The organism is Glaesserella sp. (assembly GCF_041814905.1).
Lineage (GTDB): Bacteria > Pseudomonadota > Gammaproteobacteria > Enterobacterales > Pasteurellaceae > Glaesserella.
Window position 1 is genome coordinate 1 of the sequence record NZ_JBGXYA010000015.1, and the last position, 82,410, is coordinate 82,410.

The following is an 82,410-nucleotide window of genomic DNA, read 5'->3' on the forward strand; positions in this document are numbered from 1 at the left end:
ATAATCCGCCGTCAGAACATTAATATTTATCCAAAGGCATTGACTTATCCCGCTTTGCCTTTAGAATGTGCAACTTCCTGTCATAGCTGAGTTAGAGATCGGCTATTGATGAATTTAAACTAACTACTTTTTAGGAGTAAACAATGTCTCTAAGCGTAGAAGCAAAAGCAAAAATCGTTGCTGAATTTGGTCGTGATGCAAAAGATACCGGTTCTTCAGAAGTTCAAATCGCTCTTTTAACAGCACAAATCAACCACTTACAAGCGCACTTTGCAGAGCACAAAAAAGATCACCATGGTCGTCGTGGTTTATTACGTATGGTTTCACGTCGTCGTAAATTATTGGACTACTTAAAACGTACTGATCTTGCTAAATATTCGGAAACTATCGCACGTTTAGGTTTACGTCGCTAATTTTCAGAATTTTGGAAACCGAGCTTAAAGCTCGGTTTTTTTATGAACTGAATTTATCATTCAAGTTGGAAAACATAACATGAAAATGCTTCCCTTTGTTTATGAAGAGGTGTAGAGTGAGGCAATAAAAAGCGGATTTGCAAAATTTTGCTTGAAACTGACCGCTTGTTTCCTTTTAAAGAGCAATAAAAAGCCCCCGAGAATCCATTTCGAGGGCTTTTTGTATCGTACAATAAGAAATAAAAAATTATAAACTTTCAGTGAAAGTACGAGTGATTACATCGCGTTGTTGTTCCGGCGTTAAAGAGTTAAAACGCACGGCATAACCTGAAACACGAATAGTTAATTGCGGATATTTTTCCGGATTTTTAACCGCATCTTCTAATGTCTCACGACGTAAAACGTTCACGTTTAAGTGTTGACCGCCTTCTACTTTGATAGTTGGGGCTACATTTACCGGAACTTCGCGGTATGCGATTTGACCTAATTCGCTGATTGCAACGATTTGGTCTTCTTGGAAATCACCTTTAGCAACTAAGCAACGCGCTTCGTTTTTCTCTTCATCTAATAACCAAAAAGAATTTAATAGGTTTTTGTTTGAAGATTCGGTAATTTGTACACCTTTAATCATGTTTTTGCTCCTGTATGATGGGAAAGAGATTATCAAAAAATTTGATATTTTCAAATATTTTTGAGTATTCTAACGGTTCGTCGAGAAAAAGCGAGAAAAATTTTAGCATTCTTATTAAAAAAGTTGAAGATTGAACAAAAAATAGACTGTATTTAACATGGTGTTTTTATTATTAACTGTTTATTAACAAAGGTATGAAGATGAATACGTGGAAAGAGGCTATCGGGGACGAAAAATCACAACCATATTTTCAACAAATTTTGCAATATGTACAAAATGAGCGGACAAACGGAAAAATTATTTATCCGCCGCAGCAGGAAGTGTTCAGCGCTTTTTCATTAACGGAATTCGGTGATGTGAAAGTGGTTATTCTAGGGCAAGATCCTTATCACGGACCAAACCAAGCTCATGGACTTTCTTTTTCCGTCAAACCCGGGATCGCACCGCCACCGTCGTTAGTGAATATGTATAAAGAATTGGCGCAGGATGTAGGGTTTCAAATTCCGAACCATGGTTATTTGATCGACTGGGCGAAGCAGGGGGTATTGATGCTCAATACTGTGCTAACCGTTGAGCAGGGCAGAGCGCATTCTCATGCCAATATTGGTTGGGAAAGGTTTACCGACAAAGTCATTCATCAATTAAATCAACATCGTGAAAATATCGTTTTTCTATTGTGGGGAAGCCATGCGCAGAAAAAAGGGCAGTTTATTGATCGCCGACGCCATTGCGTGTTGACAGCTCCTCACCCTTCGCCGCTTTCAGCTCATCGCGGTTTTTTGGGCTGTCGTCATTTTTCGAAAGCAAATGAATACTTACGTAGTCAAGGTATTGGGGAAATTCACTGGCAGCTACCGTTACAAGCGGTCTGATTTTGAGAATATTTTGCAAAATGCCACTGCCGATGTCATTCAAGCAGTGGCATTTTTGATTAGGCGGCTTTTTGAGGAGCATGATTGAGAGGATAGAGATCGAGTTTTGCCATCAGCAATTGGTCATGATCTTCTTCCGGGTTGTCGGTAGTTAGCAATTTATCACCGTAGAAAATCGAATTTGCCCCTGCCATAAAGCAGAGTGCCTGCATTGCTTCCGGCATATTGCCGCGACCGGCAGAAAGGCGGACATAGCTGTTTGGCATCGTAATACGTGCTACCGCAACGGTTCGTACGAATTCAGTCCAATCTAAATCTTCCGCATCGGCAAGGGGCGTGCCTTCGACTTTGACTAATTGGTTAATCGGCACACTTTCCGGTTGTGGGTCGAGATTCGCCAGGCTGGCTATCAATCCTGCTCGTTCAGGACGGGTTTCATTCATTCCGACGATACCGCCGCAGCAAACTTTCAAACCGGCGTTGCGTACTTTACCAAGAGTATCCATACGATCATCATGACTACGGGTGTGAATAATTTGGTTATAACGTTCAGGATCAGTATCTAAATTATGATTGTAGTAATCCAATCCGGCTTGTTTGAGCTCTTCCGCCATCCCGTCTTCCAACATTCCGAAAGTACCGCAAGTTTCCAGACCGAGATCTTTTACCGCACCGATAATTTTGGAAACGGTTTCAATATCTTTCGGCTTTGGACCACGCCAAGCCGCTCCCATGCAGAAACGGCTTGCACCGCGAGATTTGGCAATTTTAGCTTTTTCAATAATTTCATCGACTTCCAACATGGTTTGGCGTTCTAAACCGGTATCGTAACGTGCTGATTGCGGGCAGTATTCGCAATCTTCCGGGCAACCGCCGGTTTTGATCGAGAGCAGAGTCGAAAGCTGAATTTCTTGTGGGTTGAAATGCTCGCGATGCACTTGGGCGGCTTTAAAAATCAAATCCATAAACGGCATTTCAAACAGCTCTTCCACCTGACATTTACGCCAATATTGTGCCGTCGGATGGGGAGTTAGCTCGCTTTTTGCTTTAAGTCTCAGAGAATAAGTGGTCATGGTTAATCCTTATAAAAATGGCCGAATCTTGAATAGACTCAGCCAATGATCTTAATTGCTACGGTATTTTGTGTGTTGTTTTACCGCTTTACGAATTTGGCGTGTGCTGGTTCGGCGGCGGTGTTTCGTCACGTCGACTTTAGTTTCGGTTTCAGCCGCTAAGCCGACCAATTCACGTAAATAGTTAACTTGTTCAAGTCCCATTTCTTCCCAACCTCCGCGTGGCAAACTTTTCTCCAGTTTGATATTGCCGTAGCGGATGCGGATTAAACGGCTGACTTGAACACCTTGTGATTCCCATAAACGACGAACTTCACGGTTGCGTCCTTCGGTTAAGGTAACATCAAACCACTGGTTAATACCAGTACCGCCCGCTGCTTTGATCTGTTTGAAGTTAGCAGGGCCGTCTTCCAACTGCACGCCTTTACGCAAACGTTGCAACATTGCTTCGTCAACTTCACCGAATACACGAACCGAATATTCGCGTTCCACTTCGCGGCTTGGGTGCATTAAGCGGTTAGCCAATTCACCGTCAGTGGTAAATAACAGCAAGCCCGAAGTATTGATATCCAAACGTCCTACGGCGATCCAACGGGAACCGATAAGACGGGGTAAACGATCAAAGACGGTTGCGCGACCTTCCGGATCCGAACGAGTACAGAGTTCACCTTCCGGTTTGTAATACATCAATACGCGACAGATCTCTTTTTGTGTCGGGATAAGATTGATTAAATGGCCGTCAATACGAATCTTTGTGCTTGAACTGACTTGAACTCGGTCACCTAGAGTTGCTATTTTACCGTCTACACTGACACGCCCTTGGGCAATAATTTCTTCAATTTCACGGCGGGAGCCTTGCCCGGCTCGAGCAAGAATTTTTTGTAGCTTTTCACCTACGATATTTTCCACTTTTGGGTTTTCCGCTTCTACTTTTACAGCCGGTTTTACAGGGCGTTTGATAAGTGGTTTACGAGCGGTAGGTTTTTGCAAATTTTTTGCAGATTCGGACCGCTTGTTAGCGGTCGGTTTACGAAATGTAGTCATTAAAATTCCTTATGTCGCTTTCACAAGCGTCTGATTTGAGCGGATAGCCATCCGCTAATTAAATGGTGTGGGATCACCTGACCCTACACGGATAATTTCCGGGCTTTCTTGAGTCAAATCAATGACCGTAGTCGGTGATTGACCTAAGTAACCGCCGTGGATCACCAAATCTACCTGATGCGATAAGTGATCGTAAATAGCATCCGGATCCGATTGCGTGACCTCTTCATCAGGTAACATCAATGAGCAAGAAAGAATCGGTTCACCAAGGGCATTCAGCAGTGCCAAGGCGATAACATTGTTCGGTACGCGAATACCGATCGTTTTCCGTTTGGTTAACAAACGGCGCGGCAACTCTTTGGTTGCCGGTAAAATAAATGTATAAGGGTTCGGCACATTATTTTTAATCAGTCGATAAGATGAATTCGTGACGAATGCATAGTGCGATAATTCCGATAAATCGTGGCACATCAAAGTGAAATTATGATTTGGCGGTAATTTACGGATAGCAACAATTCTGTCCATTGCGTGTTTATCACCGATTGCACAACCGAGAGCATAACCGGAATCCGTCGGATATACGATAACACCGCCGTTTTTGATGATTTCAATCGCTTGATTGATTAAACGGGGTTGTGGATTTTCCGGGTGAATATAAAAAAATTGACTCATTGCGCACCTGCCTTATGCAAAAACGGCGAGATTATACGCTTTAATTGATGTAATCACATCAAAAATTTAAGGCGGTGCAGAATAAGCCGTATCTTGAAACGGCTTATTTAGAAGTGAGAATTGACGTATTATTCAGCATAGGAAACGGTTTTTACTTTTGATGAAGCGAGAGTTAATTTTTTGTTCAATGATTTCTTCGATTTCACTAGAGAAAGACAAACCCATCCGTTCATTTTCCATTATTTCAGCTTTTCAAAATAATCTATGATCAATTCACAAGCAATACGTACTTTTTCGGATTGCACTCGTTGAAGCGTGACCAAATAAAGCGGAACGGTGGGGAGTTTCCAATCGGGAAAAACCTGAATTAATTCACCGCTCGCCAGCGCTTTTTGGACATCCGCATCGGGTTGAATGGATATGCCTAACCCGTTCATGGTGAGCCGTCGGCTGGCATAAAGAGAATTACAGTTGATACGGTAATCCGGGCTGATTTCTATGGATTGAGAACCGTTTTTGAAGAGTAAAGAGGCAAAACGGCTATTGGAAAAACTTATCCAATCCAGTTTGGCGAGCTGTTCCAAATTGTTCGGCATGCCTTTTTCCGCAAAATAGTCTTTATGGGCGACAATTTTCCACTCAAAATCATACAGATGGCGGGCTATCATTGTATCGGTTAATACTCCCGGACCGGCTCTGAGAGAAATATCGACCCGTTGTTCGAGTAAGTCTAATACTTTATCTTCAAACATTACATTCAAACGGAAATCCGGGTTGCTATCAATAATCGATTTGAACGCATTTACCAACAAGCTATCCATTAATCCGGTGACACATGCAATATTGAGCTGACCTGTTGGGCGGGAGCGCAATAATTCGATGCTTTTTACGGCTTCTTCCGCACTTTTTTGCATTTCGGCTGCGTGTTGATAAAAGGCTTCTCCCGCTTCGGTTAAAGAGAGTTTGCGGGTGGTACGATTCAATAATTTAATTTTAAGCTGGCTTTCCAGTTTTTGAAGCGATTGGGTGACGGCAGAAGGCGTCATGGATAATTTATCTGCCGCGGATTGCATAGAGCCTTGTTCCACTACGGTAGAGAATACGGTCATCGCTTTATAATCGAACATAATGTCTCCTTAATTAAGTAATACTTAATAGTGTATTCAGTCTATGCTAGATGATCAATCGGAAGTTATCACATAAAATAGCGCCCGATTTAAGCAATAGTGCTTATTGCATTCTATCTTTTTAAGGACATTTCGTTATGAATTCACTTTTAGAAAAATTTCGTTGTGGCGCATTTTTGTTAGTTCGTGTTGTTGTCGGTTATATGTTTTTATTGCATGGTACATCAAAATTTTTTGAATTTCCGGTATCCATGACCGGCGGCAACGGCAGCGTTGAATTGGTTTCTATTTACGGTTTTGCCGCCATTTTAGAAATTGCCGGCGGAATTTTATTGATGTTAGGTTTGTTAACCCGCCCGGTCGCATTCTTGTTATCCGGTCAAATGGCTTATGCTTATTTCTTCGTACACGGCGCGCAAGGTAATATTTTGCAGCCAATGTTGAATGGTGGTGAGTTAGCCGCGTTATATTCGGTCGTATTTCTGCTTTTTGTATTTGTCGGAGCGGGTAAATTTTCGTTAGATCAAAAGATTTTCGGTAAGTATTAATTTTCAGCCGAAGAAATCATAAATCAGTTTACAAGCGGTGAGTTTTTGCAAATTTTTTGCAATATCTCACCGCTTGTTGTCGTTTTATAGTATCCTTTTGCAGTTTTTTAGTTTAGATCCCAGAGACTTTATTTTGAGCAAACGTCGATTAACCCAAAATCAGCAACGTCGTATCCAAAGCAATCATCACAAACGTATCAACAACAAAGAATTTGAATGGCAAGATGATATGTTGGGTGACGTTCAGCAAGGTATTGTTGTAACCCGTCATGCAAAACACGCCGACGTAGAAACGGATAGCGGTGAAATATTCCGTTGTAATTTGCGTCGCACCTTAAAAAATGTCGTGGTGGGCGATCAGGTTTCTTGGCGTAAAGGCAGTGAACAGTTGCAAGGTATTAGTGGTGTGATTGAGGCAGTTTATCCGCGTAGAAATGAGCTTACTCGTCCGGATTATTACGACGGCATTAAGGTTATGGCATCGAATATCGATCAGATTATTATTGTTTCTGCCGTGCTGCCTCAGCTTTCGTTGAATATTATTGATCGTTATTTGGTTATCTGCGAAACAGCAAATATTCCGGCTTTAATTGTGCTGAATAAAATTGATTTACTCACGGCAGAACAACGTGTTGAGGCGCAACAGCAGTTGGCGATTTATGAACAAATCGGCTATGAAACCCTCTATTTATCCGCAAATACTGGTGAAAATATGGAACAGTTGTATCGTTATCTTGCTCAAGGCTCTTCTATTTTTGTCGGGCAATCCGGCGTTGGAAAATCTAGTCTTATCAATCGGTTACTTCCGGAGGTGAATGCGCAAACGGGAACCGTGAGTGATATTTCCGGTTTAGGGCAACATACGACCACCGCTTCTCGTTTATATCATTTACCACAAGGCGGGAATCTGATTGATTCGCCGGGAATTCGTGAATTCGGTTTATGGCATTTGGATCCAGAGCAGATTACTCATGGTTATCGAGAATTTAACGGTATTTTAGGCGGTTGCAGATTCCGTGATTGTAAACATAAAGACGATCCGGGCTGTGCGTTGCGAGAAGCCGTCGAGCAAGGGAAAATTAATCCGATTCGTTTTGAAAATTATCACCGTTTGATTGAAAGCCGTGAAGAGACAAAGAGCCAAAGACATTTTGTGAAATAAATGCTCGCCAATTCTCATCTAGATTAATTTGTTGATTATCATCTAAGTTGATTTATTGATAATGATTTGTATTTGTTGCATTGGGACTTTTCTCTACATATAATAATTAGCGCGAAAGACCATTTATTTTTTAAGGAGATTAAAGTGAAAAAAATAGTCGCGCTATTATCCGCCATTTTATTGGCCACTTCTGTGATTGCAAAACCCTTTAAAGTCGTTACCACCTTTACCGTTATTCAAGATATTGCTCAAAACATTGCCGGTGATGCGGCAGTTGTGGAATCGATCACCAAACCCGGTGCGGAAATCCATGACTACCAACCCAAACCACAAGATATCGTAAAAGCTCAATCTGCGGATCTTATATTATGGAACGGAATGAATTTAGAACTTTGGTTTGAACGTTTTTTCCAGCAGATAAAAGATAAACCAGCAGTGGTTGTCACCGAAGGTATTGAGCCGCTTCCAATCGCAGATGGTCCGTATAGAGATAACCCCAATCCGCACGCTTGGATGTCAACCAAAAATGCGTTGATCTATATTGAAAATATTCGTCAAGCCTTTGTGAAATACGATCCCGCAAATGCAGAAACCTACAACAAAAATGCTAAAATTTACGCAGATAAGATTACTGCGTTAGATGAACCACTGCGTGCTCGTTTAGCGAAGATTCCTGAAAATCAGCGGTGGTTAGTTACCAGTGAAGGTGCATTTAGTTATCTTGCAAAAGACTATAACTTAAAGGAGTTATATCTTTGGGCCATCAATGAAGATGAGCAAGGCACACCACAACAGATCCGTAAAGTGATCGACCAAGTTCGTAAACACAATATTCCGGTTATCTTTAGTGAAAGCACTATCTCCGATAAACCGGCAAAACAAGTTGTAAAAGAGACTCATGCAAGCTATGGTGGGGTTCTCTACGTTGATTCTCTTTCTGCGAAAGAGGGGGCTGTACCAACTTATATCGATTTACTTAACGCAACTGTAAGCACTATTGTGAACGGTTTTAATCAATAGAAAACAATAGGATACAGATGTGAACACTCTCCCAAGTTCGTTAAAAGTCAGGGATATTACCGTTCGTTATAACAATGGGCATACTGCTATTCATCATGTTTCATTTGCACTGACAGGCGGAACAATTTGCGCTTTACTTGGTGTAAATGGTAGTGGTAAGTCCACGTTGTTTAAATGCATTATGGGGCTGGTTTCAGCACAAAAGGGGACAATTGAACTGTGTGGATTACCTATTTATCAGGCTCTTAAACAGCATTTAATTGCTTATGTACCACAAAGTGAGGAAGTGGACTGGCAGTTCCCCGTTTCTGTTTATGATGTGATTATGCAAGGGCGTTATGGTTATATGAATTTCCTGCGTATTCCTAAAGCCGTCGATAAGCAAAAAGTGATGAATGCAATGGAACGGGTGAATATCAGCCATCTAAAAGATCGTCAAATCGGCGAGCTATCCGGAGGACAGAAAAAACGTGTATTTTTAGCACGAACTCTGGCGCAAGAAAGTCGGATAATTTTACTTGATGAACCCTTTACGGGTGTTGATGTGAAGACCGAAAACGCCATCATGGATCTCCTTAAGCAGTTGCGTGATGAAGGGCATTTGATCCTTGTTTCAACCCATAACTTAAGTACCGTACCGAGTTTTTGTGATCAAACGGTTATGATTAATCGTACGGTGCTGGCGATAGGCTCGGTTGAATCCACCTTTACTCCTGAAAACTTAGAACGTGTTTTCGGCGGTGCGCTACGTTATCAACATCTCATTAAAAACGATTGCTAGGGGAGCGTTATGTTGGAATACTTACTCGAACCCTTTAGCTATAACTATATGCTTAAAGCTATTATCATCAGTGGGGCGATAGGTGCTGTGTGTGCTTTTTTGTCGGCATATTTAATGCTAAAAGGCTGGTCATTGATTGGCGATGCACTTTCTCATGCTGTCGTTCCGGGGGTAGCAATTGCCTATGCATTGGCTTTGCCTTATGCGGTGGGCGCTTTTTTTTCAGGATTTTTGGCAACGATCGCTATGCTTGCTGTGAAATCCGCAACCACACTAAAAGAAGATACGGTAATCGGCTTTATTTTTACCACGTTTTTTGCGCTGGGTTTGTTGATTATTTCGTTAAATCCAACGTCGGTAAACGTACAATCGATTATCCTCGGCAATATTTTAGGTATTGCAGACGAAGATGTTTTGCAAGTTTGGGTTATTTTAGGCGTATCGCTGTGTTTCTTACTGATTTATTGGAAAGATCTTCTTTTGGTCTTTTTTGATGAGATCCAAGCGAAATCTGTCGGTATCTCACCGTTAAAGCTTAAGATCTTGTTCTTTTCGTTATTGAGTGCCTGTATTGTAACGGCACTACAAAGCGTGGGGGCGATTTTAGTCATCGCAATGGTTGTGACTCCCGGTGCAACGGCTTACCTGCTAACCGATCGCTTTGGGTATTTACTGATGATTTCCGTGCTGTTAGGCGCTCTCAGCGGGGCGGTAGGGGCTTATTTAAGCTATTTTGCAGATGGTGCAACGGGCGGATTTATTGTGTCACTACAGACATTGATTTTCCTGTTCGCTTTTTTCTTTGCGCCGAAATATGGCTTGATACCGCGTAAATTTGCAAAAAATCGGCTAAAACCGACCGCTTGTCATACGGGAAATCAAGAGGGAAACCATGGATAGCCTGATTGACTGGTTTATGGAACCTCTTGCCTATCCCTTCATGCAAAATGCGCTGATTGTAGGAATTATTGTTGGTACTGTTTGCGCCACACTTTCTTGTTATTTAGTGCTAAAAGGGTGGTCGTTAATGGGCGATGCGATTTCTCATGCGGTATTACCGGGCTTGGTTATTGCGCATCTACTTGCGATTCCTCTTACTATTGGTGCATTTGTCTCGGGAATTTTTTGTACTTTAGCCATCGGCTATCTCAAAGAAAATAGTCGAATTAAAGAAGATACGGTAATGGGAATTGTCTTTTCAGGGATGTTCGCGATCGGTTTGGTGATGTTCGTGAAAGTGGATACTAATCAACATTTACTGCATATTCTATTCGGCAATATTCTCGGTATTACTCATGATGAATTTGTGCAATCGTTGATTATCTCTTTCGTTGCATTAACATATATTGTATTGAAACGTAAGGATTTGCTGCTTTATTGTTTTGAACCGTCCCATGCGAGAACCATTGGGCTAAATATTAAACTATTGCACTACGGTTTGCTTGTATTGCTTGCATTAGTGATTATGAGTGCAATGCAAGTCGTGGGCACTATTTTGGTTGTCGCTATGTTAATCACGCCCGGTATTACCGGCTATATTGTAGTAAAGCGCTTCGACCGAATGTTAATGATTGCAATCGGTACAGCGATTTTCAGTGCAATTTTCGGCGTGTTGTTCAGCTTCCATTTTAATGTTGCAACAGGACCTTGCATTGTGCTGTTACAAGCGGTCTGTTTTTTGATAAGTTTTGCAATGACGTATGTTAAACGTCACTGTTTGCAACGAAATATAGCGGAGAAGGTAACTTCGTAATAGAAAAGCCTAGCACTGAATGTGCTAGGCAATATTAAGAAAGAACTAGCGGATGATTACATAGAAGTTTGAACCGTCACGCAATACGTTTAAGGCGATTGCAGAGAGATTGGAATCCAAGATTTTACGTAATTCACCAATATTTTCAACGCTACGGCGGTTAACACCGACGATGATATCGCCTTTTTTGAAGCCTCTGCTCTCGGCAAGCGAATCTTTATCAACTCTAGCAACTTCAACCCCTTTGATACCGTTATTATTGTAGTTAGTGAACTCCGCGCCTTCTAACGCCGGGAACAGTGCTTTGGCACTCATGTTGTTTTGATCGTCGGACTGTAAGACGGTTTTAACGCTATTTTCTTTTCCGTCGCGTAAGTAGGTAATTTCAATCTCTTTACCTGCGCCGGTGGTTGCCACTTTTGCACGTAGCTCGCTAAAACTACGGATTTTTTGACCGTTTAATGCGACGATAACATCACCTGCTTTTAAGCCTGCTTTTGAGGCGGCAGAATCTGTCATCACTTCACTGACAAAAGCACCTTGTTGCGCTTTTACATCGAATTCTTTAGCCAAATCAGCATTCAATTCACCGCCTTTGATACCAAGTAAACCACGTTTTACACCACCGAATTCAACGATTTGGTGAACTAAGTTATTAACCATATTACTTGGAATGGCAAAAGCAATTCCGGCATTACCGCCGCTTGGAGAAATAATTGCTGTGTTAATGCCGATTAATTCGCCTTGTAAATTGATTAACGGACCGCCGGAGTTTCCGCGGTTGACTGCCGCATCAGTTTGTATATAGCTTTCAAAACCATCATCCAGGCTACCGGTTGAACGACCTAATGCCGAAACAATACCGGAAGTTACCGTTTGACCTAAGCCGAAAGGGTTACCGATAGCGACGGTGAAATCACCTACACGTAATTTATCGGAATCGGCAAATTTAATTTCGGTTAAATCTTTCGGATTTTCGAGTTGCAGTAGTGCAACATCTGACATCGGATCCGAACCGATTAATTTAGCGATAAATTCACGACCGTCGTCCAACTTAACGGTAATTTTTTCAGCACTGTCAATAACATGATTATTTGTAACGACATAGCCTTTATTTGCATCAATAATCACGCCTGAACCTTCTCCGCGGAACTGACGAGGACCTCCGCGATCGCCAAAGGCATTCGGACCGAAGAAAAATTCAAATTCTTCCGGAATGGCTCTGTCCGTTTGAGCAGAGGCTGTTTTCCCTTCTACGAAAATACTGACAACGGCAGGGCGTACTTTTTCTATCATTGGTGCAAGGCTTGGCACAGATTGTCCATCGACTACCGTTGGTAAATTTGCTTGTGCAAATATTGGCGTTGCAAGCACGCTTAATCCGAGAACAAGGGAAGTTAATACTGATTTTTTCATCATTATTTTCATGGATATTTCCTTTTATATTAATTAGTTATATTAATCGAGTCAGTTTATCACTCACTCGTGCAGCTTAAGACAGAGAAATTTTTTTCCAGTTCCTACGATATGCATTAAAAGTATATAATTTATACAAATGAATTGATAAAAGAGAGCAATTTGCAAAATTTTAGGTAAATCTTACCGCTTGTTGTTATAACAAATTTTGTTATTTTCTTGTTTTTATGATGTCTGTTATAGTTTTTGCTTGATAAAGTGTATTTTTATCTCTTCATTAAATTCCTATAGAATGCCCGCCTATTTTTCTATGTAGGATTTATTTTATGGATCTCGGTCTTACGGCGTTAATGCTGGCACGTATTCAGTTTGCATTTACCGTCTCTTTTCACATTGTATTTCCCGCCACTTCTATCGGTTTAGCCTGTTTCTTGGCATTTTTGGAGTGGCGTTGGTTAAAAACGAAAAATCCGGTTTATCAGGATTTGTTTAAATTTTGGCTGAAAATTTTTGCGATTGCATTTGGTATGGGTGTGGTGTCGGGCATTGTGATGAGTTATCAATTCGGCACAAACTGGAGCGAATTTTCTCGTATTGCCGGTAGTGTAACCGGGCCTTTACTGACTTATGAAGTGCTGAGTGCGTTTTTCTTGGAAGCCGGATTCCTTGGCATTATGTTATTCGGTTGGGGACGAGTCAGTGAAAAGGCACACTTTGCAGCAACGTTGATGGTGGCGATTGGTACATGTATTTCAATGTTTTGGATTTTATCGTCAAACAGTTGGATGCAAACACCACAGGGTTTTCGCATTGAAAACGGGATTATCGTACCAGAAGATTGGTGGGCAATTGTCTTTAACCCTTCTTTTCCTTATCGCTTTACACATATGGCGGTTGCGGCTTTCTTGGTATCGGCACTTTTAGTCGTAGGTACTGCAGGCTGGCATTTGTTGAAAGGTCGCCGTGATCAGCTTATCAAAAAATCATTTTCTTATGGCTTGTGGATGGTGTTGGCAACCTCTGTGGCACAGGTTTTTGTCGGTGATATGCACGGTTTAAATACGTTGAAACATCAACCGACTAAGTTAGCGGCAATTGAAGGTCACTGGGAAACGAACCATGATCACGGTATGCCATTGTTACTTTTTGCTATTCCGGATATGGAGCAAGAGAAAAACCATTTTGAAATTGCCATTCCAAATTTGGGCAGCATTATTTTAACTCATACTTTAGAGGGTAAAGTTACCGGATTGAAAGAATATGCACCTGAAGATCGTCCGAATGTGCCAATCGTATTCTGGAGTTTCCGAGTGATGGTCGGGATGGGGATGCTAATGGTTTTAATGTCTTTAACCGCACTCTATTTAAGAAAGCGTAATTCGTTATATGAAACAACGTGGTTCCATAAATTTGCCTTTGTGATGACACCATCAGGTTATATCGCATTATTAGCAGGTTGGGTGACCACAGAAGTAGGGCGTCAGCCGTGGACGATTTACGGCGTGATGCGTACGGAACAGGCGTTATCGCATACGGTTTCAGCCGAACAAGTGGGTTTAACCCTGATTATCTTTGTGGTGGTTTATGCGATTGTATTCGGTAGCGGTATTTATTATATGCTTCGCCACTTATTCAAAGGTCCTGAAATGATTTATTCAAAGGAGCAATAAAATGATGGATACAGCACTAATTTGGTTTGGCATTATTGGGCTTGGCGTGTTGATTTATGTCGTATTAGACGGCTTTGATTTAGGCATCGGTATTCTATTCCCCGTTATCAAAGGAAAAGAAGAACGCGATGTGATGATGAATACCGTAGCCCCTGTTTGGGACGGCAATGAAACGTGGATGGTGCTCGGCGGAGCAGGGCTGTTCGGGGCATTTCCTCTGGTTTATTCCACCGTATTATCCGCACTTTATTTGCCGATTACCGTAATGGCGCTTGCCTTAATTTTTCGTGGCGTATCCTTTGAATTTCGTTTCAAAGCAACGGGAGCAAAAGCCTTTTGGGATCAGGCGTTTATTTGGGGCTCAATCCTCTCGAGTTTTTTACAAGGGGTAATTTTAGGTGCAGTGATTCAAGGCATTGAAACTCATCACGGTATTTATTCTGGTGGCACTTTTGATTGGTTAACGCCATTTAGTTTATTTGTAGGTTTTGCGGTAGTCGTGATGTATGCCACATTAGGCTGTGCATGGCTAATCATGAAAACCGAAGGAGATTTACAGCAAACCATGTATCGCATTATGCCGAAAATGATGTGGGTATTGTTGGCGGTATTTATCGGCGTGTTGGTATTTTCACCGATGGTTGAACCAAGTTTTGCAGAGCGTTGGTTTAGTATGCCGAATATAGTGTATTTTGCGGTGATGGCTGTGGCGACATTTGCAATTTTTTATCTCAATCTGACCGCTTGTAAACAACGCAACGATAAAAAACCGTTTATCTATACCTTTTTATTGATGTTATTGGCGTTTGTCGGATTAGTACTCAGCTTATTCCCCTATATTATTCCGCCGTCAATCGACATTTGGCAGGCTTCCGCCCCACGTTCCAGCCAAATGTTCGCCTTGGTTGGCGCGTTAATTTTTATTCCGATTATTATTGCTTATACGATTTTGTCTTATTGGGTGTTCCGAGATAAAGTACGTGTCGGTGATGAGGGGTATCATTGATGGCGGTTAAAATGAAATTAAGTTCGACCCAATGGTTTATTCTGCTTTGGCTTGTGGGCTTTACTGGTTTAGCGGTAATTGCAGGACTATTTAAAGTATTATTATATTTTGCTTATTAATTTATCGGAGTAAAGAAATGAAACAACCTTCGATTGTATTAGTTCATGGTTTCTGGGGCGGTGCGGCACATTGGGCAAAAGTGATTGTTCAGTTACGCAAGCACGGCTTTGAGAAAATTTATGCGGTAGAAAATCCACTCACTTCATTGGCAGATGATGCCGAACGTACACGTAAAATGGTACAAAGCATTGATGATGACGTTGTGCTTGTTGGACATTCTTACGGTGGAGAAGTCATTACTGAAATGGGGAATTTACCCAATGTCAAAGCCTTGGTTTATATTGCCGCCTTTGCACCTGATGCAAATGAAAGTGCAGGGGCGATTAGCGCAGCAAATCCGCCCGCAGCTTTTTCAAGTATAGAGCCTGATGCGGATGGTTTCTTATGGATAAATAAAGCGAAATATCAAGAGAGTTTCTGCCAAGATTTAGATAATGATGAGGCATTTGTCTTAGCCGTCACGCAAAAACCAGCCAAAGCAACTACATTTGGTGATACCGTTACGGATCCTGCATGGAAATATAAGCCAAGTTTTTATCAAATTTCGACCGAAGATCGAATGATCAGCTTAGTTAATCAAGAAATGATGAGTGAAAGATTAAATGCTCGCAAAATCATTCGCCTTGACGCAAGCCACGCCTCGCTTTCTTCAAGAGCGGAAGAAGTAGCAAACTTAATCATTGAAGCTACAAAAATTTAATGATGTATAGCCTCCGGTTTTTTTAGAAACTGGAGGTTATTTTTAGATGTTTATGATTAGGGTAAAATGATCAGGATTTTTTATAAACCTAATAACATAACGCTATGTACAAATACACCAAACTCACCCAGCACCTTAAACATCTGATTGAAACAGGTGAGCTGAAACCGCACGAAAAATTGCCTTCCTTGCGAGATCAGGTACAACGTTCGGGATTGAGTTTGATGACGGTATTAAACGCCTATCAAGAGTTAGAAGCTCAAGGGCTGATTTATTCGGTGCAGAAGAGCGGTTATTTTGTTGCACCTTTTTACCCATCTTCTCGTCCGCACGCCAACAGTGAAATTAGGTTGAACAAACAAGTCGAGATTAATTCGTTGGTGTTTCGTTATCTAAAATCCATTCAAGCTACGGATATTGTACCTCTAGGGTCGCCTTTTCCGAGCCACGATTATCTCAATCCGCCTAAATTGCTGCAAATTCTAAGCCAGCTTAGCCGTGATAGAACGCGAATTGAGCCACAGCCTGTGTTGTCGGGCAATGTGGAATTGCGTAAATTAATCGCACAACGTTACCGCTTGCAAGGTATTCCTACGCAAGCCGATGATATTGTGATTACGTCCGGCTGTTTAGACGCGCTGAACCTTTCGCTACAAGCCTTAACGCAACAGGGCGATTATATTTTATTACAACAGACGGTATTTTATGGGGCGTGGCAGATTGCGGAAAAGTTAGGTTTAAATGTTGTTACTTTGCCCGACCACCCAAGCGGTTTTGACCTTGTGGCATTTGAGCAAGCCTTACAGCGTTATCCGATCAAGGTTTGTTGGTTTATGCTCAACTGCCACAATCCGCTGGGGTTTACCGTTAGCCCTGAAATCAAACAGCAGATTGGGGAATTGTTGGCTCAATATCAAGTGCATTTAATTGAAGACGATGTGTATCAAGAGCTTTATTATCGGGGAGAAAAGCCGTTGCCGATGAAGGCGTTTGACGCACAAAACTGGGTGCTACATTGTTCTTCTTTTTCTAAGATTTTAGGGGCAAATTTCCGTATCGGCTGGGTTCACGCAGGGCAATTTGCCGATAAAATCCAACATTTGCAACTGATGAGTACTATTTCTGCCAATGGTTTAATTCAACAAGCCTTGGTGGAATTTATCTCTAATCACCACTATGAAAAACATTTGCGAAACCTTCGTCGTCATTTAGAAAAGAATAAAAAGCAGTGTTTGGACTATTTACGTCAGCACTTGCCTGCAAGTTGTCCTATCGAACACCACAGCAGTGGCTATTTCCTTTGGATTCACTTGCCCGAGCATTTGGATAGTATGCAGATTTATCAACAGTTACTCGAAGAAAAAATCAGTATCAGCCCGAGTGAGCTTTTTACCTTGTCTACTTCGCAGCATAAAGGGATTAGGGTTAATTGTTCGTTTGCTTGGAGCCAAGGGATCGAACAGGGGTTAGGGGTTTTGGTGAGAGCTTTGGCAAAATAGCGGTTACTTCATAGAAACTTTTTGCACCTGTTTCATTATGCCCGTGAATATTTGATCCCGTACATTTTCATCTATCTGTTTGGGTAATGTTGTTGCTACGCTATCAATGGTTTCTTGTATTGTATCGCAAATTTGCTCTATCACTTGTTTCATATCACTTGAACTAAATCCGACAAACTTAGCTGTGGCATAGAAATGTTCAGCATAAATTTTATTCCAATGCCATTTTTTCCCTTTTTGTGTACTACGCAAGCTCATTGCCATTTGCAATTCGCTGTGATGCCAACCTTTTCCACCTAACATTGGATAAGCAGAAAGTACGTCATACACAGGGGATAAGTGATAACGCCCTTGTTTCTCAATAGCGAGAGAAAAGTTTTTAGCGTGCCCATCAATGGCAGCCAGTAGCCAAAATAGAAATTGAGTTTGCATAAATTGACGGCGATCGTTGGGATTACTGGAATAGAGCAACTTATTCATCATATCCCCAATACCAATTCCACCATCACTTTCATATTTTTGCGTTGGCGATAAGCCGAATGCCTGACAGAAATCTTCGTAGGGTAAACGTAAAAAATAACTGCCATCTTGGCTAAGACGGCGATCAAAACGTTCAACCGCCAATGCCCGTATATCATTCATTTCCAATAATTCAACGTTTGCCGAAGGGATATTGAAGGCAGAAAATAATCTCAAACAAACAAGTTCGTTATCTACACTTTTTGACAGATCAAGCAGATGTTTAGGGGTACGAATTTCGCCCATAGGCAATTTGAAAATATGCGTTGTCGGGGTCAATCCGTGTGGTAATTTCCATTTGCCGTTATGCCAAAGCAGAGCTGTTTTTTCTTGTGCACCGGCAATAGAAATTCTGAAGTCCTGATTATTATCAATCATACCAAGTGGGGCATTGTATTGATAACTTTGTAGAATTTTCGCCATTTCGCTTTCGTTTAATTCTGTAGCTTGAATTATTCGATGATTAGGAATTTGTTCATCTTCCCCTAAAAGAGTAATTGCACCAGCCGCATCTCGACCAATTTTAGCAAGTAAGTCAAAAGGTTGTTGTGTTTCTGCATTAAATCTTGTCGCAATTCTTGCTCGAATTTGAGGATTATCGGGCAGTAAATTATCAAAGAAATTAATCACTTCTTTGCCTTGATATGTTGCTCTTTGCAAGGGCATAGAAAGGGAAATCGGGCGAGCTAATGGGGAATTTAGCCAACTTTCAGCATAGGTAAAATGGTGGGAACCCGATAAAGTGCGGTCAAAATACCCAACCATTTCGCCATTCATTAATACTCTTAATCGCATTACCATTCATCATTCCCCGTTGTTTTTTCAGGGCGAGGTTGGATATGTAGTTCATAGCCTAAGCCTGAAAGTAACTTGAACAATGTTTCAATAGTGGCTTTATCGGTTTTTTTCTCAAAGGTGGAAATCGTGGCTTGCCGTAAAGCTACTTGATTTGCTATTTGCATTTGAGAAAGCTTTTTTTGCTTACGAATATCGCGTAGGCTATTTCCAAGCATATCTGGTGTCGTGATTAACATATTTCTTCCAAATTTATTTTATACTAAGTGAAGTATAATTTATGAAATATACGCTGTAAAGTATAATCATGATTTTATACTTTATAGCGTATATAAAGAACGTAATATAATACATAGAAATGTAGGCTAGATATTACTAGGATCTCACTAAAATTAAGAAAAATATCGTGATTGGTGAGTAAGAGAATAGAGGCAGTACATTTTCTTTAAAAAATCAAACCGCTTGTTGATTAATTTTTATCGCTATATAATTTTAAATATAATGATTTGAGTTAATTATAGGAGACATTGTATGAAAAAATTCCTTTCCGCATTCGCTTTGTTGGCGTTTGTGACAAGTGGTGTGTATGCCAATGAACAGCCGAACAGTACGCATTTTGGCGATTTGCCTAAAGCTGAAAGCGTGCAAAAAATTATCAGTGCAGGTAATCCAAGTGATGTTGTGTTACTTGCTGTTGCCCCTGAAAAATTAGCTGGGTTTGCCGGCTTTAAAATGCAATCTTCAGCAGGAAAGTTATTTCCTGAGACGTTACAGAAATTAGAAACGCTAGGGAGAGTATCGGGTAAAAATAGTAGTTTATCGCCTGAAAAAATTGTAGCGTTATCCCCTGACTTGATTGTCGATGTGGGTAATGTGTCACCAAACTATCTTGATCAGGCAAAGAAAACTCAAGCTCACACTCAAGTGCCTTATGTTTTATTGGACGGTAAACTTGAACGTACCCCAGAACTGTTACGTGAATTAGGTAAAATCGTGGGACAAGCGAAACAGGCTGAAACCTTAGCAAACTATGCGGAAGAAACCTTAAAACAAGCGGTCGGTTCTGCGAAAAATATTACAAAAACTGCTTATCTTGCACGGGGTGCCGATGGCTTGGAAACGGGCTTTAAAGGTTCAATCCATACAGAAGCGATGGAACTGGTCGGGTTGAAAAATGTGGCAGAAGGGGATCATAAAGGTTTAGCGAAAGTGTCAATGGAACAGCTTTTACAATGGAACCCTGACATCATTTTTACGCAATTTCCTGAGTTTTATCAAATGATTTGGGAAACACCGCAATGGCAAGCACTAGATGCGGTGAAAAATAAGCAAGTCTATTTAATCCCGCATCAGCCTTTCGGTTGGTTAGACTCGCCACCAAGTTTAAATCGCTTGTTAGGTATGAAATGGCTACAACATCATTTATCAGGTGGTGAGCCGAAGGCATTTATTCCTGAGTTAAAAACCTTTTACAAGTTGTTCTATCATATTGATTTAACTGACGCACAGGCTAACGAATTATTACCGCAAGGCAGATAAATTTTCGGTTGAAATAATGTCCAAACGGTCGCTACTGTCATTAAGTTTGCTCTTATTACTGGCTATTTTGCTTTCGCTTAATCTCGGAAAGTATCCGATTTCGCCGACAGCACTGTGGCAAGCGGTCGTTTGTGCTTTCTCTACCGAATGCGAAACAAACCAAGTCCAAACGGTGTTATGGCATATTCGAGTGCCACGCATTATTGTTGCTTGCTTAGTCGGGGCTGCATTAGCTTGTGCAGGGGCAACTTATCAGGGGATGTTTAAAAACCCGTTGGTTTCCCCCGATATTTTAGGCGTATCGGCAGGGGCAGGTTTTGGGGCTTCGCTAGCGATTTTTTGCAATTTGCCAATGTGGTATGTGCAACTGTTTGCATTTATTGGTGGCATTAGTGCGGTATTGTTGGTAACTGTAATTGCCAGTACCCATCGAGAGCGAGATCCTGTTCTTGTGCTTGTCCTATCGGGCATTGCTATCGGTTCATTATTAGGCGCAGGCATTTCGTTATTAAAAATCTTAGCAGACCCTTTCACCCAACTGCCGAGTATCACCTTTTGGTTGCTAGGCAGTTTAACAGCAGTCAATCTTGATGATGTACTGCAACTGACCCCATTGATATTGCTTGGCATATTGCCTATTTTTCTGCTTCGTTGGCGGTTGAATTTGCTTTCCCTTGATGAAGAAGAAGCACAAGCCCTTGGCGTGTCGGTCAAGCGTATTCGTTATCTATTGATCATTTTCACCACACTTTGTACAGCAAGTGCAGTATCAATCACAGGGATCATCGGCTGGGTAGGATTAGTTGTGCCACACATTGCCCGATTGTTAGTGGGAGCAAATTTTACTCGTTTACTGCCCACATCGATTTTATTGGGCGCGAGTTTTCTCGTTATCACCGATACGCTTGCTCGTACCGTTGCTCAAATTGAAATTCCGTTAGGTATTTTGACTTCAATTTGTGGTGCGCCGTTTTTTCTCTATCTGTTATTGAGAAAGTCACGATGAATTGGATACTGGAAACGAAAAACCTAACGATTGGCTATGCTGGTCAGCCTTTGATCTCAGGGATCGATTTTCGTCTAGGAACAAATGACATCTGCTGTGTGTTAGGGGCAAATGGGGCAGGGAAAAGTACCTTTTTACGCACGTTATTGGGTACTCAAGCAAAATTGCACGGGGAAATTTTCTTTGCAAACCAACCGCTTGTTACGTATTCACCGCAACAGTTAGCCCAACAAATTGCCTATGTGCCACAAGCGCATCAAAGTTTATTTCCCTTTACGGTGGAAGAGATGGTCTTAATGGGGCGTTCGGCTTATCTAAAATGGTATCAAAGCCCTAGCCATAAAGATAAACAACTTGCTTTTAACGCATTGGAACAGCTAAATATTGTACATTTAGCTCAACGTTACTATCCACAATTAAGCGGTGGCGAAAAACAGTTAGTGTTGATAGCCAGAGCTATTGCCCAGCAAGCCAAAATGTTGATTATGGACGAACCGACTTCAAGCCTTGATTTCGGTAATCAAATTCGTCTGCTGAACCAAATTAAACAGCTACATCAACAAAATATGGCATTACTGATCACCACACATCATCCACAGCATGCCGATTACCTTGCAGATAGCGTTGTGATTTTAGATAAACAACATCAGCCATCCTTTCAACAAGGGGAAAAAGCCACTATGCTCACCCTTCATCAACTAGCCAAAACTTATCGTATTGATACGGCGAGTTTGGCTCAACATTTACCTTTTAAGGAATAACATGAATTCATTCTACGACATTGATTTTGCCCAACTTTATAAACAACACCTGATTGCGTGCCGTTATCACGATGTTACCGCTGAGAAATGGGATAAAAAAGCGGTTAAGTTTGCTGAAACGTTTGTTGAAAAAGAGAACAGTTATACCCGTCAATTTCTAGATAAAATGAAGATTGAACCAACAGATAGCGTATTGGATATTGGCTCAGGGCCGGGAACGCTTGCCATTCCCCTAGCCCGTTTATGCAAACAAGTTTACGCCTTAGATTTTAGCGAAGGTATGTTGCAATTATTGGCTCGTTATCAACAACAGCTAGGGCTATCTAATATTATCCCCATTCACAAATCGTGGAACGATCCTTGGGATGATGTACCTCAGGCTGATATTGTGATCGCTTCTCGCTCAACGTTAGTGGCGGATCTTGATGAGATGATCGATAAATTATCGGCAAAAGCCAAAAAACGAGTTTATCTTACCGCAATTACTCAGCCCCATTTTTTAGATAGCGGTATTTTTGATGCGATTGAACGTGATGCGTTAGGGTTTCCAACTTATATCTATCTGTTAAACCGCCTTTATCAACGAGGTATTCAAGCGGAGCTTTCCTTCTTACAAGGTGCGGAAGGGGAATTTCAAGGAGAAACATACCAAGATCTGCAAAATGCCGTAGAGTTTTCTCTCGGAGCATTAACGGAATTAGAGCGACAAAAGTTGCAAGCGTTTTATCAGCAAAAACAGCAATCCCGACAAAAAATCAGCCACGGTCAAGCCCGTTGGGCGTTTATTTCGTGGCAGGTGTAAAATATCGACAAATACAAGCGGTGTGATTTTGCAAATTTTTTGCAAGAACGCACCGCTTGTAGCATTTTTTCCTTGTCGTTTTAAGAATAGTGTGTCAGGAAAAAAATAGATGAAATGTTTTTGGCGTAGTATGTGTGATCAAATTGTGATCGTTGTCACATTTCTAATGTTGTATTTAACAATCCCGTTTACTTTATTTACACAAATAACTAGAATGTGTCGCCTTTCGGCATATTATCAATAATTGATTATAGGACTCCCTTATATGTTGTGGTTTTTATTCTGCGTAGCCGTATTAATTCTAGGCTACTTCGTTTACGGTAAAATCATCGAAAAAATCTTCGTGATCAACCCGAAAAAAACAACACCTGCATACTCAATGCAAGACGGTGTTGACTATGTGCCAATGTCGAAAAAACGTATTTGGCTTATTCAGTTATTAAACATTGCAGGAACAGGCCCAATTTTTGGTCCTATCCTTGGTGCGTTATACGGGCCTGTTGCAATGCTTTGGATCGTATTAGGTTGTATCTTCGCCGGTGCGGTACACGACTACTTCTGTGGGATGTTAAGTGTGCGTAACGGCGGTGCATCAATGCCTAACTTGGCGGGTAAATATTTAGGTCGTCCAGTTAAAGCATTTATCAACCTTTTAGCCGTTGTATTACTCCTTCTTGTTGGCGTGGTATTCGTTGCAAGTCCGGCACAATTATTAAGTACCATTACTATTGATGTATTTGGTGCTTCAGCAGGCACACTTTCTTTAGATAATGCTGAAGAAATTGCACAAACTGCCGCAGCAGCTGCAAGCGATATCACAGTATGGGGTATGGACAAACCTACCGTTATTGCAGTTTGGACAACTATCATCTTCTGTTACTACATTCTTGCAACCTTATTACCTATTGACAAAATCATCGGTCGTATCTATCCGTTCTTCGGTGCGTTATTACTCTTTATGTCTATTGGTATGGTATATGGTCTAATGACTAGCCACTTTAGCGTGACTGATCCAGTAGATTTCTTCCGTACGGTAGATGGCATGAGCTTCGAGAAGTTCTTTGAAAACTTCCAAGTGAAAGGTGATGTACCAATTTGGCCTTTATTATTCTTAACCATCTCTTGTGGTGCACTATCAGGCTTCCATGCAACACAAACGCCATTAATGGCCCGTTGTGCTCAAAACGAAAGCGAAGGTCGCTTTATTTTCTACGGTGCGATGATTGCTGAAGGTGTGATTGCATTAATCTGGTGTATGGTTGGCTTAGCATTCTATGAAAATCCACAAGCGTTACAAGATGCAATTGCAGCAGGTTCACCGTCTAAAGTCGTTTATGATTCATCACTCTACTTCTTAGGCTTCGTGGGCGGTATCTTTGCGGTATTAGGCGTGGTAGTATTACCTGTGACTTCGGGCGATACAGCTTTCCGTGCAGCACGTTTAATTATTGCGGAATTCTTCCATATTGAACAAAAAACCTTTGCAAAACGTTTAATGATCTGTATCCCATTATTTGCGATCGGTTTCATTGTTTCAAAAATCGACTTCAGTATCTTATGGCGTTACTTCACTTGGGCAAACCAAACCACAGCAATGGTCATGTTATGGACAGCGGCGGCGTACTTATACCGCTACAATAAATTCCACTGGGTATGTACTATTCCTGCGGCATTTATCAGTACTGTTTCGTTTACCTTCCTTGCCTACAACAAAATCGGCTTCGGCTTAGATTATCAATTATCTGTATGGATTGGTTTAGGCTTAACGGTTGCGTGCTTAGTGGCATTCTTCACCCTGATCAAGCGTGAAGGTCAAGAAGACCCGGATGTTTATGTGGATGACACAGTAAAAGCATAATTTACATTAACGTGATGAGGGGCGAGGTTTTCGCCCCTTAGTTTTAGGAACAAAATGCTCTTTTTCGACACCCACACCCATCTCGACTATCTCGCTCAAGATCTTCAGCTTTCCGTTTCGAAATTGGTTGCCAATGCCAAAGCAGAAAAGGTAGAACGTATTCTTGTCGTCGCGATTTCTGCAAAAAATTTTGCAAATGTGACCGCTTGTAGTCGGGCTGAACCGAAGTACGTGGTATACGGATTAGGGTTGCATCCGCTTTATATTGAGCAACACGGTCGAGCTGATTTGGATTTATTAGAACAACGTTTAAACGAAAGAGATCCTTACTGTACGGCGATTGCTGAGATTGGTTTGGAAAAAGCGGTTGATAGTCTAATTACCCCACAATGTTGGCAAAAACAGTGTGAATTTTTAGAAGCTCAATTATCTTTCGCTAAGCGGTTTAGTTTGCCGGTTAATTTACATTCACGTAAAAGCCATGATGCATTGGCGCCTTTTTTAAAAAAAGCACAATTAACCCGAACCGGTGTTGTGCATGGTTTTGCCGGTAGTTACGATCAAGCGAAGCGTTTTGTCGATCTCGGTTATAAAATCGGTGTGGGCGGAACGATTACTTATCAACGTGCGAATAAAACCCGTGAAGCTATCCGTAAATTGCCACTCGACAGTCTAATCTTAGAAACTGATGCGCCCGATATGCCGGTGTTCGGTTATCAAGGACAACCGAACCGCCCCGAACGTTTGCGAGTAAGCTTCGACGCTTTATGCCAATTAAGAATGGAACGACCTGAACAGATTGCAGAAACGATTTGGCAAACCAGTGAAACGTTATTTTGGTTAGGCTCGAGCTAAAGTCCAAACCTGAATTTCTTCTACTCCGTGTTTCAATAATTCTGTACAAATTACATTCATGGTTGAGCCTGTGGTGACTACATCATCGACAATCGCAATGTGCTTATAGGCTGTATTCGATTGATAAATAAAAGCTCCGCGCAAATTACGGCGACGTTCTTGCGCGGTGAGTTCTCGTTGCGGTTTTGTTGCTTTAGTCCGTTGTAAACTTTTTGTATCCAGTGGGATGGCTAATAGTTCGGAGAGTTTACGAGCAAGTAATTCTGCTTGGTTATAACCTCGCATCCAATGTCGTTGCCAAAATAACGGAACAGGAATAATCACTTCGGGTAAACGGAGAAAATGTTCTCGCTGAGCATTGCGGATCGCTAGTAGTAACAATCGGGATAACATTTGATCAAGATAATCCTGTTGTTGAAATTTAAAGCGGTGAATCCAGTCTGCAAGCGGTGGTTTATAGTCGGAAATTTGCACAATTCGATGCCATTTAGGTTCATTACGTAAACAGTTGCCACAAGTAAGAGAATAGTTTGGTAAGCTAGCACCGCAATGACCGCAATAGGGCGTTTGTCGCAGCTCACGATAACAACGACTACAAATACCGTGGGACGGAATTGAAAGTGTTGCTTGGCAGTGAAAGCAACGAAATCCCCAAATATTCATGATGATTTTCTCTTTTTGATTTTTGTTAAACTCTAGCAATTTTTCGGGCATCATTTCGGAGAATTTTTGTGACGTAAATCGAAAAAAGAGTAAAATCATTCGAAATTAAAATAGGAGATATTATGAGTATTCTGCAGCATCCGATTAAAATTGTTTTCTTTGATATTGACGATACCCTTTTCTATAAAAAAGAGCATAGAATTCCGGATTCTATTATCAATGAGGTGCTTCCGCGTCTACGAGCTAAAGGTATTATTCCTGCGATAGCAACCGGACGTACGTTCGGAGCTTTGCCAAAAGAATTGAAACCGTTGATCGGTGCTAACGGTTTTGAATTATTTGTGACGACAAACGGACAATATAATCTATATAAAGGCGAAATTATCAGTGAATATCTATTAAGCACCGATAGGGTTGAACGTATTGTGACTCGTTTACAATCTTTGAATATAGAATACGCTTTTGTCACGCATGATGAAATTGCGGTTTCTCATAGTTCTGCAGAAGTTGAGAAATCGTTACGTCCGATTAAAGAAGATTATATTGTTGATCCGAATTACTACTTAAATCATAACGTTATTCAAGTCCTTGCTTTCTTTCCTGAATCTCGTACTGCAGAAGTGGTGGCTGCAGGAGTATTGGAAGACGATTTGAAAGAAGTTCGCTGGCATGAATATTCGGTCGATCTACTGAATAAATACAATTCGAAAGCGCGTGGTATTCAAGACGTTTTAACATTTTTTAAAATCGGTATTGAAAATGCAATGGCGTTTGGTGATGGTTTAAACGATTTAGAAATGCTGTCTACTGTCGGATTTGGTGTTGCGATGGGAAATGCCGAGTCAGCATTGAAGGCTGTGGCAGATTATGTCACCTTGCCGATTCAAGAAGACGGGGTCTTAGACGCATTACAAAAATTGAATGTAATTTAACTTGAAGGGTTTTGTAAACAAATATAAACTATTGTCGTCTAAATACATTGGTAAGGCTATCTTTAGGGTAGCCTTAATTTTATAACAACGAGAATACAATGGACTATAAAATATTATTTTCAACTGTTACGATGGGACTTTCAGTTTCAGTTGCCGCAAATCAAGAACAACAGATCATTGCTGAACGTTTAAATGATCAACGCATTCAAACCGAAAATACAGTTACACAAATCCCACCGGTAGCAGCACCTAAAAAAGAGGGTGAGGGTAAAAAAGAAAATGCTCAAACCATTTCAATGACCAAGGAGGAGCTGGTCAACCATCCCGATTTAGTTGTGCGTGCGTTAATTCCTGCCTTACAACAAGGAAACGGAGATAACGTGGAATTGCTTTATCCGATTTATCAAAAAATCCCGACGCAATACCACTTACCAATATTTAATAAATGGTCTGAAGCGATCTTAGCAAAAAGGGCGCGAGATTACACAATGTCTATTCGTTTATATCGAGAGATACTCGCTGAGAATGCCAATATGGCGGAAGTGCGTTTTCAGTTAGCCGTTGTGTTATTTGAAAATAATGAATTAGAAGCCGCGGAAGATCAGTTCAAAAAATTGCGTTCGGAAGTCAAATCACCGCAAGATCAGGCATTCTTAGATCAATTTTTAGAAGCGATTACTCGTAAAGATCGTTGGACATTTAATGCGGGTTTGACCTATCTTAACGATCCAAACATTAACAATGCACCAAAAGCCGGTACGCGCTACGGCAACTGGATGGCGCCAAAACGTGAGTCGGCGGAAGGCTTGGGATTTAACATCAATATTGGTAAAGAGTGGTCTTGGGGAAACGGTTTTTTTAATGAATTACGCCTCAACTCCAACGGTAAATATTATTGGGATAACAAAAAATTTAATGAAATTACCGGTCGAGGCAGTTTAGGTGTTGGGTTCCAAAATGCTAAAACAACATTAGTGTTGCTGCCTTTTATAGAACAAACTTTATATGCGGGTGGTTCCAGACAAAGCGATACTCTTAAACGTTTTTCTAAAGCAGGTGGCGCCGGCTTGGAAAGTAGTTATTGGCTGACGCCCAAGTGGCAATTAAACGGAAATTACGAATATGCGGAGCAGCGTTATACAACACGTAAGCATTTAAACGGTAATTATCATTTTGTTTCTGCCGGGGTGGTTTATTTAGCGAGTGCAAAACAATATTGGTTTATGAATTTAAGCTATAATCGCACGGCAACCCGAGATCGGGATGACAGTTTTTTCCGCCGTGGAGTAAATTTTGGATGGGGACAAGAGTGGAGTAAAGGTCTATCGACCCGTTTTTCGATTAGTTTGGCCCAAAAACGTTATAAAGCGCCGATGCCGATTTTTGGTATTACCCAACGTAATAAAGAATATGGCTTCCAAGCTTCCGTGTGGCACAGAGCTATACATTGGCAAGGAATTACTCCGCGTTTGACTTATCATTTCAACCGTACCCGTAGTAATCATGTTTTCTATAGCTATGATAAACATAGAGTATTTTTAGAACTCAGCAAACAGTTCTGATTTTTCTGACATAAAGGGGGGCGTAATCAAATCAAAGCCCTCTTTTCTTCTCTTGTTTTCTTCTAAACTATTTTGTGATCTGGATCACACTTTGGGAACGTTCCCATTGATACTTTATCATTCAATTCTATAATGCGCTCCAATTCTTCCCTCCATTCCAAGGAAACTCCTATGGCTAAAAAACAAAAAGTGGATCCACAAAATGTGGATAAGTTAATTGAGTACATCGGTGGTCGTGACAATATTGTAACCGTTACTCACTGTATTACTCGTTTACGCTTTGTATTAAATGATGAAAGTAAAATTGACGGTAAAGCGATTGAAGCATTACCAATGGTAAAAGCGAATTTCTCAACCGGTGGTCAATATCAAGTCGTTATTGGTCAGGAAGTCGGTGATTATTACAAAGTGGTATTAGAAAAAACCGGTTTATCCAGTGTAGATAAAGAGCAGGTTAAAGCTGCTGCTCGCCAAAACCAGAAATGGTATGAAAGCTTGATTTCACATATGGCGGATATTTTTATCCCATTATTACCAGCGCTTATCAGTGGGGGTTTAATTTTAGGTTTCCGAAATGTGATCGGTGACATTAAAATGTTTGAAGATGGCACGAAAACCTTAGTTGAAATCAGCGCATTCTGGTCGAGTATGCACAGTTTCTTATGGTTGATCGGTGAAGCGATCTTCTTCTTCCTACCTGTCGGTATTTGTTGGTCTATTGCCCGTAAAATGGGAACTTCGCCAATTTTAGGAATCGTACTTGGTGTTACCTTAGTGTCATCGCAATTAATGAATTCCTATGCACTCGGCTCACAAGTGCCGGAAGTCTGGGACTTCGGTTTCTTCTCAATTGAAAAAGTCGGTTATCAAGCGCAAGTTATCCCGGCGATTATGGCTGGTTTAACGCTTTCGTATATTGAGCGCTTTTTAACTAAAATTGTACCGGATTTCTTAAATTTGATTATCGTGCCGGTAACTTCAATTATTTTAGCAGTATTCCTTGCTCACTCTATCATCGGTCCTATCGGTCGTGAAATCGGTAATGGCGTAGCCTATGTAGTGAAAGCAACAATGACCGGTGAATTTGCACCAATCGGTGCAGCACTCTTTGGCTTCTTGTATGCGCCGTTAGTTGTAACGGGTGTTCACCAAACCTCGCTTGCGATCGATATGCAGATGATTCAAAGTATTGGCGGTACGCCGGTATGGCCTTTAATTGCGCTATCAAATATCGCTCAAGCATCTGCGGTGGTCGCCATCATTATCATGACCAAAAAGGCCACCGTACGTGAAGTTGCCGTTCCTGCTGCACTTTCTGCTTATTTAGGTGTAACAGAACCGGCAATGTATGGTGTGAACTTAAAATACCGTTTCCCGATGCTTTGCGCGATGACTGGTTCTGCGAGTGCTGCGTTAGTGTGTGGATTTGCAGGTGTGTTAGCAAGCAGTATCGGTGTCGGTGGTTTACCGGGTATTCTTTCTATTCAACATCAATTTTGGGGAACCTTCGCCATTGCAATGTTAGTTGCGATTGCCGTACCGATTGTATTGACAATGATCGTCTATAAACGCAAAGAAGCGGCGGGTACCTTAGAATAAATTTCTCTCTGTGCTCCTCTTGTCAAAGAGAGGAGCAACAAGCGGTAAGATAGCGTTAAAATTTTACAAATTTCTTTTCTGCCTTGAAAAAGAGGAAGAATGGGATTTAGAAGGAAAGCAATATGAATAACAATTGGTGGAAAAACGGGGTGATTTATCAGATTTACCCGAAAAGCTTTCAAGATACAACCGGCTCAGGAACCGGCGATATTCAAGGGATTATCAAACGTCTTGACTACTTACAAACTCTTGGCATTGACGGTATTTGGATTACGCCGATGTATGTATCGCCGCAAGTCGATAACGGCTACGATATCGCGGATTACCGTAATATTGACCCAAGTTACGGCACAATGGCGGATTTTGAGCAACTGATTGCCGAAGCGCATAAACGTAATATCCGCATTGTGATGGATATGGTGTTCAACCACAGCTCCACGTTCCATGAGTGGTTCAAACAAGGTGAAGATCCAAATAGCGAATACCACGATTATTACATTTGGCAAGATCAGCCGACTAACTGGCAATCTAAGTTTGGCGGAAATGCTTGGAAATGGTCGGATAAAGCACAAAAATATTATTTGCATCTATTCGCCCCGGAACAGGCGGATTTAAACTGGGAAAATCCTAAACTGCGCGCCGAGTTGTACGATATTTGCCATTTCTGGGCGGAAAAAGGTGTGGATGGTTTACGTTTGGACGTGGTGAATTTGATTTCCAAACCGGAAAAATTTGAAGACGATTTTGAAGGTGACGGACGCCGTTTCTATACTGACGGACCGAAAATCCATCAATATCTGCAAGAGTTAAACCAAAATGCATTGAAACCGTTTGGTTTGATGTCGGTAGGTGAAATGTCTTCCACCAAACTGGAACATTGCCAACGTTACGCCAACTTAGACGGTACGGAATTGTCGATGACCTTTAACTTCCACCATCTCAAAGTGGATTATCCGAACGGCGAAAAATGGACTTACGCCAAACCGGATTATGTCGAACTGAAGTCGATTTTCAACTATTGGCAGAACGGCATGCACAACAAAGCCTGGAATGCATTGTTCTGGTGCAATCACGACCAACCTCGCATAGTGTCCCGTTTCGGTGACGAAGGTGAATTGCGCACCACATCAGCCAAAATGTTAGCCATGTTATTGCACGGAATGCAAGGCACACCGTACATCTATCAAGGTGAAGAAATCGGTATGACTAACCCGAACTTTTCATCGATTGAAGAATATCGCGACGTAGAAAGCTTAAATGCCTATCAAGCGTTAACCGACAAGCGGTTAGATTCGGCCAAAATTTTGCAAATTTTAGCGCAGAAATCCCGCGATAACTCCCGTACGCCGGTACAATGGGATGCCTCTAAAAACGCAGGTTTTACCAGCGGTACACCGTGGATTGATGTGGCTAAAAATTATACCGAAATTAACGTAGAACAAGCGCTGGCAGATAAAAATTCGGTGTTCTATACCTATAAAGCATTAATTGCGTTACGCAAACAGCTTGCAGTATTCACCGACGGAAATTATCAGGACCTCTTGCCGGAACACCCGTCCGTATGGGCTTATAGACGCGCGACAACAACGGAAAAATTGGTGGTTGTTGCTAACCTTAGTAGTGAAGCGCAATTTGTGGAATTACCGTTAGAAGGTGAATTGCTGTTTAACAACTATGACGAAGCCGAGCGAAAAGATAACTGTATCTTGCTAAAACCATATCAAGGTCTCTATTTCTATCAAAAATAGTCGTAACAAGCGGTCGGAATCGCATGATATTTTGCAAATTACAGATAGGCAGCCATGGAGGTTGCCTCTTTTTTCTGTTTGCAGTGAAAAAATCAGAGAATTACATTCAAATTTGGCTTATTATTTGTGCCGACAATAAACGCTTTTAAGGATAGTACTATGCAGCACATTGATTTTGACCCGAATGGCTATTTTTATGACGGCTTTAACCCATGGTTTGAGACGCACACAACCGTCGCTAAAATGCTAGGTGCGCCGAAGCGCCAGCAATATTTGCCGTTTGTGAAGGTCGTTAAACAAAATGAGCCGATCAATATCGCTCTTTTTGAATATAGCCAGCATATTCACCAGTGGCAATTAACCCTTGAAGACGGGCAATATTTCAATGGAGAAGTCGCGGATAATCAGATCCATTTGCCGATGGATCTGCCGCTTGGCTATCATCAACTACAATTCGGGCAAGATCATTGTCGGGTGATTGTTACGCCGGAAACCGCATTCCAACCGGAAGCATTACAACAGCAGAAAAAATTGTGGGGGGCGATTGTTCAGCTCTATACGTTGCGCTCCGAACAAAACTGGGGAGTTGGGGATTTCGGTGATCTACAACAATTTTTAACTTATATTGCACAAAAAGGCGGCGATTTTGTCGGTTTAAATCCGATTCACTCATTATTTCCGGCAAATCCGGAAAGTGCTAGTCCGTATAGTCCGTCTTCCCGTTTGTGGCAGAACATTATCTATATTGATGTGCCTGCGATTGAGGCGTTCCAAGCCAGTAAAGCAGGGCAAAAATGGTTTAAAACTAAAAAAGTCCAACAGCAGTTGGAGCAAATGCGTGACAAAGATTATGTCGACTATTCGCAAGTGATGGCATTGAAATTACAGGGCTTACACTTTGCTTATGAACAATTTAAGCAACAAGATCAACGCGAATTTGAACAATTTATTGCCGAGAGCGGCGAGCCGCTTAAAGTGCAAGGAACTTTCGACGCATTACATCAATGGCTGTCTTCACAGTTTGAAGAACAATGGGGTTGGAATAGTTGGCAAACAGAATACCAAGATTATCGTACTGACAGTGTTGCACAATTTCAAACGGAACAGCATGATTTGATTCGTTTTTATATGTGGACGCAATTTGTTGCGCAACAACAGCTAAAAGCCTGTAATCAGTTGGCCAAAACATTAAAAATGGCGGTTGGGTTTTATCGTGACTTAGCGGTGGGTGTGGCAAATAACGGAGCGGAAACTTGGGCGGATAAAGAACTTTATGTGCTTGGTGCTTCGATTGGTGCCCCTGCCGATATGCTTGCTCCGCAAGGGCAAAATTGGGGGCTGCCTCCAATGCATCCGAATGTATTGCAACAGCGCGGTTATCAACCATTTATAGACTTATTACGCGCAAATATGAAAGATTGCGGAGCGTTACGTATTGATCACGTTCTTGGTTTAACCCGCTTATGGTGGGTATTAAATGATCGCCCTGCGGTGGAAGGCGTGTATATTCGCTATCCGCTTGAAGATTTACTTTCTATCCTCGCTTTAGAAAGCCAACGTAATCAGTGTCTGATTATTGCCGAAGCTTTAGGAACTTTACCGGAAGGTATTTTGGAAACACTGGAAGCAAGAGGGGTGCTAGCTTACAATATTTTCTATTTTGAGTTTGAACACGGTGAAAGTAAGCCACTGGCAAATTATCCGTATAAAGCAATGACAACCTTAAGCACCCATGATTTACCGACAGTGAAGGGGTATTGGCAGGAATACGATTTTGAATTGGGTGAAAAATACAATATTTATCCAAGCGAAGAGACACTTGCTTATTTAAAACAGAGCCGAGCCGATCACAAAAAAGCATTTCGTAAAGCGATTGAAGCGTCCGGACAGGAACTTGAGGCGGACAGTGATGATATCAGCCAAACTTTCAATCACCAATTACAAAGTTATGTGGCAGATACTCACAGTGTCTTATTCGGAACACAGCCGGAAGATTGGTTAAATATGTTAGAACCGGTTAATATTCCGGGAACCAGTGGCGAATATGCCAACTGGCGCAGAAAACTTGCGTTATCTACCAAAGATATTTTTACGGATCCGATGGTAGATAAATTATTGGTAACTATCGACAATAAACGTAAGAAAATAAAATGACGGCAAATTAGCTTGCTAAGCCTATCAAAGCATTAGTTCTCCGTGAATATATCAAAGGTTCCGAGCAAAATAGCTCGGAACTTTTACTGGCAAAACGTCGTGAAATCCTGTAAACTGCCATCCCGTCCTAATGGTATCAACCATTCCAAATTTTCAATTTTAACCCCAATAATCAATCACTCAAAGGCATATACAATGACAACGAATTATATTTTCGTGACGGGCGGCGTTGTTTCTTCTTTAGGAAAAGGGATTGCCGCAGCATCTCTAGCGTCCATTCTTGAAGCGCGTGGTTTAAAAGTGACCATGATGAAGCTTGATCCTTACATTAATGTTGATCCGGGTACAATGAGTCCTACGCAACATGGTGAAGTATTCGTTACTGAAGACGGTGCTGAAACCGATTTAGATTTAGGTCACTATGAGCGTTTTATTCGTACTAAAATGACCAAAGCAAATAATTTTACCAGCGGTAAAATTTATTCGGAAGTATTACGCAAAGAGCGCCGCGGTGATTATTTAGGAGCGACAATCCAAGTTATTCCGCATATTACGAATGAAATCAAAGCACGTGTAATCGACGGAGCCAAAGGTCATGATGTTGCCATTGTCGAAGTAGGTGGTACCGTGGGCGATATTGAGTCACTTCCGTTTTTAGAAGCGCTACGTCAATTAGCGGTCGATGTCGGTCGTGAAAAAACGTTATTTATGCATTTAACGTTGGTGCCGTATATCCCGACTGCCGGTGAAGTGAAAACCAAACCGACGCAACATTCGGTAAAAGAGTTACTCTCGATTGGTATTCAACCGGATGTTTTGATTTGTCGATCGGATCGGATGATTCCGGCAAATGAACGTGCCAAAATCGCTTTATTTTGCAATGTGCCGGAACGGGCGGTTATCTCATTAAAAGATGTTGATTCCATTTATCGTATTCCGGCATTGCTGAAATCACAAGGGTTAGATGACTTTATCTGTGATCGTTTTCGCTTTAACTGCCAAGAAGCAGATTTATCCGAGTGGGAACAGGTGCTTTATCAACAAGCAAACCCGACCGGCGAAGTGACTATCGGCATGGTCGGTAAATATGTAGAATTGCCGGATGCCTATAAATCAGTGAATGAAGCCTTAAAACATGCAGGATTGAAAAATCGTTTAACTGTGAATATCAAGTATATCGATTCTCAAGATGTGGAAACCAAAGGTGTGGAAGTGTTGCAAGGCGTTGATGCCATTCTAGTGCCGGGTGGCTTCGGTTATCGCGGCGTAGAAGGAAAAATTCGAACGGCACAATATGCGCGTGAGAATAAGATTCCTTATTTGGGTATTTGTTTAGGGATGCAAATTGCACTCATTGAATATGCACGCAATGTAGCCGGCATGAAAGGTGCAAATTCAACGGAATTTGATAAAACAACGGCTTATCCGGTTGTCGGTTTGATTACTGAATGGCAAGGTTCTGACGGTAAGGTCGAAATCCGTTCCGATGATTCCGATTTAGGCGGTACGATGCGTTTAGGTTCGCAGGCTTGCCATTTAATCGACGGCACATTAGCACGCGATGTGTATGGTGAAGAAACGATTTATGAACGCCATCGTCACCGTTATGAAGTAAACAATACGTTATTGCCTCAAATTGAAGCGGCAGGTTTGAAAGTAAGCGGATTATCGGCGGATCGTAAATTAGTTGAAATTATCGAAGTGCCGAATCACCCTTGGTTTATCGCAGCGCAGTTCCATCCGGAATTTACCTCTACGCCACGCGACGGTCATCGCTTATTTGAAGGTTTTGTTAAAGCCGCAAAAGCTCACCAAGAAAAATAATTTCAGCGATAAACAAAAGCCTTACACAGAATGTAAGGCTTTTTCATATCGATTAATCAAAAACATGTTTTATTTTTTCCGCAAGCTCATCAAATTTTTTCTTGATATTGGCTTTAAATTCCTCAATTTTCGCGTCGTCTTCTTTCGCACGTTTTGCCGCGAGTTTCTCTTCAGCTTGTATGGCTAATGCGACTTGTATTTCAATGGCATTTTCCAATTCCTGTTTCACCAATGCCGCATTCCAACGTAAGACTTGGGTATGATATTGATCGAATAAACGGTTCAAAATCATTTCGTTTGTTTCTTGTACTAAGGCTAAAATCGCAACATCGCCGTCTAGTAATTTTTTAGCTACGGTTTCGATGATCATCGCTTCCCGTAGCGATTCCGGAGATTCATTGGCATGGCCGACAATAGCTCCGAAAGAGCCTCCGATTAACATACCCAACGGTCCGCCAATCATGCCGATTAAACCGCCAATTAAACCGCCGGTAAGCATACCGCTGTCACCGTCTTCAATTGGGTCGAATATTTCGATCACATTGATCGCACCGTTTTCTTTTTTTACCAAAGCTGCCTGAGCAATGAGAGTATCTTCACTTTGTCGGAATTCTTTAAATTCCGAAAAGGCTTGATAAGCTTCACTTTGTACATCAAATAGGCTGACTAATACATTTTGCATACAACGTTCCTTCTGTTTCGAGAAATGGATGTATTTGCCGTTCGGATCTCCGAACCTCTTTATTATAGACAGCGTTCTTTGGCTGCAGTTAGCATATTTTTGTAGAAAATTGACACAAAATTGTAAATCTATGTGCTATGCTTTTATCGAATAATCACGAAAATCAAGCGGCAAGAGGAAATATGTTTGAACTTCAATCGCTTAAAGAAAAACCGTTCACGGTATTGATTACCTTGGTTTGTCTTATTGTTTATGGACTTGAATATATCGGTTTTCAACAATCTGTTTTTGAACTGTTTCATTACCCGGCTTATGTTGGGCAAAATTGGCAATTATGGCGTTATTTCAGCCATTCGCTTGTTCATTTATCGGAAATGCACATTTTGTTTAATTTACTTTGGTGGTGGCAATTTGCGGCAATTGTCGAACGTTATATCGGTTCGACAAAGTTAATTGCGATTTATATGCTTTCTGCCGTGTTAACCGGTTTTGCGCAAAATGCGATGTCAGGACCTGCTTTTTTTGGCTTGTCCGGCGTGGTGTATGCGGTGTTGGCATACGTGTTTGCAGCCAACCGTTTTACTCATCCAAACCCGCTGAATCTCCCCGACAGCTTTCTGTATTCATTGTTGATTGCAATCGGAATCGGCTTTGTCAGCCCGATTTTGTTTGACATTCACATGGGAAATACCGCACACATTACCGGTTTGCTTTTAGGATTGGTATGGGGATTTATTGATGCCAAACATTATGCGCGTTTGAGATAACAACAAGCGGTCGGTTTCGGGCAAAAATTTGCAAATTTTTCCGTCAAACCGACCGCTTGTTATCTATGAATGTTCATCTTAGAAAAATATACATTTCAGCCGGTGAGGCTTTTCGCTACAATTCGTCTTATGACGATTATCAAAAGGAAATTTTTATGAAAAAAAATATGTTAGCTGTTGCGGTGGGATTATTCAGTCTGTCGGTGTATGCTCAGATTGAGAACCCGAATGTCGTGACGGACGAGAGCGGGCTTAAAGCCAGTGTATTGGTGGATAAATTAGATAATCCGTGGGATATGGTTTGGGGAGCAGACGGTAATATTTGGATTACGGAACGCCAAGGGAAACATATTTCTACTGTAAATCCGAATACGGGCGAACATAAAATTTTATATACTTTTGCTCACGCCTTTGCCGCACCGCCGCATCAAGGCGTTTTAGGAATGGCGTTGCATCCGAATTTTTTAAAAGGCAAAAATGAAGATTATGTCTATGCTTATTATACCTACTCGGTTCAGGGTGAAAAATCGGAGTTCGGGCGTATTGTCCGTTTAACGTATGATGCGCAAACTCAAACTTTAAAAGAGGAAATCACCGTGTTAGACAAGTTACCGGCAGGTGATGATCATAATGCGGGGCGTTTGATTTTCGGTAAAGACGGTAAGCTCTATTTCAGTTTGGGTGATAACGGTTTTAATCAGTTTGCCAATAGCTGTAAAGCGATTTTGTCACAAGATATTCCTAATGTGGAAGCCATTACCAAAGGCGATTATAGTGATTATCGCGGTAAGGTACTTCGTGTGAATGTTGACGGTTCGATTCCGGAAGACAATCCGCGTATTAACGGTGTGAAAAGCCATGTTTATGCCTATGGTTTCCGAAATCCGCAAGGCTTAGTATTTGTTGATAATAAGCTGTTTAATATTGATCAAGGCCCGGGAACCGATGATGAAGTCAACTTGGTAGTTGCCGGTGGAAATTACGGCTGGCCGTATATTGCCGGTTTCCAAGATAATCAAGCTTATAGCTACGTGAATTATTCGCAGGTGGAAAATTGTGAATCGGCACCGATGTATGACGGCACAACCGTACCGAAAGGAATAAATGCGCCGAGACAGAAAGAGACTGATGTGGATTTGCATAACTTCCAAGAACCGCTGAAAACCTTCTTTACGGTGCCGAACAGTTATAATTTTAACGATCCGAAATGTAATGGTGACTATATTTGTTGGCCGACCGTTGCGACTACGAGTATCGCGTATTATCCGAAAGACGGTGCAATTAAGGGCTTCCAAAATTCATTATTGGTAACGGGGGTGAAAACCGGGACGCTTTATCGCTTGCCGTTAAATGCAGAGGCAACTCAAGTACAGGGCGAAGCGATTACACATTTCCGTACAGATAACCGATATCGAATGGTTCTAGTCAGTCCGGATAGCCGCAAAATCTATGTGGCAACAGACAGCGCCGGCTATATTATGGGCAAGGATAGTGTGCCGACCCAAAATATGGCAAACAAAGGTGCGATTTTGGTGTTTGAAGCAAAGCAGGATGAACAAATTAACGCGAAATAAAATAAAACCCGTCAGATTGTTGACGGGTTTTTTTATTTTTAGTGTGTGTTAGACGCTCACACCGACCAATTTACCGATAAGACCGGTTATCCCCATGGCAAGAGTTCCCCAAATGACAATACGGCCAATTGCCGGCATAATCGGTGCGCCACCAAGTTTGGCTGAAATATAGCCTAACGTCGCTAACCCGAGTAACGTTGAAATCACCAAACCGTAGAGCAATACGTTCATTGGTAAAAGTATCGTCACAATCAATGGAATCACTGCTCCGACTGCAAATGCGGCGGCAGAAGAAAGTGCGGCTTGCAACGGATTTGCGAAGGATGCTTCACTGATGCCGATCTCATCGCGCATATGAGCGTCTAAGGCATTGTGTTCGGTTAACTGTTTGGCAACATCCGTTGCTAATTCACGGGTTAAACCGCGCTGTTGGTAGATTTGAATTAATTCTTCCAATTCACCGTTAGGATTTCTTTCTAATTCCCTTTTTTCCATTTCAACATCGGCTTTTTCTGTATCTGCTTGGCTGGAGACAGAAACATATTCCCCCGCCGCCATAGAAATTCCGCCGGCAACCAAGGCGGAAACACCGGTGAGTAGTAAAGTTTGAAATTCCGGCTGAGCGGCAACCATACCGGTCATTAAACTTGCCGTCGAAATTAATCCGTCGTTAGCGCCTAATACTCCGGCGCGTAGCCAGTTGCTGCGGTGGCTGAGGTGGTGTTCTGTATGAGAAAAATGCATAGAGGTTCCGAATCATTAAAATATACTGGCAAATATTATAACAAGCGGTCTGTTTAAAAGATATTTTTGCAAATCACATTTATGTGTCGTTATCGAAAATAATTGAATTATTTGCAAAAAATCAGATGAAACAGACCGCTTGTCATCGGAACCGCTATTCCGCTAATTCAACGTGTTCGTGCGCCATGAGCTCTTGCCCTAAATCATCCAATAAGCTGAGATAGCGTTCATACTGTTTGAGAATATCGGCAATCAACTCATCCTTTGACATATATTGCACATCATAACCAGAACGCCCGTCAAAAAAGTAGGTGATAGGTTCATAGGTGGTGGAATGCTGAATGTGCGGTAGATTTTCATCGTTGATCAGTTGTTCGGGAATTTGCCTGCCAACGGATTTTATCCCATACATAAAATCACGCATCGACTCTTTTTTGATCACGATTTCAACCGCAGGTTCTTCCTCGCTCAGTTTGGTAACGACGTCGGCATTCAGACTATAAACATCGGTCAGCTCTTTACAGAGTTCGCGCATTGCCGGCAAGGCGGTTTTCTTCAAAAACCTCAAAATATCTTTTTCTTGAGTCTGGTTTAACATTTGCTCTAAGCGGCTTTTCCAGTTGTCTCCCGACCAAAAAATACTGGTGGGCGTTACTTTGGTAGCAAAGTATTTTTTATCGACACTCAGCCCTTTCCACAAGCTGAAACACATTACCAACATCAACATCGCAAAGGGGAGTGCGACAATTAACGTCATCGTTTGTAAGGTTGCAAGCCCACCGGAATTTAATAAAACGATAGCAACCACGGACATTAACGTTCCCCACATAATGGCTTGCCAACGTGGAGCCGCTAAACTTTTATCCCGAGAGGCAATATTATTCAACACATAAATGCCGGAATCGGCGGAAGTGATGAAAAACAGCGCGATCACAGCCAGAGTGACAACACTGGTGAGCGTAGGTAACGGCAGATATTCTAAAAATTTGAATAATAATTTTTCCGGCACGGAAACCATTTCGTGCAATACGCCGTTAGCCAAATTGGCATCTACCCAAATGGCGCTGTTGCCAAAAACGGTAAACCACACGATACAAAACAGACTTGGCACCGCCAACACACCGAAAATAAATTCACGTACGGTACGCCCGCGGGAAATCCGTGCAATAAATAAGCCGACAAACGGCGCCCAAGAACACCACCAAGCCCAATAGAGAATTGTCCAACCGGTAAACCAGCCGGTATGTTGAGTTTCATAGGCATAGGTTTTAAAACTCAATCCAATCACATTACTTAAATAAGTGCCTAAATTATCACTGAATGACGAGAGTAAGTAGAGCGTCGGACCGCAAATCAGTACAAACAGCATTAATAGAAACGCAAGGCTGAGATTAATTTCGCTCAGGAGTTTCACTCCTCTGCCAACGCCGGATATTGCCGAAAATACCGCCATGCCCATGACGATGATGATAATCACGATTTGCAGACCTAAATCGTTTTGTTCCGTCCATCCAAGCTGTTCTAAACCGGCTCCGAGTTGTGTCGCACCGAAGCCCAAAGTGGTAGTAATCCCGAACAGCGTGGCGGCGAGAGCCATCACATCAATTAAGTCACCGGCTTTGCCGTTAATACGCTCTTTTAACAATGGATAAAAACAAGATCGCAACGCTAAAGGGAGCTTATAGCGGAAGGCGAAGTAGGCTAATGCAAGAGCGATTACCGCATAAACCGACCATGCGTGAATTCCCCAATGGAAAAAGGTATACAATAATGCTTCTTGCTGTTTGTGTTCCATGTCGCCGGTGGTGATTGACGAAAAATAGTGGGTCAGCGGTTCGGCAACCCCGAAAAACATTAATCCTACGCCCATTCCGGCGGCAAATAGCATGGCAAGCCAAGAAAGGAATGAAAATTCGGGTTCTTCATCATTTGTTCCGAGTTTAATACTGCCTAAATTACTGAACAGAAGTACCAGTAAAAAACCGAGAAAAACCGAAAAAGCTAAAATGTAAAACCAACTGAAATTGGTAAATACACCGGATTTGGCGGAATCTAGCCAGGTTTGCGTGGTTTCGGGCAGAAGAAGTGTTGAAAGAACAAGCAGTACAACGAAGATAAGTGTCGTGCTAATCACGAAGGGGTTAAATGATGAATGGCTTTGAATCAATTTTTTTAAAGACAAAACAATAATACTCCTATTTACAGATGTTTATGATACGTAATGAAAGCAGGTATCTAAAAGCCTTCTCCGTTTGCAGGTGAAGGCTGGGGGATTACAAGCGGTCACTTTTAATCAATTTTTTGCAAATCCGAATCCATTGATTAAAGACCTTTGAACAACTATAAAAATAATTCGTACGGCGTTATTATATCACAAAGTTATTATTTGGTAAAAAATGATTCTTTTTCATTATATAAGAAGGGGTTACACCTGATATTTCGTTTTATCACCGATATCGAAGTGGAGCGGCATTCGCCATTTTTGTATCGCCAGAAAAAGCAGCAACAGGCTGCAAATTCCGCTTAATAAATAGACGAAAATCGACCATTCCAATAAAACGGACAACCAAAGCATGGCGAATAAAACCGGTTGGAAATTTAAGCCAAAAATTCTGAAACAAAAATATTCCTTATAGCACAATCCGCCGAGGGTAAAAAACACGGCACCAAGCGCCAACATCGGCAAGCCGAAAATTTGGCATAATAACCCGATCCACAACGCAAATTGGAATAACAGGCGAAATTGTTTCATATAGATATGCAGTGACGAAGCAAGCATTGCTCCTGCCGTCAATAAGCCGATTTGTGCAATTTGCGCTGAAAACGGAATCAGTGCAACCATCGGAACCGCCAACACAAAACCGCTACGGTAAATGATGACGGTGAGATAATCCCAAAAGTCCATCGGTGATTTGATATGCGGATCAGCCATTTTTTATAACCCTGCTAATGTGACTAAATCCTGTTCGCTTAAAATCGCGACGCCAAGTTCTTGTGCTTTAGCTAATTTGGAGCCGGCTTTTTCACCGGCAATCAGATAGTCGGTTTTACTTGATACACTGCCCGACACTTTGCAGCCCAAACTTTGTAAAATTGCCTTGGCTTGATCTCGGGTTAATTGAGTGAGAGTGCCGGTCAGCACGACGGTTTTATCTTTTAGCGGATTATCGGCAATGTCTTTTTGTATAACGTCTTGCCATACCACGCCTTGAGCGATTAAATCGTCTACCACTTCGGCATTATGTGGTTCCTGCCAGAATTGTACGATACGGTTTGCTACCACATCTCCAACATCTTGCACCGCCTTAAGCTGTTCGAAATCCGCTTGACGGATAGCCGTGAGTGTACCGAAATGGTTGGCAAGATTTTGTGCGGTGGATTCACCGACATCGCGAATACCTAAGGCAAACAGAAAGCGTGCCAGCGTCGTCTGTTTCGCTTTTTCGATACTTTGTAGGGCGTTATTCGCAGATTTTTCACCCATGCGTTCTAAACGCATTAACGTGGTGTGATCGAGTTTAAACAAATCGGCAGGCGTATGAATAAGCTCTCGTTCCATCAGCTGCTCAATCAATTTTTCACCTACGCCGTCAATATCCATCGCCTTACGTGAAACAAAGTGCTTCAATGCCTCTTTTCGTTGTGCGCCGCAAAATAATCCGCCGGTACAACGAGCTACCGCTTCGCCGTCAACTCGTACTACGGCAGAGCCGCATACCGGACAAGCGGTCGGAAATTCGATTTTTTTTGCAAATTCGGGACGACGGGCCGCTACCACGCCGACGATTTGCGGAATCACATCACCGGCACGACGAATAATAACGGTATCACCGATGGCAATACCTAAGCGTTCGATTTCATCACCGTTGTGTAAGGTCGCGTTGCTGACGGTTACACCTGCTACAAAGACAGGTTCCAGTTTTGCAACAGGGGTAATCGCGCCGGTTCTGCCGACTTGGAATTCAACATCATTGAGAATCGTCATCTCTTCTTGTGCAGGGAATTTATAAGCAATCGCCCAGCGCGGTGCGCGAGAGACAAATCCCAGTTCTTCCTGTAGCCCTATCTCATTGACTTTCAATACCGTACCGTCAATATCGTAGCCGAGCGCGCTGCGTTTCGCTTGGATATCCGTATAAAAAGTAAGTAGGGCATTGCGTCCTTTTGCAAGGCGAATTTCATGATTAATCGGTAAGCCCAGTTCTTTTAACCACTGTAATCTCCCGTAATGCGCCGTCGGCAATTCGTCGTCACTTTCATAAATACCGATACTGTAAGCATTGAAAGTCAGCGGGCGTTGACGGGTAATTTTCGGGTCAAGTTGGCGCAATGAGCCAGCCGCCGCGTTGCGTGGATTGGCGAAGGTTTTTTCACCTTTTTCTAATGCCCGTTCATTTAATTCGTCAAAGCCTTTTTGTGGCATAAACACTTCACCGCGTACTTCCAAACGGTGGGGCGGATTTAGTGTATTGAGCTTAAGCGGAATGTTGCGAATAGTCCGAATATTGGCGGTGATATCTTCACCAGTCGTGCCGTCACCACGGGTTGCCGCTTGAGTTAATGTTCCGTCGACATACAGAATACTGACTGCCAAACCATCCAGTTTCGGTTCGCAACAAAATTCGAGATTACGGATATCGGCACCAATACGATCTTGAATGCGGCGTAAGAAACCGTCTAAATCTTCGTCAGAGAATGCGTTATCTAAAGATAACATTGGCAATTCGTGGGTAATTTGGGTGAAACCGTCCAACGGTTTGGCTCCGACGCGTTGAGTCGGAGAATCGGCGGTAATCAGCTCAGGATGTTGCCATTCAAGGTTTTTCAGCTCGTTCATCAAACGGTCATATTCGGCATCTGGCACGAGCGGGTTATCTAATACGTGGTAGTGATATTCGTATTCGCGTAAAGTGTCTCTTAACTGATTCAGTTGATTTTGAACGGTATTTTCCATTGGTTAATTTCTCTATAAAAAAGACCGCTTGTAAGCGGTCAGTTTACTCACAATGTCGCCGGAGCGATTTCTCGTCTTTTAGGTAGGTCGGTAATCCAACCGTAAAAACTTAATTGCGTTTTGTGAAATGTTTTGTGTATTACGCTTGAGTAACGCGTAATAAATAGTTTTGACGGGATTGATCGTCAAATAGTTGATGTTGTTCATCCAGTACGAAACCTCCGACAGCTTGAGCAAAGCTTTCGACTGTACGAATCATTAAGCGCAAGTTAACAAGATCGTTACCGACAGAAGGCAAGTGCATAAAGAATACCAAACCGACGGTATTGAATTGTTCGATTTTGGATAAATCAAAAATGCCCGGCTGCATCATATTGGCAACACTAAACAATACCGGACTGGTTGTGTTATCAATATGGCGGTGGAAAATTTGGTATTCACCGAATTGGAAACCTAGGGTTTCTAACTGTTGCACGACAAAATCACCGCGGAACTGCTGACCTTCGGGGGCAACAACGTAGAGTGTGATAATGCCGTTTTCACTTTCGGTAACTTGTTGTTCCGGCTGTGGCTCGGCTTCGGTTACGACTGGTGCGATTTCTACTTGAGGTTGCTGTGAGCGGGGGTCCTCATATAATTCGGTCGGTGGAGTTTCTACAATCGGTTGAGATTGTTGAATTTGTTGAGCAAAAGTAGGCGCGGCAGGTTGAATGGGCGGTTGTTCCGAATGCATCGGTTCGGTTTGTTGACCCGGCAAGCTGATTTTGATGTTTTTTACGCTGTTTTGTACTTCTTGCTGCTGAGTTTGTGCAAAATCTGGTGTATTGAAATCTGAATGTGCGGATGCTTGAGGGTTAAAACCTCGCGGATTTAATGTAGGCGGCACATTACCGATAATATCGTTATTTATAGGCGTTGAGGGTGGACGAGTTGAAAACGTATTTGAAAAAATACGTGATTTTTCACGGCGTGCAGACCATACGCTAAATCCAATTAAAATAGCAATTAGCAGCCCTGCCAAAATAAAGAAAAGAATATAAGTTTCCATTTTGTCCTCTTAGCTCAAATAATCGTCAAAATTGAAATTTCGCTCCATTTGCGAAAAATGAGCATATAGCTTACCATATTTCTCCTTTCTTCCAAATTTTTGAATAGTAGGGTGAGTAATGTCTTCTCCGTTTTCTTCTCCTGAAAGCCAAGCAAGTGCAGGTTTTCATTATTTTATTTATGGTTGGCGCTTAATATTACAGCGTCAGCTTATGCCTTTTGTTATTTTCCCTGTTGTGATTAATACGGTATTAATGATCGGTTTGATTTGGCTGTTTTTTGTAAATATCGGCGGTTTACTTGACTCTTTCCTTCCGACGTGGTTGGAATGGTTAGGCTTTGTGTTAATTCCGTTAATTTTTGTATTAATTTTGGTGATTTTCTATTTTACTTTTACCACTTTAGCAAATTTTATTGCTGCTCCTTTTAATGCGTTGTTAGCAGAGAAGGTAGAACAGCAATTGACGGGTGAAAACCTAACGGAAATGAGTTTTGCCGCAGTATTAAAAGATGTACCGAGAATGCTAAAGCGGGAATGGCAAAAAATGTGGTACAGTATTCCACGCTTGCTCGCTTTGTTTTTATTGGGTTTTGTCCCTGTTTTGGGACAAACGGTAGTGCCGGTTCTGGCATTTATTTTCGGCGCATGGCTGATTGCGATTCAGTATTGCGACTATCCATTTGATAACCATAAAATTCAATTTCAACGGATGAGAAATGCGTTGGCGCAATACCGCACGATGAATTTTACTTTCGGTACTTTAGTGAGCCTGTTTACGATGATTCCGTTCGTTAATTTGGTCGTGATGCCGGTAGCTGTTTGCGGAGCAACGGCAATGTGGGTAAAAGAGTATCGGGACTTCTTTTTAGGTAACCAAAGCGGAGAATTTTCCGGTGCGGATTTCACCACCAAAAAACGAAATACAACATTAAGTACGGAAACCCGTAATGGAAATATCGTATCGAAATAGGCGACACGTGTATTAAGTATTAATAGGGTGAGCTTTTCTGCGTCACCCTATTTTTATATTATTGTTTGTCGGTTTTAATGCCTAATGCTTTTGTGCTGGCATCAAAAATATGGGTGTTATCAATATAACGCTGTTCTTCCTGTGGTACTTTGTAGAACTTGCCCAAGTTCGGATCTTTGCGTGCTACCGTATTAAAGAAAGTTGCACCTTTACCTTTCGCATAGACAGGTACTAACTCTCGAGTATGGTTATCGGTATGCCAACGAACTAAAGGCAATGCACCTGAGCCTTGATTGATGATTTCGGAATAGAAATTGCTGTTAGAATCCGGGCCTTGTAGCAACCCGTTACCGTGGTCTGTGGTGACGATAAGCAAGGTTTCATCCCATGAACTATTTTTTTCTACCCATTTCACCGCTTCTTCAACAGCAAGGTTGAAATCAATTTGTTCCTCAATAATACGCGGTAAATTGTTAGCATGCGCCGCCCAGTCTACAGCGCCGCCTTCAACCATTAAGAAAAAGCCCTTCGGATTTTGGCTGATCACATTCAGGGCACCTTTCGTCATCGTTGCAAGATCCGGCTGGTTTGCCAGTAAATTCCCTGCCGCTTGACCTGAACGATTAAACTGTAAAGTTGCCCCATTTGACGCGGTACCTAACACTTTTTTCTTATCACCGAGATCCAATTTATTTTCCGCTAACGCAACAAAATCTTCTTTTTTATCAATCAGTTTATATTCAGATTGACCAGAAGTTAATTTTTCCCACGTCGCTTTGCCGCCGACAAAACGGAAGGCTTTATCATCTTTAGGCTCAATCGCCTTACCATTTGCATCATAGTAAGGATGGCCTGCGCCCATCACAACTGTCGCCAAGCCTGAATCGACAATCTCTTTGGCAATCTCTTGATAGTTATTACGATTGATATTGTGGGCTAAAAAGCCTGCCGGGGTTGCATGGCTCCACTGTACCGAACTGATAACCCCTAAATCACGTCCGCTTTCCACCACATATTCACCAATATGTTTGAGTTTTGTATCATTATTTGACCAGTTAATCGCATTATTATAGGTTTTATAACCACTTGCTAACGCTGTAGCAGCGGCAGCACTGTCTGTATAATCTGTGCGGGTATAGTCATAACCTTGGAAATAACCGGGGTAAGAGCCGAGAGAACCTTTGATGGTATTATCGGACTTTTGTATATCCCAAAGTCTTGTAGAATCGAATTTAACCGAATTTTCGCTGGTTTTAGTCGGAGTTGTGGAAGTGTTGAGAGGGTAGGTGGAGGCGAATAGTTTGACATCAAATTTATCATAAATTTCACGACCTAATGCACCATGACGGTAATAACTTGCCGCATGCCATGTTTGTAATCCTGCACCATCGCTGATTAATAAAATCACATTTTTTGCAGGCGTTGCTGCGGTTTCATTTGCTATTGCTGTTGTACCCGTAGAAAAGGTAAAAAGCGTAACGAAAGCAATTTTAGTCAGTTTGTTCATAAAGATTCCTCTTGTTGTTGGTGTGTTCACCGCGAGGAAGTTTAGGAAAAATTTATGACAATTTAATGACAAGCGGTCAGATTTTACGAAAAATTTGCAAAATTTAGGGGCGATATTTTCGCCCCTTTTTAACCGCTAGCACAAGTGTTTCTCTCGTGCCTCGGTTTCATGCAATTACTTACTGTATGATTAATTTGACGCTTTCGGTGGTTTCGGACCTTGACCATTATCAGCCGGTTTTTCAAAGCCTTTTGCTTTCATACAGGCATCAAATGCAGCGCGATCTTCTTTGTTTGTTACCGTTTTTTGACATTCTTGCATCGCAGCTTCCATTTCCGGATTATGAGGCGGTTTGCCATGCGGACCTTTACCTTCATTTGAACAAGCGGCTAATGCTAAAGCAATAGTAGAAAGTACTAATAATTTTTTCATAAATTTGCTTCCGATAAATAATAAATTGTAAAAAAGCGGGTAAATCTACCCGCTTGTTTGTCCTCTATTCGGATATAAAGTTCAATTAGACATCGTAAGTGGTTGAAGCTGTATTACCGCCACGCCCCGTCCAGTTGGTGTGGAAGAACTCGCCGCGCGGTTTGTCAGTACGCTCGTAAGTGTGTGCACCGAAGTAGTCACGCTGTGCTTGCAGTAAGTTTGCCGGTAAACGATCTGAAGTGTAACCGTCTAAGAAAGTGATCGCACTTGCCATACACGGCATTGGAATACCGACTTCAATCGATTTCGCCACCACTTTGCGCCAATCGCTTAATGCGTTCTCTAAAATGCCTTTGAAGTAAGCATCTGAACCTAAGAAGATTAAATCAGGGTTTGCTTCGTAAGCATCACGAATGTTGCCTAAGAAACGACTACGAATGATACAACCTTCACGCCATAATAATGCGGTTGCACCGTAGTTGATGTCCCAACCAAAGTTTTCGGACGCTTCACGAATCAGCATAAAGCCTTGTGCGTAAGAGATAATTTTTGATGCTAATAACGCTTTACGCACCGCTTCGATCCAAACTTGTTTGTCGCCTTCCACTTTACCAATGGTTTTGTTGAACAATTTAGATGCGGCAACACGTTGATCTTTGAATGAAGACACACAACGAGCGAAGACTGACTCGGTGATTAAGGTTAATGGAATACCAAAGTCTAATGCGTTGATCCCTGTCCATTTACCTGTACCTTTCTGACCTGCGGTATCAAGGATTTTTTCCACTAATGGCGTGCCGTCTGTGTCTTTGTAACCTAAAATATCCGTTGTAATATCAATGAGATAGCTGTCAAGTTCAGTTTTTTTCCATTCAGCAAAGATCGCCTGCATTTCATCATAACTTAAACCTAAACCGTCTTTTAAGAACTGGTAGGCTTCACAGATTAACTGCATATCGCCGTATTCGATACCGTTGTGTACCATTTTCACGAAATGACCAGCACCTTCTTTGCCCACCCAATCACAGCAAGGCTCGCCTTTGTCGGTTTTTGCTGAAATCGCTTGGAAAATCGGTTTCACATATTGCCACGCCTCGCTATTACCGCCCGGCATAATGGAAGGTCCGTGACGTGCGCCTTCTTCACCGCCCGACACGCCTGAACCGATAAAGCGAATGCCTTTTTCCGCTAATGCTTTCACTCGGCGGTTAGTATCAGGGTAGTTTGAGTTACCGCCATCAATGATGATGTCGCCCTCTTCTAAGTGCGGTAATAATGCATCAATAAATTGATCAACCACTTCACCCGCACGCACCATTAACATCACTTTGCGTGGTTTTTCTAATTTCGCAGCCAAATCTTCTAAAGAATACGCCCCGATAATGTTTGTACCTTTCGCTGCACCTTCTAAAAACTCGTCCACTTTTGATGTAGTACGGTTATAGGCAACGACTTTAAAGCCGTTGTCGTTCATATTTAAAATAAGGTTCTGACCCATTACCGCTAAACCGATAACGCCGATATCGCCTTTTACTGACATTTTTTGCTCCTGTTATGTAGGGTGCGTGTAAACGCACCGTTTTGAATTTTTGGTGCGTTTACACGCACTCACAAAAGTTATTTCAATAACTTTTGAAGTTCTTTAAATAATTGTTTAACAACATTAGAATTATCTTCATCAGTTGGTTTCTTTTTTTCATACCATTTAATATTTTCCTTGGTATCATGAAATAACTCAGCATATTTATCGAGTACTTTAACTCCTTTCCCTCTAGTTCTTGAAGTTCCAAAAATATAATCACAATTATGATTGTTAAGCTGATATAAATTATGGCGAATTTGTAGTTCTCCATCACCAGCAGAATATAAGCCGACTTTAATATTACCGTTTTGGAAAACGGCTATAAAATCAACGAGATTTTCATCTCGTTCAAAATAGATTAAATTAGCTAAAAAGTTATCGCATGTTGTTTCAAATAATTTATTGAAAGTCGTTGTTTTACCAGTATTAGCTGTACCATATAAAATAAACAAATGTTCACTCATTTTATGTTCTCCTACATATTATTTGTTACCAACGCCAACACCGCCGGCAACCCTTGTTTAATCAAAATTCCTTTATTCTTCGCACTTATCGCCCCATAAACCGCCGCCACGATCACGCAACTTAAAAAGAAATAAGTCACCGCACTTTGTTGAATACAAAGGGAAAAAATAATTCCAGCGGCTAAAAATCCGTTATACAACCCTTGATTAGCAAACAACAACTGAATTTTAGGATTGCTTGCCGTTTGTTCATCTAAATTAAAAATCTGCCTTGCCTTTGGGCTGTTTAACGCAAACATTTCTAAATACATAATATAGAAATGTTCAAGGGCGACAAGGGTTGTTAAAATATAAGCGAGTATTGACATTGTTTTCTTTCCTGACAAGCGGTGCGTTTTGCAAAATTTTTTGCAGATCTGACCGCTTGCTTATTGTTCTTCTAACTGTTCTAAAATTTTACTGGTTGATAAATCCATTTTAGAAAAGGCAAACCATTTTTTGCCCAAATCCTTTAATGAGGCACCGATATGGTAGAGTTCGGTGCGATCTAAAATCAAAAATCTATCGTGTGATTGATTAAACGGTTTTATCGTTATTGGCTCATATTGACTATTATAACGTTCTAAATCAAGTGCCAACTGCCTGCTGATTGTTTTTGTATAAAGTGTGACATTAACACCTAATTTACGTTTACTAAATAACGTCAAGACAGAATCGTCAAAATAATAGAAGATTCTGCTTTTCTTATTAAATCTGCGACAAAAGTATAGGCATCAAAAGTTTCACCATCAAAAAAGATACCTTGAATGCGTGGTTTATTTCCTTCTAGAGCTAAGAATACCTGCTCCAATTGCCCTGACATTTCAATCTGTTTGCGTTCTACATTTTCTAATCGTTGAATAACACCGGCGTTATTCAACAGTGTATGTCGCATTTGTACGAAAGCCTGCATAATTTTAATGCTGACTTGAATTGCAACTTCACTACGCAATACGGTTGAAAGCATTGCAATACCTTGTTCGGTAAAGGCATAGGGTAAATATTTTCTATGTTTACCCTTCGCATTTTTATTTTCTTCTTTCTCTAAGATCACAAATTGTGATCTTAGAGACGACCACTCACTTTCCGTCAATTGAAAACGAAATTCCTCTGGAAAGCGCTCCAAATTTCGTTTAACCGCTTGGTTAAATGTTCTCGTTTCTACTTGATAAAGGCTTGCCAAATGGCTATCAAGCATTACTTGAACATTTCTTACCGTAAAAATCTGTGCTTCCAATTCAGAATTAATTTGTACTAATTGGTTCATCTTTTTTCCTTCAGCGTCTTACTTTTAGCATTTTGAGGTCACAATTTATGACCTCAAATAGAAACTAGAATGAACCTTCTTATAACGAAGTTCGAACACCTTTTTACGATTTTTCGACACGGATCGCAAATTTAGATTTTAAGGTCACAATTTGTGACCTTAAATACTCACCATCAATTAGTGTTAACCTCGCAATGCGATCATATTTAAAGAACAATACCCAATCTTTTAATGTTTCGTCCATGCACTCGGGTGTTTCTCAAAACCGATGTGTGGGTAGTAATCGACTGCTTGGGGAGCAGCGAGCAAAATCAGTTTTGCTTTTGGGTGCAGTGCGTTTTGAGTCTGCTGAATGAGTGCTTGCCCGATACCTTGTTTTTGGTAATCGTCCCGCACCGCCAAGTCTGCCAAATAGCAACAGTAGCTAAAATCCGTCAGGGAGCGGGCAACGCCAATCAGTTCATCGTTATCCCATGCGGAGATGATTAAATTGGCGTGCTTTAACATGGATTCTACACGCTCGGATTCATTAAGCGGACGACGTTCTCCCAACGTTGTTCGATTTAATAATGTGCGATATTGCTCTACGGAGAGAGGAATATTGATTTTATATTCAATCATGGCTTAACTCATTGGCAATCTATCAACAAAAAATTAAAGTAATGCACCTGCTTCTTTGTCCAAATACCACTCGGTCACACCATTTGTCGCTTTAATTCTTGCTGCCGGATAAGGCAGGTTTTCCGCCAGGGTGGTTTGGATTTCTTTGAGAATTTCCGCTTTGCTTGCCCCTGTGACTAAATAAGTAATGCGTTTGGCTTGTTCAATTAATTTAGCGGTTTTGGAAATACGAATTTGCCCTGTTTCAGGGTGTTTGGCAATAATAGCTAAATTGGGATCATTGAAATTTGTTTGATGTGGGAACAGAGATGCTGTGTGTCCGTCCGTTCCCATTCCTAAAATAATCCAATCAAATTCAGTATTTGGTACGCAAGCGGTCAGTTCTTGCGAAAATCTTACAAGTTCTTGTTCCACAGGCTCTTCTCCACGAATACGGTGGATATTTTCCGCCGGGATTTGGATATGATCGAACAGTAATTTTTGCACTTCGCCGTAATTGCTTTCAGGATCTTGTGGCGGAACCATACGATCATCGCCCCACCAAAAATGTAAGTTTTGCCATTGAATTTGGCTTTTATACGGCTCTTGAGCAAGGGTTTTAAACAGCAGTTTTGGCGTACTCCCACCCGATAACGAAATATGTACAGGGCGATTTTGTTCACTATAAGCCTTAAATTCTTCGGCGATTTTTTCAACGGCGTTTTGGGCTGTGTTAAAGATAGTTATGTTCATCGTTTTTTCCTTTTTAGCCGGCGCGAGCGTCTCGCTCGTGCCAAATAGAATTCTAGGGCACGAGCGAGACGCTCGCGCCAGCGATAGAGGATATTCTTAAACTTTTTTCTTCATCAAACCGCTTGGTTTACGCCAAACTTTACCGTGTTTGGCTATCAGTTTATCGGCTTCAGAAGGCCCCCACGTACCTGCCTCATATTCATAAACTCGTCCACGTTCGGCTTTATAATCTAAAATCGGTTGAACAAATTTCCAGCAGGCATGAACTGCATCGGTACGGGCGAATAGGGTGGCGTCGCCTTTCATCGCATCTAATAACAAACGTTCATACGCCGTTAACAAACTTGGTGAAGCTAAATCCGCATAGCGAAAATCCATCGACACTTCTTTGGCTTCAAAGCCGGCACCCGGTTTTTTCAAGCCGAAACGCATGGAAATACCTTCGTCCGGTTGAATGCGGATAATTAATTTATTGTCCGGGGCATTTTGGCTAAATACCGGGTGCGGAGTCGTTTTAAAGTGAATAACGACTTCAGTCACGCGAGAAGGTAAACATTTACCGGTGCGTACATAAAAAGGTACCCCCGCCCAACGCCAGTTATCAATTTGGCAACGTACCGCCATATAGGTTTCGGTATTAGAATCTTCCGGCACGCCTTTTTCTTGTAAATAACCTTTCACTTCCTTGCCGTTAACAAGCCCGGCCGTATATTGTCCGAGTACAAGGTTATTTTTTAAATCTTCTTTATTAAGCGGGTGTAGACAATGTAATACTTTTGCCACCTCATCACGCATTGAATTCGCATTGATAATTGCCGGCGGCTCCATTGCAACCATGGCTAACACTTGAAGTAAATGGTTTTGGAACATATCGCGCATTGCACCTGAGCCATCATAATAGCCTCCACGTTCTTCAACGCCGATAGACTCTGCACCTGTAATTTCAACATAATCAATAAAATTACGATTCCATAATGGTTCAAACAAGCCGTTTGAAAAACGTAAAACCAATAAGTTTTGTACCGTTTCTTTTCCTAAATAGTGATCGATACGGTAAATTTGGTGCTCTTCAAAGAAACGGTGAATTTGAATATCCAGCGCTTTAGCGGTTTCAATATCGTAACCGAACGGTTTTTCAACGATAATCCGTTTCCAACCGAATTCTTCAGTCGTTAATCCGTGAGCGGCTAAACATTCCGGAATAATACCGTATAAACTAGGCGGTGTAGATAAGTAATAAAGCGTATTACCGCCTGTGCCGTATTTATCATGTAATTCGTCTAATCGAGGAAGTAATTTTGCATAATCTACCGCATTAGAAGTATTTACTGCTTGATAATAAAGGTGTTCACAGAATTTTTCTAAACTCTCACCGCTTGCTTTTTCAAGGGAGATAAGTGAATCATGCATTTTTTTACGAAAACTTTCGTCATTTAAATCGGTGCGGGAAACGCCCAGAACAGAAAAATTTTCGGACAATCTGCCCATTTTATAAAGGTGATAAAGTGCCGGAATCAGTTTACGGTAAGTTAAATCGCCGGAGGCACCGAAGATTACAATACAGTTGTTATCTGCTTTCATTTGTTGCTTGTTATCCTAATCTAATTGTTAAAATTTTGTGTTATTCTGCAATAATTTTTCTAAACTTACCAATCAATAAAACTAATTAAATTGAAAGATGGATTGCCAATTTGTCTGTTTATTGCCGACCATAATAAAGTGCGGGTTTACAAACGTATCGCGTTGATTGTAGGTTAACGGCTGGAAACGGAGATCAAAAATTTGTCCGCCGGTTTCTGCCAACAGTACTTCAGCGGCTGCGGTATCCCATTCTCCGGTATCTCCGAGGCGGATATAACAATCAGCCTTGCCTTCGGCAACTAATCCCGCTTTTAAGCTACTTGAGCCGTATTTTAAAAAGTTAACTTGGTAAGGTGGCTGTATTGCTTGGACAATTTTTTCACTGTTGGAGGTGCCGATCGTGATTAACAAGCGGTCAGTTTCAGCCGGAATTTTGCAATTATGCTGAAGTTGGAGCGTTTGCTTGTTTTCTTGTAAGAATGCACCGTGCGAATTCATTGCATAATAGGTTTTATCTAAAGCCGGGGCATGAATGACACCTAAGACAGGGCGGTTATGTTGAACTAAGCCGATGACGACGGAAAATTGATCGGTTCTGTCGATAAATTGTTGCGTGCCGTCTAACGGATCAATGAGCCAATATTGTTGCCATTGTTGGCGTTCGTTTAACGAAATTTTACTTGCTTCTTCGGATAAAACAGGAATATCGGGGGTAAGTTGTTTAAGTTGTTCGATCACGAATTGACTAACAAAGAGATCTGCCTCGGTAACCGGGGTTTGATCTTCTTTAATTTGAATCTTAACCGATTGTGTATAAAAATCTTGTAAATGTCTGCCAGCCTGGTAGGCAATGGTTAATACATTATTGAGAAGTTGTTGATTTAAACTTAACATAAAGCTCCTGTTATTGATAAGTCCGGACTCGACTTTATTCTAGAAACCCGTTCAAGAAAAACGTTATTCTGATTTTGGTAAAAACGGGCGTAGGATCAACATAGAGTAGATGGCGTTTGCTCCCGCTATCATTAGACCGATCATTATATTCATTAGACTTTGTTCAAGTAATGATACCGATCCTATAAAATCTTTAGGTCCTATAAAAATAATCGACATAAAAACGACGGCGGTGATAAAGCTGACTATTGCCGGCATAAGCATCACTTGTATTAAGTTACGTTGATGGTATTTGGTAAAATTGCATACAACGGCAAATAAAAATGCCGGTAATGTAAAAAATGAGAAGACGCTGGTTAGCGTTTCTATATTAAAACCGTTTAAAATGCCTAAGCAGAAGGTAAATACCAGCTGTGTTAACAACGGGAATATGACCAATAACGGTAGATGAGATTTAAACATAATTTGTTCCTATAATGATTTTAAATGGTTTTTTAATAAAAACAGGGCGGATAAATTACGTGATTCAGCAAAGTTTGGGTCACTTAACAACTCATCGATTTTATCCAGCGGATAGTAAACGATTTCTAACGGTTCCGGCTCGTCACCTTCAAGTTGAGAAGGGTAGAGATCTTGTGCGACGAATATATGCATTAAACCGTACATATGACTTGGACCACTGTAAAGTGAACGTAACGGTTCAATACAACGTGCGGCAAAACCAATTTCTTCTTGTAATTCTCGGTTTGCACTTTCAACCGGTTGTTCTCCCGCATCGACAATTCCCTTTGGAAAGGTGAGTTCATAACGTTCCGGACCTACTGCATATTCCTTGACGAAAATCAGTTGGTTATGGTGAATTGGGATAACCATGACGGAAGAGCGCCGTTGTGGCGTTAAGCGTTCGTAAGTGCGCTGTTCACCGTTGGAAAAACGCAAATCAACCGATTGCACTTCAAAGATTCTGGTTTTTGCAATGGTGGATATTGATAGAATTTCGGGGGCTGTTTTGTTTGTCATTAAATACTTCTCAAGGAATTAGCAGGCGCATAACATACCATTTTTATGCACAAAGCTCACGTTAAAGTTAGCCTAATAAACTATAAATTCCCCATAATAAAACTACATATCTTATTGCTTTTCCCAATGTGATAAAAATCAGACTGTACCAAACATTGAAACGTAACCAGCCGGCAATACCGCAAAAGAGATCACCAACAATCGGTAACCAACTAAATAGGAGAATCCAGATTCCATATTTTTTGCTGTGATATAATGCCCATCTTGCTGTTTTATTCGGTGTTTTTTCAAATTGAGGTTGAGGGACAAGACGTGCGACGGCGTAGGTCGTTAAGCTACCTAAGCTGTTGCCTAATGTTGCGCTAATGAATAAGGGGATAATCTGGTGATAAAATGAACCATTTTCTATTTGCAGTGCCTGAGAAATAAGAGCGGAAAAGATAATTTCTGAATTGCCGGGAAGTAGCGTGGCGCTCAAAAATGCACTGATGAACATCAATGTCAGTGGATTTTCAATAGAGGAAAAAAAGCTCATCAGTGAAGTAAAATAATTGGTCATTTTGTAGATAATTTGTTAATGCTTAGTTTGATTTAGGTAATGTTAAGTTTTTGATTTTGTTAAATCTTGATGCAAATCAATAAAAAGGACGACTTTATTTATTTTATACGTAAAATTTATTTAATGATCACTCCAACAGGTCTATAATTCTCAACAAATTCTGCAAAATTTCAAATTTTATTAAGGATAGTGATGTTTTCTCCTGCTGAAATGGCCAAAATCGCCGAAGACGGGGCGGTTTATAAAGCTACCAAAAATCAATTTTACTCTTTTGTCTCTGCCATTACTGCCGGCGCTTACATTTCAATTGCCTTTGTCTTTTATGCAACTACGCAAGTCGGTGCCGGAGAACTCCCTTGGGGTGTTGCGAAACTCATCGGAGGTACGGTCTTCTCTCTTGGTATTATCATGTGCGTAGTTTTTGGTGCAGAACTTTTTACCTCATCAACGATGACCGCTATTGCGAAAGCAAGTAACAGAATTACCTGGACGCAAATGTTGAAAAATTGGCTTGTTGTTTACGGCGGAAATTTTGTCGGCGCTACCTTTATCGTCTTTCTTGTTTGGTTTAGTGGCGAAATTATGGCAGCAGACGGGCAGTGGGGGTTAACTATTTTAAAAACAGCCCAACATAAAATTCATCATACTTGGGTTGAAGCATTTAGTTTAGGCATTTTTTGTAATTTAATGGTTTGTATTGCTGTTTGGATGGCGTATGCGGGTAAAAGTCTAACGGATAAAACTTTCGTGATGATTTTACCGATTGCAATGTTTGTAGCATCAGGCTTTGAGCACTGTGTGGCGAATATGTTTATGGTACCGATGGGCGTATTAATCCACGGTTCCGCAGGTCCTGAATTCTGGACGGCAATCGGAGTGGATTCTGCTCAATACGCAGATCTCACCATGGTGAATTTTATAGTAAAAAATTTAATTCCCGCAACGCTAGGTAACATTGTTGGCGGTGCGTTTTTTATCGGCCTGGTGCAATGGTTTTTGCACTTACGTAAACATTGATTTTCAAGATTCGTAGCGGGCGAATATTATTCGCTCCTGCATAATAATTTAACTAACTAACGAGGACTTAACATGGCTCAATTAACTGAAGCACAACTCAAGGCGTGGGAAGGTTTTGCACCGGGTGAGTGGCAAACCAACGTGAATGTTCGTGATTTTATTCAAAAGAACTACACTCCTTATGAAGGTGATGAATCATTCTTAGCAGATGTTACTGAAGCGACTTCAACGCTTTGGGCAGATGTGATGGAAAAAATTAAGGTCGAGAATAAAACTCACGAACCGTATGATATTGATACGGATACTCCGTCAACCATTACTTCACATGCTCCTGGCTATATCAACAAAGATCTAGAGAAAATTGTAGGTCTTCAAACTGATGCACCGTTAAAACGTGCGATTATGCCGTTTGGTGGTATCAATATGGTTAAAGGTTCATGTAAAGTTTATCGTCGTGAGTTAAAACCTGAAGTAGAAAAAATCTTTACAGAATACCGTAAAACTCACAATCAAGGCGTATTTGACGTATATACTCCGGATATCTTACGTTGCCGTAAATCAGGTGTTATCACTGGTCTTCCTGATGCTTATGGTCGTGGCCGTATCATTGGTGACTACCGTCGTATGGCTCTTTACGGTGCAGATTTCTTAATGAAAGACAAAGTTAAACAGTTCAATTCATTACAAGCAAAATTAGAAGCCGGTGACGATATCCAAGGAACTATTCAATTGCGCGAAGAAATTGCTGAGCAACATCGAGCATTAGGCAAAATGAAAGAAATGGCGGCTTCCTATGGTTATGATATTTCTAATCCTGCGACCAACGCCCAAGAAGCGGTTCAATGGACATACTTTGCCTATCTTGCTGCGGTGAAATCACAAAACGGCGCTGCAATGTCTTTCGGTCGTGTTTCAACCTTCCTAGATGTGTTTATCGAACGTGATTTAAAACTCGGTAAAATCACTGAACAAGAAGCACAAGAATTAATCGACCATTTAGTAATGAAACTTCGTATGGTACGTTTCTTACGTACACCTGAATACGATCAATTGTTCTCAGGTGACCCGATGTGGGCAACGGAAACATTGGCCGGTATGGGGTTAGACGGCCGTACATTGGTAACGAAAAACAGTTTCCGTATTTTACATACTCTCTACACAATGGGACCATCTCCGGAACCAAACTTAACAATCCTTTGGTCTGAAAGTCTACCGGATGGTTTCAAACGTTATGCTGCGAAAGTCTCGATTGATACTTCATCTGTGCAGTATGAAAACGATGACTTAATGCGTCCTGATTTCCAAAACGATGACTATGCGATTGCGTGCTGTGTAAGCCCGATGATCGTGGGTAAAATGATGCAGTTCTTTGGCGCTCGTGCTAACCTAGCGAAAACCTTGTTATACGCAATCAATGGCGGTATTGATGAAAAATCAGGCGACCAAGTAGGACCAAAAACCGAACCGATCACAAGCGAATACTTGGATTATGATGATGTCATGGCCCGTTTGGATAGCTTTATGGATTGGTTGGCAACACAATATGTAACCGCATTAAATATCATCCACTTCATGCATGATAAATATGCTTATGAAGCTGCATTGATGGCATTACATGATCGTGATGTATTCCGTACAATGGCATGTGGTATCGCAGGTCTTTCAGTAGCGGCAGACTCTCTTTCTGCAATTAAATATGCGAAAGTTAAACCGATTCGTGGCGACATTGAAATTAAAAACAAAGCGGGTGACGTTGTTGGTGTAGCGAAAAACGTGGCGATTGACTTTGAAATTGAAGGCGAATATCCGCAATTCGGTAACAATGACAACCGTGTAGACGACATCGCAGTTGATTTGGTTGAACGTTTCATGAAGAAAATTCAGAAACTTAAAACATATCGTAACGCAACACCGACACAATCAGTGTTAACCATTACTTCAAACGTGGTTTACGGTAAGAAAACAGGTAATACGCCGGACGGTCGTCGTTCAGGTGCTCCATTCGGACCGGGTGCAAACCCAATGCACGGACGTGACCAGAAAGGTGCGGTAGCTTCATTGACTTCTGTTGCTAAATTACCATTTGCATTTGCAAAAGACGGTATCTCTTATACCTTCTCAATTGTACCAAATGCGTTAGGTAAAGATCTGGAAGCTCAGAAACGCAACCTTGCCGGTTTAATGGACGGTTACTTCCACCATGAATCAACCATCGAAGGTGGTCAACACTTGAACGTGAACGTGATGAACCGTGAAATGTTATTAGATGCGATGGAAAATCCGGAAAAATATCCGCAATTGACTATCCGTGTCTCCGGTTATGCTGTACGATTCAACTCTTTAACTAAAGAGCAACAGTTAGACGTAATTACTCGTACTTTCACACAAACGATTTAATTACATCCTAAGTCATGAAAAATCCGCCCTTTGGGGCGGATTTTTTTTAATTTGATTAAAATCATAATGAAAAAGTTATTTTTACTTAGTTTAATTCCGCAATTTTGGGTAGTCACTTTTTTGAAAAATGCCATGTTTGTTATCCTTTGCGGTTTATCTTATTTTTCTCTTGCGGTAGCAAAAGCGGAATCTACGCAATGCATTCATTCAATTAAAGTCCCGGCTCATAAAGAAAGCGGGCTTATGTTAGATATTGCAAGACATTTTTATCCGCCTGAAGTCATTAAAGCCTTTATTGATACGATTCATCAGGCTGACGGTACTTTTTTGCATTTACATTTTTCTGATCACGAAAATTATGCTTTAGAAAGTGATATTTTGGGTCAGCGCGTTGAAAATGCCGTTAATCAGAACGGTATTTATATTAATCCTTTGACAAATAAGCCTTTTTTAAGCTATAGCCAGCTGCGTGAAATCATTGATTATGCTAAAGCAAGGCAGATTGAACTGATTCCTGAATTGGATAGCCCTAATCACATGACGGCTATTTTTGTATTAATGGAAAAGAAATACGGTAAAGACTATGTTCAGTCACTGAAATCTCAATGGAATGATGAGGAAATCGATATTACTAATCCGGATAGCCTTGCTTTTATGCAAAGTCTGATACAAGAAGTTATTGATATATTCGGTGATAGCAGTAAACATTTTCATATCGGTGGAGATGAATTCGGTTATAGCGTAGAGAGTAACCCTGAATTTATTCGCTATGCAAATAGCTTGAATGCATTTTTAATGAATCAAAAACTGACTACCAGAATGTGGAATGATGGTGTAATTAATGCGACCTTGCCGTTGTTGGATCGTAATATTGAAATTACTTATTGGAGTTACGACGGTGATACGCAAAATAGGCAGGATGCAGAGGAACGGCGCAGGATTCGCGCAAGTTTACCGGAACTGATTGAAAATGGCTTTAATGTACTAAATTATAATTCATATTATCTCTATTTTAATCCCAAACAGGGTGAATCGACTTCTTATAATAGTAACTATGCAATGCGAGATGCATTACAAAATTGGTCGTTAGGTATTTGGGATGGGCAAAATCGGTATAATGCGGTGAAAGAGAGCGAGCAAATTTTAGGTGCCGCATTGTCAATTTGGGGAGAAGAAGCCGGTTCATTATCTGCAGATACTATTCAAAAATATACGGAAGAGCTATTAAATGTCATTATCCGTAAAACCAATGTTTTGGATAGCTCAAACAATCAAGCTGTCCAACAACTGGCAAGATTAACCGATGACAATTTTGTGAAGTTAAGGCAAACCACCTACATTGATTTGACCCAAGCGGAGAACGATGCACTGATTCAACTAGAAAATTATCATCAAACAATCCGCTTATTGCAGGTAAAACAAAATGTGAATAAAACCGTTTGGATTAAAGGTGCACATAATCATCAGCTAAGATTAGCTTCTTTTTGGATTAATCGTGATTTCTCTACAACACATCAACATAAGCACTTTCAACTATATGAATATTCCGGTAATAGGTTGTGGGTCGATAAAGATATAGATGTTCATCAGGATAAATAAGAACAACAAGCGGTCTGTTTGACGCAGAATTTTGCAAATTTATTAAATGATAAAAGCAAAAAAGGAGCAAATCATTTGCTCCTTTTATCGAATGAAACAGTCGCCTTTTTATTAACGTTTGTAAGATTTCGCAATAAATGACCATATCACGGTGAAAACCAACAATATGGCGGAACCAATAAACATAAATGCAACGATCTGGTGAAAGAAAAACTGCTCAAGCACAGGCATTGCAAAAATTTTTGGTGCGTAGTAGTACATCATATATAAACTGTATCCCCATAAGAGCCAAGTTATCAATGTGATGCTGCGGCTTTTAAACGTTAAAGTGAAAGGCAAGTCTCTTGGTGATTTATTAATAATCATCGAATCTTGTAGTTCCATTTATACTCCTCTGTCTGGGCTAGTCCATACAGCTAATTTGGACTTGTTTCTAAAAATCGCTTTCGGAATACCGAAAACGAGGGTAAGTAAGTTCAGTGCCCAATATACATATGGGTACCAAATACAATATAGTGAATAACGGAATAGACCTTTTTCATAACGACTGTCGATATACAGACTGAACCAATATTGCCAAAAGAAGCAGAAGAACAAGACGGTCATCAGCATTCGGAATAACGGAATATTCAAACCACCGGTAGTTAACTCTAAAATAATATCAATGCAGAGTATTATTATTAATGAGTATGCCCAAACGGCAGTAATAAAGTATTCAATATACATTGGCCATAAACGGCGGTTTTTTACGTTCCAGATTAACGGAAAATATTTAATTATGGTTTCTGCTCCGCCTTGAGCCCAACGCAGACGCTGTTTCCATAAACCTTTCATCGTTTCCGGCATTAACGTCCAACAGAGCGCTCGGGGATCGTAGATAACGTTATAACCTGCAATTTGTAATTTCCAGCTTACATCGATATCTTCGGTGATCATATTGACACTCCAACCACCGATCTTTTTAATTGCTTCCGTTCTAAATAAACAACAGACGCCGGACACGGTAAAGATGGTTCCCATTAAACTTTGAGCACGTTTAATCAATCCGATAATCGAGCTAAATTCAGATGTTTGTAAACAGCCAAGAATCGTGCTACGGTTACGTACGCGCGGATTACCTGTAACCGCACCGGATCTCGGATTAGATTCTAACGACTGCACCATATAATCAATCGCGTGATAATCCAAAACGGCATCGCCATCAATACAAGCAACATATTCACCCTTAGCAATGGTTAAACCGTGATTCAGTGCGCTGGCTTTACCTGAATTTTCTTGGTGTAATGCAATGATTCTCTTATCAATTCTTGACCACCAATCAATAATATCTCCGGTACTGTCTTTACTGCCATCATTTATAAAAATCAGCTCATACTTCGGATATCTGAGTTTTAATAAGTGCGGAATCGCATCATCTAAGTTATCAGCTTCGTTGTAACAAGGAATCATGATACTTACCATAGGAACTTCATCAGGGTTCATAATATGGTAAAAAGGCTGACTGAATTTAACTTCTATAAATGCGGAATATGCACTTGCTGCAGTAGACCAATAAATTGCCATTAATGCAGGGTAGATAAACAGTAGGATATTTAAAATATCAAACCAGGTTAATGTCATATCATATTCCTACTTTAAGCCAACATCGGTACTCAGAGAAAAATAGGGTCTGATTTTTGATATCGCCGGTTGATTGAGTAAGAAATTATCCGGCTGATAACCAAAACTATATACTTTCATTTTAGGTAAATTAGCCATCCACGTACTTAATTCATCATCGGAGATTGCTTTCTGTGTGCCTTTATCAATTGTTTGCAATTCAAATACCAATTTAGCTTTAGGTGCTAATTCAAGTGTTTGTTTTACAAGATTATCTATCCATTTTTGGGCGTCACGAGCCGATATATTGTTATTATTTACCGAATAGGGTGCGACCATAATGACGTTGAATCCCTCATTTGCATTAATCACATCACTTAAATTTTGTGAAGGTATCAAAGACATATTGATTGCTCTTGCTGTTTTAAGTCTTTCCTCACCGCCTAATGCGAAAGGTGTTACAACATTTTTGAGTGTTTTTGTTAGCTCTGGATTTCCATTTGTACTTGCTGCAATGGTATCGCCTTGAAAGAAAATACCGTCAAATTTACTGTAAAACGATAAATCTTTATAAATAGACTTGATTGTGGCTAGCTTATTTTGTTGTTCTAAAGCAAACGCAGATTCTGGCATCCAAGCGTAAACTTCAACTTCTGCTCTTGTTCTTAATGCCCATGCGACATAACTGAAAATATCAGCCCGAACAGGTAGATATTGATTTTTGAAATACAATGCATCTGCCATACCGTCATTATTTGCGTCAGAGAACGCCTGCAGATAGACCGCAGTGATTCCGTATTGATGCATACGTTCTACTAATACATCAACATTTTGTTGTAATTTTGTCGGATTAGGATCATATATTTCATCCAGTTTGATACGAACAGTACGTTGTACATCCGATTTGTCGGTTTTTTGTTCTAAATATTTTGAAATTGTACTGATAGATGTTTCGGTATCGAGTAACAGACGACCTACATGTGGGTCATCTGGGGTATTCACTTTGGTTTCTCTTAATGAAAAATGCGATAGGAAACCGGCCTGTTTAGCAATATCTACGGCTTCATCGGTAAATTGACCGTAAGGCCAAATCATAATTCGTGGTGCAACACCTAGGTTTGTTTTTAAAACTTGATAAGAGCGTTGAAAATCTTTTTTCAATCTTGCACGATACTCTTCAACAGTTTCATATTTATTATTCTTATATTGAGGAGCAATAACTGCCGGTAAGCTACTGCCTGCCGGATTCGCTTTAACACCATAGTGCATATTGTCAGTATGTGACGCAATTTCGATTAATCCACTGTTTTGCATTTCACGCAATTGTGCCCAGCTTAAAAATGCTTTACGATCAAGTTGTACTTTACCATAATTGATTTTTTTATTAGCCGGAGTATTAATCCAATCTGTTACAATGGCATAGACCGCAGGGTAGTTATACGCTTTCAATAGCGGATAAATTACTGTGTAGAAACTTTCATAACCATCATCGAATGTGAGTAATACGGCTTTTTCCGGTAATGGCGCTCCTCCGTTTTTGGCATCTAAGATTTGTTGCCAGCTTACAGGAGTATAGCCGTTATGTTTTAGCCAGTTGAAGTGGTTAACTAACGTTTGTACCGTCATCGTTTGTGGATAATATTCCTGTTCATTAATTGAAATACTTTCATCCACAATATTGTGGTAGCACAATACGCCAAACTCATTTTTTGACGCAAATGCCAAAGTACTTGTGAACGTCAAAATCACTAAGTACATGATTTTCTTAATATATCTTTTTAACATCATTATATTCCTAAAATAATTCCTCAAAGAGCGCTTTACTAGAAGTAAACGGAAAAGTCTGTTTTAATAAAATTATTGAATTCAGGGGAACCGTCATAAACGGATTTTTTGCGTCCTAATTCATAAGAAATATTAACTTTCTTGCCTAAACGCCACTCATGACCGTAAGAGATCGACCAAGTTTTTTGGCTTGCGTAATCATCTTGCCAATAGCGACCAATTCCACTTCTGAGGTGATGGGTTAAATACATCTTATGATCAAAAGGTTGGAAATAAGATAAATCAAAGCTGCCTTCTGCAAATTGATCTTTCAGCGGATTATAATAATAAGCTGATGGTGTTCGCTTATTACGTTGTAATGACCAGAACACATTACTGTCTAAATTCCAACGATCATGCTTAAATACATTAAAATTAGAATATAACGACAAACTCTTACGTAAGTTACCGTCATCAAATTTCATTCCGTTTGCCGCAACTGAAACGTTGAATGCATTAGAATAAGTGTAATTGACTGAAAATCCTAAATCTTTAGTGTATACGTTTTGATAGATGGCCTTAACCGGCGTATTACTGCCATTAATATTACCGTTTAAATTGAAACGCCAATGTTGATTAAAGCGATATGAGGTATCTAAGGAAAAATAAGATTTCTCATTTAATTTAATCCCTTTACCCATTTCCGTTTTTACGGTTAACGGATAGAAATTTAATTGTGCACCGACACCAAGTCGTGACTGTTTAAAATCAATGTTGTCATCAGGTGATTTACTGGTTAAATGGTGCAAGTAAACTTCATGCCCGTCTTTAGTTTTTGGAGAATAGAGATAGTATTCTTGCTGGTTTTCGTTTGGTTTACCCGCCGGTGAAGTGCGATGATAAACATCGGCAGAGGCAACAAAACGAGCTGATTTTGCTTGTTCGTACTGATCAACCACATATTTTGCAGCATGTTTTTCTTCTGCTGTTAGACTATTGATAATTGAACTTGCGGTTTTCCAATCATTTAGACTTAATGCAATATTGGCTCGAGTTACTTCAGCCCAACGGGAATTGGTGCCCAAAGTAGCAACAGCACGATCCACCCAAGTGAGGGCATCATCGCCGCGCATTCTGCTATTTTCGAGCTCTGCTTTACGTAACATTATCCAAGCATCTCCAGGCGTTTGTGCTAAACGTTCATCGATTAATTGATGTGCTTCGGATAATTTTCCTCGCCAAGCAAGTAAGTTCACTTTGCTTAGGAAATAAGCATCAAAGTTAGAGTTTTTGACTTTTCTTGAATGTGTAAAATCTGAAATATATGCAGGCGGCTCAGAAACATGATTAACTAAATACTGTTTCGCCTGATCAAATTTAGCCATATCGCTCAATGTATTGACAATCTTGATACCCAATTCGAAAGGCACTTCCTGTTTTTGTTGCACATAATGCTCTTCAATTTGTTTATACATACTTAACGCTTTGAAAGGAGAACCGGAATGCAATAAATAATCTGCGTAAGCTTCTTTTACGAAAAGCGGCATATCCGGATTCAATTGTTGTAATTGCGCATAAGCTTTTTCAACATCTGAGTCGTTATGGAGTTTTGATGAAATCACCACCATATCGCGTAACACTTGAACTTTTAACTCATCATTCTCGGTTTCGGATAGCTGATTATTTACTTCATCAAGCATTTTATAGGCGGTTTCCATTTGCTCGCGTGTAGAAGCAACGCGATATAAACGAATAGCTTCATCATGTAAAAACCATAAACGATCGTGCTCGTTAAATAAATCAGGATAAGTAGCAATTAAATTTGTTTGTAACGTAGACATATTTAATTGTGCAGCTAAACGATATATTTTTTTAGCAAGTTCGGTATCCGACGGATTTTTTTCTAATTCTCTATTTAATCGATCTAAACGGGTTGTTAAAGGCTCGCTGCTTTCTAGAAAATAGGCATAAACTTCGTTATATTGTTCGTCTTCACCAAATTGGGATTTATATTTTGCTAAATATTTTTTAGCAACCTCAAATTTAGCCATTTCAGTTGTGATTAAAGAGGTCCCTAATAATCCGTTAGGGTTATCCGGTTGCACTTCGGTTAATTGAGTGTAGAAAGCAAGAGATGCGCCACGTTGCCCTTCATTACGAGCGGCTTTGGCAAGGTGTTCTAATTCATTTGCAGAGTAGTCAGTCACTTGACATTCCTTGCAAAGCTCCAAGGCTTCAGTGTTTCTGCCTTGGCGCACAAGCAATGTAATTAAATCGTCACGTACTTTATGGTCTAAAGTATTTCGATATAATTCGGCAAGTTTTTCGGTCCCGATGCGTAATTGTTCATCATTCATTCGGGAGTAGTGAATAATACCCTCACGTAGTTGATCAGTGGTTGATGCTACGGCTCCTTGTGGGTAATAGGTTATTGCGAGTAAGACGCTAAATAAATTAAATTTAAAGTTTTTCACTATGGTTTTCCCATTTTAATTGTAATAAAAAAAGAGATAAAAATTATCTTGATTATATTAACACTAATATAAATATTGGCTTTGTGAATATACTTTTCTTTAATCTTTTTTGCTTTTCTTTAAAAACTTAAATAAATATTTAAATACGTAAATTTAGCATAAATATTTAGCTTAAGATTTAGCAATAATATCTAGCAAGATTTTTTAGCTATATTATTTAGCAAGCATTGATGTTTTATAACAAATAAGAATCCTTTGTATCAGATACCAAAATAGAAAATTTATTTTCATCTTACCCTGAAACTCCGGATGTTTTTTGCTACAATCTATACGTTTATTGATTGCTTAAAGGATTAATTATGACAGTTTTAGCGCGTTATCATTCTTACGAATCCTGCGGTACCGTTGATGGTCCGGGTATTCGTTTTATCCTTTTTTTACAAGGCTGTTTAATGCGTTGTAAATATTGCCATAACCGTGACACTTGGGATCTTGATGGCGGGAAAGAGATTTCCGTTGAAGATCTCATGAAAGAAGTCGTGAGTTATAAACATTTTATGCGTGCAACCGGTGGCGGTGTGACCGCATCAGGTGGTGAAGCTGTATTACAGATGGAGTTTGTTCGCGATTGGTTTCGAGCTTGTAAAGCAGAGGGGATTGATACCTGCTTGGATACCAATGGTTTTGTGCGTAATTATTCGCCTGTTGTTGATGAAATGCTCGATGTCACGGATTTAGTGATGCTGGATCTTAAAGAGCTGAACGAAGAAGTGCATAAAGATCTTATCGGTGTGTCCAATAAACGTACGCTCGACTTTGCCCGTTATTTACAAAAGCGTAATCAACGAACTTGGATTCGTTATGTCGTTGTACCGGGATATACCGATTCCGATGCCGATGTGCATTTACTCGGTCAATTTATTCAAGGTATGGAAAATATCGAAAAAGTAGAATTGCTGCCGTATCACCGTTTAGGAGCCCATAAATGGGAAACGCTCGGGTATGAATATGAATTGAAAGACGTTGAACCGCCGACTAAAGAATCGTTGGAACATATCAAAGGAATTATTGAAAGCTACGGTCACACAGTAAAATATTGATGTTTTAATCGGAACAAGCGGTCAGTTTCAGTGGATAATTTGCAAAAAATTCGTTGAAACTGACCGCTTGTCGTTTTTCCCCTTGATATTTCGCAAAAATTCCCCAAACTATGCCTCGTTTTATGTTGAACTTACGCAATAAATAGGAAAAAAAATGTCGAATCCACTTTTAGATCTTGCAGCATTACCGAAATTCTCACAAATTAAACCCGAACATATCCAACCGGCGATTAGCCAATTAATTCAAGACTGCCAAACAACGATTGAACAAGTCGCTCAAATCGAGAATCCGACTTGGGAAAATTTTTATCTACCGCAAGCTGTCAGTGGCGACAAACTATCACGAGCGTGGTCTCCGGTTGCGCATTTAAATGCGGTTAAAAATAGTCCTGAGCTACGAGAAGCTTATCAAGCTTGTTTGCCGTTACTTTCCGAATACAGCACTTGGGTCGGGCAACATCAAGGCTTATACCAAGGCTATGTTAAACTTAAAAACAGTCCTGAATTTGCCGATTATTCCGTAGCGAAAAAGAAAGCGATTGAAAACAGTTTGCGCGATTTTGAGCTTTCGGGAATTTCTCTGCCGGCAGATAAACAACAACGCTACGGCGAAATCTCAATGCGCTTATCTGAGCTTAGCTCGCAATTCAGCAACAATGTGCTGGATGCCACAATGGGGTGGGACATTGTGATTGAAAATGAAGACGAACTGAAAGGTTTGCCGGAGTCTGCGCTAGAGGCGGCAAAGCTTTCGGCACAAAGTAAAGAAAAAAGCGGTTATCGTTTTACCCTTGAGTTCCCAAGCTATCTGCCGGTAATGACCTATTGTGAAAATCGTGATTTACGTGAGCAAATGTACCAAGCTTACAATACTCGTGCTTCCGATCAAGGTGTAAATGCCGGAAAGTGGGACAACTCCGCAATAATGGCAGAACAGTTGGAATTGCGTTTGGAACTGGCGCAATTACTCGGGTTTAATACCTATGCTGATTACTCTTTAGCAACCAAAATGGCAGAAAATTCACAGCAAGTCATTGATTTTTTAGAAGATTTGGCTAATCGTTCAAAAGCACAAGGTGAGAAAGAATTGGCAGAGCTACGAGCGTTTGCGGAAAAAACGTTCGGTATGACCGATTTGCAACCGTGGGATATTGCTTTTTACAGCGAAAAACAAAAACAGGCATTATATGCGATTAACGATGAAGCATTACGCCCTTATTTCCCTGAAGAACGTGTGCTATCAGGTTTATTTGAACTGATTAGACGTATTTTCGGTATGCGTGTTGAAGAACAAAAAGATTTCGACACTTACCATGCGGATGTTCGTTTTTTCAATATTTTTGATGAAACCGACCGCTTGCGCGGTTCGTTCTATCTTGATTTATATGCGCGTGAAAATAAACGTGGCGGGGCGTGGATGGATGATTGCGTTAACCAAAAACGTTTGGCTGACGGCTCTTTGCAAAAACCGGTTGCTTATTTAACCTGTAACTTTAACAAGCCAATAGGCGATAAACCGGCATTATTTACTCACGATGAAGTGACAACCTTATTCCACGAATTTGGTCACGGCATTCATCATATGTTGACAGAAATTGATGTCGGCGATGTTGCCGGTATTAACGGTGTGCCGTGGGATGCGGTAGAACTGCCGAGCCAATTCTTAGAAAATTGGTGTTGGGAAGAAGAGGCGTTGGCGTTTATTTCCGGTCATTATCAAACGGGCGAACCGTTACCGAAAGAAAAATTAACCCAATTGTTGAAAGCGAAAAATTACCAAGCGGCTATGTTTGTGCTACGCCAATTGGAATTCGGTTTGTTCGATTTCCGTTTACACTTAGCAACCCCGAAAGAAGGAATGGTGATGGAAATCTTAAAAGCGGTGAAAGCGCAAGTCGCGTTAGTCGAAATTCCGACGTATGTTCGCACTCCGCATGCGTTTAGCCATATTTTTGCCGGCGGCTATGCGGCGGGTTATTACAGCTATTTATGGGCGGAAGTGCTGTCTGCCGATGCGTATTCCCGCTTTGAAGAAGAGGGGATTTTCAATCGTGCGGTCGGTCAATCTTTCTTGGATCACATCTTAACTCGTGGCGGTTCTGAAGAGCCGATGGTGCTGTTTGAACGTTTCCGCGGGCGTAAACCGACCTTAGATGCGTTATTAAAACACAAAGGTATTGCGTAATCGTTTAATACTTTGTTTTCAAACAAAATTTTTATGGGAGCGGAGATGTTCAACTGCATTAGCTTTACAACGTGAAAAGTGCAGAAATGAACCAAACGGGATTAAGATACCTAACAATGTTTTTAACGAGCGTTTTTACGCTCGTTTTTCTTTTCTTTTCAATACTAAATCGCTAGAATTTGCCAAATTATGTAACACGCCTATCGGGCGTACTCAAATTGGCAATCGGTTATTTTTGCAAAATTTTTCCTCAAACCGACCGCTTGTATTGCTTTAAAAGGAAGTGTCATGTCTTTAGAACTCTCAGAAATTCGTCAGCGGATTACTCAAGTAGATCGCAACCTACTCAAACTGCTTTCCGAACGTCATCGTTTAGCTTTTGATGTTGTGCGCAGTAAAGAGGTTACCCAAAAACCGTTGCGTGATGTTGAACGTGAAAAACAGTTATTGCAAGAGTTGGTTAATTATGCGGAAGCGGAGAATTATCAGCTTGATCCACAATATATTACCCAGATTTTTCAACGTATTATTGAAGATTCTGTGCTCACTCAACAGAATTATTTACAGAATAAGCTGAACGAAATTAAAGAGCAGAACATTTCCGTGGCGTTTTTAGGCATGCGCGGTTCTTATTCGCATTTGGCGGCTCGTCAGTTCGCCAAAAATTATCAAGAATCACTGATTGAACTGAGCTGTGAGTCTTTTGATGATGTGTTTAATAAAGTTAAAAACGGGGAAGCGGATTACGGCGTATTACCGCTGGAAAACACCACATCCGGTTCAATTAATGAAGTGTACGATTTATTACAAACTACCGATTTATCATTAGTCGGTGAATTGGCTTATCAAATCAAACATTGTGTATTGGCACCGCAAATGGTGGATTTATCCGAAATTGATACTATTTATACCCATCCGCAGCCGGCGCAGCAGTGTAGCCAATTTATTCAGAGCTTGGATAAAGTTCATGTCAGATATTGTGAGAGCAGCTCTCATGCGATGCAGATGGTTGCGCGTTTAAATGAACGCCATTGCGTGGCGTTAGGCAACGAAGACGGCGGCAAATTATATGGTTTGGAAGTGATTAAAACCGATATCGCCAACCAGCCGAACAATATCACGCGTTTTATCGTATTAGCGAAAGAACCGGTGAATGTTTCGCCGCAAGTGCAGACTAAAACGTTATTATTAATGAGAACAACCCAACAGGCCGGCGCTCTGGTCGATGCGTTGTCAGTCTTCAAGACGCACGATATTCGTATGACTAAACTGGAATCCCGCCCGATTTACGGCACGCCGTGGGAAGAGATGTTTTACATTGAATGTCAAGCAAACATCCATTCCGAAAACACGCAAAAAGCCTTGGCGGAACTTGAACAGGTCACCACTTATTTAAAAGTATTGGGCTGCTATCCGAGTGAAATTATTGAGCCGGTGAGATTGTAGTTTGCAATAAGTGGTTACTAAAGTGCGATTGGCATGAGAGTATTCTCATGCCAATATTATTTTGTATCGAGATAACGCATGAAGATACGGCATCCTTAGCACAATGTTCTGTAAACAAGCGGTCTTTTTCTCGGAATTTTTTGCAAAATTCGTGAGTGATGCGTTCGCTTGATTTTGACCGTAAGTGCAAAGGTTTTGACATCGTCAGAGAAACATAAACACACCGTCAGTATAGCGAAAAATACCATGAAACCACCTTTTTCCTCAAAACGAGCATTCAATACCCGCGCAAAGAAGCCTGTACGTTCTTTTGACGACACTATCGTCTTGTTATTGAACAAACCTTATGATGTGTTGACTCAATTTACGGACGAGCAACATCGCCAGACCTTAAAAGATTTTGTACCGATCCCAAATATTTATCCTGTCGGTCGTTTGGATCGCGATAGTGAAGGGCTGCTTTTACTCACGAACAACGGTGAAATTCAACACCGTTTGGCAAACCCGAAATTTGACAAAGAGAAAATTTATTGGGTTCAGGTGGAAGGCGAACCGAACGAAGCTGATTTGGAAAAATTGCGTAAAGGCGTGGAATTAAAAGACGGTTTAACTAAGCCGGCAAAGGTCCGAAAAATCATGCCTCCTCCATTTAATTGGGTAACGGCACCGAAAATTCGTGAGCGTAAAACCATTCCGACTTCGTGGATTGAATTAGTGATTTCCGAAGGAAAAAACTGCCAAGTTCGGCGTATGACTGCGCATATCGGCTTTCCGACGTTACGTTTGATTCGAGTGGCGTTAGGCGGATTTTTGCTAAATGATCTTGCCCCCGGAGAGTATCGACGGCTAAATGATAGCGAAAAACGCACGTTATATCGACAATTAGGGTTGCGTAAGGTCTGTGACGATTCACCCGATTCCGTTTACAAGCGGTCGGATTCATCGCATTTTTTGCAAATGAAGTGAAAGATTTTTATGTTTAAAAAGAGTAAACTAATCGAAAATTCGGTATTATGTAGCAGTTGCACAAAACCTAAAATACACTCTCAACCGCAGTAAAATTTTTGATGCCCTTAATTGTTAAGGGCATTTCTTTTTGTAAATTTTAGCTAATTTTCCCACTTGTTTGCCAATATTATTGGCTTGCGATGTAAATTTTCCCATCAATGGGCGTAGCCAATCCGCTCAGCCTTGTCAAAGGTAAGCTGATTTCTCTGTACTTACATTTCAATTCGTTTTTTAGTTAAGCAAATTAGGCTGCCAGTAACTCTTGCTCGTACTTCATTCTTTCATTGAGATTTTTGAAGTAGGACTGGGAAATTTCTTCGGGGCTAAATGCGGTCATACCGACAAGCTCTTGCGTGCGGTGGTTTCCTTGCCAATAACCTACCCATTCCCTTAATGGCAATACCCATAAACAACGTTTGAGAATATCACTAAACAGCTCGCCATTAGATTTTTGGCGGTTATCTGACATAAATGCGGCTTGGTTGGCATAATGTAGGGCGTATTTGTTATCACATTTGTGATGTACACCACGATGTAAATCACGGAAACGAGCGTTAAAGGATTCGGCGAGATTGTTATTGATGCCTTTTGCACTGTAACATAAATCGTGATTAACACTCCAACGAGTGTAATGAAAATCTAAACCTTTATAGGCTGGATTTTCATCACACATAATATCACTGCCTTGTTTCACGAATTGATGGTTTAATGCCAAAATTGTTTTGGCATTTTCAGTATAGTCCATTGCCACAATAGTTCTATTTGAACCCCATAATGTCTCATCATTAGAAGCACGTTGATTTAAGCTGATGATACAACGTTTAGTCGGTCTGAATTTTGGAAGTTTTCGTCCTTTTTTATCGGCTTTTTGTTTCTGTTTATGGGCGTTTTTAGCGAAGTTAGCTGGACGTAATTTGAAATTAATCCACGCACCATCTTCGTGAATTTCCCCTTGCAATGGCGTTAAATCTCGAGTTTTGAATAGGGCTTCACGCAGTTTATGGCAAAGGACAAAAGCCGTTTTATAACTAATATTAAGGTGACGGCTCATTGTTATTGCTGAAATCCCTTTGACTTCATTCGCAAAGAGAAGAATGGCTGCCAAAATATCAACAAACGGTAATTTATGAAAAGCAAATGCTGTATTAGTCGTAATATAGAAGTGACGTTGGCAATGTTTACAACACCAACGTTTGCGAGATTGAAGAAAGTAAGCATTATGGCGAATACCGCAATGCGGACAACAAACATCGTGAATATTATCAGGATTTCCCCAGCGGTTTGCTTTTAAAAGTCGGAAGGCTTCATCTTCACTTAGACGGAAGATATGTTTAAGGGATAATGTTTTAGATTTGCTTGAAAGTAAGTAATGAGTCATAAGTATTCCTTGTGTGTACAAGGCACTCAAAGCTAAACGCTAGACATAAAAAATCGCCCACCTGAATTTTCAGGTCGGCTCAAAGCGTTTTGCCCTGAATACCGTACTGCCACAAGAAATACGTGGACTTTAATAAATGAGTTGCAAACCGAAATAGAGCCTTAATAAAGGTTCCTACGCCTATATGGTTCGCTTTGCTTCTTTGAAAGAAACTAGGCTAAATATAAATAAATGGTTCATTGGCAAATTGTTATTGTTCATCAATGATGAACGGCATTCAATATAGATCTACGTTGTTTTTCTGTCAAATAAAAAAGCAACCCATTGCTGAGTTGCTATGAGAAAGCTAATTTTATCGGATTATAAACAATAGGAGTTCATCTAAAAGACGAACTCCATAAATGGAAATAATTATTCCCATCTCACAGGAATAGTATCGACCAAAATCCAGCGTCTTTTTTCTTCGGACGTGTTTCGGTACTCATCACTATTACCGTCAAATTTAAGAATATTAATTTCAGCATCAGTTAATTTTGTCGCAATACAAGATGAAGTACTTTCTATTCTTGCAAGATTATCCCAATAGGTAGAATAATTACACCCTGCTCTTATAAATGTCTTCATACTATCTAAGTCAATATTCATACTAAGGATATATTTATCACTATCCCTAGCCATGTGATCTTGTGCTTTCTCAATTAAATCCACTTGTTTGCGACTTGGCTTAATATAAAATTTCAGTTGATCAAATGGTTTGCCGCTTGCTTCTTCAATACTAAAGGACGAAATTAGCCTGTCAAATTTAAGGTTAATTCTTCCTGTTTTTTCATAGGTTTCATGGTCATATTCAATACTATTAACATATGCATTTTTAATTTCGTATGAATCTTCTGAGAGTAGGTACTTCTTCGCATTTTCAAGATGTTCACGGTAATCTTTCTCTAAAGATTCCAAATTTTTCTCGAAATAAGCCTTAGCTTCTTTTTCTTTGCGTTTTAAAGAATCATCGTCTTTACACTCATTGGTAGGGAAATAATTACTTCGTCTTAGATCTAATGTATTGTCCACAAAATAATCCATATATTCATGGCTATATAGCATATTTTTTGCAGAGATCATTTTGATCTCGGAAGAACATACGTTTTTTACGTTATTGGGGAAGCTCTCTTTCTCTAAATCACCTGATATTTGTTCAGTAACATCGTAATAGGAATCATTGAATGCGGAAGAAAGAACATCTAGAGAGCACACTGTTGCAACAACTGGGAAAATGAATTTTCCAAATTTTTGAAAAGCCATTACAGATTTCCTTCTTCTGACTTATTACGTTTTTTAGCTAATAATTCTTTAGGATAAGTGAAAACAATTTTTAAATACGTTTTCAGAAAATCAACAGCATTGACATCAAGATTTGATGTTTTACGGTGAGCGATATAGCAGCCAACAATAAGGTAGAAGTAAATCAGTTCTTTCATAATGTTTCCTTATAACTAAAAAACCAATATCAGGGAAAATTTTAAGGGAAAACCTTGCAGTATATGGTATAGTATGTGTACAGTCTGATGTAGTAACTAACGGTGTATATCAACCACACTAGTTGTGGGTACACTCATCAATTAGTGGGTAAAGAATGAATATCAACGAGAAAATCCGAAGAATCCGTGAATCAAAAGAATGGTCGCAAGAGCAGATGGCTGAAAAACTGAATATGTCATTAAATGGCTATGCCAAGATTGAGCGTGGTGAAACAAAGTTATACTTAGACAAGTTAGAGCAGATTGCACAGATTTTGGATATTGATGTTGTTGAGTTGATCCAATCAGGTGAGAAAAATATCTGCTTTCAAATTGAATCACCATTAGGTTCGGTGTATCAAGGTGTGGGAGAATCATCACTATTGATTGAGATTGAGCGATTGAAGTTGGAGCTTTCACATGCAAAAGAAAAGGAAGGTTTACTGAATAAATTGCTTGATCAGAAGGATAATGAGATTAACGGACTAAAGCAGTTATTGCTGGCTACAAAACCAAAGCCATAAAGTAAATATTGATTTTTGATCACGTAATACAATCCAACAAGAATGCTGTGCTGTTTCAATAAATCTCGCCACGTTTACTTGATCATAAAACCACTATTTTATACAAAAAATGACTTAACCTCTATCTAAAACACTGTGTGTTTTGTAGCTTTTACCGTTTTAGAAAACCCATATATGTACGATACCCAAACAACCACAAAATCGTTTGATTTCGTACGATTTTAACGTCTGAATGGTTTGACATAACGAACTAAATGATGCCACACTTCCATGTTGTTTATTTTTTGTACTTAAATGATCAATATCTCTACTTTTTTGATAATTTTTTGCTACAATACATCTGTAAATTAATATTCAAAGGAATAAAAGCACTATGACGCCTCTATCGTATCAGCTTTTTATATTTAACGATGATTTTTCTCTCCTTAGTGTTAATGACGAGAAATCATTATCGTTTCTGAGAAGCTTTACTGATTTCTTGCCACAAAGGAATCAAGGTATTGAATTTGAAGTTAAAGATAATAAACTTACTCAGAAAGTTATTGACAGCATTGATCTCCGCTCCATTGACAATAAGTGGAGTATCGACTTTAAACCTAGACAGATTTTATTAGCTTATAATCATAATTCCCCTGATGAAAACTATTCTTTAGGTAATTTCCGTAGTGATGTTTTAAAGTTAATCACTAAAATATCAGAAGAAATTTCTTTTGATAAATCTATTAGATTAGGTTTTGTTCGAAACTCTATAGATGAAAATAGTCAAGATTTTATAGAAGAAAAGACAAACTTTCCTGAAGAAAACGTATCTACAAGTGAAATTATAGAAAAAACAATTCGTTTAGCTCTTAGAAAAGAAAATTTAACACTAGGAGAGTTTATAAACCATGTTAAATCAAAAACATATTCTTTGGATGCTAGGATAGAAAATGCTAATTTCTCAGGAATTCATATACTTGATGATATAAATACTCTAACATCAAATTTAAATCCTAGATTTGGTATGAAAGAAATCGAATTGTTTTTACGTGAAATTGAAATTATTCTGGAGTAATAATTATGAACTTGAACTCTTTGCAAAATAATTTATTTTATTCTGACCGTTTAGAGTCAAGCTTAAAAACTTTCATTCGTAGTGAGAACAAAACGACTTACGTAAGAGAATCTTTTTCTAGTGATATAACTTATGATATTAATTTGTTTACATCATCTGATGTTCCTATTGAGTTTTTAAGCAATGAAAATTTCAAGAATGAATTAATTTCTAAATTCCAAAGTAAATTTATAAATTTCATGATGTTTGAAGAGGTTGTTGAAGATTACTATAATTCAATAGAGTTAGAATTATTAAATTACTTTGATAGAAACTCATATGTGACTGGTCAATGGTTTTCTAAACTATTCACAGATTTTATTAATAAACCAAGAATGTTAGTAAATTTACTAAAAATCCTAGCTAAATTGAAGCATGATACACTTCCTAATACCCATATCTGTATAGCTGCTTTATTATCCAATAAAGATATGGAAGTAAAGGATTTTGCTATTAGAGTTTTTGAATCTTGGGGAGATTCTAAGTCATTAAAAATCCTTGAAAATACAGCAGAAATCTCACCCAAATGGCTGGAAGATTATAAACAATCAGTAATTGAAGATCTTAAAGAAAAATGCTAGTTTAGTGAATTAATATGTCATTTCTTATTAGAAAAATAACTAAATCTAAATGGAAAAACTCGAATGATCCAGAAGGGTGTGAAGAGTTAGAGATTAATAAGTTATCGTCAGATGCTATTACATCATGTCTAAGAACATCAAAAAACTCATTATCTTTTTGGGAGGTATCAGATATTAATGATGACTCTACTTTAGAAAATAATATTGATCTAAAAAATGTTATTTTAGCATTACTAACAAGTCCTAAAAATGAAGATGTGAGTGCTTTGGATATAGTATATTTTGAAAAAAATGAAGAGATTTTGAAAGAAAATGGTATATCTCTTGATAAGACTGATGGAGATACCATTGATGACAATCTAAAATCTTTACATATAGATTTATGTGATTTAAATCATAAGAGCTTAACTTTTATTGCTAATAAAATGTGCTCGTGTTTAAATAAAAATCATCATAAAAGGTTCACAAAAAAGTCGTTAAAAGATCTTTTAAAAGGTCATATTCAAGTCAATAAAGAATTACTACCTAAGCTTACTCCAAAGTTACAAGAAAAATTAGATGATTGAGTGACATATTAGGCAAAAGAAATATTAGTTTTATTATTTCAATGGAATTTGTTTAATTGATGCTCAAGGATTTGTAAGATATTTATATAATAGTTTAAGGTGTAATGAAAAAATATGAAATATTTTCCATTACACCTATTTTAATTTTAACTTTCAGATAGGAACTTAAAAGAAGTATCAAAAGCAACCTGCATATCTCTTGACATTTTTCGATAGTGAGCGATTAGATGCTTTTCCTTTTCATTCAGTTCACTTTCATTCATAGAATCACGAAATATTTTACCTTCTCCACGCATCAACCAATTCAAATCAACATTCAACACATCACTAATTCTGATTAAAACTTCAGCACTTGGATCTCGCTCATTGAGCAAATAGTTCTGAAGGGTGCGGTAAGGTACATTAAGTAACTCAGCAAAAGCTTTGATATTCAAGCCTTTATACTCCATCACTTCTCTTAAGCGGTTGTTTATACTCATTTTTGTATCCTATATTGACTTTTATGTAGTTTTTGAGTATGATTAAATCATATTATATACCCATATTGTACATTTTTTTTATTTATGGCACAAAGTTTTTTGTTATCTAGCTCTGCAAGAAAATTAAGTCCGCTTAAGATAGCTCGCCTATCTAATGCAGACGCATTTTCTTTATTGCATGAATTACGCTGGAGAAGTAAAAATGAACAAGTTTGCCCTAAATGCGGTGTACAACATAAAGCCTACTGTATCTCTACTCGCAAACAATGGCGTTGCAAGCATTGCAAACACACATTTAGCATTACATCAGGGACAATTTTTGCAAACCATAAACTGCCGATTCAGACCTATTTATTTGCTATTGCCTTATTCGTCAATGCAGTTAAGGGAATTTCAGCCTGCCAACTCTCTCGTGATTTGAATGTACAGTATAAAACCGCTTTTACTTTATCGCATAAAATCCGTGAAAGCCTGATTGTACAGCGTGAGCTTTTTCCACTTTCAGGCGAAATTCATATTGACGGTACTTACGTGCATTCCGCTCCACGCCCAAAGAATAAGAAAACAGAACGTGTGGATAGACGTTTAAAAGAAAATGCCAATCCAAATAAACGTGGCGTACTGGTAATGCGTGAACGTTACGCTGAACAGGATACTTTATCTAATCCGCAGTTAGTCGGAGCAAAGAGAACCATCACGTTTCCTATTTTGTCAGAAAACACCGAAACCGTGAAGAAATTGGCTGCTGCATATATTGAACCAAATAGCCGTATTCATACCGATGAAAACAGTGCTTATGATGAATTAATCGTGGATTACGACTTACAACGAGTGAACCATCAAAAAGAATATCGTAGCGATGAAGGGATTACCAATAACCTTGCAGAAAGTTACTTTAGTCGCTTTAAACGTATGTATTACGGGCAAGTCCACAAAATGAGTAATATCTACCTTGATAACTACGCAAACGAAATAGCCTATCGGGAAGATACTCGCAAACTGGATAATTTAACGATTTTCAACGATATCACCAGTAAATGCCTTTCTACACCATCAGAAAACGCTTGGAAAGGCTATTGGAAAGGTAATCACAGACAAGTAGAAAGGCTAATAATGTAATATGGCAAACCCAATTTACTATACGCAAATTAAACAAAAAATCGCTCAGTTTGAGCGAGAAAAAGAGCAGGTACAGGCTCATCTAGCTCTAGTTGAACGCCGTATTGCTTTACTTCATCAAGCCTTAGACGTAATGAACATCAGTGAAGATGAAGTTCATCAACACAACACCGAACATTTTAAATATCGAGTTTACCATAAACGCTTTAACGGCAAATTAAGCCAACTTATCCAACAAGTAATGAAAGCTGAACCACATCGTTCTTGGCGGGCGGAAGAAATAACAGAAGCGGTACTCGTTGCAGATAAACAAGCCTATCGTCCTATTACTAAAGATTATATTGAGTCTGTCCGCTCCGCTTGTGAACGCCTTGCAAGACGAGAGATAATAGAGAGAGTTGAAGTTGTTCGATACAAAGTGATTCAATGGAAATGGAAACAAAGATAGCGGTAGAATACCGCTATCTTTTATGCTCCAATCTCTTTTAACTTCCATGTAATCTTCGGATTTTGACCACTTCCTGCAATAGAATGCTTTTCAATAATCCCCTGACTATGTAATCGTCTTAATGCGTGAGCAAATGCGATAACAATCGAGTGGAAATCCGATTTATCAGGCGTATAGCCTTCCAATTCAAAAGCCTTAATCATAATCTCATTTGTTGATAACCACTGATTTGGAAAACGCTTAAAAACTTTAGCAATAAATTCATTAGGACTATAAGTGTAAGATTTAGATTTCTCACCCCGTTGTTTTGTCGCTAATGAAAATGGCTCACTATTTAATGCTATCAAGGCTTGCTGTAACGTAGCAATATGCTGTTTAGCTACTTCAATACATTTTTCGAAATAGGTAACGTCTTGTGTTAATTTAGCGATTTTCTGCTGAATAGCACTCATATCACTTGCTTTTACCATAAATAAAAATCCTTGTGGTTAGTAAAACTCACAAGGATTGTAGTAAAATTTAGTTAAGCGGTCTTTGTGCAACTGCTACATAATACCG

The 82,410-nt window shown here is 40.2% G+C and carries 77 protein-coding genes and 1 pseudogene; 40 read left to right on the forward strand and 38 right to left on the reverse strand.

Translation table 11 applies throughout. The features are described from left to right. Nucleotides 1-143: 143 nt before the first annotated feature. Nucleotides 144-413 (forward strand): 30S ribosomal protein S15, encoded by a 270-nt coding sequence (gene rpsO / locus ACEYJ7_RS02135; RefSeq protein ID WP_005597777.1) that lies wholly within the window; start codon nt 144-146, stop codon nt 411-413. Between the two features lie 247 nt (nt 414-660). On the opposite strand, the gene grcA is transcribed toward rpsO, so the two are convergent. Continuing rightward, the gene (grcA, locus tag ACEYJ7_RS02140; RefSeq protein WP_373777376.1) at nt 661-1,044 is read right to left on the reverse strand and encodes an autonomous glycyl radical cofactor GrcA; all 384 of its coding nucleotides are present in this window, start codon (nt 1,042-1,044) and stop codon (nt 661-663) included. 200 nt (nt 1,045-1,244) lie between these two features. On the opposite strand from grcA, the gene ung reads away from it, so the two are divergent. Beyond that, entirely contained in the window at nt 1,245-1,916 is a 672-nt protein-coding gene (gene ung, locus ACEYJ7_RS02145; RefSeq protein ID WP_373777377.1) for a uracil-DNA glycosylase, read from the forward strand. A 59-nt stretch (nt 1,917-1,975) separates the two neighbouring features. On the opposite strand, the gene bioB is transcribed toward ung, so the two are convergent. The 4 genes from bioB to ACEYJ7_RS02165 all read right to left on the reverse strand — a co-directional run bounded on the left by bioB (nt 1,976) and on the right by ACEYJ7_RS02165 (nt 5,832). Then, complete coding sequence (gene bioB, locus ACEYJ7_RS02150; protein ID WP_373777378.1) at nt 1,976-2,989, reverse strand: biotin synthase BioB; 1,014 nt, start codon at nt 2,987-2,989, stop codon at nt 1,976-1,978. Nucleotides 2,990-3,040: 51 nt separating this feature from the next. Further along, nucleotides 3,041-4,033, reverse strand: a complete 993-nt coding sequence (gene rluB, locus ACEYJ7_RS02155; RefSeq protein WP_373777379.1) for a 23S rRNA pseudouridine(2605) synthase RluB — start codon at nt 4,031-4,033, stop codon at nt 3,041-3,043. 54 nt (nt 4,034-4,087) lie between these two features. After that, nucleotides 4,088-4,705: an L-threonylcarbamoyladenylate synthase gene (locus tag ACEYJ7_RS02160; protein ID WP_373777380.1), complete on the reverse strand. Its 618-nt coding sequence runs from the start codon at nt 4,703-4,705 to the stop codon at nt 4,088-4,090. Nucleotides 4,706-4,944: 239 nt separating this feature from the next. Further along, the gene (locus tag ACEYJ7_RS02165; protein WP_373777381.1) at nt 4,945-5,832 is read right to left on the reverse strand and encodes a LysR family transcriptional regulator; all 888 of its coding nucleotides are present in this window, start codon (nt 5,830-5,832) and stop codon (nt 4,945-4,947) included. A gap of 137 nt (nt 5,833-5,969) precedes the next feature. On the opposite strand from ACEYJ7_RS02165, the gene ACEYJ7_RS02170 reads away from it, so the two are divergent. The 6 genes from ACEYJ7_RS02170 (at nt 5,970) to ACEYJ7_RS02195 (ending at nt 11,096) form a co-directional block, all read left to right on the forward strand. After that, complete coding sequence (locus tag ACEYJ7_RS02170; RefSeq protein ID WP_373777382.1) at nt 5,970-6,380, forward strand: DoxX family protein; 411 nt, start codon at nt 5,970-5,972, stop codon at nt 6,378-6,380. Nucleotides 6,381-6,513: 133 nt separating this feature from the next. Next, nucleotides 6,514-7,542: a small ribosomal subunit biogenesis GTPase RsgA gene (gene rsgA, locus ACEYJ7_RS02175; RefSeq protein WP_373777383.1), complete on the forward strand. Its 1,029-nt coding sequence runs from the start codon at nt 6,514-6,516 to the stop codon at nt 7,540-7,542. Between the two features lie 153 nt (nt 7,543-7,695). Beyond that, complete coding sequence (locus tag ACEYJ7_RS02180; protein WP_373777449.1) at nt 7,696-8,562, forward strand: metal ABC transporter substrate-binding protein; 867 nt, start codon at nt 7,696-7,698, stop codon at nt 8,560-8,562. A 19-nt stretch (nt 8,563-8,581) separates the two neighbouring features. Beyond that, nucleotides 8,582-9,343, forward strand: a complete 762-nt coding sequence (locus ACEYJ7_RS02185) for a metal ABC transporter ATP-binding protein (RefSeq protein WP_373777384.1) — start codon at nt 8,582-8,584, stop codon at nt 9,341-9,343. 9 nt (nt 9,344-9,352) lie between these two features. Beyond that, nucleotides 9,353-10,243 (forward strand): metal ABC transporter permease, encoded by an 891-nt coding sequence (locus ACEYJ7_RS02190; RefSeq protein ID WP_373777385.1) that lies wholly within the window; start codon nt 9,353-9,355, stop codon nt 10,241-10,243. Further along, nucleotides 10,236-11,096 carry a metal ABC transporter permease gene (locus tag ACEYJ7_RS02195; RefSeq protein WP_373777386.1) on the forward strand — a complete coding sequence of 287 codons (861 nt, stop codon included), beginning with the start codon at nt 10,236-10,238 and terminating at the stop codon, nt 11,094-11,096. Before ACEYJ7_RS02190 ends, ACEYJ7_RS02195 begins: the two co-directional genes overlap by 8 nt. Nucleotides 11,097-11,141: 45 nt before the next feature. On the opposite strand, the gene ACEYJ7_RS02200 is transcribed toward ACEYJ7_RS02195, so the two are convergent. Further along, nucleotides 11,142-12,524 carry a DegQ family serine endoprotease gene (locus tag ACEYJ7_RS02200; protein WP_373777387.1) on the reverse strand — a complete coding sequence of 461 codons (1,383 nt, stop codon included), beginning with the start codon at nt 12,522-12,524 and terminating at the stop codon, nt 11,142-11,144. A gap of 314 nt (nt 12,525-12,838) precedes the next feature. Here ACEYJ7_RS02200 and ACEYJ7_RS02205 point away from each other — a divergent pair, with 314 nt between their 5' ends. The 4 genes from ACEYJ7_RS02205 to ACEYJ7_RS02220 all read left to right on the forward strand — a co-directional run bounded on the left by ACEYJ7_RS02205 (nt 12,839) and on the right by ACEYJ7_RS02220 (nt 17,507). Continuing rightward, entirely contained in the window at nt 12,839-14,182 is a 1,344-nt protein-coding gene (locus tag ACEYJ7_RS02205; protein WP_373777388.1) for a cytochrome ubiquinol oxidase subunit I, read from the forward strand. Between the two features lies 1 nt (nt 14,183). Then, nucleotides 14,184-15,188, forward strand: a complete 1,005-nt coding sequence (gene cydB, locus ACEYJ7_RS02210; RefSeq protein ID WP_373777389.1) for a cytochrome d ubiquinol oxidase subunit II — start codon at nt 14,184-14,186, stop codon at nt 15,186-15,188. 136 nt (nt 15,189-15,324) lie between these two features. Then, nucleotides 15,325-16,008 (forward strand): alpha/beta hydrolase, encoded by a 684-nt coding sequence (locus ACEYJ7_RS02215; protein ID WP_373777390.1) that lies wholly within the window; start codon nt 15,325-15,327, stop codon nt 16,006-16,008. A gap of 104 nt (nt 16,009-16,112) precedes the next feature. Further along, nucleotides 16,113-17,507 (forward strand): PLP-dependent aminotransferase family protein, encoded by a 1,395-nt coding sequence (locus ACEYJ7_RS02220; RefSeq protein WP_373777391.1) that lies wholly within the window; start codon nt 16,113-16,115, stop codon nt 17,505-17,507. Nucleotides 17,508-17,510: 3 nt separating this feature from the next. Here ACEYJ7_RS02220 and ACEYJ7_RS02225 read toward each other — a convergent pair whose 3' ends face one another. Then, nucleotides 17,511-18,827, reverse strand: coding sequence for a type II toxin-antitoxin system HipA family toxin (locus ACEYJ7_RS02225; RefSeq protein WP_373777392.1), 1,317 nt, complete (start codon nt 18,825-18,827; stop codon nt 17,511-17,513). Continuing rightward, nucleotides 18,821-19,060: a helix-turn-helix domain-containing protein gene (locus ACEYJ7_RS02230; protein WP_373777393.1), complete on the reverse strand. Its 240-nt coding sequence runs from the start codon at nt 19,058-19,060 to the stop codon at nt 18,821-18,823. The genes ACEYJ7_RS02225 and ACEYJ7_RS02230 overlap by 7 nt, the downstream gene beginning before the upstream one ends. A gap of 292 nt (nt 19,061-19,352) precedes the next feature. Between ACEYJ7_RS02230 and ACEYJ7_RS02235 the strand changes: the two genes are divergently transcribed. From ACEYJ7_RS02235 to ACEYJ7_RS02260, 6 genes are all read left to right on the forward strand, one after another. Beyond that, a complete protein-coding gene (locus ACEYJ7_RS02235) occupies nt 19,353-20,360 on the forward strand; it encodes an iron ABC transporter substrate-binding protein (RefSeq protein WP_373777394.1) in 1,008 nt (335 codons plus the stop codon). Nucleotides 20,361-20,376: 16 nt separating this feature from the next. After that, nucleotides 20,377-21,366, forward strand: a complete 990-nt coding sequence (locus tag ACEYJ7_RS02240) for a FecCD family ABC transporter permease (RefSeq protein WP_373777395.1) — start codon at nt 20,377-20,379, stop codon at nt 21,364-21,366. Beyond that, nucleotides 21,363-22,127 carry an ABC transporter ATP-binding protein gene (locus tag ACEYJ7_RS02245; RefSeq protein WP_373777396.1) on the forward strand — a complete coding sequence of 255 codons (765 nt, stop codon included), beginning with the start codon at nt 21,363-21,365 and terminating at the stop codon, nt 22,125-22,127. Before ACEYJ7_RS02240 ends, ACEYJ7_RS02245 begins: the two co-directional genes overlap by 4 nt. Before the next feature lies 1 nt (nt 22,128). Beyond that, nucleotides 22,129-22,929, forward strand: a complete 801-nt coding sequence (locus ACEYJ7_RS02250; protein WP_373777397.1) for a class I SAM-dependent methyltransferase — start codon at nt 22,129-22,131, stop codon at nt 22,927-22,929. A 265-nt stretch (nt 22,930-23,194) separates the two neighbouring features. Further along, nucleotides 23,195-24,787, forward strand: a complete 1,593-nt coding sequence (locus tag ACEYJ7_RS02255) for a carbon starvation protein A (protein ID WP_373777398.1) — start codon at nt 23,195-23,197, stop codon at nt 24,785-24,787. Nucleotides 24,788-24,841: 54 nt separating this feature from the next. Further along, on the forward strand, nt 24,842-25,642 hold the full coding sequence (locus tag ACEYJ7_RS02260; protein WP_373777399.1) for a TatD family hydrolase: 801 nt from the start codon (nt 24,842-24,844) through the stop codon (nt 25,640-25,642). Here ACEYJ7_RS02260 and ACEYJ7_RS02265 read toward each other — a convergent pair. Continuing rightward, nucleotides 25,628-26,305, reverse strand: a complete 678-nt coding sequence (locus ACEYJ7_RS02265; RefSeq protein WP_373777450.1) for a phosphoribosyltransferase family protein — start codon at nt 26,303-26,305, stop codon at nt 25,628-25,630. The two genes, ACEYJ7_RS02260 and ACEYJ7_RS02265, sit on opposite strands and share 15 nt — an antisense overlap. A 122-nt stretch (nt 26,306-26,427) precedes the next feature. Here ACEYJ7_RS02265 and ACEYJ7_RS02270 point away from each other — a divergent pair, with 122 nt between their 5' ends. The 6 genes from ACEYJ7_RS02270 (at nt 26,428) to pyrG (ending at nt 36,124) form a co-directional block, all read left to right on the forward strand. After that, on the forward strand, nt 26,428-27,237 hold the full coding sequence (locus tag ACEYJ7_RS02270; protein ID WP_373777400.1) for a Cof-type HAD-IIB family hydrolase: 810 nt from the start codon (nt 26,428-26,430) through the stop codon (nt 27,235-27,237). Between the two features lie 98 nt (nt 27,238-27,335). Further along, complete coding sequence (locus tag ACEYJ7_RS02275) at nt 27,336-28,799, forward strand: surface lipoprotein assembly modifier (RefSeq protein WP_373777401.1); 1,464 nt, start codon at nt 27,336-27,338, stop codon at nt 28,797-28,799. Between the two features lie 171 nt (nt 28,800-28,970). Next, nucleotides 28,971-30,398 carry a PTS trehalose transporter subunit IIBC gene (gene treB, locus ACEYJ7_RS02280; protein WP_373777402.1) on the forward strand — a complete coding sequence of 476 codons (1,428 nt, stop codon included), beginning with the start codon at nt 28,971-28,973 and terminating at the stop codon, nt 30,396-30,398. Nucleotides 30,399-30,520: 122 nt separating this feature from the next. Then, nucleotides 30,521-32,146, forward strand: coding sequence for an alpha,alpha-phosphotrehalase (gene treC / locus ACEYJ7_RS02285; RefSeq protein WP_373777403.1), 1,626 nt, complete (start codon nt 30,521-30,523; stop codon nt 32,144-32,146). 159 nt (nt 32,147-32,305) lie between these two features. Beyond that, nucleotides 32,306-34,300, forward strand: coding sequence for a 4-alpha-glucanotransferase (malQ, locus tag ACEYJ7_RS02290; protein ID WP_373777404.1), 1,995 nt, complete (start codon nt 32,306-32,308; stop codon nt 34,298-34,300). A 195-nt stretch (nt 34,301-34,495) separates the two neighbouring features. After that, on the forward strand, nt 34,496-36,124 hold the full coding sequence (gene pyrG, locus ACEYJ7_RS02295) for a glutamine hydrolyzing CTP synthase (RefSeq protein ID WP_373777405.1): 1,629 nt from the start codon (nt 34,496-34,498) through the stop codon (nt 36,122-36,124). Between the two features lie 52 nt (nt 36,125-36,176). Here the strand turns inward: pyrG and ACEYJ7_RS02300 are convergent, their stop codons facing one another. Continuing rightward, on the reverse strand, nt 36,177-36,806 hold the full coding sequence (locus ACEYJ7_RS02300; protein WP_373777406.1) for a DUF1269 domain-containing protein: 630 nt from the start codon (nt 36,804-36,806) through the stop codon (nt 36,177-36,179). Nucleotides 36,807-36,988: 182 nt separating this feature from the next. Here ACEYJ7_RS02300 and ACEYJ7_RS02305 point away from each other — a divergent pair, with 182 nt between their 5' ends. Continuing rightward, a complete protein-coding gene (locus tag ACEYJ7_RS02305; protein ID WP_373777407.1) occupies nt 36,989-37,573 on the forward strand; it encodes a rhomboid family intramembrane serine protease in 585 nt (194 codons plus the stop codon). A gap of 155 nt (nt 37,574-37,728) precedes the next feature. Then, nucleotides 37,729-39,147 carry a glucose/sorbosone family PQQ-dependent dehydrogenase gene (locus tag ACEYJ7_RS02310; protein ID WP_373777408.1) on the forward strand — a complete coding sequence of 473 codons (1,419 nt, stop codon included), beginning with the start codon at nt 37,729-37,731 and terminating at the stop codon, nt 39,145-39,147. 48 nt (nt 39,148-39,195) lie between these two features. Here the strand turns inward: ACEYJ7_RS02310 and ACEYJ7_RS02315 are convergent, their stop codons facing one another. The 5 genes from ACEYJ7_RS02315 to zipA all read right to left on the reverse strand — a co-directional run bounded on the left by ACEYJ7_RS02315 (nt 39,196) and on the right by zipA (nt 45,893). Beyond that, nucleotides 39,196-39,891, reverse strand: coding sequence for a VIT family protein (locus tag ACEYJ7_RS02315; protein WP_373777409.1), 696 nt, complete (start codon nt 39,889-39,891; stop codon nt 39,196-39,198). A 154-nt stretch (nt 39,892-40,045) separates the two neighbouring features. After that, nucleotides 40,046-42,073, reverse strand: coding sequence for a BCCT family transporter (locus tag ACEYJ7_RS02320; RefSeq protein ID WP_373777410.1), 2,028 nt, complete (start codon nt 42,071-42,073; stop codon nt 40,046-40,048). A gap of 243 nt (nt 42,074-42,316) precedes the next feature. Next, nucleotides 42,317-42,823, reverse strand: coding sequence for a DUF2301 domain-containing membrane protein (locus ACEYJ7_RS02325; protein WP_373777411.1), 507 nt, complete (start codon nt 42,821-42,823; stop codon nt 42,317-42,319). Nucleotides 42,824-42,826: 3 nt separating this feature from the next. After that, complete coding sequence (gene ligA / locus ACEYJ7_RS02330; RefSeq protein WP_373777412.1) at nt 42,827-44,845, reverse strand: NAD-dependent DNA ligase LigA; 2,019 nt, start codon at nt 44,843-44,845, stop codon at nt 42,827-42,829. A gap of 139 nt (nt 44,846-44,984) precedes the next feature. Then, nucleotides 44,985-45,893 carry a cell division protein ZipA gene (zipA, locus tag ACEYJ7_RS02335; protein WP_373777413.1) on the reverse strand — a complete coding sequence of 303 codons (909 nt, stop codon included), beginning with the start codon at nt 45,891-45,893 and terminating at the stop codon, nt 44,985-44,987. Between the two features lie 118 nt (nt 45,894-46,011). Between zipA and cysZ the strand changes: the two genes are divergently transcribed. Further along, nucleotides 46,012-46,863, forward strand: a complete 852-nt coding sequence (gene cysZ / locus ACEYJ7_RS02340; RefSeq protein WP_373777414.1) for a sulfate transporter CysZ — start codon at nt 46,012-46,014, stop codon at nt 46,861-46,863. 58 nt (nt 46,864-46,921) lie between these two features. Here cysZ and ACEYJ7_RS02345 read toward each other — a convergent pair whose 3' ends face one another. From ACEYJ7_RS02345 to ACEYJ7_RS02410, 14 genes are all read right to left on the reverse strand, one after another. Next, nucleotides 46,922-48,370, reverse strand: a complete 1,449-nt coding sequence (locus ACEYJ7_RS02345) for an alkaline phosphatase (protein WP_373777415.1) — start codon at nt 48,368-48,370, stop codon at nt 46,922-46,924. Between the two features lie 189 nt (nt 48,371-48,559). Beyond that, complete coding sequence (locus tag ACEYJ7_RS02350; RefSeq protein WP_373777416.1) at nt 48,560-48,802, reverse strand: hypothetical protein; 243 nt, start codon at nt 48,800-48,802, stop codon at nt 48,560-48,562. An 85-nt stretch (nt 48,803-48,887) separates the two neighbouring features. Continuing rightward, complete coding sequence (gene gnd / locus ACEYJ7_RS02355) at nt 48,888-50,342, reverse strand: decarboxylating NADP(+)-dependent phosphogluconate dehydrogenase (RefSeq protein ID WP_373777417.1); 1,455 nt, start codon at nt 50,340-50,342, stop codon at nt 48,888-48,890. 77 nt (nt 50,343-50,419) lie between these two features. Continuing rightward, entirely contained in the window at nt 50,420-50,848 is a 429-nt protein-coding gene (locus tag ACEYJ7_RS02360; protein WP_373777418.1) for a hypothetical protein, read from the reverse strand. Between the two features lie 11 nt (nt 50,849-50,859). Next, the gene (locus ACEYJ7_RS02365; RefSeq protein WP_373777419.1) at nt 50,860-51,216 is read right to left on the reverse strand and encodes a DUF1304 domain-containing protein; all 357 of its coding nucleotides are present in this window, start codon (nt 51,214-51,216) and stop codon (nt 50,860-50,862) included. Nucleotides 51,217-51,276: 60 nt separating this feature from the next. Continuing rightward, nucleotides 51,277-51,555: a hypothetical protein gene (locus tag ACEYJ7_RS02370; RefSeq protein WP_373777420.1), complete on the reverse strand. Its 279-nt coding sequence runs from the start codon at nt 51,553-51,555 to the stop codon at nt 51,277-51,279. Continuing rightward, on the reverse strand, nt 51,552-52,154 hold the full coding sequence (locus tag ACEYJ7_RS02375) for an ORF6N domain-containing protein (protein WP_373777421.1): 603 nt from the start codon (nt 52,152-52,154) through the stop codon (nt 51,552-51,554). The genes ACEYJ7_RS02370 and ACEYJ7_RS02375 overlap by 4 nt, the downstream gene beginning before the upstream one ends. 228 nt (nt 52,155-52,382) lie before the next feature. Beyond that, complete coding sequence (locus ACEYJ7_RS02380; RefSeq protein ID WP_373777422.1) at nt 52,383-52,775, reverse strand: GNAT family N-acetyltransferase; 393 nt, start codon at nt 52,773-52,775, stop codon at nt 52,383-52,385. Between the two features lie 33 nt (nt 52,776-52,808). Continuing rightward, nucleotides 52,809-53,507, reverse strand: coding sequence for a 6-phosphogluconolactonase (gene pgl, locus ACEYJ7_RS02385; RefSeq protein ID WP_373777423.1), 699 nt, complete (start codon nt 53,505-53,507; stop codon nt 52,809-52,811). 96 nt (nt 53,508-53,603) lie between these two features. After that, nucleotides 53,604-55,088, reverse strand: a complete 1,485-nt coding sequence (gene zwf, locus ACEYJ7_RS02390; protein WP_373777424.1) for a glucose-6-phosphate dehydrogenase — start codon at nt 55,086-55,088, stop codon at nt 53,604-53,606. Between the two features lie 81 nt (nt 55,089-55,169). Beyond that, nucleotides 55,170-55,982 (reverse strand): 3'(2'),5'-bisphosphate nucleotidase CysQ, encoded by an 813-nt coding sequence (gene cysQ / locus ACEYJ7_RS02395; protein WP_373777425.1) that lies wholly within the window; start codon nt 55,980-55,982, stop codon nt 55,170-55,172. 63 nt (nt 55,983-56,045) lie between these two features. After that, nucleotides 56,046-56,444 carry a hypothetical protein gene (locus ACEYJ7_RS02400; protein ID WP_373777426.1) on the reverse strand — a complete coding sequence of 133 codons (399 nt, stop codon included), beginning with the start codon at nt 56,442-56,444 and terminating at the stop codon, nt 56,046-56,048. A gap of 9 nt (nt 56,445-56,453) precedes the next feature. Next, nucleotides 56,454-57,002 (reverse strand): ADP compounds hydrolase NudE, encoded by a 549-nt coding sequence (gene nudE, locus ACEYJ7_RS02405; RefSeq protein ID WP_373777427.1) that lies wholly within the window; start codon nt 57,000-57,002, stop codon nt 56,454-56,456. Nucleotides 57,003-57,069: 67 nt separating this feature from the next. Continuing rightward, complete coding sequence (locus ACEYJ7_RS02410; RefSeq protein ID WP_373777428.1) at nt 57,070-57,561, reverse strand: YqaA family protein; 492 nt, start codon at nt 57,559-57,561, stop codon at nt 57,070-57,072. A gap of 192 nt (nt 57,562-57,753) precedes the next feature. On the opposite strand from ACEYJ7_RS02410, the gene focA reads away from it, so the two are divergent. The 3 genes and pseudogenes from focA to ACEYJ7_RS02425 all read left to right on the forward strand — a co-directional run. Beyond that, a complete protein-coding gene (focA, locus tag ACEYJ7_RS02415; RefSeq protein ID WP_373777429.1) occupies nt 57,754-58,578 on the forward strand; it encodes a formate transporter FocA in 825 nt (274 codons plus the stop codon). A 72-nt stretch (nt 58,579-58,650) separates the two neighbouring features. After that, nucleotides 58,651-60,975: a formate C-acetyltransferase gene (pflB, locus tag ACEYJ7_RS02420; RefSeq protein WP_373777430.1), complete on the forward strand. Its 2,325-nt coding sequence runs from the start codon at nt 58,651-58,653 to the stop codon at nt 60,973-60,975. Nucleotides 60,976-61,107: 132 nt separating this feature from the next. Next, a pseudogene (locus ACEYJ7_RS02425) lies at nt 61,108-62,226 on the forward strand (family 20 glycosylhydrolase); the annotation flags it as partial. 459 nt (nt 62,227-62,685) lie between these two features. On the opposite strand, the gene ACEYJ7_RS02430 reads toward ACEYJ7_RS02425, so the two are convergent. From ACEYJ7_RS02430 to pgaA, 4 genes are read right to left on the reverse strand one after another with little or no spacing between them, the layout of a single operon-like run. Next, nucleotides 62,686-62,958, reverse strand: coding sequence for an HmsD (locus ACEYJ7_RS02430; protein WP_373777431.1), 273 nt, complete (start codon nt 62,956-62,958; stop codon nt 62,686-62,688). Beyond that, entirely contained in the window at nt 62,959-64,194 is a 1,236-nt protein-coding gene (pgaC, locus tag ACEYJ7_RS02435; protein ID WP_373777432.1) for a poly-beta-1,6-N-acetyl-D-glucosamine synthase, read from the reverse strand. It abuts the gene before it with no gap. A gap of 9 nt (nt 64,195-64,203) precedes the next feature. Next, on the reverse strand, nt 64,204-65,961 hold the full coding sequence (pgaB, locus tag ACEYJ7_RS02440) for a poly-beta-1,6-N-acetyl-D-glucosamine N-deacetylase PgaB (RefSeq protein WP_373777433.1): 1,758 nt from the start codon (nt 65,959-65,961) through the stop codon (nt 64,204-64,206). Between the two features lie 35 nt (nt 65,962-65,996). Then, nucleotides 65,997-68,411 carry a poly-beta-1,6 N-acetyl-D-glucosamine export porin PgaA gene (pgaA, locus tag ACEYJ7_RS02445; RefSeq protein ID WP_373777434.1) on the reverse strand — a complete coding sequence of 805 codons (2,415 nt, stop codon included), beginning with the start codon at nt 68,409-68,411 and terminating at the stop codon, nt 65,997-65,999. A 359-nt stretch (nt 68,412-68,770) separates the two neighbouring features. On the opposite strand from pgaA, the gene pflA reads away from it, so the two are divergent. The 4 genes from pflA (at nt 68,771) to ACEYJ7_RS02465 (ending at nt 74,108) form a co-directional block, all read left to right on the forward strand. Beyond that, on the forward strand, nt 68,771-69,511 hold the full coding sequence (gene pflA / locus ACEYJ7_RS02450; RefSeq protein ID WP_373777435.1) for a pyruvate formate lyase 1-activating protein: 741 nt from the start codon (nt 68,771-68,773) through the stop codon (nt 69,509-69,511). Between the two features lie 154 nt (nt 69,512-69,665). Next, a complete protein-coding gene (prlC, locus tag ACEYJ7_RS02455; RefSeq protein WP_373777436.1) occupies nt 69,666-71,696 on the forward strand; it encodes an oligopeptidase A in 2,031 nt (676 codons plus the stop codon). Between the two features lie 288 nt (nt 71,697-71,984). Beyond that, nucleotides 71,985-73,142 carry a chorismate mutase gene (locus tag ACEYJ7_RS02460; RefSeq protein WP_373777437.1) on the forward strand — a complete coding sequence of 386 codons (1,158 nt, stop codon included), beginning with the start codon at nt 71,985-71,987 and terminating at the stop codon, nt 73,140-73,142. A 246-nt stretch (nt 73,143-73,388) separates the two neighbouring features. Continuing rightward, the gene (locus ACEYJ7_RS02465) at nt 73,389-74,108 is read left to right on the forward strand and encodes a pseudouridine synthase (protein WP_373777438.1); all 720 of its coding nucleotides are present in this window, start codon (nt 73,389-73,391) and stop codon (nt 74,106-74,108) included. Between the two features lie 286 nt (nt 74,109-74,394). On the opposite strand, the gene ACEYJ7_RS02470 is transcribed toward ACEYJ7_RS02465, so the two are convergent. The 3 genes from ACEYJ7_RS02470 to ACEYJ7_RS02480 all read right to left on the reverse strand — a co-directional run bounded on the left by ACEYJ7_RS02470 (nt 74,395) and on the right by ACEYJ7_RS02480 (nt 77,003). Continuing rightward, nucleotides 74,395-75,528 (reverse strand): IS1595 family transposase, encoded by a 1,134-nt coding sequence (locus ACEYJ7_RS02470; RefSeq protein WP_373777439.1) that lies wholly within the window; start codon nt 75,526-75,528, stop codon nt 74,395-74,397. 411 nt (nt 75,529-75,939) lie between these two features. Continuing rightward, the gene (locus ACEYJ7_RS02475; protein ID WP_373777440.1) at nt 75,940-76,827 is read right to left on the reverse strand and encodes a hypothetical protein; all 888 of its coding nucleotides are present in this window, start codon (nt 76,825-76,827) and stop codon (nt 75,940-75,942) included. Further along, nucleotides 76,827-77,003 carry a hypothetical protein gene (locus ACEYJ7_RS02480; RefSeq protein ID WP_005601293.1) on the reverse strand — a complete coding sequence of 59 codons (177 nt, stop codon included), beginning with the start codon at nt 77,001-77,003 and terminating at the stop codon, nt 76,827-76,829. Before ACEYJ7_RS02480 ends, ACEYJ7_RS02475 begins: the two co-directional genes overlap by 1 nt. Nucleotides 77,004-77,158: 155 nt before the next feature. On the opposite strand from ACEYJ7_RS02480, the gene ACEYJ7_RS02485 reads away from it, so the two are divergent. The 4 genes from ACEYJ7_RS02485 (at nt 77,159) to ACEYJ7_RS02500 (ending at nt 79,806) form a co-directional block, all read left to right on the forward strand. After that, nucleotides 77,159-77,566 (forward strand): helix-turn-helix domain-containing protein, encoded by a 408-nt coding sequence (locus tag ACEYJ7_RS02485; RefSeq protein WP_373777441.1) that lies wholly within the window; start codon nt 77,159-77,161, stop codon nt 77,564-77,566. Nucleotides 77,567-77,939: 373 nt separating this feature from the next. After that, nucleotides 77,940-78,620 carry a hypothetical protein gene (locus ACEYJ7_RS02490; protein ID WP_373777442.1) on the forward strand — a complete coding sequence of 227 codons (681 nt, stop codon included), beginning with the start codon at nt 77,940-77,942 and terminating at the stop codon, nt 78,618-78,620. Nucleotides 78,621-78,625: 5 nt separating this feature from the next. Next, nucleotides 78,626-79,240 carry a hypothetical protein gene (locus ACEYJ7_RS02495; RefSeq protein WP_373777443.1) on the forward strand — a complete coding sequence of 205 codons (615 nt, stop codon included), beginning with the start codon at nt 78,626-78,628 and terminating at the stop codon, nt 79,238-79,240. A 14-nt stretch (nt 79,241-79,254) separates the two neighbouring features. Next, nucleotides 79,255-79,806, forward strand: coding sequence for a hypothetical protein (locus tag ACEYJ7_RS02500; protein ID WP_373777444.1), 552 nt, complete (start codon nt 79,255-79,257; stop codon nt 79,804-79,806). A 146-nt stretch (nt 79,807-79,952) separates the two neighbouring features. Here the strand turns inward: ACEYJ7_RS02500 and ACEYJ7_RS02505 are convergent, their stop codons facing one another. Then, on the reverse strand, nt 79,953-80,285 hold the full coding sequence (locus ACEYJ7_RS02505; RefSeq protein ID WP_373777445.1) for a helix-turn-helix domain-containing protein: 333 nt from the start codon (nt 80,283-80,285) through the stop codon (nt 79,953-79,955). An 84-nt stretch (nt 80,286-80,369) separates the two neighbouring features. Here ACEYJ7_RS02505 and ACEYJ7_RS02510 point away from each other — a divergent pair, with 84 nt between their 5' ends. Both ACEYJ7_RS02510 and ACEYJ7_RS02515 read left to right on the forward strand, forming a co-directional pair. Then, nucleotides 80,370-81,404 carry an IS1595 family transposase gene (locus tag ACEYJ7_RS02510; RefSeq protein ID WP_373777446.1) on the forward strand — a complete coding sequence of 345 codons (1,035 nt, stop codon included), beginning with the start codon at nt 80,370-80,372 and terminating at the stop codon, nt 81,402-81,404. A gap of 1 nt (nt 81,405) precedes the next feature. Then, nucleotides 81,406-81,852, forward strand: a complete 447-nt coding sequence (locus tag ACEYJ7_RS02515; protein WP_373777447.1) for a hypothetical protein — start codon at nt 81,406-81,408, stop codon at nt 81,850-81,852. Nucleotides 81,853-81,872: 20 nt separating this feature from the next. Here the strand turns inward: ACEYJ7_RS02515 and ACEYJ7_RS02520 are convergent, their stop codons facing one another. After that, nucleotides 81,873-82,322 (reverse strand): hypothetical protein, encoded by a 450-nt coding sequence (locus tag ACEYJ7_RS02520; RefSeq protein ID WP_373777448.1) that lies wholly within the window; start codon nt 82,320-82,322, stop codon nt 81,873-81,875. Nucleotides 82,323-82,410: the final 88 nt, after the last annotated feature.

Coding starts and splice junctions, on each gene's coding strand:
- rpsO (WP_005597777.1), top strand. CDS start 144: ATGTCTCTAAGCGTAGAAGCAAAAGCAAAAATCGTTGCTGAATTTGGT.
- grcA (WP_373777376.1), bottom strand. CDS start 1,044: ATGATTAAAGGTGTACAAATTACCGAATCTTCAAACAAAAACCTATTA.
- ung (WP_373777377.1), top strand. CDS start 1,245: ATGAATACGTGGAAAGAGGCTATCGGGGACGAAAAATCACAACCATAT.
- bioB (WP_373777378.1), bottom strand. CDS start 2,989: ATGACCACTTATTCTCTGAGACTTAAAGCAAAAAGCGAGCTAACTCCC.
- rluB (WP_373777379.1), bottom strand. CDS start 4,033: ATGACTACATTTCGTAAACCGACCGCTAACAAGCGGTCCGAATCTGCA.
- ACEYJ7_RS02160 (WP_373777380.1), bottom strand. CDS start 4,705: ATGAGTCAATTTTTTTATATTCACCCGGAAAATCCACAACCCCGTTTA.
- ACEYJ7_RS02165 (WP_373777381.1), bottom strand. CDS start 5,832: ATGTTCGATTATAAAGCGATGACCGTATTCTCTACCGTAGTGGAACAA.
- ACEYJ7_RS02170 (WP_373777382.1), top strand. CDS start 5,970: ATGAATTCACTTTTAGAAAAATTTCGTTGTGGCGCATTTTTGTTAGTT.
- ACEYJ7_RS02190 (WP_373777385.1), top strand. CDS start 9,353: ATGTTGGAATACTTACTCGAACCCTTTAGCTATAACTATATGCTTAAA.
- ACEYJ7_RS02195 (WP_373777386.1), top strand. CDS start 10,236: ATGGATAGCCTGATTGACTGGTTTATGGAACCTCTTGCCTATCCCTTC.
- ACEYJ7_RS02200 (WP_373777387.1), bottom strand. CDS start 12,524: ATGAAAATAATGATGAAAAAATCAGTATTAACTTCCCTTGTTCTCGGA.
- ACEYJ7_RS02205 (WP_373777388.1), top strand. CDS start 12,839: ATGGATCTCGGTCTTACGGCGTTAATGCTGGCACGTATTCAGTTTGCA.
- cydB (WP_373777389.1), top strand. CDS start 14,184: ATGATGGATACAGCACTAATTTGGTTTGGCATTATTGGGCTTGGCGTG.
- ACEYJ7_RS02215 (WP_373777390.1), top strand. CDS start 15,325: ATGAAACAACCTTCGATTGTATTAGTTCATGGTTTCTGGGGCGGTGCG.
- ACEYJ7_RS02220 (WP_373777391.1), top strand. CDS start 16,113: ATGTACAAATACACCAAACTCACCCAGCACCTTAAACATCTGATTGAA.
- ACEYJ7_RS02225 (WP_373777392.1), bottom strand. CDS start 18,827: ATGGTAATGCGATTAAGAGTATTAATGAATGGCGAAATGGTTGGGTAT.
- ACEYJ7_RS02230 (WP_373777393.1), bottom strand. CDS start 19,060: ATGTTAATCACGACACCAGATATGCTTGGAAATAGCCTACGCGATATT.
- ACEYJ7_RS02235 (WP_373777394.1), top strand. CDS start 19,353: ATGAAAAAATTCCTTTCCGCATTCGCTTTGTTGGCGTTTGTGACAAGT.
- ACEYJ7_RS02240 (WP_373777395.1), top strand. CDS start 20,377: ATGTCCAAACGGTCGCTACTGTCATTAAGTTTGCTCTTATTACTGGCT.
- ACEYJ7_RS02245 (WP_373777396.1), top strand. CDS start 21,363: ATGAATTGGATACTGGAAACGAAAAACCTAACGATTGGCTATGCTGGT.
- ACEYJ7_RS02250 (WP_373777397.1), top strand. CDS start 22,129: ATGAATTCATTCTACGACATTGATTTTGCCCAACTTTATAAACAACAC.
- ACEYJ7_RS02255 (WP_373777398.1), top strand. CDS start 23,195: ATGTTGTGGTTTTTATTCTGCGTAGCCGTATTAATTCTAGGCTACTTC.
- ACEYJ7_RS02260 (WP_373777399.1), top strand. CDS start 24,842: ATGCTCTTTTTCGACACCCACACCCATCTCGACTATCTCGCTCAAGAT.
- ACEYJ7_RS02265 (WP_373777450.1), bottom strand. CDS start 26,305: ATGAATATTTGGGGATTTCGTTGCTTTCACTGCCAAGCAACACTTTCA.
- ACEYJ7_RS02270 (WP_373777400.1), top strand. CDS start 26,428: ATGAGTATTCTGCAGCATCCGATTAAAATTGTTTTCTTTGATATTGAC.
- ACEYJ7_RS02275 (WP_373777401.1), top strand. CDS start 27,336: ATGGACTATAAAATATTATTTTCAACTGTTACGATGGGACTTTCAGTT.
- treB (WP_373777402.1), top strand. CDS start 28,971: ATGGCTAAAAAACAAAAAGTGGATCCACAAAATGTGGATAAGTTAATT.
- treC (WP_373777403.1), top strand. CDS start 30,521: ATGAATAACAATTGGTGGAAAAACGGGGTGATTTATCAGATTTACCCG.
- malQ (WP_373777404.1), top strand. CDS start 32,306: ATGCAGCACATTGATTTTGACCCGAATGGCTATTTTTATGACGGCTTT.
- pyrG (WP_373777405.1), top strand. CDS start 34,496: ATGACAACGAATTATATTTTCGTGACGGGCGGCGTTGTTTCTTCTTTA.
- ACEYJ7_RS02300 (WP_373777406.1), bottom strand. CDS start 36,806: ATGCAAAATGTATTAGTCAGCCTATTTGATGTACAAAGTGAAGCTTAT.
- ACEYJ7_RS02305 (WP_373777407.1), top strand. CDS start 36,989: ATGTTTGAACTTCAATCGCTTAAAGAAAAACCGTTCACGGTATTGATT.
- ACEYJ7_RS02310 (WP_373777408.1), top strand. CDS start 37,729: ATGAAAAAAAATATGTTAGCTGTTGCGGTGGGATTATTCAGTCTGTCG.
- ACEYJ7_RS02315 (WP_373777409.1), bottom strand. CDS start 39,891: ATGCATTTTTCTCATACAGAACACCACCTCAGCCACCGCAGCAACTGG.
- ACEYJ7_RS02325 (WP_373777411.1), bottom strand. CDS start 42,823: ATGGCTGATCCGCATATCAAATCACCGATGGACTTTTGGGATTATCTC.
- ligA (WP_373777412.1), bottom strand. CDS start 44,845: ATGGAAAATACCGTTCAAAATCAACTGAATCAGTTAAGAGACACTTTA.
- zipA (WP_373777413.1), bottom strand. CDS start 45,893: ATGGAAACTTATATTCTTTTCTTTATTTTGGCAGGGCTGCTAATTGCT.
- cysZ (WP_373777414.1), top strand. CDS start 46,012: ATGTCTTCTCCGTTTTCTTCTCCTGAAAGCCAAGCAAGTGCAGGTTTT.
- ACEYJ7_RS02345 (WP_373777415.1), bottom strand. CDS start 48,370: ATGAACAAACTGACTAAAATTGCTTTCGTTACGCTTTTTACCTTTTCT.
- ACEYJ7_RS02350 (WP_373777416.1), bottom strand. CDS start 48,802: ATGAAAAAATTATTAGTACTTTCTACTATTGCTTTAGCATTAGCCGCT.
- gnd (WP_373777417.1), bottom strand. CDS start 50,342: ATGTCAGTAAAAGGCGATATCGGCGTTATCGGTTTAGCGGTAATGGGT.
- ACEYJ7_RS02360 (WP_373777418.1), bottom strand. CDS start 50,848: ATGAGTGAACATTTGTTTATTTTATATGGTACAGCTAATACTGGTAAA.
- ACEYJ7_RS02365 (WP_373777419.1), bottom strand. CDS start 51,216: ATGTCAATACTCGCTTATATTTTAACAACCCTTGTCGCCCTTGAACAT.
- ACEYJ7_RS02375 (WP_373777421.1), bottom strand. CDS start 52,154: ATGAACCAATTAGTACAAATTAATTCTGAATTGGAAGCACAGATTTTT.
- ACEYJ7_RS02380 (WP_373777422.1), bottom strand. CDS start 52,775: ATGATTGAATATAAAATCAATATTCCTCTCTCCGTAGAGCAATATCGC.
- pgl (WP_373777423.1), bottom strand. CDS start 53,507: ATGAACATAACTATCTTTAACACAGCCCAAAACGCCGTTGAAAAAATC.
- zwf (WP_373777424.1), bottom strand. CDS start 55,088: ATGAAAGCAGATAACAACTGTATTGTAATCTTCGGTGCCTCCGGCGAT.
- cysQ (WP_373777425.1), bottom strand. CDS start 55,982: ATGTTAAGTTTAAATCAACAACTTCTCAATAATGTATTAACCATTGCC.
- ACEYJ7_RS02400 (WP_373777426.1), bottom strand. CDS start 56,444: ATGTTTAAATCTCATCTACCGTTATTGGTCATATTCCCGTTGTTAACA.
- nudE (WP_373777427.1), bottom strand. CDS start 57,002: ATGACAAACAAAACAGCCCCCGAAATTCTATCAATATCCACCATTGCA.
- ACEYJ7_RS02410 (WP_373777428.1), bottom strand. CDS start 57,561: ATGACCAATTATTTTACTTCACTGATGAGCTTTTTTTCCTCTATTGAA.
- focA (WP_373777429.1), top strand. CDS start 57,754: ATGTTTTCTCCTGCTGAAATGGCCAAAATCGCCGAAGACGGGGCGGTT.
- pflB (WP_373777430.1), top strand. CDS start 58,651: ATGGCTCAATTAACTGAAGCACAACTCAAGGCGTGGGAAGGTTTTGCA.
- ACEYJ7_RS02430 (WP_373777431.1), bottom strand. CDS start 62,958: ATGGAACTACAAGATTCGATGATTATTAATAAATCACCAAGAGACTTG.
- pgaC (WP_373777432.1), bottom strand. CDS start 64,194: ATGACATTAACCTGGTTTGATATTTTAAATATCCTACTGTTTATCTAC.
- pgaB (WP_373777433.1), bottom strand. CDS start 65,961: ATGATGTTAAAAAGATATATTAAGAAAATCATGTACTTAGTGATTTTG.
- pflA (WP_373777435.1), top strand. CDS start 68,771: ATGACAGTTTTAGCGCGTTATCATTCTTACGAATCCTGCGGTACCGTT.
- prlC (WP_373777436.1), top strand. CDS start 69,666: ATGTCGAATCCACTTTTAGATCTTGCAGCATTACCGAAATTCTCACAA.
- ACEYJ7_RS02460 (WP_373777437.1), top strand. CDS start 71,985: ATGTCTTTAGAACTCTCAGAAATTCGTCAGCGGATTACTCAAGTAGAT.
- ACEYJ7_RS02465 (WP_373777438.1), top strand. CDS start 73,389: ATGAAACCACCTTTTTCCTCAAAACGAGCATTCAATACCCGCGCAAAG.
- ACEYJ7_RS02470 (WP_373777439.1), bottom strand. CDS start 75,528: ATGACTCATTACTTACTTTCAAGCAAATCTAAAACATTATCCCTTAAA.
- ACEYJ7_RS02475 (WP_373777440.1), bottom strand. CDS start 76,827: ATGGCTTTTCAAAAATTTGGAAAATTCATTTTCCCAGTTGTTGCAACA.
- ACEYJ7_RS02480 (WP_005601293.1), bottom strand. CDS start 77,003: ATGAAAGAACTGATTTACTTCTACCTTATTGTTGGCTGCTATATCGCT.
- ACEYJ7_RS02485 (WP_373777441.1), top strand. CDS start 77,159: ATGAATATCAACGAGAAAATCCGAAGAATCCGTGAATCAAAAGAATGG.
- ACEYJ7_RS02490 (WP_373777442.1), top strand. CDS start 77,940: ATGACGCCTCTATCGTATCAGCTTTTTATATTTAACGATGATTTTTCT.
- ACEYJ7_RS02495 (WP_373777443.1), top strand. CDS start 78,626: ATGAACTTGAACTCTTTGCAAAATAATTTATTTTATTCTGACCGTTTA.
- ACEYJ7_RS02500 (WP_373777444.1), top strand. CDS start 79,255: ATGTCATTTCTTATTAGAAAAATAACTAAATCTAAATGGAAAAACTCG.
- ACEYJ7_RS02505 (WP_373777445.1), bottom strand. CDS start 80,285: ATGAGTATAAACAACCGCTTAAGAGAAGTGATGGAGTATAAAGGCTTG.
- ACEYJ7_RS02510 (WP_373777446.1), top strand. CDS start 80,370: ATGGCACAAAGTTTTTTGTTATCTAGCTCTGCAAGAAAATTAAGTCCG.
- ACEYJ7_RS02515 (WP_373777447.1), top strand. CDS start 81,406: ATGGCAAACCCAATTTACTATACGCAAATTAAACAAAAAATCGCTCAG.
- ACEYJ7_RS02520 (WP_373777448.1), bottom strand. CDS start 82,322: ATGGTAAAAGCAAGTGATATGAGTGCTATTCAGCAGAAAATCGCTAAA.